This window comes from Hydrogenovibrio sp. JE_KL2 (genome assembly GCF_009296185.1).
GTDB lineage: Bacteria > Pseudomonadota > Gammaproteobacteria > Thiomicrospirales > Thiomicrospiraceae > Hydrogenovibrio.
The window spans coordinates 115,344-230,686 of the sequence record NZ_WBJR01000001.1; the positions used below are offsets into that span (position 1 = coordinate 115,344).

General features: G+C 44.2%; 111 protein-coding genes and 2 other RNA genes (1 of these 113 only partly in view). 76 read left to right on the forward strand and 37 right to left on the reverse strand.

The genetic code is table 11. The annotated features are described in order from the left end of the window. Window positions 1-133 precede the first annotated feature (133 nt). The 5 genes from F8R13_RS00500 to F8R13_RS00520 form a co-directional block, all read right to left on the reverse strand. Window positions 134-1,006, reverse strand: coding sequence for a DMT family transporter (locus F8R13_RS00500; protein ID WP_152831237.1), 873 nt, complete (start codon window positions 1,004-1,006; stop codon window positions 134-136). Between the two features lie 42 nt (window positions 1,007-1,048). After that, on the reverse strand, window positions 1,049-1,897 hold the full coding sequence (locus F8R13_RS00505; RefSeq protein WP_152831239.1) for a sugar phosphate isomerase/epimerase: 849 nt from the start codon (window positions 1,895-1,897) through the stop codon (window positions 1,049-1,051). A 27-nt stretch (window positions 1,898-1,924) separates the two neighbouring features. Next, window positions 1,925-2,707, reverse strand: coding sequence for an N-acyl homoserine lactonase family protein (locus F8R13_RS00510; RefSeq protein WP_152831241.1), 783 nt, complete (start codon window positions 2,705-2,707; stop codon window positions 1,925-1,927). A gap of 23 nt (window positions 2,708-2,730) precedes the next feature. Further along, the gene (locus tag F8R13_RS00515) at window positions 2,731-3,741 is read right to left on the reverse strand and encodes a fatty acid desaturase (protein WP_152831243.1); all 1,011 of its coding nucleotides are present in this window, start codon (window positions 3,739-3,741) and stop codon (window positions 2,731-2,733) included. Between the two features lie 85 nt (window positions 3,742-3,826). Next, window positions 3,827-4,816 (reverse strand): ABC transporter substrate-binding protein, encoded by a 990-nt coding sequence (locus tag F8R13_RS00520; protein WP_253806281.1) that lies wholly within the window; start codon window positions 4,814-4,816, stop codon window positions 3,827-3,829. Window positions 4,817-5,110: 294 nt separating this feature from the next. Between F8R13_RS00520 and ffs the strand changes: the two genes are divergently transcribed. From ffs to recR, 4 genes are all read left to right on the forward strand, one after another. Continuing rightward, window positions 5,111-5,207: signal recognition particle sRNA small type (ffs, locus tag F8R13_RS00525), an RNA gene on the forward strand. 149 nt (window positions 5,208-5,356) lie between these two features. Beyond that, window positions 5,357-7,612: a DNA polymerase III subunit gamma/tau gene (gene dnaX / locus F8R13_RS00530; RefSeq protein WP_152831246.1), complete on the forward strand. Its 2,256-nt coding sequence runs from the start codon at window positions 5,357-5,359 to the stop codon at window positions 7,610-7,612. Between the two features lie 42 nt (window positions 7,613-7,654). Beyond that, on the forward strand, window positions 7,655-7,984 hold the full coding sequence (locus F8R13_RS00535) for a YbaB/EbfC family nucleoid-associated protein (RefSeq protein WP_152831248.1): 330 nt from the start codon (window positions 7,655-7,657) through the stop codon (window positions 7,982-7,984). 20 nt (window positions 7,985-8,004) lie between these two features. Then, on the forward strand, window positions 8,005-8,592 hold the full coding sequence (gene recR / locus F8R13_RS00540; protein ID WP_152831250.1) for a recombination mediator RecR: 588 nt from the start codon (window positions 8,005-8,007) through the stop codon (window positions 8,590-8,592). 82 nt (window positions 8,593-8,674) lie between these two features. Here recR and argF read toward each other — a convergent pair whose 3' ends face one another. Beyond that, window positions 8,675-9,580, reverse strand: a complete 906-nt coding sequence (gene argF, locus F8R13_RS00545) for an ornithine carbamoyltransferase (RefSeq protein WP_152831252.1) — start codon at window positions 9,578-9,580, stop codon at window positions 8,675-8,677. Window positions 9,581-9,604: 24 nt separating this feature from the next. Continuing rightward, window positions 9,605-10,786 carry an acetylornithine transaminase gene (locus F8R13_RS00550; protein ID WP_253806282.1) on the reverse strand — a complete coding sequence of 394 codons (1,182 nt, stop codon included), beginning with the start codon at window positions 10,784-10,786 and terminating at the stop codon, window positions 9,605-9,607. A 310-nt stretch (window positions 10,787-11,096) separates the two neighbouring features. On the opposite strand from F8R13_RS00550, the gene F8R13_RS00555 reads away from it, so the two are divergent. Beyond that, complete coding sequence (locus F8R13_RS00555; protein WP_152831254.1) at window positions 11,097-12,023, forward strand: branched-chain amino acid transaminase; 927 nt, start codon at window positions 11,097-11,099, stop codon at window positions 12,021-12,023. 24 nt (window positions 12,024-12,047) lie between these two features. Continuing rightward, window positions 12,048-12,239, forward strand: a complete 192-nt coding sequence (locus F8R13_RS00560; RefSeq protein ID WP_152831256.1) for a zinc-finger domain-containing protein — start codon at window positions 12,048-12,050, stop codon at window positions 12,237-12,239. Between the two features lie 104 nt (window positions 12,240-12,343). Here F8R13_RS00560 and F8R13_RS00565 read toward each other — a convergent pair whose 3' ends face one another. Both F8R13_RS00565 and glnA read right to left on the reverse strand, forming a co-directional pair. After that, complete coding sequence (locus F8R13_RS00565) at window positions 12,344-13,351, reverse strand: putative transporter (RefSeq protein ID WP_152831258.1); 1,008 nt, start codon at window positions 13,349-13,351, stop codon at window positions 12,344-12,346. Window positions 13,352-13,521: 170 nt separating this feature from the next. Beyond that, entirely contained in the window at window positions 13,522-14,928 is a 1,407-nt protein-coding gene (glnA, locus tag F8R13_RS00570) for a type I glutamate--ammonia ligase (RefSeq protein WP_152831259.1), read from the reverse strand. A 665-nt stretch (window positions 14,929-15,593) separates the two neighbouring features. Between glnA and phoU the strand changes: the two genes are divergently transcribed. The 3 genes from phoU to phoR are packed head-to-tail and all read left to right on the forward strand — an operon-like array spanning window position 15,594 to window position 18,358. Further along, complete coding sequence (gene phoU / locus F8R13_RS00575; RefSeq protein WP_152831260.1) at window positions 15,594-16,334, forward strand: phosphate signaling complex protein PhoU; 741 nt, start codon at window positions 15,594-15,596, stop codon at window positions 16,332-16,334. A 6-nt stretch (window positions 16,335-16,340) separates the two neighbouring features. Beyond that, the gene (gene phoB, locus F8R13_RS00580; protein ID WP_152831261.1) at window positions 16,341-17,036 is read left to right on the forward strand and encodes a phosphate regulon transcriptional regulator PhoB; all 696 of its coding nucleotides are present in this window, start codon (window positions 16,341-16,343) and stop codon (window positions 17,034-17,036) included. A gap of 20 nt (window positions 17,037-17,056) precedes the next feature. After that, window positions 17,057-18,358: a phosphate regulon sensor histidine kinase PhoR gene (gene phoR, locus F8R13_RS00585; protein WP_152831262.1), complete on the forward strand. Its 1,302-nt coding sequence runs from the start codon at window positions 17,057-17,059 to the stop codon at window positions 18,356-18,358. 18 nt (window positions 18,359-18,376) lie between these two features. On the opposite strand, the gene F8R13_RS00590 is transcribed toward phoR, so the two are convergent. The 3 genes from F8R13_RS00590 to F8R13_RS00600 form a co-directional block, all read right to left on the reverse strand. Beyond that, window positions 18,377-19,948, reverse strand: coding sequence for an inorganic phosphate transporter (locus F8R13_RS00590; RefSeq protein ID WP_152831264.1), 1,572 nt, complete (start codon window positions 19,946-19,948; stop codon window positions 18,377-18,379). Between the two features lie 368 nt (window positions 19,949-20,316). Beyond that, the gene (locus F8R13_RS00595; protein ID WP_152831266.1) at window positions 20,317-20,568 is read right to left on the reverse strand and encodes a 2Fe-2S iron-sulfur cluster-binding protein; all 252 of its coding nucleotides are present in this window, start codon (window positions 20,566-20,568) and stop codon (window positions 20,317-20,319) included. A 143-nt stretch (window positions 20,569-20,711) separates the two neighbouring features. Then, a complete protein-coding gene (locus tag F8R13_RS00600) occupies window positions 20,712-21,245 on the reverse strand; it encodes a DsrE family protein (protein WP_253806283.1) in 534 nt (177 codons plus the stop codon). 101 nt (window positions 21,246-21,346) lie between these two features. On the opposite strand from F8R13_RS00600, the gene F8R13_RS00605 reads away from it, so the two are divergent. Then, window positions 21,347-21,649, forward strand: coding sequence for a BolA family transcriptional regulator (locus tag F8R13_RS00605; protein WP_152832060.1), 303 nt, complete (start codon window positions 21,347-21,349; stop codon window positions 21,647-21,649). 1 nt (window position 21,650) lies between these two features. On the opposite strand, the gene F8R13_RS00610 is transcribed toward F8R13_RS00605, so the two are convergent. The 6 genes from F8R13_RS00610 to F8R13_RS00635 are packed head-to-tail and all read right to left on the reverse strand — an operon-like array spanning window position 21,651 to window position 28,647. Continuing rightward, window positions 21,651-22,223: a hypothetical protein gene (locus tag F8R13_RS00610; RefSeq protein WP_152831268.1), complete on the reverse strand. Its 573-nt coding sequence runs from the start codon at window positions 22,221-22,223 to the stop codon at window positions 21,651-21,653. 14 nt (window positions 22,224-22,237) lie between these two features. After that, on the reverse strand, window positions 22,238-23,071 hold the full coding sequence (locus F8R13_RS00615; protein WP_152831270.1) for a symmetrical bis(5'-nucleosyl)-tetraphosphatase: 834 nt from the start codon (window positions 23,069-23,071) through the stop codon (window positions 22,238-22,240). Between the two features lie 3 nt (window positions 23,072-23,074). Continuing rightward, the gene (gene rsmA / locus F8R13_RS00620) at window positions 23,075-23,896 is read right to left on the reverse strand and encodes a 16S rRNA (adenine(1518)-N(6)/adenine(1519)-N(6))-dimethyltransferase RsmA (protein ID WP_152831272.1); all 822 of its coding nucleotides are present in this window, start codon (window positions 23,894-23,896) and stop codon (window positions 23,075-23,077) included. After that, a complete protein-coding gene (gene pdxA, locus F8R13_RS00625; RefSeq protein ID WP_152831274.1) occupies window positions 23,893-24,891 on the reverse strand; it encodes a 4-hydroxythreonine-4-phosphate dehydrogenase PdxA in 999 nt (332 codons plus the stop codon). Before pdxA ends, rsmA begins: the two co-directional genes overlap by 4 nt. After that, window positions 24,891-26,243 (reverse strand): peptidylprolyl isomerase, encoded by a 1,353-nt coding sequence (locus tag F8R13_RS00630; protein WP_152831276.1) that lies wholly within the window; start codon window positions 26,241-26,243, stop codon window positions 24,891-24,893. The genes pdxA and F8R13_RS00630 overlap by 1 nt, the downstream gene beginning before the upstream one ends. Before the next feature lies 1 nt (window position 26,244). Further along, window positions 26,245-28,647 (reverse strand): LPS-assembly protein LptD, encoded by a 2,403-nt coding sequence (locus F8R13_RS00635; protein WP_152831278.1) that lies wholly within the window; start codon window positions 28,645-28,647, stop codon window positions 26,245-26,247. A gap of 75 nt (window positions 28,648-28,722) precedes the next feature. Here F8R13_RS00635 and F8R13_RS00640 point away from each other — a divergent pair, with 75 nt between their 5' ends. From F8R13_RS00640 to yaaA, 5 genes are all read left to right on the forward strand, one after another. Continuing rightward, window positions 28,723-29,763 (forward strand): aminoglycoside phosphotransferase family protein, encoded by a 1,041-nt coding sequence (locus F8R13_RS00640; RefSeq protein ID WP_152831280.1) that lies wholly within the window; start codon window positions 28,723-28,725, stop codon window positions 29,761-29,763. Between the two features lie 48 nt (window positions 29,764-29,811). Then, window positions 29,812-30,516, forward strand: a complete 705-nt coding sequence (gene murU, locus F8R13_RS00645) for an N-acetylmuramate alpha-1-phosphate uridylyltransferase MurU (RefSeq protein ID WP_253806285.1) — start codon at window positions 29,812-29,814, stop codon at window positions 30,514-30,516. Then, window positions 30,513-30,773: a hypothetical protein gene (locus F8R13_RS00650; protein ID WP_152831283.1), complete on the forward strand. Its 261-nt coding sequence runs from the start codon at window positions 30,513-30,515 to the stop codon at window positions 30,771-30,773. The genes murU and F8R13_RS00650 overlap by 4 nt, the downstream gene beginning before the upstream one ends. Before the next feature lie 139 nt (window positions 30,774-30,912). Next, window positions 30,913-31,086, forward strand: a complete 174-nt coding sequence (locus tag F8R13_RS11420) for a hypothetical protein (protein WP_172967662.1) — start codon at window positions 30,913-30,915, stop codon at window positions 31,084-31,086. Window positions 31,087-31,218: 132 nt separating this feature from the next. After that, a complete protein-coding gene (gene yaaA, locus F8R13_RS00655; protein WP_152831285.1) occupies window positions 31,219-31,995 on the forward strand; it encodes a peroxide stress protein YaaA in 777 nt (258 codons plus the stop codon). Window positions 31,996-32,004: 9 nt separating this feature from the next. Here the strand turns inward: yaaA and F8R13_RS11700 are convergent, their stop codons facing one another. Next, window positions 32,005-32,133, reverse strand: a complete 129-nt coding sequence (locus F8R13_RS11700) for a hypothetical protein (protein WP_256370027.1) — start codon at window positions 32,131-32,133, stop codon at window positions 32,005-32,007. A gap of 146 nt (window positions 32,134-32,279) precedes the next feature. On the opposite strand from F8R13_RS11700, the gene rnpB reads away from it, so the two are divergent. The 18 genes from rnpB (at window position 32,280) to F8R13_RS11745 (ending at window position 53,604) form a co-directional block, all read left to right on the forward strand. Beyond that, an RNA gene (rnpB, locus tag F8R13_RS00660) (RNase P RNA component class A) lies at window positions 32,280-32,644 on the forward strand. A gap of 422 nt (window positions 32,645-33,066) precedes the next feature. Then, entirely contained in the window at window positions 33,067-33,525 is a 459-nt protein-coding gene (gene mraZ / locus F8R13_RS00665) for a division/cell wall cluster transcriptional repressor MraZ (protein WP_029907942.1), read from the forward strand. Beyond that, window positions 33,525-34,463, forward strand: coding sequence for a 16S rRNA (cytosine(1402)-N(4))-methyltransferase RsmH (gene rsmH / locus F8R13_RS00670; protein ID WP_152831287.1), 939 nt, complete (start codon window positions 33,525-33,527; stop codon window positions 34,461-34,463). The genes mraZ and rsmH overlap by 1 nt, the downstream gene beginning before the upstream one ends. Before the next feature lie 76 nt (window positions 34,464-34,539). Then, a complete protein-coding gene (gene ftsZ / locus F8R13_RS00675) occupies window positions 34,540-35,709 on the forward strand; it encodes a cell division protein FtsZ (RefSeq protein WP_152831289.1) in 1,170 nt (389 codons plus the stop codon). Window positions 35,710-35,753: 44 nt separating this feature from the next. Beyond that, window positions 35,754-36,134 carry a cell division protein FtsL gene (gene ftsL / locus F8R13_RS00680; RefSeq protein WP_152831291.1) on the forward strand — a complete coding sequence of 127 codons (381 nt, stop codon included), beginning with the start codon at window positions 35,754-35,756 and terminating at the stop codon, window positions 36,132-36,134. After that, window positions 36,127-38,019: a penicillin-binding protein 2 gene (locus tag F8R13_RS00685; RefSeq protein ID WP_152831293.1), complete on the forward strand. Its 1,893-nt coding sequence runs from the start codon at window positions 36,127-36,129 to the stop codon at window positions 38,017-38,019. The genes ftsL and F8R13_RS00685 overlap by 8 nt, the downstream gene beginning before the upstream one ends. Continuing rightward, window positions 38,016-39,665 carry a UDP-N-acetylmuramoyl-L-alanyl-D-glutamate--2,6-diaminopimelate ligase gene (locus F8R13_RS00690; RefSeq protein ID WP_152831295.1) on the forward strand — a complete coding sequence of 550 codons (1,650 nt, stop codon included), beginning with the start codon at window positions 38,016-38,018 and terminating at the stop codon, window positions 39,663-39,665. The genes F8R13_RS00685 and F8R13_RS00690 overlap by 4 nt, the downstream gene beginning before the upstream one ends. After that, window positions 39,662-41,080, forward strand: coding sequence for a UDP-N-acetylmuramoyl-tripeptide--D-alanyl-D-alanine ligase (murF, locus tag F8R13_RS00695; RefSeq protein ID WP_152831298.1), 1,419 nt, complete (start codon window positions 39,662-39,664; stop codon window positions 41,078-41,080). The genes F8R13_RS00690 and murF overlap by 4 nt, the downstream gene beginning before the upstream one ends. A gap of 9 nt (window positions 41,081-41,089) precedes the next feature. Next, window positions 41,090-42,175: a phospho-N-acetylmuramoyl-pentapeptide-transferase gene (gene mraY / locus F8R13_RS00700; protein WP_152831301.1), complete on the forward strand. Its 1,086-nt coding sequence runs from the start codon at window positions 41,090-41,092 to the stop codon at window positions 42,173-42,175. Window positions 42,176-42,221: 46 nt separating this feature from the next. Next, window positions 42,222-43,586, forward strand: coding sequence for a UDP-N-acetylmuramoyl-L-alanine--D-glutamate ligase (gene murD, locus F8R13_RS00705; RefSeq protein WP_371414864.1), 1,365 nt, complete (start codon window positions 42,222-42,224; stop codon window positions 43,584-43,586). Window positions 43,587-43,614: 28 nt separating this feature from the next. Further along, a complete protein-coding gene (gene ftsW, locus F8R13_RS00710; RefSeq protein WP_152831303.1) occupies window positions 43,615-44,790 on the forward strand; it encodes a putative lipid II flippase FtsW in 1,176 nt (391 codons plus the stop codon). Further along, window positions 44,787-45,836: an undecaprenyldiphospho-muramoylpentapeptide beta-N-acetylglucosaminyltransferase gene (murG, locus tag F8R13_RS00715; RefSeq protein ID WP_152831306.1), complete on the forward strand. Its 1,050-nt coding sequence runs from the start codon at window positions 44,787-44,789 to the stop codon at window positions 45,834-45,836. The genes ftsW and murG overlap by 4 nt, the downstream gene beginning before the upstream one ends. 60 nt (window positions 45,837-45,896) lie before the next feature. Next, complete coding sequence (locus F8R13_RS00720; protein WP_152831308.1) at window positions 45,897-46,703, forward strand: SDR family NAD(P)-dependent oxidoreductase; 807 nt, start codon at window positions 45,897-45,899, stop codon at window positions 46,701-46,703. 65 nt (window positions 46,704-46,768) lie between these two features. Continuing rightward, window positions 46,769-48,790, forward strand: a complete 2,022-nt coding sequence (locus F8R13_RS00725; protein ID WP_152831310.1) for a methyl-accepting chemotaxis protein — start codon at window positions 46,769-46,771, stop codon at window positions 48,788-48,790. A 142-nt stretch (window positions 48,791-48,932) separates the two neighbouring features. Next, window positions 48,933-49,739 (forward strand): prolipoprotein diacylglyceryl transferase, encoded by an 807-nt coding sequence (gene lgt / locus F8R13_RS00730; RefSeq protein ID WP_152831312.1) that lies wholly within the window; start codon window positions 48,933-48,935, stop codon window positions 49,737-49,739. A 12-nt stretch (window positions 49,740-49,751) separates the two neighbouring features. Continuing rightward, window positions 49,752-50,585 (forward strand): thymidylate synthase, encoded by an 834-nt coding sequence (locus F8R13_RS00735; RefSeq protein WP_152831314.1) that lies wholly within the window; start codon window positions 49,752-49,754, stop codon window positions 50,583-50,585. Further along, complete coding sequence (gene folA / locus F8R13_RS00740) at window positions 50,582-51,103, forward strand: type 3 dihydrofolate reductase (protein WP_216642572.1); 522 nt, start codon at window positions 50,582-50,584, stop codon at window positions 51,101-51,103. Before F8R13_RS00735 ends, folA begins: the two co-directional genes overlap by 4 nt. Window positions 51,104-51,135: 32 nt before the next feature. After that, complete coding sequence (locus tag F8R13_RS11745) at window positions 51,136-53,604, forward strand: methyl-accepting chemotaxis protein (RefSeq protein WP_152831316.1); 2,469 nt, start codon at window positions 51,136-51,138, stop codon at window positions 53,602-53,604. Window positions 53,605-53,733: 129 nt separating this feature from the next. On the opposite strand, the gene F8R13_RS00750 is transcribed toward F8R13_RS11745, so the two are convergent. Both F8R13_RS00750 and F8R13_RS00755 read right to left on the reverse strand, forming a co-directional pair. Beyond that, window positions 53,734-54,537 carry an iron chelate uptake ABC transporter family permease subunit gene (locus tag F8R13_RS00750; RefSeq protein WP_152831319.1) on the reverse strand — a complete coding sequence of 268 codons (804 nt, stop codon included), beginning with the start codon at window positions 54,535-54,537 and terminating at the stop codon, window positions 53,734-53,736. Then, on the reverse strand, window positions 54,534-55,358 hold the full coding sequence (locus F8R13_RS00755) for an ATP-binding cassette domain-containing protein (protein ID WP_371414865.1): 825 nt from the start codon (window positions 55,356-55,358) through the stop codon (window positions 54,534-54,536). Before F8R13_RS00755 ends, F8R13_RS00750 begins: the two co-directional genes overlap by 4 nt. A gap of 72 nt (window positions 55,359-55,430) precedes the next feature. Between F8R13_RS00755 and F8R13_RS00760 the strand changes: the two genes are divergently transcribed. The 15 genes from F8R13_RS00760 to argJ all read left to right on the forward strand — a co-directional run bounded on the left by F8R13_RS00760 (window position 55,431) and on the right by argJ (window position 72,558). Continuing rightward, window positions 55,431-56,366: a zinc ABC transporter substrate-binding protein gene (locus tag F8R13_RS00760; protein ID WP_172967663.1), complete on the forward strand. Its 936-nt coding sequence runs from the start codon at window positions 55,431-55,433 to the stop codon at window positions 56,364-56,366. After that, entirely contained in the window at window positions 56,363-57,055 is a 693-nt protein-coding gene (locus F8R13_RS00765) for a hypothetical protein (RefSeq protein ID WP_152831323.1), read from the forward strand. Before F8R13_RS00760 ends, F8R13_RS00765 begins: the two co-directional genes overlap by 4 nt. Before the next feature lie 112 nt (window positions 57,056-57,167). Further along, window positions 57,168-58,661: a Fe-S cluster assembly protein SufB gene (gene sufB, locus F8R13_RS00770; protein WP_152831325.1), complete on the forward strand. Its 1,494-nt coding sequence runs from the start codon at window positions 57,168-57,170 to the stop codon at window positions 58,659-58,661. A gap of 85 nt (window positions 58,662-58,746) precedes the next feature. After that, entirely contained in the window at window positions 58,747-59,520 is a 774-nt protein-coding gene (gene sufC, locus F8R13_RS00775; protein ID WP_152831327.1) for a Fe-S cluster assembly ATPase SufC, read from the forward strand. A gap of 4 nt (window positions 59,521-59,524) precedes the next feature. Beyond that, window positions 59,525-60,826, forward strand: coding sequence for a Fe-S cluster assembly protein SufD (gene sufD / locus F8R13_RS00780; protein ID WP_152831329.1), 1,302 nt, complete (start codon window positions 59,525-59,527; stop codon window positions 60,824-60,826). Window positions 60,827-60,865: 39 nt separating this feature from the next. Beyond that, a complete protein-coding gene (locus tag F8R13_RS00785; protein ID WP_152831331.1) occupies window positions 60,866-62,083 on the forward strand; it encodes an aminotransferase class V-fold PLP-dependent enzyme in 1,218 nt (405 codons plus the stop codon). Window positions 62,084-62,177: 94 nt separating this feature from the next. Next, window positions 62,178-62,390, forward strand: a complete 213-nt coding sequence (locus tag F8R13_RS00790) for a hypothetical protein (protein WP_152831334.1) — start codon at window positions 62,178-62,180, stop codon at window positions 62,388-62,390. A 12-nt stretch (window positions 62,391-62,402) separates the two neighbouring features. Next, a complete protein-coding gene (locus F8R13_RS00795; RefSeq protein WP_152831337.1) occupies window positions 62,403-62,723 on the forward strand; it encodes a hypothetical protein in 321 nt (106 codons plus the stop codon). 134 nt (window positions 62,724-62,857) lie between these two features. Next, window positions 62,858-64,243 carry a UDP-N-acetylmuramate--L-alanine ligase gene (gene murC, locus F8R13_RS00800; RefSeq protein ID WP_152831339.1) on the forward strand — a complete coding sequence of 462 codons (1,386 nt, stop codon included), beginning with the start codon at window positions 62,858-62,860 and terminating at the stop codon, window positions 64,241-64,243. A 2-nt stretch (window positions 64,244-64,245) separates the two neighbouring features. Beyond that, complete coding sequence (locus F8R13_RS00805; protein WP_371414866.1) at window positions 64,246-65,187, forward strand: D-alanine--D-alanine ligase; 942 nt, start codon at window positions 64,246-64,248, stop codon at window positions 65,185-65,187. Between the two features lie 11 nt (window positions 65,188-65,198). Beyond that, window positions 65,199-65,909, forward strand: a complete 711-nt coding sequence (locus tag F8R13_RS00810) for a cell division protein FtsQ/DivIB (RefSeq protein ID WP_152831341.1) — start codon at window positions 65,199-65,201, stop codon at window positions 65,907-65,909. An 85-nt stretch (window positions 65,910-65,994) separates the two neighbouring features. Beyond that, window positions 65,995-67,251 (forward strand): cell division protein FtsA, encoded by a 1,257-nt coding sequence (gene ftsA / locus F8R13_RS00815; protein ID WP_152831344.1) that lies wholly within the window; start codon window positions 65,995-65,997, stop codon window positions 67,249-67,251. A gap of 107 nt (window positions 67,252-67,358) precedes the next feature. Next, a complete protein-coding gene (gene lpxC, locus F8R13_RS00820) occupies window positions 67,359-68,279 on the forward strand; it encodes a UDP-3-O-acyl-N-acetylglucosamine deacetylase (protein ID WP_371414867.1) in 921 nt (306 codons plus the stop codon). A 219-nt stretch (window positions 68,280-68,498) separates the two neighbouring features. Next, window positions 68,499-71,240, forward strand: a complete 2,742-nt coding sequence (gene secA, locus F8R13_RS00825) for a preprotein translocase subunit SecA (RefSeq protein WP_152831346.1) — start codon at window positions 68,499-68,501, stop codon at window positions 71,238-71,240. A 109-nt stretch (window positions 71,241-71,349) separates the two neighbouring features. Further along, complete coding sequence (argJ, locus tag F8R13_RS00830) at window positions 71,350-72,558, forward strand: bifunctional glutamate N-acetyltransferase/amino-acid acetyltransferase ArgJ (protein WP_152831348.1); 1,209 nt, start codon at window positions 71,350-71,352, stop codon at window positions 72,556-72,558. Window positions 72,559-72,655: 97 nt separating this feature from the next. On the opposite strand, the gene hisC is transcribed toward argJ, so the two are convergent. Beyond that, a complete protein-coding gene (gene hisC / locus F8R13_RS00835; RefSeq protein WP_152831350.1) occupies window positions 72,656-73,717 on the reverse strand; it encodes a histidinol-phosphate transaminase in 1,062 nt (353 codons plus the stop codon). 165 nt (window positions 73,718-73,882) lie between these two features. Here hisC and F8R13_RS00840 point away from each other — a divergent pair, with 165 nt between their 5' ends. After that, on the forward strand, window positions 73,883-74,839 hold the full coding sequence (locus F8R13_RS00840) for a Nudix family hydrolase (RefSeq protein ID WP_152831352.1): 957 nt from the start codon (window positions 73,883-73,885) through the stop codon (window positions 74,837-74,839). Window positions 74,840-74,858: 19 nt separating this feature from the next. Here F8R13_RS00840 and F8R13_RS00845 read toward each other — a convergent pair whose 3' ends face one another. From F8R13_RS00845 to F8R13_RS00855, 3 genes are all read right to left on the reverse strand, one after another. Continuing rightward, a complete protein-coding gene (locus tag F8R13_RS00845; protein WP_152831354.1) occupies window positions 74,859-75,260 on the reverse strand; it encodes a hypothetical protein in 402 nt (133 codons plus the stop codon). A gap of 123 nt (window positions 75,261-75,383) precedes the next feature. Continuing rightward, window positions 75,384-75,971, reverse strand: a complete 588-nt coding sequence (coaE, locus tag F8R13_RS00850) for a dephospho-CoA kinase (RefSeq protein ID WP_152831356.1) — start codon at window positions 75,969-75,971, stop codon at window positions 75,384-75,386. A 40-nt stretch (window positions 75,972-76,011) separates the two neighbouring features. Next, window positions 76,012-78,228: a bifunctional diguanylate cyclase/phosphodiesterase gene (locus tag F8R13_RS00855; RefSeq protein ID WP_152831358.1), complete on the reverse strand. Its 2,217-nt coding sequence runs from the start codon at window positions 78,226-78,228 to the stop codon at window positions 76,012-76,014. Between the two features lie 146 nt (window positions 78,229-78,374). Between F8R13_RS00855 and F8R13_RS00860 the strand changes: the two genes are divergently transcribed. Beyond that, on the forward strand, window positions 78,375-80,180 hold the full coding sequence (locus tag F8R13_RS00860) for an N-acetylglutaminylglutamine amidotransferase (protein WP_152831360.1): 1,806 nt from the start codon (window positions 78,375-78,377) through the stop codon (window positions 80,178-80,180). 125 nt (window positions 80,181-80,305) lie between these two features. Continuing rightward, complete coding sequence (grxD, locus tag F8R13_RS00865; RefSeq protein ID WP_152831362.1) at window positions 80,306-80,659, forward strand: Grx4 family monothiol glutaredoxin; 354 nt, start codon at window positions 80,306-80,308, stop codon at window positions 80,657-80,659. An 88-nt stretch (window positions 80,660-80,747) separates the two neighbouring features. On the opposite strand, the gene rnt is transcribed toward grxD, so the two are convergent. Further along, a complete protein-coding gene (rnt, locus tag F8R13_RS00870; protein WP_152831364.1) occupies window positions 80,748-81,374 on the reverse strand; it encodes a ribonuclease T in 627 nt (208 codons plus the stop codon). A 12-nt stretch (window positions 81,375-81,386) separates the two neighbouring features. Then, on the reverse strand, window positions 81,387-82,685 hold the full coding sequence (argA, locus tag F8R13_RS00875; protein ID WP_152831366.1) for an amino-acid N-acetyltransferase: 1,299 nt from the start codon (window positions 82,683-82,685) through the stop codon (window positions 81,387-81,389). 130 nt (window positions 82,686-82,815) lie between these two features. Here argA and ilvD point away from each other — a divergent pair, with 130 nt between their 5' ends. Both ilvD and F8R13_RS00885 read left to right on the forward strand, forming a co-directional pair. Further along, complete coding sequence (gene ilvD, locus F8R13_RS00880; RefSeq protein WP_152831368.1) at window positions 82,816-84,669, forward strand: dihydroxy-acid dehydratase; 1,854 nt, start codon at window positions 82,816-82,818, stop codon at window positions 84,667-84,669. A 71-nt stretch (window positions 84,670-84,740) separates the two neighbouring features. After that, entirely contained in the window at window positions 84,741-85,145 is a 405-nt protein-coding gene (locus tag F8R13_RS00885) for a TerB family tellurite resistance protein (protein WP_152831370.1), read from the forward strand. 170 nt (window positions 85,146-85,315) lie between these two features. On the opposite strand, the gene soxA is transcribed toward F8R13_RS00885, so the two are convergent. From soxA to F8R13_RS00910, 5 genes are all read right to left on the reverse strand, one after another. Next, window positions 85,316-86,146, reverse strand: a complete 831-nt coding sequence (gene soxA, locus F8R13_RS00890) for a sulfur oxidation c-type cytochrome SoxA (RefSeq protein ID WP_152831372.1) — start codon at window positions 86,144-86,146, stop codon at window positions 85,316-85,318. A gap of 91 nt (window positions 86,147-86,237) precedes the next feature. Then, complete coding sequence (gene soxZ / locus F8R13_RS00895) at window positions 86,238-86,549, reverse strand: thiosulfate oxidation carrier complex protein SoxZ (RefSeq protein WP_029908063.1); 312 nt, start codon at window positions 86,547-86,549, stop codon at window positions 86,238-86,240. A gap of 54 nt (window positions 86,550-86,603) precedes the next feature. Beyond that, a complete protein-coding gene (gene soxY / locus F8R13_RS00900; protein WP_152831374.1) occupies window positions 86,604-87,071 on the reverse strand; it encodes a thiosulfate oxidation carrier protein SoxY in 468 nt (155 codons plus the stop codon). A 37-nt stretch (window positions 87,072-87,108) separates the two neighbouring features. After that, on the reverse strand, window positions 87,109-87,483 hold the full coding sequence (gene soxX, locus F8R13_RS00905; RefSeq protein ID WP_152831376.1) for a sulfur oxidation c-type cytochrome SoxX: 375 nt from the start codon (window positions 87,481-87,483) through the stop codon (window positions 87,109-87,111). 188 nt (window positions 87,484-87,671) lie between these two features. Continuing rightward, window positions 87,672-89,090: a M48 family metallopeptidase gene (locus F8R13_RS00910; protein ID WP_152831378.1), complete on the reverse strand. Its 1,419-nt coding sequence runs from the start codon at window positions 89,088-89,090 to the stop codon at window positions 87,672-87,674. 72 nt (window positions 89,091-89,162) lie between these two features. Between F8R13_RS00910 and F8R13_RS00915 the strand changes: the two genes are divergently transcribed. The 9 genes from F8R13_RS00915 (at window position 89,163) to rimI (ending at window position 97,578) form a co-directional block, all read left to right on the forward strand. After that, a complete protein-coding gene (locus F8R13_RS00915; RefSeq protein WP_216642573.1) occupies window positions 89,163-89,453 on the forward strand; it encodes a sulfurtransferase TusA family protein in 291 nt (96 codons plus the stop codon). A 3-nt stretch (window positions 89,454-89,456) separates the two neighbouring features. Then, complete coding sequence (locus tag F8R13_RS00920; RefSeq protein ID WP_152831380.1) at window positions 89,457-89,978, forward strand: DsrE/DsrF/DrsH-like family protein; 522 nt, start codon at window positions 89,457-89,459, stop codon at window positions 89,976-89,978. 39 nt (window positions 89,979-90,017) lie between these two features. Beyond that, window positions 90,018-90,902 carry a UTP--glucose-1-phosphate uridylyltransferase GalU gene (gene galU / locus F8R13_RS00925; protein WP_152831382.1) on the forward strand — a complete coding sequence of 295 codons (885 nt, stop codon included), beginning with the start codon at window positions 90,018-90,020 and terminating at the stop codon, window positions 90,900-90,902. 52 nt (window positions 90,903-90,954) lie between these two features. Further along, a complete protein-coding gene (gene pgi / locus F8R13_RS00930) occupies window positions 90,955-92,589 on the forward strand; it encodes a glucose-6-phosphate isomerase (RefSeq protein ID WP_152831385.1) in 1,635 nt (544 codons plus the stop codon). Then, the gene (locus F8R13_RS00935) at window positions 92,586-93,899 is read left to right on the forward strand and encodes a UDP-glucose/GDP-mannose dehydrogenase family protein (protein WP_152831387.1); all 1,314 of its coding nucleotides are present in this window, start codon (window positions 92,586-92,588) and stop codon (window positions 93,897-93,899) included. Before pgi ends, F8R13_RS00935 begins: the two co-directional genes overlap by 4 nt. A 134-nt stretch (window positions 93,900-94,033) precedes the next feature. Next, window positions 94,034-94,840, forward strand: coding sequence for a CDP-diacylglycerol--serine O-phosphatidyltransferase (gene pssA, locus F8R13_RS00940; protein ID WP_152831389.1), 807 nt, complete (start codon window positions 94,034-94,036; stop codon window positions 94,838-94,840). 46 nt (window positions 94,841-94,886) lie between these two features. Next, window positions 94,887-96,431, forward strand: a complete 1,545-nt coding sequence (locus tag F8R13_RS00945) for a 2-isopropylmalate synthase (protein WP_029908083.1) — start codon at window positions 94,887-94,889, stop codon at window positions 96,429-96,431. Between the two features lie 93 nt (window positions 96,432-96,524). Then, complete coding sequence (locus tag F8R13_RS00950; protein ID WP_152831392.1) at window positions 96,525-97,121, forward strand: hypothetical protein; 597 nt, start codon at window positions 96,525-96,527, stop codon at window positions 97,119-97,121. Further along, the gene (gene rimI, locus F8R13_RS00955; protein WP_152831394.1) at window positions 97,111-97,578 is read left to right on the forward strand and encodes a ribosomal protein S18-alanine N-acetyltransferase; all 468 of its coding nucleotides are present in this window, start codon (window positions 97,111-97,113) and stop codon (window positions 97,576-97,578) included. The genes F8R13_RS00950 and rimI overlap by 11 nt, the downstream gene beginning before the upstream one ends. 60 nt (window positions 97,579-97,638) lie before the next feature. Here the strand turns inward: rimI and F8R13_RS00960 are convergent, their stop codons facing one another. After that, on the reverse strand, window positions 97,639-98,439 hold the full coding sequence (locus F8R13_RS00960) for an inositol monophosphatase family protein (RefSeq protein ID WP_152831396.1): 801 nt from the start codon (window positions 98,437-98,439) through the stop codon (window positions 97,639-97,641). Window positions 98,440-98,507: 68 nt separating this feature from the next. On the opposite strand from F8R13_RS00960, the gene F8R13_RS00965 reads away from it, so the two are divergent. From F8R13_RS00965 to der, 11 genes are all read left to right on the forward strand, one after another. After that, the gene (locus F8R13_RS00965; RefSeq protein ID WP_152831398.1) at window positions 98,508-99,320 is read left to right on the forward strand and encodes an RNA methyltransferase; all 813 of its coding nucleotides are present in this window, start codon (window positions 98,508-98,510) and stop codon (window positions 99,318-99,320) included. Next, window positions 99,313-100,113, forward strand: coding sequence for a serine O-acetyltransferase (gene cysE / locus F8R13_RS00970; protein ID WP_152831400.1), 801 nt, complete (start codon window positions 99,313-99,315; stop codon window positions 100,111-100,113). Before F8R13_RS00965 ends, cysE begins: the two co-directional genes overlap by 8 nt. Before the next feature lie 121 nt (window positions 100,114-100,234). Further along, window positions 100,235-100,663: an Rrf2 family transcriptional regulator gene (locus F8R13_RS00975; RefSeq protein ID WP_029908094.1), complete on the forward strand. Its 429-nt coding sequence runs from the start codon at window positions 100,235-100,237 to the stop codon at window positions 100,661-100,663. Window positions 100,664-100,688: 25 nt separating this feature from the next. Then, the gene (locus F8R13_RS00980) at window positions 100,689-101,015 is read left to right on the forward strand and encodes an iron-sulfur cluster assembly accessory protein (protein WP_152831402.1); all 327 of its coding nucleotides are present in this window, start codon (window positions 100,689-100,691) and stop codon (window positions 101,013-101,015) included. Window positions 101,016-101,158: 143 nt separating this feature from the next. Beyond that, a complete protein-coding gene (gene ndk / locus F8R13_RS00985; protein WP_152831404.1) occupies window positions 101,159-101,581 on the forward strand; it encodes a nucleoside-diphosphate kinase in 423 nt (140 codons plus the stop codon). A gap of 30 nt (window positions 101,582-101,611) precedes the next feature. Further along, window positions 101,612-102,751, forward strand: coding sequence for a 23S rRNA (adenine(2503)-C(2))-methyltransferase RlmN (rlmN, locus tag F8R13_RS00990; RefSeq protein WP_152831406.1), 1,140 nt, complete (start codon window positions 101,612-101,614; stop codon window positions 102,749-102,751). Window positions 102,752-102,767: 16 nt separating this feature from the next. Continuing rightward, complete coding sequence (locus F8R13_RS00995) at window positions 102,768-103,148, forward strand: RodZ family helix-turn-helix domain-containing protein (protein WP_152831408.1); 381 nt, start codon at window positions 102,768-102,770, stop codon at window positions 103,146-103,148. 40 nt (window positions 103,149-103,188) lie between these two features. Continuing rightward, window positions 103,189-104,466: a histidine--tRNA ligase gene (gene hisS / locus F8R13_RS01000; protein WP_152831411.1), complete on the forward strand. Its 1,278-nt coding sequence runs from the start codon at window positions 103,189-103,191 to the stop codon at window positions 104,464-104,466. A 24-nt stretch (window positions 104,467-104,490) separates the two neighbouring features. Next, entirely contained in the window at window positions 104,491-105,132 is a 642-nt protein-coding gene (locus tag F8R13_RS01005) for a tetratricopeptide repeat protein (RefSeq protein WP_152831413.1), read from the forward strand. Window positions 105,133-105,156: 24 nt separating this feature from the next. After that, a complete protein-coding gene (gene bamB / locus F8R13_RS01010) occupies window positions 105,157-106,419 on the forward strand; it encodes an outer membrane protein assembly factor BamB (protein ID WP_253806286.1) in 1,263 nt (420 codons plus the stop codon). A gap of 2 nt (window positions 106,420-106,421) precedes the next feature. After that, complete coding sequence (gene der / locus F8R13_RS01015) at window positions 106,422-107,864, forward strand: ribosome biogenesis GTPase Der (RefSeq protein ID WP_371414868.1); 1,443 nt, start codon at window positions 106,422-106,424, stop codon at window positions 107,862-107,864. Window positions 107,865-108,004: 140 nt separating this feature from the next. On the opposite strand, the gene F8R13_RS11425 is transcribed toward der, so the two are convergent. Beyond that, window positions 108,005-108,154 carry a hypothetical protein gene (locus F8R13_RS11425; RefSeq protein WP_172967664.1) on the reverse strand — a complete coding sequence of 50 codons (150 nt, stop codon included), beginning with the start codon at window positions 108,152-108,154 and terminating at the stop codon, window positions 108,005-108,007. Between F8R13_RS11425 and F8R13_RS01020 the strand changes: the two genes are divergently transcribed. After that, window positions 108,153-112,004: a DUF3683 domain-containing protein gene (locus tag F8R13_RS01020; protein ID WP_152831415.1), complete on the forward strand. Its 3,852-nt coding sequence runs from the start codon at window positions 108,153-108,155 to the stop codon at window positions 112,002-112,004. The genes F8R13_RS11425 and F8R13_RS01020 overlap by 2 nt on opposite strands. A 67-nt stretch (window positions 112,005-112,071) precedes the next feature. Here F8R13_RS01020 and F8R13_RS01025 read toward each other — a convergent pair whose 3' ends face one another. The 3 genes from F8R13_RS01025 to F8R13_RS01035 form a co-directional block, all read right to left on the reverse strand. Continuing rightward, entirely contained in the window at window positions 112,072-112,371 is a 300-nt protein-coding gene (locus tag F8R13_RS01025) for a cytochrome c (RefSeq protein ID WP_152831417.1), read from the reverse strand. 123 nt (window positions 112,372-112,494) lie between these two features. Further along, a complete protein-coding gene (locus F8R13_RS01030) occupies window positions 112,495-113,079 on the reverse strand; it encodes a 5-formyltetrahydrofolate cyclo-ligase (RefSeq protein WP_152831419.1) in 585 nt (194 codons plus the stop codon). Window positions 113,080-113,373: 294 nt separating this feature from the next. Next, window positions 113,374-113,655 (reverse strand): cell division protein ZapA, encoded by a 282-nt coding sequence (locus F8R13_RS01035; protein ID WP_253806287.1) that lies wholly within the window; start codon window positions 113,653-113,655, stop codon window positions 113,374-113,376. A gap of 108 nt (window positions 113,656-113,763) precedes the next feature. Here F8R13_RS01035 and F8R13_RS01040 point away from each other — a divergent pair, with 108 nt between their 5' ends. Together F8R13_RS01040 and F8R13_RS01045 are read left to right on the forward strand one after the other, a co-directional pair. Then, window positions 113,764-114,333 carry a UPF0149 family protein gene (locus F8R13_RS01040; RefSeq protein WP_152831422.1) on the forward strand — a complete coding sequence of 190 codons (570 nt, stop codon included), beginning with the start codon at window positions 113,764-113,766 and terminating at the stop codon, window positions 114,331-114,333. Window positions 114,334-114,362: 29 nt separating this feature from the next. Beyond that, on the forward strand, window positions 114,363-115,343 hold the 5' portion of the coding sequence (locus tag F8R13_RS01045; RefSeq protein WP_152831424.1) for an aminopeptidase P N-terminal domain-containing protein. 420 nt of this gene lie beyond the right edge of the window; 981 of the gene's 1,401 nt are visible here — the first part of the coding sequence; the start codon lies at window positions 114,363-114,365; its stop codon lies beyond the right edge, outside the window.

Here is a 115,343-nt window from a genome sequence, read left to right on the forward strand (position 1 = left end):
CGTAATAATTAAAAAACAAGAAAGAGCCCAATGAAAATTTTATTTTCAATTTCAAATACTTGCTTGAAAAATGGGGTGAATTTTGGTGGTTTTTATGTTCAAAACCTTCCCTTAAAAGGGAATATATTGTTCATTATGGTGCAGGAAGAGGTCTGCTTGGTGGGACGGCTTCAAGGAGGGCGGCAACCAGAATGCAGGCACCGCCAATCATTTCAGTTGTTCCCATGGTTTCGCCTAGTATCAGGCTGGCGGAGACGACGGCGGTGACCAGTTCCAGAATAATGATGATAGAGGATTTTCCGGATTCCATTTTTGTAACGGCCCACTGTGTTGCCATGTTGGCTGCCATCATCCAGATTGCACCATAGGCAAGAAGGACGAACCATGCATAAGGGGTTACCGAAAGAAATACGGGTTCCCCTAATTGAAGTACGACGACAGTGGAAAGCAGAACCGCGCCAAAGAACATAAAGGACAATTTGAGCAAAACAGGCGTGGCGGTAGAGGCTCTATAAACGATGTTGTTCATGGCAAATAAAAAGCCGGACAAAACGGCGAGTGCATCTATCCATGTTGGGGGTGTGGTGAAGGCATTGAACCCGCCAATGACAAGGAATGCGCCTGTCAGTGAGAGCCCCATGCCGAGCCATCGTAACTGAGTGATTTTTTCTCCTAGAAAAATTCGGCCCCCCAGAACTCCCCATAGTGGCAACATGTAGAACAACACCATGGCACGTATGACATCGCCATAAATCATGGATGTATTAAACGCAAGTTGTGCGCCGCCACCCAATAGCATGACACCAATCAAGGCAGGCCAGTTTTTGGAAATAAGGTTTTTGTACTTCCATACAAAAGGCAATGTCACTACAAACATAATGCTGTAGACGAATAGGGTAATGGGAATGCCATTGAAGCCTAGTTCATGTAAGTATTTGAGGGGTAACCAAGTGAGTCCCCATAAAAACGATGCGCCAAGGAGCGTCAATACCGCGAAGGATTGCATAATATTCCTGTTGTGAGATTTTTGTTGTGGCTCTGAATCAGATTATGGGTGGGTTTCAGTAAAATTTTGGAAATCATGCTGTAGGGTTAGACTCATCCATTGGTTAATTTTCCAAATATCAGCTACCGGCATTTGGGTATAAGGCTGCAAATGACAGTATCCATCCGGGCCGAACTCTGGCGTTAATGTTGAGCCACTATAACCTCGCTGAGCCTGTTTTGCCCAAAACATTCGCCAGATGCGTTGATGGGAAAGCAATGCCTCATAATATTCGGGGGCGGCAGGAACAGGTACTTGAGGGCCTTGATCATAACCAACACGCCCATGAATGTGGTGGACTCGGTCGGCAATGGCTTCAATGGTGTCCATTTCCGAATCCATCAATCGCTCACAGACAACGCACCAGTGACTGATGTCTGCGGTCAACTTCATGTTTGGAAGGCTTTCGACAATCCTGCGTGTCACCCAAGGCGTGAAAAGAGAACGGCTACGATGTGTTTCAAAGCTCAGTGTGATGTTGTAGTCATCTGCAAGTTCAATCGCTTGGCCAAAAAAGTCAATGCTTTGGGATTCTTCCCACGCATCACAACCCGTAATACTGGTTGCAAATAAGGGTTCAATCATCATGCTGTTGTCTAGCTGACGTTTCAAGTCATCAAGGTGTTGTTGAGGTGACCAGCTTCGATCCGGGACATAATCGCCTCCAGTAACAATCTCGGCAATATAGTCACATCCGTTGTTTTGAATGGCACTCAGCATCCCCAGTTGTTGTTGACGGTTATCTGGCGCTTGACCTTCAATGCCACTGAAGCCTGCATCAATGGCTTGCTGGCAGGCTTGGTCGGTAGTTAGTTTATTGCCCCAAAGGGTTTTAAAAGTTTTAAGTTGCATATTAGATGGCATACTGGACGACTCAGCTTACTCGAAAAAATTCGGGAAGCGATTATGTTTTTGAAAGAACGCCCAATCATGGTTCGGCCAGATATCCGCTTGTAGGGTTTTGCCGAGTTTTTTCAGCTTTTGGATGCTTTCAATAGCCAGTTGATCTTGATCCTGCCAGCATAGGCCGGGAGCGATTTCGTCTTCAATATTTTCCATGAGATCAGCGGCGTCACCTGCCAATAGGATAGGGCTTCCTTTGGGTAGTTCTATCAGCATCGACATATGACCCGCAGTATGACCAGGGGTTTCTATGGCACTGACACCTGGGGTCAAATCATATTCTCCAGTTTGAAGTTTCCAGTTGAGTGGCAGGTCGAAATCTGAGGCAAAATAAGCTTCGTCAGCAGGTTGTTTTGCGGCATCTATTTCTCTGGTGTGCACGTGAACTTCCGCATTGCAGAACTCGCATAAACCTCCTGCATGGTCAAAGTGTAAATGACTACAGAAAATCACATCAACATCCTCTGGTACCAGCCCCAAAATTTCCAAACGATTTGGCAGGCGTTCCTCTTCATTCATTTCCGGCGGGCCAAAAGGGAAGCCTTCATGCTCGTAATAGAATTTACGCTTTTCCGTATTTTGGATTTTTTCGTAATCGCACCCTACGTCAAATAGGATACGGCCATTGTTGGTTTCTATAAGATAGGCGAGGATGGGGGCTTTAATGATTTCGCCATGACCTCTACCTCTGGTCGATAAGGTCTTCTCATAAGTGTGTCTGCCAGTCAGGATTGGCCAGAATTTTTTTACTTGTGTCATGCCATTCTCTCAATTCATCATTTTTAATGAGCGGTCAGGAAAGAGACGCCATCTACTCCGATAAAGGTTTCGCCTTCATCTGTTTTTACGTCTAAGTAGACCGGATCGCCATTCAAAATTCTGGGTATGCGATAGCGGTGAAAACTTTTGGCTAAGTGTCTCAAAGTTAAAACCTGGGATTTGTCCGAACCATAGATTTCCTGGTGTAGTTTTGGAAGTCGATACCAAGGTTGCAGTTGCTGGTCATGATGAACATTGTGGTAGCAGAAATTCAACACCAACAAGTTTACCCAAGGATGTCTTTCGGAAAGCAAATTTGAGTAGGTGTTTTTGTGCTCAAACACTCGATCTCGCATTCTCGCTTCAGGGCCACGTGGTTGGTCTAGGGTTTCAAAAACCTCGTAGGTGTGTTGGTGCACATCCATAAAGCGCATCACGGTCATGAACATCAGGTAGGCAATCGGATAGAAAATCAATACCTGCCAACCAATGCTTGCCAGCCACGCAAAAAATGCGATTCGAAGCGCGAGAACGGTCATGACGCGTGTACGTCGAGCCTTGCGGTTTTCCTTTATGAAAGGTAAAACTATTACCAAGGCATGCATCAGGATTTCCAATGCAGGAATATAAGCCCATTCAAGTGTTTTAATGAGCTTAAGAAATTTGGGATGTGGTTCGAGTATCGGTCTGAAATCAAATGAGACGATATCGGCACGGTCGATATGATGACGGTTATGTTTGTTTCGAATGTCTTCGAAATGTGAATAACTACTGCCCGTCACCCAAAGCAATAATTCGGCATATCTTTGGTTATGTTTTTTATCTCTGAACAGGCTCATGTGCGCTGTTTCGTGAATGAGATAGGCTGCAATCACCATAGAGTGTGCCAAGATAAAGGTACCTAATATATTTGCAAAGACATCATCTGAGACGATGAGAGCAAAACCACCTACATAGGTTGTGATGACATATGCAAAAGCTGCCAGGTTGGGTAAAAAGGCATCTTCATGTCGGAAAATAGGCTTGTCTTTCATGTTAGCCTCGTTTGTTATTCAAGAAATAAAGTCTATTGCGTTGTAAAACTCTCCGAAGCATTCGCTTCGGAGATGGGAGTTAAATTTATTTCATTGCGTTGGTTAGGCTACCGTCAAAGTAAGCGTCAACATCTTGATGTTTGTCATACACTTTGTTGGCGACGTTGAAGTCATCCGAAACTTTTGAAGAGCCGTAGATTGAATCCAAACCTGGACCTTTTTTGAAAGCTGCTTTCGCTTCGTCCAAAGTCAGAATTTTGGTTCCTTCTAAGAAAGTGGCATATTCTTTAGGGTCAATATTCACGCGTGAAGCCATGATTTTGACCGCATCGTCATGTGTTTTTGGATCTTTGATGTAAGCAACGGTTTTGTACCAAACTTTCAAAACCTTTTCCCAGTCTTTTTTACGGGTAGCAAGGCTTTCAGGGTTTACGGAAAGACCATCGTAAATCAAGCCAGGGTCGTTGGCAGATGTATAGAAAGCTTTTGAACCAGGAACGCCTTTAAGTGCTAGCCCAGAGCTAGGTTGCCATGCGCCGACAGCAGAGACTTCACCTGAGGCAAGAACTTGAGGTGTTTCATTAGTAGGTACGTTAACCAGTGTGACGTCTGACTCTTTCATGCCTGCAGATTCAAGTGCTTTCAATACGAGAAGGTGATCTACAAATCCAACTTCAACCCCAATTTTCTTGCCTTTAAGTTGCTTCATTGATGTGATGCCTGGTTGACCGATAATCATATCGTTACCATTGGAATAGTCATTGATGATAATCATCGTACTCGGCGCACCTGTTGAACCCGTCACTAGCGCATCACCGTTAGTCATGCCAACCGCATCCAATTTACCGGCAGCGTATGCATCCATGGAGGCGACATAATCAAACCATTCGAAATCTACATCAACGCCGGCTTCTTTAAACCAGCCTTTTTGAATCGGAATTTCCCAAGCAACCCAGCCAGGCCAATCGCTATAACCGATTTTTAATGGTTCTGCCGCGTTTGCTTGCCAACTCATGGCACTTAAAGTTAACCCAGCAACAAAGCCAAGTGTTTTGGACAGCATTTTGGATTTCATTACACAATCTCCCAAGTTATTATGATTTACCAAAAAGGTAATAATTTTTAAGCATAAGATATACCATTAAAAATAAGTTATTGAAATTTAATATTAAATTTTGTTTTTGGTTAAAAATTTATTCCTTTTTTATATTGAGATGCATTATATGGGTGCAATAAATGAGCAGTTTTGGTGTGTTTTGTGTATCAAGGGTTGGGTGTTTGGTTTTTTTTAAAGATTTTTAATTTGAGAAACTATGTTTAAAGAAGGGGGAGAACTCTGTATAATAAGCGCTTCACAAAATGGTGACTCTGTTCGTCCCCTCGCGATGATAGGTTGGGAACCCCGCCAGGTCCGGAAGGAAGCAACGGTACCTTCTGATTCATGCGCCGAGGATCGGCGGATAGGGTCGCCACCCTTTATTACTTCCAATTTCCCACTTCACGATTAATTTTTTTATTCGTTTTTTGCATTGAAAATTGTTCAACTAAGTTTTTTCTATTGTGATTCGAGACAGGTTAAAATAGTTTCAATTTTGAAGCTAAAGTATTTGTATTCGTGAGCTATACCGTTCTAGCCCGTAAGTGGCGTCCGAAAAACTTTTCCGAATTGGTCGGTCAACAGCATGTTATGCAAGCGCTTTCCAATGCCTTGGATCAGCAGCGACTTCATCATGCCTATCTGTTTACCGGTACACGAGGTGTCGGTAAGACCACTATTGCCCGAATTTTCGCCAAGGCGTTGAATTGTGAACAAGGGATTACCTCCACGCCTTGTGGGCAATGTCCGACTTGTCGTTCCATTGATGAAGGCCGATTTGTTGATTTGATTGAGGTGGATGCGGCCTCCAAAACCAAAGTGGAAGACACGCGCGAGTTACTGGAAAATGTTCAATATGCGCCGGTACAGGGACGTTTCAAAGTTTATTTGATAGACGAAGTGCACATGCTTTCCAAAAGCAGTTTCAATGCGTTATTGAAAACATTGGAAGAGCCGCCAGAACACGTCAAATTCCTACTGGCAACGACAGATCCCCATAAGTTACCTATTACCGTTTTATCACGTTGCTTGCAGTTCAATCTGATGCGATTGACGCCTTCGCAAATTCAGAATCATCTGGCATACATTCTTCAACAGGAACAGGTACCTTTTGAAGAATCTGCTTTAAGCATGATTGCAAAAAGTGCAGATGGTTCGGCTCGGGATTCTTTGAGTATTTTGGATCAAGCGATTGCCTATGGTGGCGGACAGGTGATGTTTGAACCTGTGCAAGCCATGTTGGGATTGGTTGATCAGCAGTTTGTGCTGAAGATTTTGACGGCATTATTGAACCAGTCACCTGATGAAGTTAAGGCCGTTATGGTTGAGCTGTCTCGTATGGGGGTTGATTATGAAGCCCTTAATCATCAACTGATTGAAGTATTCCATCAACTGTCATTGATACAAGTTTTGGGTGGGTTGAATGATTTAGCGCTGGTAGATGAGGCATTTCTGCATCAGGTAGCGCAAACGCTGTCACCGGAAAAAGTGCAGATGCTATACCAGGTGGCGTTGTTGGCTCAACAGGATATGCGTTTGGCACCGGATGTCAGGATCGGCTTTGAAATGGCTTTGCTACGTATGCTGGCGTTTGAACCACAAACTTCTTCAGGGCAGACTTCATCATCTGTTCAATCAAATGGCGCCAAGGTTGAAGTGCCTGTCACCGTGCAACCGTCAGCCTCAGCTCAACCGCAATCTGTGGTGGCGGAAGCGCCAATTATGCCCCAGGTGCAAAGTCCTGAACCGCTTCAGTCTGAGCCTGCTTCTATTGCTGCCGCCGTTCAAGTTGCTGAACCACAAGCTCCAGCGTCAGCGCCAGTTGGTGCCGCAGAGCAAGACGATAAAGATGTTCAGCATCTTATGAGTCTGAAGGAGAAAATTAGCCAATCACTGGGAAAGCTCCGAACTAAACCCTCTGCTCAAGAGGTTGAAACAACGCCAAACACTGAAGTCAATTTGTCTGAGCCTGTTGCACCGGTCGAAACCGAGGATAGCGCTATTTCAACCGGTTTTGTAGCGCCTGCCTCTTCTGAAAACACCGGGACTCAATTACAGCCTGAAACTATGCAGCCTGCCAAGGTGGTGCCATCTGTGCAAGCGGCAGAATCTTTCAGTTCGGAATCCTTTATACCAGAGAAAATGCCGGAAGTGCCGATGGAAGCATACAATGATGACTTCTCGCGAATGGATATGGATGCGAATGTGGATGAAGTTGGTGTTGATTTGAGTGTGGTGAATTCACCGCACTCACCAATAAATGAAGTGGTCGAGTCCCATGAAGTTCTGCCTACGGCATCTCCTGTTCCAGAGTCGGTGAGCACTGCATCGGAGCACCAGGAAAAACAACTTGAAACAACGCCGGACAGTTTCGCTGACTTTGAGGGGAATGGTGTTGAAGACTGGGTGAGATTGGTGCAGGCAATGAACTTGGATGGCTGGGCCGGCGAGTTGGTGAATCAGTCTATGATGGTGTCCCATGACCAACAGGCTTTGGTGTTGAGCGTTGACCCTCAACATGCCAGTGCTAAATCGGAGTTGGCGTTAAGCAAGCTTGAAGAGGTTGTGCGCGAGAAATTGGGATGCGCGCTGGCATTTGTCGAGGCGGAAGGTGAGCACCTAACCCCAGCGAAATACTGGCAGCACCAAAAAGCATTGCAACAACAGGATGCAGTGCAATCGATATATCAAGACCCAAATGTACAAGGGTTTATGGAAATTCTGAATATGCGGGTGATTGATTCATCAATACAATCACTTGGCGACGGACGTTGACATAAACGTTGAAGTAACAACATAGAAAGACAAGGAGAGACCATGTTTGGTGGAAAAGGCGGACTAGGTAATTTGATGAAGCAAGCGCAAGAAATGCAAAAAAACATGCAAGCGGCGCAGGATGAAATTGCCAAAATGGAAGTCACTGGTGAAGCCGGTGGCGGAATGGTCAAGGTGGTAATGACCGGGCGCCATGAGTTGGTAAAAGTCGAGTTGGACGATAGCCTGATGGATGACAAAGAAATGTTGGAAGACTTGTTTGCGGCCGCAGTGAACAGTGCTGCGCGTAAAGTGGAAGAAACCTCTCAGGAAAAAATGGGTGGGTTGACGGCTGGCTTGAACATGCCTCCTGGTATGAAGATGCCATTCTAACCCCAACCTGGTAGATTTTTATGCAAAGTCCTTTGTTGACGGAGTTGGTCAACGCCCTGAAAATTTTACCGAGCGTCGGTCCCAAATCTGCGCAACGCATGGCGTATTATTTGTTGGAACGCAATCGTCAGGGCGCTCAAAAGCTGGCAGACGTCTTGCAGGAATCCATTGAGAAAATCGGTCACTGCGAACGCTGTCGTGACTTGACGGAAGATCCGATTTGTCACTTATGCAGCTCACCTTCTCGAAATGCAAATGAACTTTGCGTGGTTGAGTCTCCATCCGATGTGTTGGCGATAGAGCAGTCTGGAATTTATCGTGGCTTATATTTTGTGCTGATGGGGCATTTGTCTCCCATTGATGGCATTGGGCCAGAAGAAATTGGATTGTCCCAACTCGAGCAACGTTTGAAGGAAGAAGTGGTGGTGGAGTTGATTTTAGCAACCAATCCTACTGCCGAAGGCGAGGCCACGGCGCACTATATTCAACAAATGGCGCAACCGCTTGGTATTAAAGTGACTCGCCTTGCACAAGGCATTCCGCTAGGCGGAGAGCTTGAGTATATTGACAGCGGAACCTTAGGTCAGGCATTTGCCGGACGAAAATGACGTGGTTATGCTTTGGTAAGCACGAACAAAAAAGCCCTCAAAAGAGGGCTTTTTTGTATCTAAACAGATCTGTTTTTTTGAATTATTTTTTTCTTGCCATCAAAAATTCTAGCAAGGCTTTTTGTGCGTGAAGTCGATTTTCGGCTTCATCCCATACAACAGTGCCGGGTGCATCTATGACTTCTGCAGTCACTTCCTCACCTCTGTGTGCAGGTAGGCAGTGCATGAAAAGAGCATCCTTATTCGCACGTTGCATCAGTGCGCTGTTGACTTGGAAGTCTTTGAACGCTTTTTCGCGTTTTTTCTGTTCTTCTTCCTGCCCCATGCTTGCCCAAACGTCTGTTACGACCAAGTCGACGTTCTCTGCGGCTTCCATTGGGTCGCGGAAGATTTCTACACGATCGGCATGAGCCAGAACCAATTCTGCATTAGGGTCGTAGCCCTCAGGTGCAGCAATACGTAGTTTGAAATTATATTGAGCGGCAGCGTTGATGTAGGAATGACACATGTTGTTGCCATCACCAACCCACAGCACAGTTTTGCCTTTAATGGCACCTCGGTGCTCGTAGTAGGTTTGCATGTCAGCCAAAAGTTGGCAAGGATGGAAATCATCTGTTAATGCATTGATTACTGGAACAGAAGAGTGTTCTGCAAAGGTTTCAACGATGTCATGTCCGAAAGTACGGATCATAATGCCATCCGCCATGCTGGAAATGACTTTTGCGCTGTCTTCAATCGGTTCGCCACGACCAAGTTGCGTTGCTTCTGGCGACATGAATAGGGCGTGTCCACCAAGTTGGGTCATGCCGATTTCGAATGAGAGGCGCGTACGCGTCGAAGATTTTTCGAAAATCATCGCCAGCGTTTGGTTTTTTAAAGGTTCGTAGATTTCACCGGCTTTTTGCATGGCTTTCAGTTCGGTTGCGCGAACCAAAAGCGATTGCAGCTCGTCCGTGGTGAAGTCTTTTAATGTTAAAAAATGTCTCATAATCTTAATCGGTTAGTTTAATTTTTATTGGGCCTGGTGGTTTTTTACCAAATCGACCACTTTTTCAATCATTTCATCAATTTGTTGGTTCTGGATCACAAAAGGCGGTAGCAGACGAATGGTGTCGCCATGCGTTACATTGATGAGTAGGTTTTGTTCTAAAGCCTGTTGTACCAAATTACCGCATGGGCGGTTGAGTTGAATACCAATCATGAAGCCTTTGCCGCGAACGTTGACAACGTGAGCAACATCTTTCAGCGCTTCTTTAAAGCGTTCGACAATCATTTTTCCTTTGGAGTCCACATGTTCGATAAAGTTGTGCGTTTCCATGATGTGCAGGGTGGCAAGTCCTGTCGCACAGGCAAGCGGGTTGCCTCCGAAAGTGGTGCCGTGGTTACCAGGTACCAGTACTTCGGCAGCTTTACCTTTCGCTAAACAAGCACCAATCGGCACGCCGTTTCCGAGTGCTTTGGCAAGGGTCATGACATCTGGAACAATGCCATCGTGCTGGTGGGCAAACCATTTTCCGGTTCTACCGATACCAGTTTGAATTTCATCTAGCATCAATAGCCAATCGTTTTGTTCGCAAAGTGTTTTTAAAGCTTTCAGATAACCGTCTTTTGGAACGTGCACACCGCCTTCGCCTTGAACCGGTTCCACCAGAATCGCGACAATATCAGGATCATTGCTAAGGGCTTTAACAGCATCAATATTGTCATAAGGTACACGGACGAATCCTTCCACAAGTGGGTAAAAGCCGTCTTGAACCTTTTCGTTTCCGGTTGCAGAAAGGGTAGCAAGGGTTCTGCCATGGAAACTGTTTTCCATAACAATCACCTTTGCGCGATCAATGCCTTTTTGGTGCCCGAACTTACGGGCGATTTTTAATGCCGCTTCGTTGGCTTCCGCACCTGAGTTGCTGAAGAAAACACGATCCATGTTGGATAGGGTAATCAGCTTTTCTGCTAGCTGCATCTGCTTTTCAACTTGATACAGATTGGAGGTGTGAATCAATTGGCTGGCTTGATTGCAAATGGCTTCGGCAATCGCAGGGTGTGCGTGCCCAAGGCTACACACGGCAATACCGCTAACGGCATCAAGGTATTCTTTGTTATGGTTGTCTTTGAGCACGGCACCTGAGCCGGACACAAACATAACAGGTAGTCGAGCGTAGGTGTTCATAATCGGTTCAGAAGGCGTTGTCATACTCGGTTTCAATGTCTCTTTAATTTTTTAAGGTACGTTTGAATTGCTTTGTTTTGTTGCTGTGCCATAAAACAAAAAAGCAATCGCAAGACGGGCTTGGGATTGCTTTCTTCATGAAAGTGGCATTTTTTGATTAGGAATCAAAGTAATGATTTTAGCGATAAAAAAATGAATTTCAAGCAAAAACGCGGTTATTTAGTTGTTATTTAGTCAGTGATTTGTCATCTTTTCATTTTATAAAACGCGACGATTGGGATAAAATGATACGTTTAAGATAATAATTAAATCATAATTAACGAAGGATATTGCAATGCGTACAATGAGTGACCGTGATGGCCTGATTTGGTTTGATGGTGAAATGGTGGACTGGCGTGAAGCCAAGACTCATGTGTTAACCCACACATTACACTACGGAATGGGTGTTTTTGAGGGGGTGCGTGCGTATGAAGCAGAGCAAGGAACTTCTATTTTCCGCCTAGAGGCGCATACAGACCGTTTGTTCAACTCGGCAAAAATTATGAACATGCCGATGCCTTTTTCAAAAGAAGAGATCAACGAAGCGCAACGTGCAGCGGTTCGCGAAAACGACTTAAAATCTGCCTACATTCGCCCGATGGTTTTTTACGGATCAGAAGGAATGGGTTTGCGTGCAGATAACCTGAAAACGCACATTATTGTTGCCGCATGGGAATGGGGCGCTTATATGGGTGAGGAGAACTTACAGCGCGGTATTAAAATCGCGACTTCTTCTTTCACGCGTCACCATGTTAACGTCACTATGACCAAAGCGAAATCAAACGGTGCCTACATGAACTCAATGTTGGCGTTGCAAGAAGCCATTAGCCACGGTTGTGATGAGGCGTTGTTGTTGGATACAGAAGGTTATGTATCAGAAGGTTCTGGTGAGAACTTCTTTATGGTGAAAGACGGTGTGCTTTACACGCCTGAGTTGACAGCTGCTTTGGATGGTATTACTCGTAAATCGATCATTCAAATGGCGAAAGAAGAAGGGTTTGAAGTTCGCGAAAAACGTATTACTCGTGATGAAGTTTATATCGCTGACGAAGCTTTCTTTACGGGTACTGCGGCTGAAGTTACGCCGATTCGTGAGTTGGATAACCGTCAAATCGGTTCAGGTTCTAGAGGGCCGGTAACTGAGTTGCTACAAACGAAATATTTTGATGTTGTGCATGGCCGTTCAGCCAAGCATATGGATTGGTTGACGCCAGTCGCTTAAGATTTACGTTTTAAGAGAGAAGATATGTCGAATCAAACTGTTGTAAAAATCACCTATGACGATGTTCCTTTAACTTGTCCGATGAAAGGGCAGGAGCAATGGAACTCTCACCCGAAAGTGATGTTGCCGATTGAAGAAACTGGTAAATCAAAATGCCCGTATTGCGGGACCGAGTATGTGCTGGAAGGCTGGGATCCAAGTCATAGTTCTCATTAATGGTATGCCCCCAACCTGGTAGATTTTGCTGGGTATGAGTGAAAAAAAAGCCCCGAAGTTGGAAACAATTTCGGGGCTTTTTTATTGGGTTAATGATTGTTCATTTAAACAGAGTAATCTTTTGGTGTGATCACCAAGTTAGGGTGGTTCGGTTCGATACCATGTATCAGGTGTTTTTCAAACTCGTTCAAACGTTTCACTACAGAGATGAATTTGGTGATGTCGGTCCATCGGTCAATTAAGTATGAGAAGCTGTCATTGACTTTTCCAAAGGCATTCCCTGTTTGAGTGACAATCCCCAGTGAAATCACGCCGGTAAAGAGTGACGGTGCCATTAGAAGGTAAGGCAGGATAATCATCACTTGGCTATAAAGTGTACTCCAGAGTGTGAAGTAGGAGTAGTGGTTGAACATACGGAAATAGTTGGTTCTGAGTCCGGTGAAGAGTTCTGTCAAAGAAGGAATGTTGGCGAAGGCCTTGTCATCTTCAGAATAGACAAGCTGTTTCCGGTAGGCAGCTTCAACGCGCTGGTTGTTATATTCCAAACCGGGAAGCTTAATGCCCACGAAGTAGGAAATCAGTATTCCACCAATGGAGGTGATTAGAGCAATCCATACCAGTGACCCTTCTATGTGGTCTAAGTAAGGTAGGGTGACTTTACTGGAGAGTGTCCAAAGGATTGGAATGAAGGCGATTAACGTTAGGGTCGCTCGAAACATACCAAGCCCTAAACTTTCTAAGCTTTTTGCAAAGTCATAAGTGTCTTGCTGAATACGCTGTGAAGCCCCCTCTATGGTATGAGGTGAGTTTTCCCAGTGAGGCAGGTAGTGAAAGGTAATTGCTTGACGCCAGCGGAAAGAAAAATGCTGTGCAAAATAAAAGGCGAACATAGCAATGAAAATATAAGGGATGGCGATGTAGGTGAACTCAATCATGCTGTGCCAAAAAGCTTGTATGTCATTGGCTTTTTGCAGGATGTCGTAAAATTTTCCATACCAGGAGTTTAGTAATACAGTGAGGTAGACTTGAAGCCAAGTCACCGCAATTAATAGGAAGATTCCTCCCCACGCCCACAAAGCCCATTCTTTTCGCCAGAAAAAACTTTTTAACATTGATTGTCCTTGTCTATTTTTGCTTTGTCGCCCAGTTTAGTGGATATTTCAGTGCGGCAGAAGCTTTGTTGCTGTATTTTCATAATGCATTCAGCGTTTTTAAAACTTTGCTTGAATTTCAGGTATAAAAAAACCCGCGCGAAGCGGGTTTTTTAGCAGTCGAATATCGATTAACTTGAATAGTACATGTCGAATTCGATTGGGTGAGTTGTTGCACGGAAGCGAGTAACTTCTTCCATTTTCAATGCGATGTAAGAATCGATTGCTGCATCAGTGAATACCCCACCTGCTTTCAGGAAGTCGCGGTCTTTATCCAACTCAGCCAAAGCTTCGTCTAGAGACGCACAAACTGTTTTGTAAGTTGCTTCTTCTTCTGGAGGAAGATCATATAGATCTTTCTCAGCTGGTTCGCCTGGGTCAATCTTGTTAAGAATACCGTCTAGACCAGCCATCATAGAAGCTGCGAACGCCAAGTATGGGTTTGCAGTAGGATCTGGGAAACGTAGCTCAACACGACGTGAACGCTCAGAAGGTGCGTATGGGATACGGATAGAAGCAGAACGGTTTTTACCAGAGTAAGCCAATAGGATTGGCGCTTCGAAACCAGGAACCAAACGCTTGTAAGAGTTTGTACCAGGGTTAGTGAAAGCGTTCAATGCGCGAGCATGCTTCATCAAACCACCAATGTACCAGATCGCTTCTTGAGAAAGACCTGAGTAAACGTCACCAGCAAAGATGTTTTTACCATCTTTAGACAAAGACATGTTGATGTGCATACCAGAACCGTTATCACCAACGATTGGTTTAGGCATAAAAGTCGCTGTTTTACCCAAAGCTTGGCAAGTATTGTGTACTGCGTATTTCAAAATTTGAACTTCATCAGCTTTTGCTGTCAAAGTGTTACCAGCAACTGCTAGCTCACATTGACCACCGTTTGCTACTTCATGGTGGTGAGCTTCAAGCTTAAGACCCATGGCTTCAGCCATTGCGCAGATGTCAGCACGGACTTCGTGAAGTTGGTCAACTGGAGGAACTGGGAAGTAACCACCTTTAACTTTAGGACGGTGACCCATGTTACCGCCTTCATAAACTTTTTCTGTGTTCCAAGCGGCTTCGTTACCATCGATTTTAACGAAACTACCTGACATGTCCGCACCCCAGCGAACATCGTCGAAAATAAAGAATTCTGGTTCTGGGCCAAAGAACGCAGCATCAGCAACGCCAGTTGATTTAAGGTAAGCTTCCGCTTTTTTAGCGATACCACGAGGATCTTTTTCGTAAGATTCCATGGTTGCAGGTTCAACGATCATACAACGGATGATAAGTGTTGGATCGTTAGTGAACGGATCAATGAAGAAACCGTCTGTTTGCGGCATCAATAGCATGTCAGAATCGTTAATGCCTTTCCACCCCTGGATGGAAGAACCGTCAAATGTTTCACCATCGGCAAAAAAGTCTTCGTCAACTTTCGATGCTGGAATCGTAACGTGTTGCTCTTTACCATGGGTGTCAGTGAATCGAAGATCAACCCACTTAACGTCGTTGTCTTTCATTAGATCAAAGATTTCTTGTGACATGCTGTGTCCTTATCGTTGTGTTAAGAGCGCAAAAACAGCGCTGTTTTTATAGATTTAAACAGGCAAGATGATAGCTTGAACCGTGCCAAAATTCCAATTATTTTTTTGAATAACATAACTGTATGAAATGTAAGAAAAAAGATCTTTTTGGATGATATGGGCTGATAATGAAAATAGCTTATTTTGCATCAAAATAGTGCAAATGTTTTTCTTTTTTGGGGCGTAATAAAACTGTCAAGTTTACCCTGAAAGTTTAACCTACTTGTCATTTCCGTAAGCTATATTTCTTGGCATAACTCATTGGTTAAGAGTTTCGCATTTTTTCTTACATTTTGTGCGAGTGGATTTCAAGTGAATGTGTTGATTCACATTTTAGAAATCATTGCTTTTTTGCTACCGAATCAAGTCAATTCGGACAGGAATCTATTTAGAGCAAAGAAGTTTTATTTGAAAAATACGGAACCTAAGTTTACATTACTTCGATAAGACCTGCTTTGTGCATAAAGAAAAAGCTATATGTGCACTACATAGCCTGTCAGAACAGGATGTAAAGCCAGGGTGCTAATTCAAGTTTTGGAGTAGGTGCAAATTTCAAGCGATATTGCTTTTGTTTGCGGATGTTCTGGATAGGCAGGCAGGTTTTAGAATTTTAAGAGGAAAGGTAGATGGACAAAAGAGAATTTACATCACACATTTCAGGCGAGTTGAATCGCAACCTAGAAGATTTGTTTAACCATATCTTAGAAATGGGTGGTTTGGTCGAGAGCCAGTTTGAAGGGGCGATGATGGCTTTGACCGAAAGCAATGTTAATCGTGCACAAGAAGTTATTTTGTTGGACAGAGCAGTCAATAATGCAGAAATGGTGATTGATAAGCTTTGTGCAAAAGTCTTGGCAAGACAGCATCCTACAGCGTCGGACTTAAGGCTGATTATTGCAACGATTCGCATCGCGATTGATTTGGAACGTATCGGTGATGAAATCGTTAAAATTGCCAAAATGGTGCTGACATTTGCAAATGAGCAGGTTGATAATTGCGCAGTGTTGCCGGGCTATATGCCGTTGATTGATATATCTAACCGCTCTATCAATATGTTGCATGATGCGCTGGACGGTTTTGCGCGCGTTACAACTGAAGCTTCTATGAGGTTGGTTCAAGAAGAAGAAAGCGTCGATAAAATCTACAAAGATGCGTACAAAGATGTTATTGAAGGATTCAAAACATCACCTGAACACGCGGCGTGCCTTGCAGAAATTCTAATTACGCTTCGTGCTGTAGAGCGTATTTCTGATCATGCACGTAACATCGGTGAAAGTATTATTTACTTGATTAAAGGTAAAGACGTGAGAGAATTGGATAAAGCAAGCCTATTTGCCTTTATCAATTCATTTGATCACGAGGGTTAAGACAAGATGTCAGATCGCCATACGGTGTTGGTTGTTGAGGATGAAGCCGCAATCCGAGATATGCTGAACTTCACTTTATCAGCAGCCGATTTTAGCGTTATAGAAGCGCCGAATGCCGAACAAGGTTGGAACTTACTTTTAGAACACAAGCCTGATTGCATTATTCTAGACTGGATGCTTCCTGGTACATCAGGTGTTTCTTTAGCGCAAAGAATTCGTCAGCATGATCAAGTCGGTCATACTCCGATATTGATGTTGACGGCAAAAGGTGAAGAAAACGATCAAGTAAAAGGCTTTGAAGCCGGGGCGGATGACTACGTCGTTAAGCCTTTTTCGCCGCGTGCGTTGGTGGCAAGATGTCATGCATTGCTTAGACGTCATATGCCCGATAAGCATTCTTCCGAAATTATTAAAGCAGGCACACTTCAGTTGGATTTAAGCAGTTATCGCTTCACGGTTGATGGTGAAGAGGTGAAGCTTGGTCCTACTGAATTTAAGTTGATGCACTTTTTTATGACACATTCGAATCGTGTCTATACTCGTTCCCAATTATTGGATCATGTCTGGGGTGAAAGCATTATCGTTGAAGAAAGAACGGTGGATGTTCACATTAGACGCCTTAGAAAAATCTTAGAGCCTGTTGGTGCTGCTAACGTTATCCAAACCGTTAGGGGTGCAGGTTATCGTTTTTCTACCGAATAATCGCAAGTAGGTTTATCGCATTGACCGAAAGTGTATCAAGAGAACTCACCTGGACAATTGCAACCCTTTGGGGGGCGCTTTTCATTGGCTGGCTGATTGAAGATTATGAGATTGCCGTTGCAGGTTATCTGGTTTTTTATCTAGCACGTCATTTCTACAGTCTAAGAAAGTTTGAACTCTGGATAAAAGGGAGCTCAAAAGTGCCTTATCCACCGGGGTCCGGTTTTTGGTCTGAAATCGGTTATCTGGTTTCGCGAAAACAGCGTTCGCTGGAAAAGTTGGCAGAGTTGCAGGCAAATAAATATCAGCAATTGCAAGCGGCGTCAATGTCGATTCCCGACGCCATTATCTCCATTGATCCCAATGGTAAAATCGAGTGGTTTAATGCAGCTGCAAAGCGCTTATTGCATCTAAGACATTCGGATGTTACCCGCTCTTTGGAGCCTTTGGTCAGAGTTCCTGAGTTTATCACTTATCTTAAAAAAGAGGATTACTCCAAGCCGCTTATTTTGCCTTCATTTAAGGGGGTGAAGCGTGTACTGAGTGTATCGGTTTTCGAGTATTACCAGCATCACCGATTGATTGTTATTAAAGACATTCATGAGTTATACAATCTTGCGCAGATTCGTAAAGATTTTATTGCTAATGCCTCGCACGAATTAAGAACGCCTTTGACTGTATTTAACGGCTATCTTGAAATGATGATTGATATGCCAACGCAGGATGTGACTTGGCAGAAGCCTTTAGAACAGATGCACAAGCAATCCTTGAGAATGCAATCTATTATCAATGACCTATTGACCTTGTCGGCAATGGAGTCTGAGACGTTGACTCAAGACAAGCAGGTAGTGGATGTGCCTTCCATTTTGGGAGGCTTGCAGCAAAATGCAGGGCTTATCAGTGCTGACAAGCACCAGTTTACTTTTGAAGTTGAAGCGGATTTGAAAATAGTCGGTTATCTGATGCCATTAACCAGTGTGTTCACAAATCTCATCTCCAATGCTGTGCGTTATACGCCTGAAAACGGTCGCATAACGGTTCGTTGGTATCAAACACCAAAAGGCATTTTCTTTGAGGTAGAGGATACGGGTATCGGTATTGCTCCAGAGCACATTCCTAGAGTCACTGAACGTTTCTATCGTGTCGATACGGCAAGATCCAGAGATACCGGTGGTACGGGTCTTGGTCTGGCAATTGTGAAGCATATTCTTGAAAGACATCAGGCGGTGCTTACGATTCAAAGCCAGATTCGTGTGGGCTCAAAGTTTATCTGTCGTTTTCCATTGGATTTGAAAGTGGACGAGAAAGCGGAGGAAGTTTAACTTCCTCTTGCTTCAAGACTACGGTAGCATGATGCCGCGGATCGTAAAATAAATAAGTGCTGCAAGGAATGCAGAAGCAGGTACGGTAATCAGCCAAGCAGCAACGATTCTCAAGAATGCTGAGCGCTTAACCAATTCTTTTTGATAAACCTTATTCAGTGACTTACGTTCTTTTTTAGTAAGCTCCACAGATGCTCTATGTTGCTTAAGCTCTGCTAGCATATGTTTCTTCTGAATCAAGCTGGCACTCGAAAATTGTTTAATAAATTGATCGACATCCGTTTGACCTAAGCTTTGATAGTGCTCGCGAATTTTTTGGATGGTTTTTGCATGATTGCGCTTCAGGTATTCTCGTAAGAAACCAACGCCGAAAATTCCACCCACAGCAATATGTGTCGAGCTTACGGGTAAGCCCAGTTGAGAAGCAACAATGACGGTGATGGCTGCCGACATCGCAATGGAGAAGGCTCTCATTTGATCCAGGTCAGTAATTTCTTCGCCAACTGTTTTAATCAGTTTAGGGCCAAAGAGTGCTAACCCTAAGCTGATACCCAATGCGCCGATTAACATAATCCAAAGAGGGATACTGGCGGTGGATGCAACACCGTCATGGGCGATAGCGTCATTAATCGCGGCAAGTGGGCCAACTGCATTCGCGACGTCGTTAGCCCCATGGGCAAAACTCAAAAGTGCAGCGGCAAAAATAAGTGGGATGGTGAAAAGGGTGTTGACACTGGCCTTTTCATTTTTCATGGTGTGGGCCTGTTTTTTCATGACCTGTCTTAGTACCAGATAAACCAAAACCGCAATACCAAAGCCAATTAGTGCGGCGATAGAAAAGTCAGTTTTCCAGATCTTTTTGAAACCTTTTAGAATGATGTATGTCGAAAAAGCCCAAGCCATAATGGCGATAAGCAAAGGGAGCATTTTTCTAGCAGCCGCAACCATATCTTCCTGATAGGTAATACTGCGTTTTATCCAAAGTAGGAAGCCTGCGGCAATGACACCTCCAATGACAGGAGAGATGACCCAACTCGCGACGATGGACCCCATTCTATCCCAGTTAGCGATATCCCAGCCTGCGGCAGCAACGCCGGCGCCTAAAACGCCACCAACGATGGAGTGTGTGGTAGAAACCGGGGCACCAAGTGCCGTAGCAACATTGAGCCAGATAGCACCCGACAACAAAGCTGCCATCATCAGCCAAACAAAGGTATGCCCGTCTTTGATTAATGCTGGGTCAATAATGCCGCTTTTAATCGTGTTGACGACATCGCCACCGGCAATTAATGCTCCGGCAGACTCGCAGATAGCGGCGATGATAATGGCGCCTGTTAAGGTGACGGCCTTTGAACCCACTGCAGGTCCGACGTTGTTGGCAACATCGTTAGCACCGATATTCATGGCCATGTAGCCACCAATCATTGCACCGACGACCAGCTCAATGTTGAAGCTACCCGAACCTATGTGTAGGTTGGCGGAAAAAATCATGATGAAGATGATAAAAAGAAGTGCTGTTCCGAGGCGAAACATTTCTCGGCGACTTTTTAATGTTGCGTCTTCGATTTCATTTATGTTTTGGAATTCCATGATACGACTTGGTTATGAATACTTGGTGTGCAAATTGTAATCAATTAAAGGTGGTTTATGACAAAAATGTGACAAAAAATATTTGTTGCAGGCATTTTGTTCAGTTGCAGAAGGTCTGTCATCAAAATGTCATTCAAGCTTAACATTCTGTTTGGGTTTCTAAGCCAAAATATTTGTTTTGGATTTTTATTTCGGAGAGTTAAGTGTGAAGCAAATTGTTATGTTTACAATTGGGGTATTAAGTTCTTTGGCTTCAACGCAAGCGATATCGCAAACAACTCAATTAACTTCTGTCGACAAGTATAAGGTTTATTGCAACCTTACGAAATAATGGCATGGCCTTATTGTGAAATAAGGCCGAAATCGTCTTAGATTAATTCTATTTCAATATCACTAATCGGAATGACGCTACAAGTAAGAATGTGGGCTTCGTCCGTTTCATAAACGGTATCTTGAATATTCTCGACTTTGCCGGATAGTAATCTTACTTCACAGGCTCCGCAGTTTCCGCCGCGGCAGCTATAAGGCATATCAAACCCTGCTTCATCTAAACACTCCAATAATGTAAATTGATCTTCAAATTCACATTCTCCCTGACCGACTACGGTGATTTTGTGCATGGTGTTTCCCTATTGTTTATTTCAATTCAATCAAAGTTATTCTAACAGATTACGCTAAAACGATAAGTTAGGTTTGTGAAAGCTCATTAGGTCTATAAAAACAAGAAAGGAGCCTGTTTAGCTCCTTTTCAGATTGGCTTGGGTTACCAAACCAATAGCTTATAGCCGTGCTCTTGAAGAGCCATAAGCGCAGCTGCACCAACCTGTGCGTATTCAGCAAAAGGTCGAATATCTTTATCTGTCCAACCAATGGTTTTCATCGTGTTGCCACAAGCAATCCAGCGCACGTGGTAGTCTTTTGCAAGACTTTTGACGCGAGCGTAGATTTCTGGTGGCACTTTACGCTGTGGATGTTTGGCTAAAACATGAATACCGGGTCCGATGGCGACGACAGCAATGGCAACATTGTCTCCAAATTCAGTAATCATGGCTTGGATAGAGTTTAGGATATGTGTCTGATAATCCGGATCGGATTTGTTCCACATATAAACCGCTTTATGCTCCGGCGGATCGCCAGGGAAACGATCGCTAGGAGGGGTTTGAAGCTCAGGAAAAACCTTTAGGGTATGGTTGGCTGGATTGGTCATTTCTGCGTAGCCAGATAGAGGAATCATTAGCAGCAGAACCAAAGAAAACAGATTGAATCTGAAAAATCGAGTGCTGGCGATGTGTTTCATATCAAGTCCTTTATGAGGTTTGATGAAAAATTTCAAGTGTATTGCTTTAAGTTTAAACGCTATTATATAGCGAATTATTCCAAATTATGATTGAGAAAAAAATGAGTTTACAGAGTGTTATAGAGACAAAAATAGAAAGTGCGTTTCAAGTTAATTATTTAAATATGGAAAATGAGAGCCATATGCACTCGGGCCCAGTAACAGAATCTCACTTTAAAATGACATTGGTAGCGGATGAGTTTGAAGGCTTGTCGAAAGTGAAACGGCATCAAGCTGTATATAAGGTTTTAGCGGAAGAAATGCCAAAGTTTCATGCACTAGCATTGCACACGTTTTCACCGAAAGAGTGGTTGGAATCACCACAGGTTGCAGACTCACCGCTTTGTCGAGGCGGTGGAAAATAAATTACTCTTCTTGTTCGTAGTTAGGATCGGTTTCAGGATGTTTTAGTCGCCAAATATAAATGAACTTTTCGCGGTCCAGCTTGTTTTGCAAAAGTTTCATTGCGGCGACGTACTGCTCAATATAGACGAAGTTTTTTCTACGGACGGTTTGCCATAAATGACGATATTTTGTAGGCAAAAAGTCGTTGAAGTGTGGCAGTAGGCCATATTCGCCTTCAAAGGCTTCAATACGTTTCATAGCTTCTATGCGTGCTAGGCTTTTAAACTTTCGCTCGTATTGATCTAGCATTTGTCCAATAATGAATATGAAAGTTGCGCCGATGATAAAGCTGGCAATGAAGTAACCTGTTAAAAAAGTACCAAGTAGGGTAACGATCACCAAAAATAAGGCACTGACAGGCATTGTCATGACAAAAAGCCAAGCTTGGTTGCCTTTTGCTTCTTCCATCAATTGTTTCAAGTCCAAATCGCCTAGATCAACATTGTGCAGGCGTTCAAGCATTTCTTCTGCAGTTGGCTTTAAAGGAAAGACTTCATCTTCAATTTGGGCTGTTTCGTCTAGTTGCTCTGCCATGAGTAATTCGCTGGTTATTTACGATAATTTTCCGCGCAGCATACGGTATGTCGCTTGTCAGTTTCCAGACAATAAGCGGTGAGTTCTCCACCCCATAGACAACCGGTATCTGTTGAATGTATTTCATAAGCATCGATTGCGCCAAGTGTCGACCAGTGCCCGAAAAAAATCTGCTTGTCGAGGTTTTTACGTTCATCAATGGTAAACCAAGGCTGATATTTCGCTTTGCGAGTCTTGTCTGACGGTGCCATCTTGCTTTTGAAATCCAGTTTACCGTTTTTATCGCAATAGCGCATTCTTACCAGTGCATTTAAAATATATCGGATACGATCCCAGCCTTTCAGCTTGTCGCTCCACTCATTCGGTTCGCTGCCGAATAGGTGGTGCCTTAGGCTTTGCTTCCAATCATCTGCCTGAATGACGGCTTCCACTTCTTTTGCATAGCCTTTTGCTTGCTCGATAGTCCATTGAGGGGGGATGCCTGCATGCACCATTACTACAGGATGGGTTGGGTGTTCTACCATCAGAGGCTGATGTCTCAACCAGCTGACAAGTTCGTCGACATCATCCGCTTTCAGAATGGGTTGTAGGGTATCGGTCTTGGCGCGATATTTGTCCAATCCAGCATAGGCGGCAAGCAGGTGAAAGTCATGATTACCCAGTACCATTTTTCCTGAGTCGCCAAGTTCTTTGACAAACCTTAAGCATTCCAGTGATTTTGGGCCTCGATTAACGATATCGCCGGCAAACCATAGCTCATCGTTACCGGAATCGTATTCGATTTTGTCCAGTAAGCGCATTAGATCATCATAACAGCCTTGTAGGTCTCCTATAACGTAGGTTGCCATGCTTTATAAAGTCTCCCGATAAAAATTTGCCAGTTTTACAAACCCTTCAATGTCGACGCTCTCCGCTCTGTCTGAAGGAGTAATGCCACACGCTTCGATTTGCTCTGCCGTTAACCAACCTTTCAAATTGTTGCGTAGCGTTTTACGCTTCTGTGAGAAAGCTTGTTTCACCAGCTCCGCAAAGGTTTTGTCGTCTGTCGCCTGAAAAGGTTTTGAACGGTAGGGGATTAGCCTAACGATGGCTGAATCCACTTTGGGAGGTGGGGTGAAATTTTCTGGACCAACGGTGAATAAATATTCCGCCTGACAAGCATATTGCATCATTACGCTGAGTCGCCCGTAGGTTTTGACGCCAGGGCTCGCTGTCATGCGTTCAACCACTTCTTTCTGCAACATGAAATGCATGTCTTCAATTAAAGACGAGTATTCCAATAAATGGAACAGAAGTGGACTGGAAATATTATAGGGAAGGTTGCCGACAATTCTCAATGCCGCCGTTGGGTTTTCTTCATTTTCAACCAGAGTTGCGTAATCAAAGGTCAAGGCATCATGGTGGTGGAGATTGAATGCATTCCTATCGCCGAATCGCTTGGTCAGCGGACCAATAAGATCATTGTCAATTTCGATAATGTCCAGTTTTCTCACGACTTGAAGCAATGGCTCTGTCAATGCAGCTTCACCTGGGCCGATTTCCACCAAATGTTGTTCAGGTTGAGGACGGATTGCCGCGACAATCTGGTCGATAATTTTAGGGTTGTTTAGAAAGTTCTGGCCGAAACGTTTCTTGTGCTGATGGCCTGAAGATTTGGTGTGCTTTTCTCTCATGGCTTTCCTGTCATCTCAAGCGCAACCTGAATCGCGTATTGAAAGCTGTTGATGTCTGCTTTCCCTGTGCCGGCGATACCTAAAGCGGTTCCGTGGTCAACTGAAGTGCGCACAAAGGGTAGCCCCAGCGTCACATTTACGGCTTTGCCAAAGCCAAGCGTTTTCAAAACAGGTAATCCTTGATCATGATACATGGCAAGAAAAGCATCGGCAGCTTCGAGGTTGCTCGGGCTGAAAATGGTATCAGCAGGCAAGCTGCCGATTAAATCCATGCCTTCCTGGTGAAGCTTTTTGATAACAGGGTTAATCACGGTAATTTCTTCAGTGCCAAGGTGTCCATCTTCTCCAGCATGCGGGTTTAGGCCCATGATGAAAATTTTAGGCTGCTCAATCCCAAACTGGTTTTTCAAAGCGTTATGCAGGATGCGGATAACACTTTCCAACAGTTCCGGCGTAATGGCGTCAGGTACTTCGCGTAGCGGCAGGTGTGTCGTCACCAAAGGCACGCGCAGTTGTGGTGTGGCAAGCATCATGACCACTTGTTCTGTATTGGATGCTTCTGCCAGAAGTTCAGTATGACCGGTAAATTTCAAGCCAGCTTCATTGATAATACCTTTGTGGATAGGGCCTGTGACCATGGCGTCAAAGTCATGGCTCATGCAGCCCTGAATCGCGGTGCCCAGCATTTGCAAAACATAGTCGGCGTTCTTGACATTGAGCTGTCCAGCCACAGAGGGTTCTGCCAATGGAATATCGATGAGTCTGACCCAACCTGGCAGATTTTTACTGGCAGGTTGGTTGAAGTCGAAGTGCTCAATATTGATGGGCAGCCCGATTTGTTTGGCTCTGTCTTCCAATAAAGTTTTGTTGCCGATGACAACGCATTCGACATTTTGATCGAAGTTTAAGCCGGACTGCACTAGTTGAACGATTTGTTCGGGACCAATGCCAGCAGGTTCTCCTGAGGTGATGACAATGCGTTTGAAGTCAGACATTAATTGATGTCCGCCTTCTCATTATCAAGATCATTTTGTTTGCCGAGATTGATGTCGATAATAGCGTCATCTTTCAAACGGCGCAGCCAGATTTCATAAGCTTCGTTGGCTTTTTTCAATCGCAGTGTTTCCATTGCCTGTTTGCGTTTGTTGGCGGCATTCAAGTCTTGTTGGCGTTTGTCATCAAGGTACAAAATAATCCACCCCTGTTCGGTGGCAAACGGAATTGCAGCATGTTTTGGTTTTACGCCGGCAATGGCTTTGGCATATTGCAATGGCATTTGCTGGATGGTTTGCCAGCCCAAATTACCATGAGCATTCACGGAAGCAGGAATGTCTGAGTACTGCTTATTCAACTTCTTGAAGTCTTCAAGGGATTTGATGTTATTTGCCAGTTCAACCAACGCTTTTGGTGGTGCAGCTTGTTTTTGTGCATTGTCGGATAGCAAGATAAAGCGGTACAAGTGATATTGCTCTATCAGTTTGCTTCCTTTGTCTCGTTTTCCAAGCAGTTTGATGATGTGATATCCGATTGGGCTTCTGATAATGCCGCTTAATTGCCCCACCTTAAGTGATTCTACAATGCTGGTAAAGAAGGTCGGAATCTGATCTGTGGTCAGCCATCCCAAGTCACCACCGTTCAATGCTTTGGTGCCTTCCGAGTAGCGAACGGCTACCTGGCTAAAGTCTTCACCGTCTTCAAGTTTTTTTAGAATGGTTTCGGCTTTCTTTTTGGCATCATCACGCTGTGCCGGGGTAGCGGAATCCGGCAGATTCACCATGATATGGCCGATGTGGTACTCGTAATTATTCTGTATCAAACTCTGACGTTGAAGATAGTTGTTGATTTCGTCTTCAGTGACTTGTGTTTGGTCCAGTACCTCAACTTGTCTAAGCTTTTGGAATAGCATCTGTTGACGGATGCGTTCACGAAAATGCTGGAATCCGTCAGGCTCAGACAGGTTCAGGCGATCTCTCAGTTCTAAAACCGTTAGATTGTTGCGCTTGGCGATGTCTTCAACTTGTGCCAGTACTTCTTCGTCTTGAACCTGTATGCCGCGAGATTTGATTCGTTGCATTTGCAGTTTGTCCATGATCATCTTATCCAGCACTTTGCGTTTCAGTTGATCTAAGTCGGCAATATGGACATTACGGGCAGCAAGATCCTTTTCGGTTTCGGCAACTTGACGATCCAGTTCACTTTTCAGAATGATATCGTCGTTGACCGTGGCTACGATACGGTCAAGCAATTGTCCCTTTTCCGGCTCAGCAAATGAGGAAATGGGGAGGAGTGCGGTTGATGCCAAGACTAAGACAAGCAGAGAATGTCGCCAAGTGTTTGATAGTGTCATATTAGAAATCTAGTTTGTTGGTTAAGTATTTTGAAAAAGGTGTTCCGACGGAACTGAGACCTTTGAGTTCAATCATGTACTGGACGCTGTAATTATACAAGCCATTTGCCAATTGTGCTTCTTTAACTGACAGCTCACTTGCCCAGCAACAGCTGTCGTATCGAATCGCCGAATTGAGTTCGGTTTGTCGTTTTGCAGTGAAGTCATAATTCCAATAACTTCCCAAGGTCCATTTGTCGTTGATGCGCCAGTTAAACCCTGTCGCAACATTTTCCTGCTCCCCGGGCTGATTGTTATTCACAACCGTATTGGTCAGTAAAAATTTAAACCTAGGGGTGAGATCAAGTTTCATACGGTTGTTAGCATTCGTCAACTCGTAATTGTGGTGCGAATATTGGCTGGTTGAAGCAAAGCTAAATTTTCCGAGGGTAAGTCCGAGGTTTAGATAGTAGTCGGATATGCGGCTGGTATCAACACTGGTGCCAGTCAGTTGCACCTTGCGGTCATCCAGATAAAAAATTTGACCGATGCCTGCTTGGGCCAGAGGCGTTCCGTCTGCTGTCAGGAAACGTGTGGTTAAAGCAGTAGAGACTTGGTTGGTATCACCGATTCGGTCATAACCCGAAAAACGGTTATAGGAAAACAGATTACTGAAATCCAAACTTTGAACGGCGGTGTCGAATACGGGAATGTTGCTTTGGTTTTGGTAGGGCACATACAAGTATTGAACTTGGGGTTCAAGCGTTTGAATAAAGTCATTTGAACCGAAGCTGAAGTTACGTTCGAATGTGAGCCCCCCGTTAAGTGCATATTGCGGTACGGTGATGTCGTGTTCATCGGAGCCGGTGGTGTTGTAGCCATTGTTTGTCATTGTGTAGTGAACTTTGTTGGCAACCACTTCCGCTTTTAAATGACCATAGGGTTTAACGAGCGTGTAATCCACACTCGGTGATAAATAGGATCGCTTGGCTTCGGGTTTTTGTGCAAGAGAGGAGGATACTTGAAAGTCGGTAGCTTCCGCTATGATGTTGGTGCTGACATTCTTTAGCGCGCCTTTATCGAAGTTGTGGAAGTAACTCATACCGATTTCAGGCTTTTTCTCATAGTTGTATGGTGCGTCTTTTCGCAGTCTCAAGTAATCCAACATGGAAATATGGGAGTTGAAGTTCTGGTTTTGATAGGTCAGATTAATGTGTCGTTCAGCCGTGGTGACGGTGTCAAGTGTTGTGTCAACCGGAATGTCGGCATAGAAGCTTTTATCTGAGACTTCACGCCAGGAGATGTTGCTGTTCAAGCCTTCTGCCCAATGTTGCTGGGCCGTCAGTTGAGCATCCCAACGATCCGTTACTGGATTGGTGTGCTGTAAGTTGCCGCTACTGTCTAGGTAAGCAATGCCGTCTTTTGCTGTGAGGTTATCTCGTAACCAATGGGTGGTTAGGGTTGCGCTGTGGTTGGGTTGCAGGTAGCGGAATTCGTTGCCTAGCACTGTGCCGCGTTTCGACATTTGCATCACGGTCAAGGTGTCGTCGTAATTTGGTGCGATATTGAAATAGTAGGGAATCGCTAAATAGGACTCTGGAGAAGTTTGGTTGATGGATTGTTGTGTCCCGAATGTAGGGAATAAGAAGCCGCTGGCGCGGTTATCCATCGGGAAGTTGATGTAAGGCGTATAAAAAACCGGCAAGGTCTGAAAATATAGGACGGCGTTTTTGCCGTAGATGCGACGTTTGGCATCGTCGATTTTCAGGTGGCTGAAGTCCAGCTCCCAATCGTACTTTTTATCCTGTTGAGCCGTTTTGCCTTGCCAGAAAAAGTGCGTGAGTTTACAGGTGGTGAAGTTGGCATCATCCAAATTGGCAAGGCGATCTTGTTGGTCAATGGCTACGCTTTTTGCTGCACCATGCGCTCGCGTGTCGGTAAACTGGTATTGTGATTCATTGATGGTTGCCGTTTTGTCGCTTTGGTTCAAGGTGGCAGTGCTACCGGTCAAAATAATGTCGCTACGATGAAGTTCCACTTGTCCGAACACATGAGCGGTTTGTTTGATGCGATTGAATAATGCTTCATTTGAAATCAAAATACTGCCAGGTCGCTCTATGACAACGTGCCCGAGTAGTTTATAGTCATCGGGCGAAGTTTGGATCAATTCATCGGCTGAGGCATTGTCTTGGATGTTGGTTCCCGGTATGGGGCGAGGTGTTGCAATCCAGTCAGGTTTGCAAGACTCTTGCTCGGAAAGTAGCGTTTCGCAGCTAGCAGAAGAGGTGGTTTCGGTTTTAATTTTCGTTTGCTGAACGGTTTCATTTGCGTACGCAGAAGACAGGATTCCCCACAAGCCAAATGCAAAACTTAGCGTAAAAAAAAATGACCCTATTCGTAGAAGAAAACGAAGATGAATTGACATCCAATTAAAAATCGTGAATTATGAATTAAACCCTTATTCTAACCGAGATTACTCTCAGTACGACCAAAGATTTGCATGACGGAACGTTTTCAAAAATTACTCACCTGGCTCGAGCAGCTAAATTCCTTCGATAAAGATGTCTTTACAATGCCGGAACCGGCATCGAATGACGCCAGTTTTCGGCGCTATTATCGTATTCAATTAACGCAAGATGTTGACACTTATCGACAGGGTCAGACGTTCATTATTATGGACGCGCCACCTGAACATGAAGATTGTCGCCCGTTTATCAAAGTCTCTCATGATATGTCGGCGATGGGCCTGAATGTCCCTAAAGTGCTTGAGCAGAACCTTGAGTTAGGGTTTTTGCTATTGACAGATTTGGGGGCAGATACCTATGCGTCGAAACTTAATGATTCGACCGTGGATTATCTATACCGGGATGCGATGCGCGCATTAATCAAGTTGAACAGTTTGGGGGAATCTTACGCAAAAGACTTAAAGCCTTATGATAGCCAGCTGTTAACCACTGAAATGACATTGTTTAGTGATTGGTTGGGAGAAAAACATCTCGGGCTGGGGATGAGTCAATTTGAAAAAATAGAGTGGCAGAATACGCAGGATGTTTTGATTAAGTCGGCACTACAGCAACCGAAAACCTATGTGCATCGTGATTACCATAGTCGAAACTTGATGGTGTTGGCAAAAGGCAATCCGGGGGTTTTAGATTTTCAGGACGCGGTTCATGGTCCGCTAACCTATGATGCGGTTTCATTGTTTAGAGATTGTTATGTACGCTGGCCGGCGGAACAGGTTCGAGAATGGATTCGTGAGTATTTCCTGAGATTGGTTGAAATCAGACTGCTGTCTCGTGACGAGTGGAAAGGTTTTTCGAAGGCGTTTGATTTGATGGGGGTGCAGCGTCATTTGAAGGCCTCCGGTATTTTTGCACGGCTTTATCACCGCGATGGCAAAGACGGCTATCTTGCCGATATTCCCAACACACTAGATTACATTGTCGAAGTGGGAAGAGAACACTCGGAAATGCGCTTTATTGTTGACTGGGCGGCAGAAAAAGTTTTGCCGAGATTGATGGAAATCAATAAAGCATCATGACGGTAATCATGATGGCGAGATGAGACGGAAATTGGTGGTAAATTAGAGATGAACAGGCGTGCAATGATTTTGGCGGCGGGCAGAGGCAATCGCCTAAGGCCCTTGACGGATTCCATTCCCAAGCCTTTGGTGACCGTGGGGTTTTATTCCCTGATTGAGCATCACTTGCATAAATTCTGCCAGGTTGGGGTCAAGGAGATTGTTATCAATCATGCTTGGCTTGGCGACAAGATTGAAGCAGCATTGGGAGATGGCTCGCGCTATGGTGTCAATATCGCCTATTCTGCGGAGCCGGAAGGTGGTTTGGAAACGGCGGGAGGCATTTTGCAAGCGTTGCCGTTGTTGTCGGATGGACAGCAACCTTTTTGCGTCGTCAATGGGGATGTTTTTACCGATTATTCCTTCGATAAAATCTCTCAGTTGACATTGGCGACTGGCATAATGGCGCACCTGATATTGGTTCCCAATCCTGACTTTAAATCCGAAGGCGACTTTGGTTTGGAGCAGGGTATGGCTACTTTGGATAAGATCTATACCTTTTCAGGGGTGAGTGTACTGCACCCGGCATTGTTTGAAGGGTTGGAGCCTGGAAGGCTAGCATTGGGGGGTATCTTGAAGCAAGCCATTGCTGAACGGAAAGTCACCGCAGAGCTTTATGAAGGCTATTGGAGTGATGTGGGTACGCTGGAAAGATTAAATAAAACAAGACAAGATTTTGAATCAAATAACAAAATGAAAATGGAGAAACTATGAGTCATAAACATCAAGCAATGATCGATAAGGTATTTGCCCATCCAATGGCGATGAATTTGGATTGGAAAAAGCTTTCTTCAGCATTGACGCACTTTGGCGCGGAAATCGCAGTATCTGAAAGTAATCATGCGAAAATCGTGATCAACGGAAATGAATTCAACTTGAGCCTGCCTCACCACGGTCATGAGTTGAACAACCGTGATGACATTGCCAAGTTGAAACACTTTTTAGAAGATAACGGCATTTCCGGTAGCTAAAACATCATAAAAAGACGATAGCCTCGGATAAAGAAATTCTCTGTAAGTAACTTCGGGGTTTGGTTGCAATCACATTATTAGTGTTTAATAATGTGGCGGACTTCTTAAGTTTTAATCAATCTGAATGAAAGGATAAAAAATGAGATTAACTGGTCTTTTACTAGCAATGATGATGGCTTTAGGTTTGACAGCATGTTCAGGTGGTAGCGACAAGTCTGCTGATAAAGCTGCGGCTGCACCAGCGGCTTCTGCACCAGCAGCGGCTCCGGCAAAAGCTTACAACCCTGATAAGGATACAGACGGAGATTGCTAAGTTTTTAGGCAACTCAATCTGATTGAAAAAAGAGCTAGTGCATTTGCCTAGCTCTTTTTTTATGTCATAAATAAATTCATCCGCTTAAAATACTAATATGATTTTTGTATGCAGTGAAAGGAGACGTTGAGAATGTTGTTTGTAATTTCCCCGGCCAAATCTTTGGATGAATCGCCGGTTTCATTGAATATTAAAGAAACGCAATCGGACTTTCTCGATGAATCTCAGATTCTTATAAAGCAGTTGAAAGAATACGGCCCAGTGGATATTGCGGGTTTGATGGGGTTGAGTGATAAGTTGTCGGAGTTGAACTATCAGCGTTTTCAGGATTGGCAATTGCCTATGCCGTCAGAACATGCACGCCCTGCGGCGTTTTTATTTAAAGGTGACGTCTATCAGGGGCTGGATATTCGAAGCATGGATGAAAAGCAAGTGGCTTACCTGCAAAAGCATCTGGGGATTCTGTCCGGGCTGTATGGTATTGTCCGCCCCATGGATACGATTTTGCCTTACCGTTTGGAAATGGGTACCGGTCTTGAAAATACACGAGGCAAAAACCTCTATCAGTTTTGGGGTGAGCGTTTGACGGATTGGGTGAATAATCATCTTGATGCGTCGACCGGCAAGGTATTAGTGAATTTGGCGTCAAATGAGTATTTTAAAGCGGTAAACCCAAAGAAAATCAACGCAACCGTTATCACGCCTCAGTTCAAAGATTGGAAAAACGGCCAGTATAAAATGATCAGTTTCTATGCAAAAAAAGCGAGAGGGTTGATGGTGCGTTATGCCGCGGTAGAGCAAATAGAGCAGGTAGAAGATTTAAAGCACTTTGATGATGAAGGCTACCGTTTTGCCCCAGATTTATCGAATGAAACAGATTGGGTGTTTACGCGTCGCCAAGAAGATTAATTAGGTTTCTCAAAGAATGGGGTTGCCCATTTTGTACATAGAAAGCACGCCAAGAATCGCTAGGGTCGATAATGTAATCAATAGCATATAAGGGCGTGCTTGCCTTGCGGGTTGTTTTTTAGCTGAATGTGCGTTCATGTCTTTATTCTCTTTTTCATGTCTACGAACTTTATCAGACGACATTTTCGGAATCTAATCAGACTTATTTATCTTGAGATAAATGCCAGAGAATAAAACCGGTTTTATCTTTAGACTTTTCGAGAGGACTTCTGTATAGTTGCCGCGAAGTGGATCAGGCAATCGCAAGGCATGTTCTTGAGGAAAGTCCGGGCACCATAGAGCAGAATGCCAGTTAACGGCTGGGCGGCGTGAGTCGACGGAAAGTGCAGCAGAGAGTAGACCGCCTTCGGTTTTCCGAGGGTAAGGGTGAAAGGGTGCGGTAAGAGCGCACCGCTCAACTGGTAACAGTTTGAGGCATGGCAAACCCCATTCGGTGCAAGACCAAATAGGAAAATACGTACTTCGGTACAGGGTGTGGCTCGCACCTTATTTTCGGGTAGGTTGCTCGAGTGAAGTAGTGATGCTTCACCTAGATGAATGATTGTCGCCAGCAATGGTACAGAACCCGGCTTATCGATCCACTTTTTATTTTTACCTCATTCTGAGGTCGGTTTATCAGAAACCCACTTTTCTCCAAAAATTGAATTTTTTTGAAAAAATCCCCACTTCTCCCCACTATTTTTTAAACCAGAACTGAAAGTACCATATATTGTGCCAAGTTTTATGTCTGACACTATATGTGTACTTTGTCCTGTCTTGAACTAAAAGTTTAATCTCTTCAATCTCTTGTTGTGCCTACCTAATGCTTTGTTGTATGTATGTTTTTTAAGTTATTGAGTTTAAATATAAAATTTTTTATACATTTTTTCATTTTTTACCCGCTTGATGACGCTAAGTTATTGGTCTGCTTAGGAAAAATCTATAAAAATCCTATTTGCACGGCTTGACAGTGGTGATGAAGTTGCATATAGTGGCGTCAAGTGGAGAAATGTGGTGTAAAGTGGAAACATAATGTTGTTTTTCAGAGGCATAAACTCAATCAACATGGATACGAAGGGGCGGCTTGCCATTCCCAAGAAGTATCGCGAGTCGATTGAAGAAGCGAGCGAAAGTCAATTGGTGGCAACCATTGATTTAAATAGCCCGTGCCTGCTGATCTACACCATGGATGAATGGGAAGTGATTGAGCGTAAATTGATGTCGCTTCCAAACATGGATCCACAAGCAAGATTGGTTCAGCGACTATTGCTTGGGCATGCGTCTGAAATGGAGATGGATTCCCAAGGCCGTATTTTGCTTCCAAGTATGTTGAGGGAACACGCAAAGTTGGACAAGAATGTGATCTTGCTTGGACAAGGAAATAAATTTGAACTCTGGTCTCAAGAGGCATGGGATGCATCGAGACCAGATATGTTGGATACCGCTTCGACCGGTCAGGTGTCCGATGCGCTTTCAACGTTGAGCCTGTAATGACTGAAACTACAAGTGCCGAATTTACGCATTATTCGGTGATGTTGAAAGAATCGGTAGAAGGGTTGGCAATCAAACCGGATGGTATTTATGTCGATTGCACCTTTGGTCGGGGTGGTCACAGTAGAGAAATATTGAGTCATTTGTCGAGTGGACACTTGATGGCGATTGACCAGGACCCGGAAGCGATAGAGTTTGCAAAGCAGCACTTTGTAGAGAGTAATTTCGGAATACAGTACGGCAGTTTTGAGCAGTTGAAAGAGTACTGTGATTCAAGGGGTTGGACTGGAAAGGTTGATGGGGTGTTGATCGATTTGGGTGTTTCGTCACCCCAGTTGGATGATGCGAGTCGCGGTTTCAGTTTTATGCGTGAAGGCCCTTTGGATATGCGCATGAACCCTGAAGAAGGATTGTCGGCGAAAGAGTGGTTGGCTGAGGTGGATGAAAAGACCTTGGCGCAAGTTTTAAGGCAGTACGGCGAAGAGAAGTTTTCAGGTCGAATTGCGAGAAATATAAAAGAAGCTGTGCAGGCTGGAAAGTTGGAGACCACGCTTGATTTGGCTGAGCTAGTCAAAAGAGCCTCTCCAAAGACAGAAAAAAACAAACATCCTGCCACGCGTACGTTTCAAGCAATCAGAATTGCGGTGAATCGTGAGTTGGATGTGCTGAAAAATGTGTTGGAGGCCGCTGTTCAAGTTTTGGGTTCGGGCGGGCGATTATCCATCATCAGTTTTCACTCACTGGAAGACAGAATTGTAAAACAGTTTATTCGCGATCAGTCTCAGATGAAGGACTTGTTCCCAGACTCTCCTATACAGTTGGAAGTTGTGGAGCCAGTGTTGAAAAAAGTAGGTAAGCCTATTTTTCCTTCAGATAAAGAATGTCGTGAAAATCCACGCTCGCGCAGCGCGGTATTGAGAATAGCGCAAAAAATTTAATGTAATTTCATTTGTGAAATTGCAAGGACAAGTTGGACAAAGTTTTTTAACGTGTGCTTATTAAGGGGAGAATCACATGAAGTTTAATCTGCAAGAAACCATTCCAGAAGATGCTGGTATGCCAAAAATCAAGGTTATCGGCCTTGGCGGTGGCGGCGGTAATGCTGTCGATTATATGGTGCGCTCACAAGTAGAAGGTGTGGATTTTGTTTGCGCCAATACGGACGTGCAGGCACTGAAAAACTCAAGTGTTGGTACTTGTATCCAACTTGGTTCAAACGGTTTAGGTGCTGGTGCCAACCCTGAAAAAGGGATGGAAGCGGCAAAAGAAAATATCGAACAGGTCAAAGAAGCATTGAAAGGTGCTGACATGGTCTTTATTACTGCCGGTATGGGTGGTGGTACTGGAACAGGATCTGCTCCGGTTGTTGCGCAAGCGGCAAGAGAAATGGGTATTTTGACAGTTGGTGTGGTGAGTAAGCCATTTGGTTTTGAACGACGCCATAAAATTGCAGAAGCCGGTATTGAAAGATTGGCTGAACATGTTGATTCTCTAATCACAGTGCCAAATGACAAACTATTAAAAGTACTGGGTAAGGATTTCGTTCTTGCTAAGGCTTTTGATTATGCAAACGAAGTGCTTCACGGTGCGGTTCAAGGGATTTCAGAGTTAGTAACTCGTCCTGGAATGATCAACGTTGACTTTGAAGATTTACGCACAGTGATGACTGAGCGTGGTGTTGCCATGATGGGTGTTGGTCATGCAACAGGTGAAGATCGTGCAATCAAAGCAGCAGAAAAAGCCATTGCAAACCCATTGTTGGAAGATATCTCGGTATCAGGTGCAAAAGGGCTGTTGGTAAACATCACTTCAGGTTTGGACTTTACGCTAGGTGAGTTCAATGAAGTGGGTGAGGTTATCGACCAAGTTGCTTCTGAAGACGCTAAAGTGATTATTGGAACCTCTATTGATGAAACTATGACGGATGAGATTCGTGTAACGGTTGTTGCAACCGGCCTGAGTGATATTACCTCAAGTGCACAGCGTCCAGAAATGGTTAAGCCTAACCTGCAAGCAGTAGAGGCAAACAAAGCTGAAGAAAAGCAGCAAGTGATTGAAGAAGTAGAGAAGAAGCCAGAAGTCGTTAGACCGAAAATGGTGGTAAACGGTGGTGTAACCGCTAGTGTGGAATCTAATTCTAACTATCTAGATATCCCAGCGTTTCTACGTCGTCAAGCTGACTAACCCTTAGACTGAAAGGGTTCCTTTCGGTCGATGAGTCCAGCAGCATGATGATGCAATCTCTCCCCAGTTCAAGTCAGCTAAAGCTTTTTAGCTGGCCAAGAACTATTGCACTTCTGCTGTTGGGCTTTATTTGTTTTCTTTTAATTCTTATCGTACAAGTCCAACATCAAGTAAGACATCTTGAAACACATTATGCGAAAGCACTTCAAAAGGAAGTGGATTTGCATCAAGAGTTTGGCAAACTTACCCTTGAGTTACACCATCTGACTGCTCTAGCAAGAGTGGAAGAAATCGCCGTTACTCAACTCCATATGACCATCGACAAAACACCTGAACACAACAATATTCAAACCATCTTTTTAAATCCGGTTGCGAAGTCTGCTACGCAAAGTGGTACTGTCTCAAAAGGAGAGGGTGATGAATAGCGTTAATCAATATCGACGAATTCATCGTGATTCAGTTGTTTACGGTTTGATTTTTTTGTTGTTCATCGCGGTTTTCGCAAAAGCTATCGATGTCCAAATTATTCAATCTCATTTTTTGCAAGAAGAAGGTAATAAGCGTCAAATACGTGCAATGACGATACCTGCCCCAAGAGGTGAAATCTATGACCGAAATGGTAATCTACTCGCGCTCAGCACGCCTATTGATTCCATCTGGGTAGATCCTAAAATCCTAAGCTACTACCTTGATCCAGCTCAACAGCAACAAGCGGCAGCGGCAGAAAACCTGTCTGCGAAGGAATTACAACAACAGCAAACTCAAGTTGCAGCGGATGTTAAAAGCTATCATCAAATGTTGAAGTTGCTCGGGCTGGATGAAAAAAATATCACAGCGACTCTTCTTGAGAAAAAGGATAAACGTTTCCTGTACATCAAACGCAGTGTATTGCCACCGGTTGCCAAAAAGATTGAAGCGCTAGATGTGCCAGGTGTTTTTGTGCAAAACCAATATAAGCGTTATTACCCGGCAGGAGAAATACTAGGTCATGTCGTTGGTTTTACCAATATCGATGATAAAGGGATTTCCGGCATTGAAAAAGCCTATGACAAATGGCTGACAGGTCACCCAGGCAAGAAAGAGGTCATTAAAGATCGAGCAGGAAGAGTGGTCGATTTCGTTAAGGATCTAGTGCCTGCCAAACCCGGTCATGACATTACCTTAAGTATTGATAAGGACATTCAGTTCTTCCTTTATCATGCTTTGAAAAAAGCTTACATACGCCATCAGGCGAAGTCAGTTCAGTCCGTTATTTTGGACGCAAAGACCGGGGAAATTCTTGGGATGGCGACCATTCCAAGCTTTAACCCGAATAACCGTAGTCAATTGCAGGGTAGCCGTTTAAGAAACCGGGTTGTAACCGATGTGTTTGAACCTGGGTCGCCAACCAAACCCTTTATTATTTCCAGAGCACTTGATTTAGGGTTGATTAATCTTGATACGGTGATTGATACTTCTCCGGGAGCAATGTGGATTCAAGGGCAACGAATTACCGATACCAGAGATCATGGCAAGTTGACACCGCAGGGCATTATCGAAAAATCGAGTAATATCGGTGCCAGTAAGGTTGCGTTTAAAATGACGCCAGATCAAGAGTGGCAGATGCTAAACAACGTCGGTTTTGGTCAGGACTTGGGTATTTTCATGCCTGGGGAGTCTTTGGGCTATATGAAGTCGCCCGTTGAATGGCAAAAAATAGATCAAGCGTCGGCTTCTTTCGGTTATGGTTTTAACATCAATTTATTACAGCTTGCGCGTGCCTATACGATTTTTGCCAATCACGGTGTGTTAGAACCTGTTTCTTTAATCAAGTTGACGCCAAAACAAGTCGCGGAACGTAGAGCAGCGGTTTCTCAAAATGTATCCGGCAAAAATTCAAATGAAAAAGATATTAATCTGGACACAAGCTACTCTGCCACAGAAGTACACCGAGTGATTTCTGCTAAAAGTGCGGACGAAGTTCTGAAAATGATGCAAACCGTTGTTTCCCCTGATGGAACAGCCCCAAAGGCCAGAATTCCTGGATATAAGGTGGCCGGTAAGACAGGAACGGTTCATAAAACCAAAGCCGGTGGGTATCATCAGAACGAATATTTCTCGGTATTTGTTGGTTTGGTTCCGGCCTCCGACCCAAAATACATTATGGCAACCGTTGTTAATGAACCAAGTAGAGGGGTTTATTATGGGGGGTTAGTTGCTGCGCCCATTTTCAAAGAAGTGATGCAAGATGTTCTTAGAATCAAGAACGTGCCACCTGATGAAACGCAGGAGAGTCTAGAAGGGCACGGTTTGGTGAAGGGGGAGCGATGAAGAGTTTGCATGAAATGATCGAGTTTCTGGCGATAGATCTACAGCAGCAGAAAATGGCGGCTAGCGAGTCACTGGTGCTGATGCGTCAGTTGTCACATTTATACACCAGTTCTTCTGAAATAACCGAAAACAGTGTGTTTATCGCACAGCCGGGAAGTCGATGTCACGGCATAGAGTATATGGACCAAGCGATAGAGCGCGGTGCCGTTTGTATTCTGACAAATCATTTGCCAGAACATATCGAAAGCACGGATGTCCCCATATTTCTAGTGAATGATTTGGTGGAGCAGTTGTCAGGCTTGGCGGATTGGTTCTACCAAAGACCGAGTCAACGGGTGAAAGTGATTGGTATAACGGGCACAAACGGTAAGACTTCTACAGCACATTACATTGCCCAGCTTCTAAGTCAGCAGCATTCAGTGGGGGTTCTGGGAACACTGGGTAATGGTGTTTTAGGACAATTGATTCCCTCTGCAAATACCACTTTGGAGGTGGTTTCCCTGAATCGAAAACTCGAAGAATTTGCCAGGTTGGGGGTTGAGTATGTGGTGATGGAAGTTTCTTCACATGCTATCGCGTTAGGTAGAATCCAAAATATACGTTTCGAAGGCTTGGCTTTGACGCAGGTGACTAGAGATCATTTGGACTTTCACGAGACTGAAGAGGCTTATCGTGAAACAAAGGCCAAATTGTTTTTGGAGTATCCGGCCAAATTTAGAGTATTGAATTTAGGAGATTCGCTAGGTAAGTCCATTATGGAAACACTTGCCCAGAGTGTCGGAGAGGTTGTGTTCGGTTATGCATTGAATGACTCCTTTTGCGAGTTGGCCAAGTCTGATCTGAAATCGGAAAGTGATGCGATGTTCTCATGTGTTTCCTTCAAGGAACTGAGTTTTGTTCCGGCTGGCATGGAAGGTGTAATATCGCTTTCCTTATTTAAGGAAAATGAATCATTGGGGCATTCCGAGCTCACATTTAACGCGGGGTTGATGGGTGCCTTTAATGCAGAAAACCTCCTATGCACCGTTACTGTCGCTTATGGTTGCGGGTTGCCGCTTTCAGAGATTGAGGCGGGCGTTCATGCTTTAACGCCTGTGAGTGGGCGCATGGAAAAAGTTCACGAACATCCATTGATTTTGATTGATTATGCTCACACCCCTGATGCGCTGGCATCGGCACTGCACGCTGTACAACAACACTTTGCATCAAGCGGGGATGACGAGCAGAAACAAGGCAAGTTATGGTTGGTTTTTGGTTGTGGTGGTGACAGAGATAAAGGCAAACGTCCATTGATGGGGGAGGTTGCGGAAAAGCTCGCTGACTTTGTCATTATTACGGATGACAATCCTCGTAATGAAGCACCGGAAGACATTGTGGCTGATATCATCAAGGGGATGTCAAAGGCATCGGCAGCACAAATTATCCATGATAGAGCGCAAGCAGTGGAATACGCGATTAGACATGCGGAACCCTGTGATATTGTGATGATTGCCGGGAAAGGACATGAGAATTATCAGGAGATCCAAGGGCAGCGGTTTTTCATGAGTGATGCTGTTTTAGCGGATTTAACCTTGAGAGAAATTAAGCAGGAAGCGGTGAGTGCAGTGGATATGAGAACAACCGACACAGGGAAAATCGATTTATGAAATGGACACTTAACGATTTGATTGTGGCAACAGGCGGAGAGCTAAGTGCTCAGTTTGCAGACAAAGAGGCTGTCGGCTTCGATTTTGTCTCCACCGACAGTCGAGAGATGTCGGAATCCGGCTTGTACATCGCCGTTAAAGGAGCAAATTTCGATGGTCATGCGTTTGTATCTCAAGCGGTTGCGCAAGGTGCCTCTGTAGTATTGGCATCCGAGCCTGTTGAGGCTTCTGTGCCGGTTGTTTTAGTCGATGACACGCGTATTGCATTAGGCCAGTTTGCCGCTTGGCACCGTAAGCAGATGCCGCTGAAAAAATTGATAGCCGTGACCGGGAGTAATGGAAAAACCACCTGCAAGAATATGATTCAACATTTGTTGTCAAAGCAAGCTAAAGTGCTGGCGACACAAGGAAACCTTAATAATGACTTCGGTGTGCCACGAACTTTATTGCAGCTGACGGCAGAGCATGAGTTCGCAGTGGTAGAAATGGGCGCGAACCATCACAAAGAAATTGAATATTTAACCCAACTGGCAAAGCCAGATATTGCCATAATTACGCTGGCAGCCGGAGTGCACCTGGAAGGTTTTGGCTCTCTGGACGGTGTGATTCATACCAAAGCTGAAATATTGTCGGGGTTGCAGGATAAAGTTGGGGTTGCCGTGTTGAATACGGATTCACCCGGTTTTGATGTTTGGCAAGACATATGCCGAGAGCGAGCACTCTCCGTACTGACGTTTGGCTCGACTGCTGTTGCTGATGTGCATTACGAGCAGTTTGAACAATCGTCTGATGTGATTGAGTTTGATGTGATTTCCACCGCGGATAAGGTAATCCATCAAGGAACATCCCATGTTGTCGCCCCTATGCTGGGAGAACATAATGCGATGAATGCCTGTGCAGCCTTAACAGGAGCCATGGCGTGCGGATTCAAATTGGAAACCTTGACCCCCAACCTGGCAGATTTTGGCGGGGTTTCGGGACGTTTGCAAAAAGTATCGTTACCAAATGGTATTTTGATTGACGACAGCTATAATGCTAATCCAGATTCGGTGAAAGCTGCCTTAAGAACCCTTGTTGCGCTCTCCGGTAAAAGTCTAGCTTGTTTGGGCGCTATGGCAGAGATCGGTGAAACTTCAGCTTCCGCTCATGCAGAAGTGGCAAGTTATGCAAAGTCATTGGGTGTGTCTTATCTATTGATTTACGGCGAAGCGGCAAAGTCGATGATCGACGCTTTTGGTGAGGGCGCTTTTTGGTTTGAGTCTCATCAGGCATTAACGAATAAGGCAATTGAATTGATAGAGAAAGACGGCCTGAATCATTGTCTGGTGAAAGGGTCTCGATCCAGCAGAATGGAAACCGTTGCCCAAGGCATTTCAGAACACTTTACTAACCATTTAAAACCACAGAATACTTAGGATAGGCTTATGTTAATTTATTTAACCGAATTTCTAGCACACTACATCTCCGGTTTCGGTGTTTTTAAATACATTACCATGCGCACCATCATGAGTGTGCTGACGGCACTGGTACTATCATTTATCATCGGCCCCAGGGTTATCCGTTGGCTGATTCGCTTGAAAGTTGGGCAAAGCGTTCGTTTGGATGGGCCTGAAAGCCATTTGGTGAAAACGGGTACTCCGACCATGGGCGGCGTGATGATTTTGTTCTCTGTGACGATTTCGGTTTTGTTATGGGGAGATTTGACAAACCACTATTTGCTGATTGTGACGCTGACCATGCTGGCATTTGGAGTGATTGGGTTTATCGACGACTATAAAAAAGTCGCTTACAAAGACCCAAAAGGCATGCGTTCACGCACCAAATATCTATGGCAATCCATTATCGGGTTAATTGCCGCCTACAGCTTGTTTGCAATGGCACAAGTTCCTACCGAACATGAGTTATTGATTCCTTACATGAAAGATACGTTTATCCACCTAGGTGCTTGGACGGTGGTGTTGTCTTATTTTGTTATTGTCGGAACCTCTAACGCGGTTAACCTGACGGATGGGTTGGATGGCTTGGCGATTATGCCGACAGTAATGGTTTCAGCCGCTTTGGGTGTGTTTGCTTACATGACAGGGCATTTGTACTTTTCGGCTTATCTGACGATTCCGTATATTCCTGGCGTGGAGGAATTGACCATCTTCTGTGCAGCTTTGGCGGGCGCGGGATTAGGCTTTCTTTGGTTCAATGCACACCCGGCGCAAGTGTTTATGGGAGACGTTGGGTCTTTGTCTATCGGTGCCGCGCTAGGGGTCGTTGCTGTTGCCGTGAAGCAAGAGTTGGTTTTATTCATCATGGGTGGGATTTTTGTTGCGGAAACCTTATCTGTGATTTTGCAAGTAGGGTCATACAAGCTGCGTAATGGAAAACGCATTTTCCTGATGGCACCTCTGCATCACCACTTTGAACAAAAAGGCTGGCACGAGTCGCAAGTAATTGTGCGTTTTTGGATTATCACCATCTTTTTGGTGTTGATTGGTTTGGCCAGTTTGAAGATTCGTTAAGAAAAATAAACAAGAACAAAAAGAATAAGAAAAAAAGGGAACAACTGTGCATCTTGTCGTGGGTTTAGGGATTACTGGAAAAAGTGTTTTACACTATTTGCTGTCGCAAGGCGAAGAGTGCTTGGCTTTTGATACCAGAGAAGGCTTTGACCTGACTGTTCTACAGATAGAGTTTCCATCCGTGCAATTTGCCTGCGGTCAGTTGCCTGTAGAGTGGGTGAGTCAAGTTTCGGCTGTTGTTATCAGTCCAGGGGTCGCTACTTCAGAACCTTGGTTGGACGTATTTCATCAGGCAGGTGTTCCGATTATTGGGGACATTGAATTATTCGCTAGAGCAGTCGGTAAGCCTGTTGTGGCAATCACCGGGTCAAATGGTAAAAGTACGGTGACAACCTTAACGGCACAGGTGCTTGCAGAAGCCGGTTATCGTGTTGGTCTGGGCGGCAATATTGGTGTGCCTGCACTGGATCTATTAAGAAGTGGACAAGGCTTTGATGTCTTTGTGTTAGAGCTTTCCAGTTTTCAATTAGAGACAACCTATTCCTTACAACCGACTTCGGCAACCGTGCTCAACGTGTCGGAAGACCATATGGATCGTTACACAGGACTGGAAGACTATCTTCAAGCCAAAATGACGATTCTCAACAACACGCAATGGAGTATATTGCCGTTTGACCTTGCGGATAGCCCAAGTAGTGATCCATCGCATGCTTTGCATTTTGGTTTACGACAAGCTACAGATGGTCGACCAGTTCCTTTGGCTGACACGCAATATGGGTTGATTGAAAAGGATGGCGTTGATTGTTTAGGCTATAACCATACACCATTGTTAAAAGTAGAAAGCATGGCATTGAAAGGCGAGCATCATCAGTTGAATGCACTTGCGACCATGGCTTTGTGTAGACCTTTCAATGTATCGCCTCAAAACTATGAACGTGTTTTTGCAGCCTTTACCGGGTTGCCGCATCGCACGCAATTGGTGATGGAAGAAGAGGGTATTCAATGGATTAACGATTCAAAAGGCACCAATGTTGGTGCAACTCAAACAGCAATTAAAAGTTTTGCCAAACAAACCAAAGACTCTGGCGGGCAAGTGATTTTGATTGCGGGTGGGGTCGGTAAGGAAGCGGACTTCTCTTTGATGGCGGAAGATGTACAAAATGCCTGTCGTAGCGTTATTTTGTTTGGTAGAGATAAAGACATTATCCGCAACGCGTTAATACCAAAGGTTATGGACGCGAAAATGCATTTGGTGGACGATTTAGCTCAAGCGGTTAACCTTGCTCGAGAAACGGCAGAAAAAGGCGATGTGGTGCTGTTTTCACCAGCCTGTGCCTCGTTCGACCAGTTCGCCAACTATATGGAGCGTGGAGACGTTTTTGAAAAACTTGTGAAGCAACTTTTTGAATGACAACCTTCAAGGTAAAACTGAAATTTTTATGAAGCAAACTGATGAATCTCTTTCTCTCCACCGAGTGCGTGACTGGCGAGAGCTCAGCAAGCAATGGCCAATTGATTTTTGGCTGCTAGGCGCATTGCTGATTCTGATGGTCATCGGTTTAACGATGGTATCCTCCAGTTCCGTTGCCATTAGTGAAAAGCGTTTTGGCAATACACTGCATTATTTCTTACGCCAGGCATTTGCAATGGGGTTGGGTGTCTTTGCTGCTTATATCGTGTTGCATGTTCCCTTGTCTTTTTGGGAAAAACACCGCGGTCGAATTTTTATTTTCGGTTTGGTCTTGCTGGTGTTGGTTTTGGGTGTTGGTAGGGAAATCAATGGCTCCAAACGTTGGTTGCCGTTGATCGTTATGAACTTCCAAGTTTCGGAGTTTATGAAATTAGCCGTTGTAATTTTTATGGCGGGTTATCTGAATCGTCATGCAAATGCGGTTAGAGAAAGTTTTGAAGCCGTCATGCGCCTGGCGATACCTTTCGGGGTGATGGCGATTTTGCTATTGCTTGAGCCGGATTTCGGAAGTACCTTTGTTATTGCCGTGGTAATTACCGGTATGCTATTGATTGCCGGTGCGCCTTGGCGTTTCTTTGTATTGACCGTATTACCGATGGCCGCCATTTTGGTTACGATGGTTATCACTTCACCTTATCGTATGGCAAGGGTGACAAACTTCCTTGACCCTTGGTCCGATCCGTTTGGTAAAGGGTATCAGCTAACCCAAGCGTTGATTGCCAGTGGTCGTGGTGAGTGGTTTGGTGTCGGCATTGGTCAATCTGTGCAAAAGTTGCTGTACTTGCCGGATGCACACACGGATTTCCTTTTTTCCATCTACGCTGAAGAGTTTGGCTTAATTGGTGTTGGTTTCCTGATTTTCCTTTATCTTTGGATTTTGTTCCGTTGTTTCCGCATCGGCCGTAAGGCGATTGAAAGCTCCAAGGCATTTGGCGGCTTAATCGCCTATGGCGTTGGGATTTGGATTGTACTTCAAGCCATTATCAACATGGGGGTAAATCTAGGGCTGTTCCCGACCAAAGGGTTAACCTTGCCATTTATGAGTTATGGGGGAAGTAGTGTCTTGCTACTTTCCATTGCCATCGCCTTGGTGTTCCGGGTTGATTATGAAACTCGTTACTATAAAGCGGAGGAGCCTGAATGAAGCGAATACTGATTATGGCTGGTGGAACGGGCGGACATGTCTTTCCAGGTTTGGCGTTGGCGGCTAGTTTCAAGCAAAAAGGGATTGAAGTTGCCTGGCTTGGTACGCTGGGCGGGATGGAAAAAGAGTGGGTCGAGAAGGCACAGATAGATTTTTTTCCTATACGAATCAAAGGATTGAGAGGGAATGGTTTGCTGGGATGGTTGAAGGCACCGATAAATGTCTTGAGAGCCTGGATTCAAGCCCGGCACATTATTAAACAGGTTCGTCCAGACATTGTTCTCGGAATGGGCGGGTTCGTGTGCGGTCCGGGTGGCTTGGCAGCAAGAAGCCTTGGGATCGATTTGGCTTTGCATGAACAAAATGCCATCGTGGGGTTAACAAACCGCTGGTTGGCACCTTTTGCTAAGCACATCATTACTGCTTTTCCGCAAAATCAGCTTCAGGGTGACAAGGTCGTATGCTTAGGAAACCCTGTAAGAGAAGGCTTGGAAGCGATTGCAACTGTCAACACGCATCGACCATTGCATTTATTGGTATTAGGGGGAAGTCGCGGCGCATTGGCGCTCAATAAAACGGTTCCTCAAGCACTTGCATTACTGCCCGAATCGGAACGTCCGGTTGTGATTCATCAAACCGGTACCAAAACGCTTGAAGAAGCACAGCGTGCTTATCAAGCAGCAGGTGTCAGCGCCAAAGTCGTGCCTTTTATTGAGGATATGGTCGAGGCTTATGAACATGCAGATTTGGTGGTTTGCCGTTCTGGTGCGCTAACGGTGTCGGAGCTGATGGCATCCGCAAGACCCGCTATTATGGTGCCTTTTCCTTTTGCGGTAGACGATCACCAGACTGCCAATGCAGAAGTGTTGGCTGCTATTGGTGGAGGAGAAGTGATTCAGCAAAGCGATTTGACGCCGGAAGGCTTGGTAGAACGCTTGCAGTTTTGGCAGCAAGGCGACGCGTTAAAAGCTGCCTCTGAACACATTCGAGCACAAGCCCCCCAACAAGCAAAAGAACAGATAGTCGAATTGTTGATCAATTCCTAACCTGTATAAAGCCTTCTTTAAATAATCAAGACAAAAGTATGAACTGGAGTGGAGATGTCAATGCAACCAAATAACCCCGCCTTTCCTGACTTAAAAGGTAAACGAATTTTAATTACAGGGGCATCCAGTGGTATCGGAGCAGGCATGGCAAAAGTGTTGGCCGATGCTGGCTGCCGCTTGGTGTTGCATTATCACGCCAATCCGGAAGGACTTGCCCGAACGCTTGATTCAATAAAGGATACGGGCGTTGAAGTGGAAACCGTACAATGCGACTTTAGTCAGTTGTCATCTATCAAGCCTTTTTTTGAAAAGGCATGGGCAGCTTTTGCCGGGTTGGACGGTTTGGTCAATAATGCGGGCGTTATTACCAAAAGTTTAAGTTTGAAGGATGATGAGGCAGAAGCGTATGACTATACCTTGGCCGTCAACCTTCAAGCGCCCTATCGCTTGAGTACGTTGTTTGCCAAGCATTGTATCTCAGCCGAGCAGTCGGGAGTGATCGTGAATAACTCCAGTATTCATGGGCAAGCGACTTGCGAGTGGTTTGCAGCCTATGCGTCCTCCAAAGCGGGATTGGATGCGATGACGAAGGTGCATGCAGTCGAGTGGGGTCAGTATGGTATTCGTGTCAATTCTTTGGCGCCGGGAGTGGTACCGGTAGAAAGAACCTTTGATGTGTTGTATCAACCGGCTATGGAAAAGAAGTGGGTGGGCGCCATGCCTGCCGGGCGCTATGGTACGGTTGAGGATATGGGGATGGCGACAGCATACCTTTTGTCTGACGCAACAAGCTGGATGACTGGCAGTGTATTAACCTTGGATGGTGGGCTGATTGCTAGAGGAAATTATCCTCGTAGAGATGCTTGACGAAACGTTTGGCATTTTTTTTGCTATGTTCGAAATGTCGAAAAAATTATAAAACGGATGGAGTCATGGTGGATTTTCTTAGTAAGCTGACAGTCAAGCGAAAAATGCGTTTCGGTTTTGGCGTGATTTGGGCTGTTCTAGCAATCATCACTATTCAAGCTGCAGTCAATTTATACATCGTTAGGGTAAATGTCCAGAAGGTCGTTGACGTTAAACAACCCGTGGCTTTGAAAGCCAGTGAAATGTCGATGACACTGGAAAAAAGCATGAACTCGTTAAGCATGTTTATGCTGACGGATGATGCTAAAAGTCTAGATACCTATGAAGATGGGCTGAAAAAAGCAGAAAAGCTTTTGGTCGAAGTCCGAAAAAACGTTGCAAATAGCGACTCCAAACAAAATGCTGATTTGAACTCTATCCAGAAATCTTTAAAAGAACTTCCTCCATTAGTGGACGAAGTTAAATTATTGCAAACTGATCGAAACAAAAAATTTCCAGCATTTGAGTTCGTGAATAAGAACATGATCGGTCCTGCGCAAAAAATTCAGCAACAGATCAGTTTGATGATCTCTTCCGAGCTGGAAGATTTGCAATCAAGCAGAAAGCCTGTTTTATCTACTTTGTTGTCAATGCAAAAAGATTGGCTGAACGTGCTAAGCAGTATTCGTGGTTATGTTGCTTTTAGAACCGATGGCATGGCGGCAGATGCGGAAAACTACCTTAACCAGTTTGAGGCAGGTATCGATAAACTGTCACAGCAAAAAGAGATTGAATTAACACTTGAAGAAGATGACGGTATTGACGCAATTAAAGCACAATATGTTGATTACCGTGAAAGCTTTATGAAGCTTAAGGAAATCCATCAAGGGCCTAAATGGCGTATGGATACTTGGTTGATGGAACATAAAATTCAGCCAGTGTTCAAACAAATTGAAGAGCATTTGAACTCGATTTCTAGCCAAGCAATCAGTGATATGCAAAACACCAGTCAGACGGTTGTTGATAGCACGTTGCGTAATTTGATTTTGCTATTGAGCTTATCCATTATCGGACAATTCGTTGGTATGTTGATTTCTCGTAAAGTGACTCGAGCGGTTGTACATCCGGTAGAGAACTTAGCCACTGCAATGAAAAATATCTCGCAGGGTGAAGGGGATCTGACTAAGCGTTTGACGATTAAAGGTCAGGACGAGTTGGCGGATTTGGCTAACTATTTCAACTTGTTCATCAGTCGTATTCAGGAAATGCTAAAAGAAGTGACTGAAACTGTCCATGAGTTGGAGCAGGCTTCAAGTGGTTTGCTAAGAGTCACCCATGAGACGAAAGACGGCGTTGAAGAGCAAATGCTGGCTTCAGAGAAGCTGAGTAATTCTATGGTTATCATGGATGAGAAGGCGAAAAGTGTTGAAGATCATTCGCACAATACTTCAAGTGCCACTGCACAAGCTGTGTCACGCGTTAAGGAAAGTGGAGAAGTGGTTACCAGTGCTGCCGAGACAATCAAGCTGGTATCTAACCGAATGGATGAGATTACTCAAGCCGTTATGCAGTTGAATAACGACAGTCAAACCATCAGCACAGTTATTAATGTGATTCGTGAAATCGCAGAGCAAACTAACTTGTTGGCATTGAATGCGGCAATCGAGGCGGCAAGGGCTGGTGAACATGGACGAGGATTTGCCGTTGTTGCCGATGAAGTACGTGGCTTGGCTCAAAGAACGCAAGAGTCTACGTTGCAGATTGAAGCGGTTATCGAAAAAATCCGTAAGGCGACAGAAGAAACCGTTACGGTGGTCGAGCAAGGACAAGAGACAACAAAAATCGGTTATGACTCGGTCATGAAAGTACAGAAAGTGTTGAGTCCGGTTATTATTTTGATGGATGACATTAATAATATGAGTAACCAAATGTTGGCATCGGCGCAGTCACAAAATGAACTTGTGAATGAAGTGAACGGCAATATCAACCAAATTCACAAAGTGACTCGCAACACGGTTGAAGGCGCAGCCAATACGGAAACCTCCGGTAACCAGTTGCAGCACTTGGCTGATAAGCTTGAGCAGCTGGTTCATCAATTTAAAATCTAGTTTGATTCAATGATAAAAACTGCCTGCGGGCAGTTTTTTTATGTCTCATAAGAGATATTCATTTTCGCTTACGCTCCGGTTTTGCTAGACTTACGTTTTATAATTTTTTAGTCGTAGAATATTAACTTCAGTTTTAGCATTTATGTGGACTTATCCCTCAATCGATCCTATCGCACTGGCCTTGGGGCCATTACAAATTCACTGGTACGGGCTTATGTATTTGGCAGGGTTTCTCTGCTTCTGGTTATATGGCTCTTATCAAGCAAAAAACAATCAATATTGGAATAAAGATTTAGTTGGTGATTTCTTATTCTACGGCGCGCTAGGGGTGATTCTCGGCGGACGTATTGGCTACATTCTTTTCTATGATTTGCCACACTATATTGACCATCCGCTGGATATGTTCAAGTTGTGGATGGGCGGCATGTCTTTCCACGGTGGACTGATTGGTGTTATTTTGGCAATGCTTTGGTTTGCCCGTCATAAAATGAAAGTACCTTTGTTTGTGGTGTCAGACTTTGTTGCACCTATGGTGCCATTTGGCTTGTTCTTTGGGCGTATAGGCAACTTCATCAATGGCGAATTATGGGGTAAGGTTGCCGATGCGCATTCCTACTTTGCGATGAAAGTTTTTGATCCGGCATTAAATCAGGTTGTTCCCAAGTATCCGACACAATTGTTGGAAGCCTTTTTGGAAGGGCTGATGTTGTTTATCCTATTGGCTATCTACCAAAAGGGGAATCGACCTATGGGCGCTGTTTCCGGTATGTTTTTAGTGTTGTATGGAATGTTCCGCTTTTTTGTGGAGTTTTTCAGAATGCCGGATCCTCAACTGGGTTACTTAATGTGGGGCTGGCTGACCATGGGGCAAATCTTGTCCTTCCCAATGATTTTGATTGGTTTAGGTTTGATAGCTTGGGCGTATCGCAAACAGAATAAAGAAGCGTAATTCGAGAAAACGATGAAACAGTATTTGGATTTGTTACAACACATTATTGATAACGGCTATGACAAGGGCGATAGAACAGGAACGGGTACTCGTTCGGTTTTCGGTTATCAAATGCGATTTAACCTACAAGAGGGTTTTCCTTTAGTCACCACCAAAAAACTCCATTTGAAATCGATTGTGTATGAACTGTTGTGGTTCCTGAAAGGTGACACCAATATTCATTATTTAAAAGAGCATGGTGTGCGCATCTGGGATGAATGGGCAACGGAAGAGGGTGACTTGGGGCCTTTGTATGGTAAGCAGTGGGTTGCTTGGGAAAAGCCGGATGGCACCACGATTAATCAGATTCAGGAAGTCATTGACACCTTGAAAAAGAATCCCAACAGCCGCCGTATGATTGTGTCAGCCTGGAATCCGGCCGATTTGCCAGATGAGTCCATTTCACCTCAGGAAAATGTCAAACAAGGGCGGATGGCTTTGGCGACTTGCCATGCGTTTTTCCAATTTTATGTGGCTGACGGCAAACTGTCGTGCCAGTTGTATCAACGAAGCGCGGACACCTTCTTGGGGGTGCCGTTTAATATTGCCAGCTATGCCTTGCTGACACATATGATTGCGCAACAGACGAACTTGGACGTTGGAGATTTTGTCTGGACGGGTGGGGATGTCCATCTTTACAACAACACCATGGAACAAGCCAAGCTTCAACTGACCAGAGAACCTTTTCCTTTGCCTAAGCTTCATATTAAGCGTAAACCAGCGTCTATTTTTGACTATGACTTTGATGATTTTGAGATTTTGGATTATGAATCTCATCCCCACATCAAAGCACAGGTTTCAGTATGATGGAAAACACGAATTTCGATTTTTCGGCATGTAATCTTTCAATGATTGCCGCCATGGATTTGAACCGAGTGATCGGTATCGACAATCAAATGCCATGGCATTTGCCGGATGATTTGAAGTTTTTTAAAGCTAAGACAGTAGGTAAAACTGTGTTGATGGGGCGTAAGACATTCGAGTCATTAGGTTGCCGACCTTTGCCGAATAGACGTAATCTTATTATCACTCGCAATGCTGACTACATTGCAGAAGGGGCTGAGGTGTACACCTCCATTGAGAAGGCACTGGAGAGTTGCCAGGCGGAAGCAGAAATTGTCATCATGGGGGGCGGCGAGCTTTATAAGCAGATGTTGCCATATGCTAATAAACTTTATGTGACATGGGTGCAGACAAAGGTAGAGGGAGATACCAGTTTTCCAGCATGGGATGATGCAGATTGGTCCGTTCTGGAAAAAGAGTGGCATGACGCAGATGAAAAACATCAATATGCATTTGAATTTGTGACATTAAAAAGAAAATAAAAATATAAATTAAAAAAACAGAGAGAGGTGACATGAGTATCAAGACACGAATGTTCATTGGTATTTTTGGAGCGGTGTTTTTCTTGTTTGTCTCAAACATGATTGCTCAATATGTGTTTAGTATTACTACGGGCACAGCAACTGAAATCACTGATAAAAACTACAAAAAAGTAGATATGTTGAACAGGTTGAAAAACTTGTCTGACACCAGAGCGATTTATTTCCGAGATTTGGTGATCTACGAAAAGCCAGAGTTGCTTAAGCAAACCCGTACGGCTTTAACGCAAACTGCCAACGATATCGGTGCGATCTTCAAACAACTTGATAGTGCCCATTTAAATCCAAAGGAAAAGGCGCTGTTTGAGCAAATACGTGACAATGTCGTGAGTGCCAACCAATCTTTTGGGAGTTTCATTACGGCATTGGATGCTGGTTTTCCTGAAGATGCCAGAGACATTCTGATCAATGAGTTCAATCCGAAGTTTATTGCCTTTTCGAAACTTGTTTCAGAATTCAAATCTTATGAAGAAGTGCAAAATAAGCAACTGGTTAAAAAGCTAGATAATCAGCAATCATGGGGTAAAAAAGCCCTATGGACTGTCTTGGTGATGAGTATTTTGATCTTCTCAATTGTCGGTATTATCATCGCGAATAAATTCCTCAAGCCAATCAGTGCAATGAGAGATACCATGGCAAAAATTATTGATACAGGTGATTTGAGCCATCGCACACCTATCTATTCCAAAGATGAAATCGGGCAAAGTGCGCAGGCAATCAATGAACTGTTATCGACCATTCATGCCGCGATTGATGATGTGAATTTTGTCATGTCGGAAATTTCCAACGGTAGCTTCACACAGAAAATCGAGAACGATTACCGAGGCGATTTTGAAACCCTCAAGGCTGGGGTGAACAGCTCCTACGATCAAATTTATAACATGGTAGTCATGTTGCGTGGCACGGCGTCCAACTTGCGAAATGGTGCATTGGAGGCTATCCGTAACGAGCACGCTGAAATGAAAGGGGATTATGCAGCGGTCATTTCCGATATAGCGGTGGCAATGGATGCAATTCGTTATACGGTAGAAGATATTTCACTCACGTTGAGCAGTTTGTCGAAAGGTGATTTCTCTAGACGTGTGGAAGTCGAGACCTCTGGTGAGTTCATTACACTCAAAGATGCCATTAACCAGACCATTGATAACCTCGATCAATTCGTAGGTGAAGTGGTGAGTGTTCAGACAAAAATCAGTGATGGTGATTTGACTGATTTTGTGAAGAAAAATTACCAAGGCAAAATGGCTGCGTTGAAAGACAGCTTGAATTTCTCTACCCAAAACATTGCGACCATGATTGCAAAAGTGGGCGCGGTGACAAGATTGGTTGCAGATGAAGCCAATACGATTGCAGATAGTAGTGCAGCGGTTTCCGACCGTATCCAAGAGCAGACATTGGCGCTTGAATCGACATCAACGCAAATGGAGCACATGACTCAAACGGTTCAGCAAAATGCGGATGCAGCTTCTAATGCGAATCAGATGACTCAGGAAGCACAAGAAAAACTGACTACCGGTGTCGAAATCATGGGGCGTGCATTGGCTTCAATGGATCAGATGACCGAGGCGAGTAAGAAAATCAACGACATTATCTCGATTATCGACAGCATTGCATTCCAAACCAATTTGCTGGCACTAAACGCTGCGGTTGAAGCCGCTCGTGCCGGTGAGCATGGACGAGGTTTTGCAGTGGTTGCCGGCGAGGTTCGTAGTTTGGCAGGTAAGTCTTCCGATGCGGCAGCTGAAATCAAGAAATTGATTGAGAACTCAGTCAATATCAGTGATGAAAGTGGGCGTTACGTTAAGCAAACCAGTGATGCGTTGGTTGAAGTGAATGAATCTATGCAGCAAATGTCGAAAATGATTTCAGAAATTGCTTCGGCAACCAGAGATCAGGCAAACGGCATTTCGAAGGTGAATGAATCTATCGAGGGAATGGAGTCCAGCACACAGCAAAATGCTGGTCTGATTGAGGAGTCTGCTTCTGGAAGCCAGGATTTGTTTGCCCAATCTGAACAGTTATTGCAGTTGGTGCAAGGTTTCAAATTGGATAATAGCGTGGTTCACCGTGTCGAGCGCCACCAGCAGCACTCTGAGTTGGCACAACAATTTGAAAAAATGGTTGAGGCGCACCGAGCTTGGAAAGGCAAAATCCGCGGGTTTGTCGACGGAATGGATATAGGGGTTACCTATGAGGTTGCAACTGACCATACCGCCTGTATTCTAGGAAAATGGTACTATGGCGACGGACAAAGCTTGATGCACATGCCTTTGATGCAAGAGCTTGGACAAGAGCATATGGAAATGCATCAGGCTATCAAGAAAGTAATGGATGCCAAAGAGATTGGTGACGACGATTTGGTTGCAGAAGGTTTGACTCAAATCGATAAGAAATCTGAAAAAGTGGTGGCAATCCTAGAGCAGTTGGAAGATGAAGTCTCCTAACTGAGTGTCACATTCTAAACGGGCAAGTGCTGTTTTCACGGTGCTTGCCTGTTTCTATTCTATAGATTCGCTCTGAATCAAAGACCCCAACCTGGTAGATTTTAATAAAGCTGATAAGCGGAATGGCTTTTAGATTGGTTTTCTGATTAAGCTTGCTAGGAAAATCAAGCTGGCAACCACTACGATGGATGGTCCGGCTGGGGTGTCCCACTGCATGGAAAACACTAGCCCAAAAACGATAGACAACAATGCAAATAGATAGCTGATGGAGAGCATCTGTTCTGGTGATTTTGACAGTCTGTGTGCGGCCGCCGAAGGAATAATCAATAAAGAGGTAATCAATAGAATACCGACAACCTTGATTGCCAGCGCAATCAACAGTGCCAACAAAAGCGTATACATCAGTTGTACTGATTGCGTGCGAACCCCTTCAACCTGTGCCAATTCAGTATTCAAAGTGATATTGAGCAAGTCTTGCCAATAGCGCAAAAAGTAAAGTACAACAGCCACCAGTAGTACAGCCATCAAGATGATGTCTGTGGTGTTGATACTGAGAATATCACCGAAAAGATAACTCATGATATCGATCTGGATATGGTTCTGGAAGCTGAGAATCACTAGCCCCAAGGCCAAAGTGCTATGTGCCAGTAACCCTAAAAGCGTGTCAGACGATAAGGCGGTTTTTTTCGATAAAAAGAAAATCGATAACGCAATCATCACAGAAGTCAACATGACAGCCAATGTCAGGTTGAGTTGTAAGAGAAGCCCTAAACTGACGCCCAATAATGCCGAGTGTGCCAAGGTTGCACTGAAATAGGATTGGCGCTGCCAAACCATGAAAACACCTAGCGGCGTGGCGATAGACGCTACCAATAAGCCGCCCAATAATGCAAGAACCAGAAACTCAGGTGGGTGTAATAGAATATCGATCATTTCAATAGTCCATGAGTATGGTCGCAGGTATCGCCATGGTGGTGTTCATAAATCGCGATTTCATCGAATTCCTGACCGAATAGATTTTTAAAAGCAGGAGACTCGCTAACGGTTTGAGGGTGCCCTGAGCAGCAGATATGTTCGTTCAAACAAAGCACTTGATGGGTGCTTTTCATGACGATATGCAGGTCATGACTCACCATTAAAATGCCGCAATGCAAGGTATCTTTAATCTCATTGATAAGGTGGTAGAGTTCAACTTGACCTTGCAGGTCTACACCTTGTACGGGTTCATCCAGCACCAACAAGTCCGGCTTACGGATTAACGCGCGCGCCAGCAAAACGCGCTGCATTTCACCGCCGGACACTTTTTGGATGGGCGTGTTCAGTAGTTTTTCCAGCCTCAGAAGTGACACGGTTTGCATCAGCTCTGTGGTAAAATTCGCTTCCGTTTTTTGGCTAGAAAAAAAGTGGGGTTTGCGTAATCCCAGTTTGAGAAAACGGGCAACGGTCATCGGCAAAGAAGCATCGACTTGAATTTTCTGAGGCATGAATCCGATAGACAGGTGAGGTGAACGCCAAATTTTCCCGAGAGTGGGTTGAATCAGATCAATCAGGATTTTCAGTAAAGTGGATTTTCCCGCACCGTTTGGACCGATTAAGGTCGTGATCTCATTCCGCTTTAGCGTGAGGTCGATATTTTGCAATACACGCTTTTCACCGAAGAAATGGGTGATATTGGTTGCTTGCACCAGAATTTCATTGGTGTTAATTTTGGAAAGATTAAGGGATGCGTTCATAGCGACTATTGTATGTGACACTTTATGTTCTGTGCACCAGATTTTATGAGAATATTAACCAATACGATTAAAAACCCGTTTGAGGATTTTGAGATGAACAAGTTATTGAAGTCTATACTCTTGCCAGTGGCATTGATGCTGATGATGCAAGCTGCCGAAGCGGCAAGAGTTGTTGTGACGATTCCGCCACTGTTATCCGCCATTAAGCCTTTGTTGGGTGCGCAAGATAAAGTCACGGTTTTACTGACCAGAGGTCAATCACCGCATGGTTTTACCATGAAGCCGTCACATGCTTTAGCGTTACAACAAGCCGATATTATTGTTACCGTAGGGTCCGGGGTGGATCAATGGGCGCAAAAAGCCATCGAGAACGCGAAGCAAAGTCATTCTGCTGAAGTGGTGAGAATGACGGATATCTCCGGCATGACTCTGATAGAGGGTGGGCATGATGGTGAAAAACATGGCTCGCATGATCACGCGTTGCATGAAGAACATCATGATGAAGATGGTGATGCGCTCATGAACATCAACCCTCACCTGTGGTTGGATATTGGAAATATCGAGAAATTGGTTAAGGCTTTCAGTAATGCCTTGCAGAAAAAAGACGAGAGCCGTGCTGGAGAAATCGCCAACCAAACGAAAACATGGCTGGCCAAATTGCAAATGACGGATAACGACATCAAGCAACAACTGTCTCCAGTAAAGCAAGTGCCTTACTTGGTGCTTCATAACGCCTTTGTCTATTTTGAAAAACGTTACGGATTGAATAACAAAGGTGCGTTACATAATAGTGCCGAACGTAAAGCAGGTGTAAAACGTCTTGTTGATGTTGACGACATGATTCAGTCCGGCAAAGTGAAATGTGTTTTCCAAGAGCCTCAGTTATCGAACAAGCAGTTAACGGGATTGATCAAAGGTTCCAACGTCAGGTTGGGTACATTGGATCCTCTTGGTGACGGTAGTTTGGATACAGCGCAGTTCATGGAAAAGTTGACGCATCAATACCTGAGTTGCTTGGCCGCGAAATGAGTTATGACGTTCTGCTACTGGGATTGCCAGGCTGTGGTAGAAATCGCTTTTCCCAAGCATTGATAGCGCATTGCCAAAAGCACCAGATGCCGACTCCAGTATGTATGAAAAGTCTTGAAGTTGGTTCGCAGGCAGAAAAGCGGGTTTGGACATTGATTGATATACGATCCGAATTGCATCATGTCGAGGCGGAGAGCTATTTGTTGGCTTGTCTTGCACAGAGTTCCGCGGTGGTATTCTTGTTTGCAGAATCGGCGGATTTAACGACACAAGCTTTCTGGCAGAATTGGTTAAAACGCCAAGGGATTGATCTACCCGTTTTGCGCTGGTTTTCGCAAACCTTTACGGATGATTGGCATTGGCAGTCGTTCGGTGATGACGTCTTAGTGAATCAAAGTGCACTGCCAAAGTTGTCTTTGCAGAGCATGGCATTTGAGCTGGGCACTGTTTCCCTGGAGCACCTGTTGTTCGGCTTGGATTCGATCAAGCAGAACTTGGGTGTCGAGCTTTGGCGTGTGAAGGCTAGTGTACAAACTCAAGAGTATGTGAATCCTGTTTCGATAGAAGGCACGATTAATCGCTGGGATACCTACGCTGCTGAACAAGCTACCGGGAAGCTGACAATTTTAGGAACGTCACTTGATAAAACTTTATTGACCGAGATTGTTGAAGCGAGCGCATTGGCATAACGCATGGCATTTTTATGAGATGGGTTTTTTAATCGAAAGCACCCTGAAAACTGGACAATAAAACAATAACCGACTAAAATACTCGGATATTAAATTAGAAGTTGTAGCACCTATGTCAGAAGCGACTCAATACGAAGAGATAAACGACCTATTAAGCAAGAAAACTGGTTACAAAGAAGGCTTTGTAACTCAGACAAGCGTTGAAACCTTTGAGAAAGGAATTAGCGAGGAGGTCGTGCGTGCGATTTCGGCGAAAAAGAACGAACCGGAATGGATGCTCGAATTTCGTTTGAAGGCCTATCGTCATTGGTTGACGATGGAAGAACCTCATTGGGCGAAAGCCAACTACAATCCACTGGATTACCAGGATTACAGTTATTATTCGGCACCTGAGTGTTCTGCGTGTGGTGGCGATACCTGTGCGGCAGATGAAGCTAAAAAGGCTGAAATTGCCGAGATGGATTTGGAAGTCGCTAAAGCCTTCGCTGCACTGGGAGTGCCGATTGTCGGGAGTGAAAACGAAAATACCAATATCGCGGTAGATGCGATTTTCGACTCGGTTTCAGTGTCAACCACCAAGCGCGAAGAGTTGGAAAAGCTGGGCATTATCTTTTGTTCGTTCTCCGAAGCGGTTCATGAGCATCCAGAACTGGTTCAAAAGTATTTAGGAACGGTTGTTCCCTATCATGACAACTATTTTGCGGCGTTGAACTCCGCAGTGGCGTCTGATGGCACTTTTGTTTACATTCCAGAAAACGTTCGTTGCCCGATTGATCTATCGACTTACTTTCGTATCAATGAAGCGAAAACAGGGCAGTTTGAACGTACTATTCTGATTGCCGATAAAAACAGCTATGTCAGTTATCTTGAAGGGTGTTCCGCGCCTGTTCGCGATACTTACCAGCTCCATGCTGCGGTGGTAGAAGTGATCGTACTGGATGATGCCGAGGTGAAATACTCTACGGTGCAAAACTGGTATCCAGGCGATGATGATTGCGAAGGTGGTATTTTGAATTTTGTAACCAAACGCGGTATTTGCGAAGGGAAAAATTCAAAACTGTCTTGGACGCAAGCCGAAACCGGTTCTGCCATTACTTGGAAATACCCTAGCTGTATTTTGAAAGGCGACAACTCAATCGGCGAGTTCTACTCGGTTGCGCTGACCAATCGTCGTCAGCAAGCGGATACAGGAACCAAGATGATTCACATTGGTAAGAACACGCGTAGCACGATTATCTCTAAAGGGCTGTCTGCCGGTAGATCGGATAACACTTACCGTGGTTTGGTGAAGATTTTGCCGTCAGCCGAGAACGCGCGTAATTTCACCCAGTGTGATTCGATGCTGATTGGCGACCAATGTGGCGCGCATACCTTCCCTTACATTGAAGTGGAAAATGCGACAGCGAAGATGGAGCATGAAGCAACGACTTCCCGTATTGGTGAAGACCAGTTGTTCTATTGCCAGCAACGCGGCATTAGCGAGCAAGATGCGATTTCCATGATTGTGAACGGCTACTGTAAAGAAGTATTTAAAGAATTGCCGCTGGAGTTCGCACAAGAAGCGGAAGAATTATTGGCAATCAGTTTGGAAGGCTCTGTCGGATAAAGACAGGTCAATATTGACGCTCGCAATCACAAGAATTTAGAAATGAATGGTCTGCATGAATGCAGACTGAATAGGGTTAAAAAACATGTTACTCAACGTTGAAAATTTAAAAGCTGAAGTAGCCGAAGACGGCAAGCAAATCTTGAAAGGCTTGAATCTGCAAGTAAACCCAGGTGAAGTTCATGCCATCATGGGACCTAACGGAGCAGGGAAAAGTACTTTCTCAAGCGTACTGGCGGGTCGTGAAGATTATGAAGTGACAGAGGGTACTGTTGATTTCGATGGTGAAGACTTGTTGGAAATGGACGCGGAAGAACGTGCTCGCAAAGGGTTGTTCCTTGCTTTTCAATACCCAGTTGAAATCCCTGGTGTCAGTAACAAGTTGTTCATGCAAACTGCATTGAACGCCATTCGCGAAGAAAAAGGGCTGCCTGCGCTGGATATGTTCGACTTTGACGAATACGTGCAGGAAAAAATGGAATTGATGGGCATGCGTAAAGACATGCTTGAGCGTTCGGTTAACGTTGGCTTCTCCGGTGGCGAGAAAAAGCGTAATGATATTTTCCAAATGGCATTGCTTGAGCCGAAACTTTGCATTATGGATGAAACCGATTCCGGTCTGGATATCGATGCTCTTAAAGTGGTTGCCAATGGGGTGAACTCACTTCGTGACCCGAACAGAAGCTTTATTGTCGTAACGCATTATCAGCGTTTGCTGGACTATATCAAACCTGATTTCGTTCATGTTTTATATGATGGGAAAATCGTTAAATCCGGCGGTTTTGAGTTGGTACATGAACTGGAAGATCAAGGGTACGATTCCATTATCCAATCTCATGAAGCGCAGCTAGCGGGATAATTTTATGGCGGCTGTGAATTCAATCAAACCTAGGAAACAAAGCCCGGTAGCGCAAAAAGCGATTGAGCATTACATTGGCTTGTCTCAGAGCCTGAACGCGAAGACGCAAAATCAGATGTTGTCGGCCAAACGTTTGGACGCGCAGAAAAAGCTTCAGGCACTTGGGTTGCCGATGCGTCGAGATGAGGATTGGCAGTACACTTCGCTGAACCACTGGATGCAAACCGCATTTGAGCAAAATCTACCAGGTTGGGGTAAGGTTAACCCAGACCAACTGAAAGCGATTTTGCCAATATTCGGAACGCACCGTTTTGTTTGGATTGATGGTGTCTTCTCCCAAGACTTGTCATGTGATTCAGCCAGTTTGCCATCAGGGTTGACGGTAGAGAGTGCGGAAATCACCAATGCCGATTTGGTGGATTCCAATCATGCCTTTGAACTGTTGCATGATATGTTGGCTGAAAATCGTACTAAAATCCGCGTTCAGAAGAATGTGGCAATCGAAAAGCCTGTTGAGTTGGTTTACATCCAGACTCAGCCAAAAAGTCTTGCGACCTTGAGCTTAGATGTTCAGGTTGAAGAAAATGCGCAGCTGACCTTGATTCAACAGGTGGTTTCTTTTGCCGATGAGCCTGTTTGTATCAACGGGGTGTTGCAAATGGAGTTGGCTGCACAGGCAATTTGTAAACAGTATGTGGTTCAGGATTTAAACACCAACGACTTCTATTTCAATAATCAGCACGTACATCAACAGGCATCCTCCGTATTTGACACCTTGTATGTCGGGTTGGGGGCAGAAGTGTCTCGCCATCAAAACACCGTGAACCTGTGTGGTGAGTATGCTGACGCTTCTCAAAACACTATTGCTTTTGGTAAAGGTGAGCAAACGATTGATTCGCGTACTGATACACAACATCTTGCGCCGCATTGTAACAGTCAGCAGCTACATAAATTTGTGCTGGATGAACAGTCCAGAGGCGTGTTCAACGGCATGATTTATGTCGCAAAAGGCGCGCAAAAAACGGATGGGCAGATGGATAACAAGAATTTGCTCTTGTCCAACAATGCCAAGATGGATACCAAGCCACAGCTTGAAATCTATGCGGACGATGTGAAGTGTTCGCATGGTTGTGCGTCCGGCCAAATAGATGAAAACCAAGTTTTCTATTGTCAGGCGCGTGGTATACACCAACATGATGCCGTTCAACTGATTACCAAAGCATTCTTGCTAGAGCCTTTGGATAATGTGTCGAATGAGGCTATCCGTGACTGGCTGATGCAACGCGTCAGCAAGTTGCTAGCTTGATCCTTTCTTAAGTGATTGCCCCTTTTTATGAGTGATTCTATGAACGATTTTGCACAAATCCGTCAGCATTTTCCTATCTTGAAACAAACAGAGAACGGTCAACCACTGGTTTATTTAGACAGTGGCGCCACCTCACAAAAGCCACAGGAAGTTATCGACGCGATTACTCGTTACTACACGCTTGAAAACGCCAATGTACATCGTGGTGTTTATGGATTGAGTGAAAGGGCGACAGAGGCCTATGAAGGTGCCCGCGAGAAAGTCAGAAAATTCATGAATGCCGCTTCCATAAAAGAAGTGGTTTTTGTCCGTGGCACCACCGAGGCGATTAATCTTGTAGCGGCAACCTGGGGGCGCGCAAACCTGAATCCTGGTGATGAAGTTATCATTACTGAGATGGAGCATCACTCAAATATCGTGCCTTGGCAGTTGTTGCGCGATGAATTGGGGATTCGCCTCACCGTGCTTCGCATCAATCAAAAAGGCGAAGTCTGTCTGAATGCATTGGAAAGCTTGCTGTCTGAGAGAACCAAATTGTTGTCTATTACTCATATGTCAAATGCACTGGGAACCATCAATCCGGTTAAGGAAATGACAGCATTAGCGCATAAAGTCGGCGCGAAGGTTTTGATTGATGGTGCTCAAGCGGTGCCGCACATGAAGGTTGATGTACAAGATATCGGTTGTGACTTCTATGCCTTCTCCGCACATAAAATGTATGGCCCGACGGGTATTGGTGTGCTCTATGGTAAAGAATCTTTATTGGAAGCCATGCCGCCGTATCAAGGAGGTGGGGATATGATCTATTCCGTTACCTTCGAGCGAACGGAATACAACGTTCTTCCTTACAAGTTTGAAGCAGGTACGCCCCATATTGCCGGTGGTATCGGCTTGGGAGCCGCGGTAGATTTCATGGCGTCCATCGGGCAAGATAAAATCGCTGAATATGAAAACCAACTGTTGAAATATGCCACGGATAAATTGAAGGCGATTGATGGGCTACGCATTATTGGTGAAGCTGACAATAAAGGTGGCGTTATTTCGTTTATCGTCGATGGCGCACACCCTCACGATATGGCGACTTTGATGGATCAGGATGGTATCGCAGTGCGTGCGAGCCACCATTGCGCCATGCCTGTGATGCAGCACTTTGATGTGCCTGCAACCGTTCGTGCATCACTGGGCGTTTATAATAATTTTGATGATATAGATCGTCTTGTCGCTGCAGTGATCGAAGCTAGGGATATGCTGCTTTAATGTCCTGTATTCTCAGGGTGATTTCGAGATTTTGGACTGATTAAAAGGTTTGGAGTATGATTGCTCTATAGAAGTTTTTTTATGGAGGAATGGTATGGAAGAACTTAAAAAAACCGCCGAAACCATGATCAAGGAAGATCAATCAACCGGCTTAGCGGCAAAGTTTAAAACTGCTTGGGCCGAGCTAGAAACCTATCAAAAAGTTTTCCTTATCTTTGTTTTGATTGCCTTTCCGTTGGGACTAATTTTTCCACCTGTGATGGAAATCTTATTATTGCCTTTCGCTTTCGTAACTTGTTCCGGTTAAAGGAGACAAGTGATGTCAGATGCTTATGACTGGATTCGATTGGAATGTATTCCTCTTCCTGACAGTGGTTTTGATCCCTGTATCGTTTTTTGGAACCCGACAGAACAGAAAATATTAGGGGATGCGGCAGAGCAGATTCTAAAGTGGGTCAGAGAGGCAGAAGAACAAGGCTTTATCAGTACGCCAACGCTTAGTCACTTTGAAATTGTCAGCCCTTTAACGCAACCGTCAGAGCTGGCCGCTATTTTGGCGCAGTATTATTGGGTGATTCCTGTTCCGGTGGAATCACCTGAACAATCAACCACTAACGATGATAACCCCGTACTACATTAAAAGTAACTTGCGCCGAATGATGCATTTCATTCAACCTTAAGCTTAGGTTTTGGTTATCATATAGCGAAAAATAACACAAAGATAAACAACTCAAAACAGGCTATGCCTGTACCGGGCGAGATTCTACCCATTTTATGAAAGATTACGTCAAGCAAATTCATTTTGTCGGCATCGGTGGTGTCGGCATGGCAGGGATTGCGGAGGTCTGCCTAAACCTAGGTTACCAGGTCTCCGGCTCAGATATCCGTGAAAATATCACCATTACACGTCTAAAATCACTTGGTGCACAAATTCAAATTGGGCATGACGCCAGTTATGTCAAAACCAGTGATGTAGTTGTTGTTTCGACAGCAATCGGCAAAGAAAATCCAGAAGTCAGTTACGCCCGTGAGATGCGTATTCCGGTGATTCCTAGAGCGGCAATGTTGGCTGAGTTGATGCGGATGCGTTTCGGCATCGCAATAGCCGGTACGCATGGTAAAACCACAACGACCAGTTTGGTGGCTTCGATTCTGACACAGGGTGGTTTGGATCCTACTTTCGTAATCGGTGGCAAATTGAACCAAGTAGATGCCAATGCCAGGCTAGGTTCTAGCCAATATTTGATTGCCGAGGCGGATGAGTCTGATGCTTCCTTCTTGCATTTATCGCCAATGATGTCTGTGGTGACTAATATTGATGAAGATCACATGGAAACCTATCAAGGTGATTATCAGCAATTGGAAAACACGTTCATAGAGTTCGTTCATCGCCTTCCGTTTTATGGGATTGCAGTATTGTGTGTGGATGATCCAAATATTCAAGCGATTATTCCTAAGCTGTCGAGAAAGATTTATACCTACGGTTTTTCCGAAGGGGCGGATGTTCGTGGTACTGACATCAAGGCAAAAGGCTTGCAAATGCAATTCACGGTTGAGGCAAATGATGCTCCACAATTTGAAGTGGTGCTGAATCAGCCTGGACGACATAATGTATTGAATGCGCTGGCAGCAATCACCATCGCCTTGGAATTGGATGTTTCCGTTCAAGATATTCAAGCCGCTTTGGCCGATTTTGGCGGTGTGGGAAGGCGCTTTGAAGTTTATCCGAATCGTTTGATCGGCAATAAAGCGGTGACGGTTGTGGATGATTATGGACATCACCCAACTGAATTGGCAGCAACCTTGAAAACAGCACGAGAAGCCTTTCCTGATAAACGTTTGGTGTTGGTGTTTCAACCACACCGTTACTCGCGAACAAGAGATTTGTTTGATGATTTCGTGCAGGTCTTAATGGAACCGGACTTGTTGGTACTGATGGATGTTTACGCTGCCGGTGAAGCACCGCTTACTGCGTTCGACTCCAAGGCTTTGCTGCAATCTTTAAGATTGCTAGGACGTAAAGAAAGTGTGCATGTGGAAGATCGCCAGCAACTGGATGACGTGATGCCGAACTTACTGATAGAAGATGATGTGGTCTTGGTCATGGGAGCCGGTGATGTTGGGCAGATCTCAAAAGACTGGAAGGAACAAGGAGCATAATCGTGACCGACCCTATTGATATTAAAGCATTGGGAAAAGTAGCGGTATTGATGGGCGGTACCGCGGCAGAAAGAGAGGTTTCTTTAAAAAGTGGTAAGGCCGTTTTAGACGCGCTGGTGTCTCAAGGTGTTGATGCAGAAGGTATTGATGTTGTTTCCGTAGAGCAACTATTGGATATTGCCAAACGCTATGATCGAGTATTCAATGTTGTGCATGGACGCTGGGGCGAAGATGGTGGTATTCAAGCAGTGCTGGATGCGTTGGATGTACCCTATACCGGTAGTGAAATGGCGGCGTCAGCTTTGACGATGGATAAGTTGCGTACCAAGTGGCTTTGGCAGGGCGCGGGGTTGCCAACGCCTGAGTTTGTTCGCGTGGCCGAAACGCAGCCATTTGATGCGCAACGTTTTTCGTTGCCCTTTCCGGTGATTGTGAAGCCTTGTCACGAAGGCTCCAGCATCGGTATGCGCAAAGTCGAAAATTTGGCGCAATTGATTGAAGCGGTAGATTATGCACAAGAATTCGACTACGAAGTTTTGATTGAGCAATGGATTACCGGTCGTGAATTTACCTGTGCCATTTTAGACGGTGAAGCTTTGCCTTTGATTGAGCTTCGGACATCTCACTCTTTCTATGATTACGACGCGAAGTATCTAGCGAATGATACCCAATATATTTGCCCAACAGATTTGCCGGCAAATCAGGAAGCGGCTATTCAACAGCTTTGTTTACAGGCGTTTGATGTTGCAGGGTCTCGCGATTGGGGAAGAGTCGATTTAATGATGGATCCAAGTGGTCATGTTTGGCTGATCGAATTGAATACCGTTCCTGGCATGACAGACCACAGCTTGGTACCGATGGCAGCCAAGGTTAAAGGAATCAGTTTTGAGCAGTTGGTCGTCAAGTTGTTAATGTTGACGCTCAAACATACCAAAGAGTCCTGATTGAGATTGGAATGCTGAATAAGAAGCTGGCCTCAACGATTTTCTTACTGCTGATACTCATCGGAGCATTAGGCTGGATTATCTTTTCACCAAGCCACGTATTGAAAAGCTACCAAATCAAAAACAGTCTGAAAAAAGTCGAGTCCTCTCAAGTGGGGGCAGTAGTCAAACCTTATTTGGGTCAATCTTTTTGGCGCTTAAATCTAGATGAACTTCACGCGCAGATAGTGAGATTGGATTGGGTGTATCGTGCCTCGGTCACTCGCCATTGGCCAAGTCAGGTGGATATCACCATTGAGGAACAACAGCCGGTTGTACGTTGGGGTAAAGATGGCTTGTTGAATAAGAATGGTGATATTTTTTATCCAAGTGATATTAAGGCTTTTCAGAATCTTGTCGAGCTGGATGGTGACGACAGCAAAGCCAAACAGTTGCTGAAGGATTTAGTGATTTTTCAGAAGGCTTTTGACCAATTGGGATGGACAATTTCCAGGTTGGTGATGAACGCCGATAATGTCTGGCAGATATACTTTGTTAAACAGCCGACAGTCGAGCTGGACTCAATGGATTGGCAGCATAAATTGAATCGATTTATTCGCGCTTATCCATTAGTCAAAGAAGCACTAAGAAAAAATGCACGTCTGTATGATTTGCGCTATAGTAATGGCTTCGCGATCAAACAAAATTCTGAAACGCAACAAACGGATAAAACAGGTTCTTAATGCGAGTTATCGCAACAAAGCTTAAGAATGTTTACCTGAGTTTAAGCAAATTGCAATGAGACTGAACCAAAAGGTAATGATGTAAATGGCAAAAAAGCAAACCACTTCTCACTCAAATATCGTCATCGGGTTGGATATCGGCACATCAAAAATCGCTGCCATCGTCGGTAAAGTGAAAGACGACGGCGAAATTGAAGTGATTGGAATGGGGACGCACCCTTCCAAGGGCCTTAAGAAAGGGGTGGTTGTTAATATTGATTCCACAGTTGAATCCATTCAAAGAGCCATTGATGAAGCCGAGCGTATGTCGGGTATTCAAGTGAATTCAGTATCGGTGGGAATTGCTGGAAGCCACATCAACAGCTTCAACTCAAACGGTATGGTGGCTATTAGCCATCAAGAGGTGCAAGAGCAGGATGTGCAACGCGTTATTGATGCGGCGCAAACCATTGCTATCCCTGGAGATCAGCAAGTCCTTCATATTTTGCCGCAAGAGTTCATGATTGATAACCAAGGTGGTATCAGAGAGCCGATCGGAATGTCTGGTGTGCGTTTGGAAGCCAAAGTACACATGGTCACAGGTTCGGTCAGTGCGGCTCAGAACATTACAAAATGTGTTGAAAAATGCTCGTTGACTGTTGATAACCTTATTTTGGAGCAGTTGGCTTCAGCGGAAGCGGTTCTGTCTGAAGATGAGAAAGAGCTAGGTGTTTGTCTGGTTGACATCGGTGGGGGTACAACGGATATTGCCATTTTCCAAAATGGGGCGATTCGCCATACCGCCGTTATTCCCGTTGCCGGAGATCAAGTCACGAATGATATTGCGGTAGCTTTGCGTACGCCAACGCCGGCAGCAGAACAAATCAAGCGCCAATACGCTTGCGCGTTGCCACAACTGATTAACCAAGATGAAGAGATTGAAGTGGCATCGGTGGGTGATCGTCCTGCGCGCTGTCTATCTAGAAATACCTTGGTGGAAGTGATTGAACCTCGTTATGAAGAACTGTTTCAGTTGATTCAAGCCGAGTTGAGACGTACCAATTTTGAAAACAAGATTGCCGCTGGTATCGTATTGACCGGTGGAAGCTCCATGGTGGAAGGTGCCGTTGAGTTAGCAGAAGAAGTATTCCATATGCCGGTGCGCCTTGGGGTACCAATGGGCGTGAGTGGCCTGAAAGACGAAGTCTCCAGCCCAGCATTTGCGACAACAGTCGGTTTGTTGCTTTATGCTAAAGAACATGAAACCTTTTCTCAGCATACCGATGTCGGTAAGCGCAAACAAACAATGAGCCAAGAATCCGTTCTGGAAAAAATGAAAAACTGGTTCAGCAACAGTTTCTAAACTACATTTCTTTCGCGGCGAATTTTTCTGTAGTCAACATTACAGTATGGTAGAATTCGCCTCTTATCTACTCTAGCGATCCGACTCAACTAGGAGCAAAAAGCGGCGTGAAACAAAAAACTTTGGCAAATCCTATCAAAGCAAGAGGTGTTGGCCTTCATACCGGTCATGAGGCCTTAATGACTCTCAAACCTGCGCCAGCAGATACAGGAATTGTGTTTCGCCGAATTGATGTTTCTCCTGTGGTTGAGTTTCCTATTTCACCTGAACTGGTGCAAGAAACCACTTTGTGTACCACGATCGTCAGAGATGTCGAAGACAAACAAGTGAAGATCGCGACCATAGAGCACTTGATGTCTGCATTAGCCGGTATGGGGATTGATAATCTTTATATTGATATTGATTCCGATGAAGTGCCGATTATGGATGGTAGTGCATCCCACTTCATTTTCCTATTACAGGCTGCCGGTATTGACTACCTGGATGCTCCCAAAAAATTTATTCGGGTGTTGAAGCACGTACGAGTGGAAAATAACAAAGGTGGTGTTGCCGAGTTCCGTCCTTATGAAGGCTATCGTTTGAATTTTTCAATTGAATTCGATCACCCGGCATTTGAGCAAACCGCAGAAAAGATGACATTGGACTTTTCATCGACGGCTTACTTCAAAGAAGTCAGTCGTGCGCGTACCTTCGGTTTTATGAAGGACATGGAAAGATTGCGTGCACAGAATTTAGGCTTGGGTGCTGGGTTACATAATGCAATCGGCTTGGACGATAACGGCGTTATGAATCAAGAAGGTTTGCGTGACAAGGACGAGTTTGTGCGCCATAAAATCCTTGATGCGGTGGGCGATTTGTTTATGGCAGGGCATCCGATTGTCGGTGAATTTACCGCTCATAAGTCAGGACATGCATTAAACAACCAGTTGTTAAGAGCGCTGATGTCCGATCCAGAATCCTACGAAATCGCTGATTATTTGGGCAAGGAACCGCCAATCGAATATGGTAGTTCCAAGGTCTTATTGTAACGCCTGAAAACACTCTTAAACCTTGGTGTTCTACCAAGGTTAACATCTTGTTACTTCTCAAGATTATCTCATCATTTTTTGCATGGACTTATGCTAGAATAAGCCTCATTTTTAATCTTATTGAAACTTTAGCGTGCTTAGATGAATCAAGCCTGATCGCTAGGCGACAACAAAAAGATTCAAACACAATTTAACGCTTAAACCTGGACTGTATTACGAATGGACTTGTCTTTTTTCACCAAAATTTTTGGCAGCCGAAACGATCGTTTACTTAAAAAATATTATAAGAGAGTGCAACAGATCAATGCACTTGAACCGGAAGTTTCCGCTTTATCTGATGAGCAGTTGAAAGAAAAGCAACAAGCCTTCAAAGAAAGAATTGCTGCTGGCGAAAGCTTAGATCACATTTTGCCGGAAGCTTTTGCTGTGGTAAGAGAAGCCGGGAAGCGTGTTCTGGGTTTACGTCATTATGACGTCCAGTTGATAGGTGGAATGGTGCTACATGAAGGTAACATCGCCGAAATGCGTACCGGGGAAGGGAAAACCTTGGTTGCTACCTTACCAGCGTATTTGAATGCGCTATCGGGCGAAGGTGTTCACGTTATTACCGTTAACGACTATTTGGCATCTCGTGATGCCGAGCAAATGGGACAACTATACGGTTTTCTAGGCTTGTCGACAGGTGTCATTCTATCGGGTCAAAGCAGCGAAGAAAAGCAAGCTGCTTATGCCTGTGATATCACTTACGGAACCAACAATGAGTTCGGTTTCGACTATCTTCGTGACAACATGGCAATTCAAGCTGAAGAGCGTGTTATGCGTGCGCAAAACTTCGCGATTGTCGATGAGGTGGACTCTATCCTGATCGATGAAGCCAGAACGCCATTGATCATTTCCGGTCCCGCTGAAGACAAGTCTGAGCTTTACCAAAAAATCAATCCATTGATTGCTCACTTGGAACGAGGTGAAGAAGACAAAGAGAACAAAACGGCAACGGGTGACTACACCATTGACGAAAAAAACAAGCAGGTTCATTTGACGGACGAAGGTCACGCGAAAATCGAGGCTATGCTGGTTGAAGCAGGTTTGATTGGTGAGCACGAATCTTTGTACGATGCTGAACATATCAGCTTGATGAAACATATCAACGCAGCGTTACGCGCAAACCTGTTGTTTGAAAAGAACCGCGATTACATTATTGAAGAAAATGAAGTCGTGATTATCGATGAATTTACCGGGCGTAAAATGCAAGGACGTCGCTGGGGCGATGGGTTGCATCAAGCGGTTGAGGCGAAAGAAGGCGTTCAAATCCAAGCAGAAAGCCAAACCTACGCATCGATTACCTTCCAGAACTATTTCCGTCAGTATGAAAAATTGTCAGGTATGACGGGGACGGCCGATACGGAAGCAGGTGAGTTCCTATCAACCTATTCCTTAGAAGTTGTCGTTATTCCAACCAATATCCCACCAAAACGTATCGATTTACCGGATTTAGTGTTTTTGGATATTGAAGGGAAATTCGCTTCTATCGTTCGTGATATCAAAGAAGTTCACGCCACGCAGCAACCTATTTTGGTTGGGACGGCTTCTATTGAAATGTCAGAGGTTCTGTCTGAACTTTTGGATAGGGAAAAGATTCCACATAACGTTCTGAACGCGAAACAACATCAGCGCGAAGCTGGCATTATCGCTGAAGCGGGTCGTCCTGGCGCAATCACTATTGCGACAAACATGGCCGGTCGTGGTACCGATATTGTATTGGGTGGTAACTTGGAAGCCGAGTTGGCGACATTGGAAAATCCATCTGAAGAAAAGATCGCCGAAGTCAAAGCCGCATGGAAAGAGCGTCACCAACAAGTATTGGATGCAGGCGGTTTGATGGTCATCGGTTCGGAACGCCATGAATCACGTCGTATCGACAATCAGTTGAGAGGGCGTTCCGGTCGTCAAGGTGATCCGGGTGTGACGCGTTTCTACCTGTCACTTGATGATGACTTGATGCGTCGTTTCGCATCTGAAAAAGTTAAAAACATGATGCGCCGTTTGGGCATGAAATCAGATGAAGCCATTGAACACAATATGGTGACGAAATCGATTGAGCGTGCGCAGAAGCAAGTTGAGCGTATGCATCAGGACGAGCGTGCGAACTTGTTGAAATTCGATAATATTTCGAACGAACAGCGTAAAGTGGTTTATGCGCAACGTAACGAGTTGATGGAAGAAGAAGATGTTTCTGAAGTCATCGATTCTCTACGTGAAAACGTATTTGAATCAGTTATGGCTAACTATATCCCACCGGGAAGTCTTGAAGAGCAGTGGGATATTGCAGCATTTGAAGCGACCCTGAAAGAAGACTTTGCAATTGACTTGCCAGTTTCAAAATGGGTTGAAGAAGACAAATCGCTTTATGAAGAACTGCTTCGTGATAAGTTGATTGCAGAAATCAAAGCCTTGTATGACACCAAAATGCAGGTACTTGATGAACGTACGCGTCATCATTTCGAAAAAGAAGTGTTGTTGCGTACCATTGACCAGCAATGGCGTGAGCATTTGAACGAGATGGACTATCTTCGTCGTTGGATTCACTTGAAAGGGTTTGCACAAAAAGATCCTTTCCAAGAATATCGCTCAACGTCTGCCGAAATGTTCGAAGCCTTCTTGAACGCGGTTATGTATGACACTATTCAAACCTTGTCTTTGGTTCAGATTCACGGTTCTGATGACGTTGATGCGTATGAGAAGCAGCAACAGGAAGAACGTCCTCAGCAGTTGGAAGCCAACCACCCGGCGGCACAATCACTGACGCAAGCGATGGGGCTTGAGTCTGCAGAGCAGATGCCAAGTGAAGAACCGTCTGAGCAAACGACATTTAAACGTGAAACCCCGAAAGTAGGGCGTAACGATCCTTGTCCATGCGGTTCGGGCAAAAAATATAAACAATGCTGTGGAAAACTGGATTAATTATCGCTATTATTTAATTCAGTAGAACGCAAATCCGAAAGCCCACTTGTCATTGATACAGTGGGCTTTTTTAGTTTGACCCTCTAAATATTTGTTACTAGGAAGTGCTATGAGCGCAAATACGGTTATCCATCCTGTTCAAGGTGTTTACGCTGGAACAACTTGTGCCAAGATCAAAAAATCCGGCAAGGAAGATTTTGTCTTGTTCCAATTTAATGATGCAGCGGTCACGGTCGCAACCTTTACGCTCAATGCGTTTTGTGCTGCGCCGGTTACCTTGGCAAAACGCCATCTTGCTGCAAAGGCGCCGAAAGCGCTGGTTATTAACAGTGGTAATGCCAATGCGGGTACCGGAAAACAAGGCATGATGGATGCCGAGCAAACCTGCGCTTGGGTAGCAAAAGAGCTAGGCTGTAGTGCGGATGAGGTTTTGCCTTTTTCAACGGGCGTTATTGGTCAAAACTTGCCAATGGATAAAGTGCAGCAAGCCATTCCAATGGCAGCAGCAAACCTGAAAATCGATGGTTGGGATGGTGCGATGAAAGGCATTATGACGACCGATACCGTTGAAAAGATATACAGCGAAAAAGTCTCTATTGGTGGACATGAAGTCACTTTTACCGGGATAGCAAAAGGTTCTGGAATGATTCATCCGAACATGGCTACGATGCTTGGGTTTGTGGCTACTGATGCGAAAATTACCAAAGCCTGCTTGCAGCAAGCCATGACGGATGCAACCAATTTATCGTTCAACCGCATCACGGTTGATGGTGACACTTCAACCAACGATGCTTGTACTTTGACCGCAACGCAGCAAGCTGATATGCCGACAATCGAAGATTGCAACTCAATGGCCTATCAAGAGTTTGCAAATGCGCTGAATCATTGCATGATGACTTTGGCTCAGAAAATTGTAAGAGATGGAGAAGGTGCCACCAAATTTGTCGCGGTGGAAGTCGAGAATGCACGAACTTCTGAAGAAGCTTTAAAGGTGGCTCATGCAGTGGCTTTGTCGCCCTTGGTGAAAACGGCATTGTTTGCTTCTGATCCGAACTGGGGTCGTATTTTGGCGGCTGTAGGCCGTGCAGGAGTTGAGGACTTCGATATTGATGCTATCCAAATCTATTTGGGTAATGTGCTGTTGGTAGAAAACGGTGGGCGTGCGGATTCTTATACGGAAGAAGCGGGTCAAGCGGTGATGAATGAAACCGATATTACGATTAAGATTATCTTGAATCGTGGTGAAGCCGGTGAAGTGGTCTGGACAACTGATTTTTCTTACGAGTATGTAAAAATCAACGCCGAATATAGAACCTAAATATTCCTTAATTAAGTATTCTTTAATTTACTATCATAAAATCTGCCTGGTTGGGGTCGCAATGCTTTGCCCCCAACCTGGTAGATTTTTCGTTGAATCAAGCCTTTACGATCACAGACAGCGCATCGCAAAGCGCTTGGTTTTCTTGATCGGTCCCAATACTGATTCTTAAATACTGGTCGATGCGTGGTAACTTGAAGTGGCGCACGATAATCGCTTTATCTCGGAGTTGTTGTGCAATATCTGCAGCGTCCAAGTGTTTGTGTTTGGTGAAGACGAAGTTGGCGGCGGAAGGCACAACTTCAAAGCCATTTACTGTCAGGAATTCGACCAGATTTTCCCGCGTGCGGATGATTTTTTCACAGCAGCCGTCAAAATACGCTTGGTCTTCAATCGCCGCCACTCCGGCAGCTAAGGCAACACGATCTATTGGATAAGAGTTGAAGCTGTTTTTAACGCGCTCCAGACCTTCAATCAGGTGGGCCTGCCCCATGGCATAACCAATGCGTAAGCCAGCCAAAGAGCGAGACTTGGAGTAGGTTTGCACCACCAATAGATTTGGGTAATCCTGAATCAACGATACCGCGGACTCGCCTCCGAAATCAATATAGGCTTCATCAACGACAACAACAGAATTGGGGTTGTTTTCCAATAGGGTTTTGATAGCGTCTAATGCCAGCACTCTGCCTGTCGGCGCATTTGGGTTCGGAAAAATAATGCCGCCGTTTTCAATAGCGTAATCAGCAGGATTGATTTCAAACTGCTCCGTTAAGGGGACAGTTTGGTAGTTGATGTCGTAAAGCCCGCAATATACCGGATAAAAACTATAAGTAATGTCTGGAAACAGCAAAGGCTTATCGTGTTTAAGAAGCGCCATGAAAATGTGCGCCAAGACCTCATCCGAACCATTGCCGACGAAAACCTGACCTGCTTGCAGCCCATAGTGGCTTTGTAGTGTCGTTTTTAAAGCATCCGAGTTAGGGTCTGGGTAAAGTCTCAACCGCTCGTCATTGACCGACGCAATAGCCTCATACACCTTTTGTGAAGGTGGGTAAGGGTTTTCGTTGGTATTGAGTTTAACGAGGTTGTCGACTTTCGGTTGTTCACCCGGTACGTAAGGCGTTAAGGTATGAACAAGATCGCTCCAAAATTGACTCATAGTGTTTCTCTAGTATTTTATCTTTAGGGTTGGTGGCTATTCGCCTGAAAAAACAGGGAACAAAAACAGTATTCTACTGTAAAAATCGAATTTCTAGCAGTGAAAACCTACCCCAACCTGGCAGATTTTTGACAAAATAAAGTCCATTAGAAATGAGGAAAACAGATGCAAGCCGAAACAAGTCGAAAACAAATCGTGGTTGGAGTTTTAAGAAAGGGAACGCAGGTGTTGTTGTCGGTCAGGCAGAAACATCAGGCTTATGCCGACTATTGGGAGTTTCCCGGTGGCAAAGTCGAAGCGGGTGAAGACTTTGAATTGGCATTGGAGCGAGAGTTTCATGAAGAAGTTGGCATTGAGACGCGCAACTGGCAGCCGCTGATTCAAATTCCTTGGGATTATGAACATGCTTCAGTCATGTTGAATGTGTTTGAAACCGAGGATTTTGTTGGAGAACCTCATGGCAAAGAAGGGCAAACGGTCTCTTGGGTTGAAACCGGTGATTTAAGCGGATACCGCTTTCCAGAAGCGAACGAAGGTATTGTGTCCGCATTGACTTTGCCAGATGTGATGATGATTACAGGAGATTTTGCTAATCAGGAAGATGCGCTTCACAAACTGGAAATCGCTTTGAAAGATGGTGTTCGTTTGGTTCAATTGCGAGCTAAGAAAATGGAAGAGCAGGCATTTCTGGCATTTGCGAAACAGGCCATCCCTAAAGTTCATGCCCATCAAGGAAAGGTCTTGATAAACGGTAAGCCGGAATGGTTGGATTTATTGCCTGAAGCGGATGGATTGCAACTGGCGTCAACCGAATTAACGCATTGGGCACAAAGGCCGGTTCCTGAAGAAAAGCTATTGAGTATTTCGACGCATAACGAATTGGAAATCGCTAAGGCATTGGAGTTGAAGGCCGACATTATTTTACTGTCACCGGTGAAGCCAACCTCTTCGCACCCGGATATGGAAGCCTTGGGCTGGATGGGATTTCAATCACTGGTTCAGAACGTTCCTGTGCCGGTTTATGCCTTGGGGGGTATGAAAGCTTCGGATATCAGCGAGGCTAAGCGCTTTGGTGCACAGGGCGTTGCCGCGATTTCCAGCTTTTGGCCGGCAACACTCTAGTTTGATCTAGAAGGGGTACTCAGTCTTCCAGTTTGGTTTTAGTCTTGATTGAGGAAGAAAGATCCTTGGTCGGGATGGTTTCCACCAGAATGTCATGTTCTTTGAGTTGCTCCGCCATTAGCTGCCAATTGTTTTGAGATACGGTCCAATTGGTGTGGTAATGAACCAAACTGTTGTCTTTGAGCCTGATAGAGTCATAAATCAAATCCAGACCGGGATTGGATTCGAGTAATTCATTGAATTGGGTTTCATCGACTATCATCAGCGGATTCAGGTGACTCTCTTGCACGATACGGGTAAAATTCGCCAGAGACAAGCCTTTCTTCGCCAAATATTTGATAATGGTATGCGCAAGCAGTCGCCTTGGCACTACCGCAGTGTAACAATAACCGTCTTGTAGAGAAGTGACCTTATAAGGCATGAATAAAACTCTCTTTGGTTGTGTTCTTCATTGAAAACCCCGATCTCTAGGCTATCGAAAAATCACGTGTTTTACAATCGTTTCAAGATGAAGATTTTGTGGAAGTAAAGTGGCGTTTGTTGCTTACAAGCCTGAAAAATAATGTTGGAGTTGCGCTTCAATAGATGCCAAGTCTCTTGAGGTATCAATAACAATATCGGCGTGATTCAAACGTTCCTGGCGGGAAACCTGTCGCTTCATAATATTGGCAATCTCTTCGTATGCCCAGTTATTGCGCTGTTGAACGCGCTCAATTTGCAGGGAAGGTGAACAGTCAGACACAATGACTTTATCAATGTAATCCGGTCTGCCCGTCTCCACCAAAAGTGGAATTTCCACAACAGCCATTTGATTTCCTTCTGCTTCAAACTTAGCCAGCTGCTCTGCTGTTGTTTGTCTAATCATTGGGTGGAGAATGGCTTCAAGTTGTTGGCGACTTTCATCGTTGTGGAAGACTTTTTGACGCATTGCTTCTCGGTTCAAGTGGCCGTCATCTTTGATAAACGCATCGCCAAAGGTTAAGGCAATTTGTTGGAGTGCCGGCATGCCAGGTTGAACCAAGTCTCTTGCGATCTCATCAGCATTGAGTGTGGGCACGCCTTGTTTTTCAAACCAGTGTTTGAGCGTGGACTTGCCACTGCCGATGCCGCCTGTGATCGCGTAGGTTTTCATAATGTTTAATTCATGAAGATGTGTTTGGGGGTCAATACCGTTAATCTTGACTAAGCGGGCTAGGTTTGTCAAACAAATAGCCTTGCAGGTGTGTTGCGCCCGCGGCGATTGCGGCTTGTTTCATTTCTTCTGTTTCAATACCTTCCATCACCAAGTCATAGCCGGCGGAACGAATCATGGCGGCGGTTTTTTCGATGATATTTTTGGTTTTGTCATCGGATAGTAGGCCACGGGTGAGCGTCATATCAAATTTAACGATATCTACCGGCATCCAAGATAGATATTTGATAGAGGAGTAGCCGCTACCGAAATCGTCCAACGCTACTTTAAAGCCTTGGCTGCGAATACTGTTAAGGGTTTCAGTGACTTGGTCAATGTTGGTAATCAAGGTACTTTCCAGAATTTCGATGACCAATTTATGTTCTGGTAAAAAGCGTTTGAAAGGCACCAATAATGAAGGCAAATTGCCTTGCAGCAAGGTTTGTACTGAAATATTGATGGACAACCCCATGCCTGAAGGAATTTTGTTTTGGGTTAGTAGTGTTAATATCGTGCTCAACACACACTGATCCAACTCAATTTCCAGGTTACGATGATGCACGACTTTGAGAATTTCCACCGGCTGAATAAGCGTGTCGTCTGCTTTGATTCTGACCAAGGCTTCTTTATAAGAAGCGTTCTCGGCTGTTAGAGAAACAATGGATTGGCCGTAAATTTGTAGAGAATTATTACACTGCAAACTTTCCACGATGGCATTAACATATTTTTTGGAAAGCAGAACGGCTTCTTCAAACTCTGCTTCATGTTCGTACACACTGATCTTTTTCTGTAAAGATTTTTTTGCACGATAAAGTGCAATATCCGCTTGGCGATTCATCAGGTAAACTTCATTGGCAATATCAGGCGTGACAATACTGATTCCAATACTGAATACCACTTTCTCGTTAATACCTAATAGTTGTTCAAAGTTGAATTTTGAAATGGCTTCGTAGCACTTCTCGGCAATTTTGATGCTTTCTTCGGGACTACGGTCTTTAACAATCGCTGCAAACTCGTCGCCACCGAGTCGGTAGAGGTCGGCATCAAGCGGTAAGGCTCTTTTGATTGTGGAGGCGGAAATGCGGATAATTTCATCGCCAACTTCGTGGCCATAGGTATCGTTGATAGCCTTAAAGAAATCGCAGTCGAACAAAAGGAATGCGATATTTCTAGGGTTTTTTGGGTAGTTTTGAATGATTTTCAGCCAGTTCTCTTCAAACGCTCGGCGATTCATTACATGCGAGAGAGCATCCACCCGTGCTTGTTCATGAGCAATCTGGCGCTGTTCTTCTATTTCGATATTGGCGCTGACAATTTGTTTGTGATAATGGTAAATTGCATCCTTGAGTCGCTCGAACTCTTTGAGGATGTAGCGTTTGTTCAGCGGAGATTCAAGTTTATTTGGACTGTTTTTCAGGCGTTCGATATAGCCTGTCATTTGGTGCAATGGTCGCATAATGAAATGTGCAAACAAAATGACAAACATCAGAGAAATGAGTAAGCCTAGAATCGCGACTTGAATCAGGAAGTTCTGGATCAGACCCCAGAGATATTCATTCATAGGGTTTAAAGGAATCTGATAGCTGACATAATGTGGAAGATCTGCGGCGAGGAAAGTACTTAAATTCTTTGTAAGATTAAGTTTTAGTGTGCCTCTTTTTATGTGAGTCAAGTGCTCATCAGCATTCAGTTCCGGCAAAAAGTCAGTTGCTAGCCCCGTATAGCCGGTAATGATTTTAGTGTAAGGCTTGTAAATAGGTTTGAATTGGATCAGAACCAATTTTCCATGCCAAATGAGAAAGTAGAGCGGGTGGTTTGGGATGGTGTTGGGTAATGGTTTTAAGTCGGTATCTGGGCTGGCAGCGACTAAATGACCATTTTCGTTGTATAGTTGAAGTTGCAGATAGTTTTTACGCCACAGTCGAGAGGTTTTTAAGGTTTTTCGATACCATATTTGAAAGCCATCTCTATGTGTGAGTTGTTGATACAAGTCGTCCCAATAAGTGATTTGATCTAGACTCTGATTGATTCTGTCAATGCTGATGACGATTTCATGTTGCAGTTCTTTTTTGGCTAAGGCCTCGGTCTTTATTTGAGCAAGTGAGCGTAGAGATTCTGTTTCTGAATACAACTGAAAATGGAAAAACGAGTAAATACCCAACATGGTCAGAACAAAGACAGCCAAATAGACTTTTGCAGTGAGTAGAGGGAGTTTCATTGAGAGAGTTGTATATTTATCAGTTGTCTGTTAAAAAAGGCATCCTAGCGATTGTACATGAATAATTGTAGCGAATGAAACATATCAGGAAAAGGTAAAATGTTTCCGTTAGAATAACGGCGATAAGTACGGAAAGAGGCAGTTTTATGTGTGGAATTTGTGGTGAAATTTATTGGAATGGACGGGGTGTTTCCGAAGCCTCTTTAACCCCCATGTTAAAGGCTTTGGAGCGAAGAGGGCCTGATGATGGCGGTGCCTGGATACAGAATCAAGTAGGCTTGGGGCACCGTCGTTTATCCATTATTGATTTGAGTGATGCCGGTCATCAGCCCATGATTGATAATGAACTGTCTCTAGTATTCAACGGCTGTATTTATAACTACCAATCCCTAAGATCACTTTTGATTGAACTGGGGCATGAATTCCGTTCTCACTCAGATACTGAAGTCATTTTGAAGGCTTACCGCCAATGGGGCATGGATTGTGTCACGCGCTTTGAAGGAATGTTTGCCTTCGCGATTTGGGATGATCATCACCAACAATTACTTATGGCCAGAGATCGTTTTGGTATAAAACCACTTTACTATGCACCGGTTGAAGGAGGGGTTAAGTTTGCTTCCAATACGCAAGCATTGCTGGCATCCGGCGATATCAATACTGAAATAGACCCTATTGGACTGCATCACCAATTTACACTCCATGGTGTGATTCCAGCGCCTTATACTATTTTGAAGGGTATCCGAAAGCTTGAACCGGGACATTGGATGATTGTTAATCCTGATGGACAAATGTTCAAGAAATCTTATTGGCACCTGATGGCGGAACGTCCTGTTGGCGCTGAGAATCTGAGTGAAGAAGATTGGATAAATCGTATTCATGATTCACTGAAGCAAGCCGTGCATAAACGCCTAACAGCGGCAGATGTGCCAGTAGGCGTGCTATTGTCTGGTGGACTTGATTCCAGTTTGATTGTCGCCTTGCTTGCAGAAGCCGGAGTGAAAGATATTCGTACCTTTTCAATCGGATTTGAAGACGTTCCTGAAGAGAAGGGAAGTGAGTTTGAATACTCCGATCAGGTAGTTGAACGCTACCAAACAATACACAAGAAATACCTCATTTCAAACGAGGAAGTGCTGCCTAGGTTGCCGGAAGCGGTAGATGCTATGGCTGAGCCTATGTTTGGTCAAGATGCGGTTGCTTTCTATTTGCTATCCGAGCAGGTTTCTCAAGATGTGAAAGTGGTGATGTCCGGTCAGGGAGCAGATGAAGTGTTTGCCGGATATTTTTGGTATCCGCAAATGGCTGAGGCCTATGAAAACCTTACACCAGGTGAACCTCCTGTGAATGCATTTTCCCCTTTCTATTTTGATAGAACGCATGAAGAGTGGTTGGCAATGGTTAACCCAAAATATCATGTGCATGATGTGACTTCTGAATGGGCAAATGACCGATTAAGTGAGCCGGGCGCAACGACATTTTTAGACCAAGTCTTGAGGTTGGATGCCTCTACTTTGATTGTGGATGATCCGGTTAAGCGTGTAGATAACATGACCATGGCTTGGGGATTGGAAGCCAGGGTTCCGTTTTTGGATCATGACTTGGTTTCATTGGCGATGTCTGCACCAGAATCACTCAAGCGTCAGGACTTTAAATATGTACTGAAAAAAATCGCAAGAGGCATTGTGCCGGATAGCGTGATTGACCGTCCGAAAGGTTATTTCCCCATGCCCGCATTAAAGTATGTACGTGACGACTTTTACCAATGGATGAGAGATGTCTTGACGAGCGATGCTGCGAAGGCACGTGGTATTTTTAACCCAGACTACATCGAAAACTTATTGGCGAATCCTGAAAGTGAATCCAGTTTCACAGCAATTAAGGGGAGCAAACTGTGGCATGCAGCTTTGCTTGAGTTGTGGCTGCAACGTAATGTGGATCGATATATCTCCTGATGAAAATCGTGGAAAGTTAAATGGAAGCAGTTTTCGTTTCACGGAAAAAGTTTGATATAATAACTTACCAAATCACTCGGGTATTTGGCGGTTCATCAGCCAAATAGCAATTTTCAGGAGATAAAATGGATAATCAGCAACAAGAAACACTTGATCGTATTCACCAGCAAGTGACCAATAACCCAGTCGTTATTTACATGAAAGGCACACCACAGATGCCTTCTTGTGGTTTTTCAAGCCGTGCAGCACAGGCATTGGTAGAAACGGGTGAGAAGTTTGCATTTGTTAACGTCTTGGCTGACCCGTATATTTTTGAACATTTGCCTAAGTACCAAGATTGGCCGACCTTCCCTCAACTGTATATCGATGGTGAGCTACAAGGCGGTTGTGATATTACGTTGGAATTGGCTGAGTCAGGAGACTTGAAAAAGTTGATGCAGGCAGCGAATGAAAAGCATGCTCATTCAGATGATTCTTGATTTTTAGGATAAGCTGAATTTAAAAAAAAGCGCCTGTACGGCGCTTTTTTTATCGCTAAAATCTGCCAGGTTGGGGTGGTAAGACAGATTAGGATAAGGTGTTGTCAGGCATTTGCAATGGCCATTGGTTGACGATTTTGCAGAATAGTTCTGCGGTTTTTTCGGTATCGTACTCGGCAGAGTGTGCCTTGCTGTCTTCCCAGTCGATTCCTGCCTCGGTCACAGCTTTTGCCAGCACGGTTTGGCCGTAGACCAAGCCCGAAAGTGAAACGGTATCGAATGTGCTGAATTCATGAAAGGGAGATTTTATCTTACATCGCTCTGAAGCTGCCTTAACAAAACTCAAGTCGAAAAAAGCATTGTGACCAATCAAAATAGCACGGCTACAGTCTTGGTCTTTCAGAAGTTTTCTGATGGGGGCAAAACATTTTTCCAAAGCGTCTTTTTCTGAAACTGCCATGCGAAAAGGGTGAGTTGGGTCTTCAACGCCGATGAATTTCAATGCGCCGGGATCCAATTTAGAGCCTCTGAAGGGGAGAACATTCGCTTGGATGGTTTGGTCTTTCTCAAGCAAGCCATCTTCATTCATTTTGAGTGTGACGACCGCAATTTCAATCAATGCGTTTGTTTGCGGGTCAAAACCGGCTGTTTCAACATCAACAACAACGGGCAAAAAGCCACGGAAACGGTCTTTAATTAGTGTTACTGGTCTCATAATTTTAGTGTGTTAAAGCTTTTTTATCAGTATTTTGGACTGTCTTTGGTAGTTGTAGAGCATTTGCCGTTTTTCAGGCAGCATCTCAAGGCTCGACTTTTCAAACCCCTGTTCTTGGAACCAATGATCGGTATGGGTGGTGAGAAGAAATAGTTTTTGTACGGCTTGCTGCTTTGCCATTGCTTCAATTTTATTGAGAATTTCCTGGCCTAGCTCGCCGCCCTGATAACTTGGATCAACTGCAAGGCAAGCTAATTCGGCTTGGTATTCATCCATGGGATAAAGTGCGGCACAGCCGATAATTTGTTGATCTCTTTCAGCGACGATAAAGTTGTTTATTTCAAGTTCAAGTGCTTCTCGAGAACGTTTGACCAGAATGCCTTGTTCTTCGAGAGGAGAAATCAGTTTGAGAATACCTGCGACATCATCAATCATTGCAGGGCGCAATTGGTGATAGCGATCAGCGTAAATGAGCGTGCCAAGTCCGTCACGACTGAACAACTCAAACAGCATGCTGCTTGGCTCCTGTTGAGATACGATGTGGATGCGTTTGACGGAGCTGGCGGCATTAAGCGATAGCTTCAAGAGATTCGCTAAACTGTGCAAGTCTCCATCAGTTTTAATGGTCTCTAAATAACGTTGCGCTTCTAATAAGCTCATTGTCTTTGGAATATCGGCCAGTTCGTCGGTGTCTGAGTAGACAATCAGCTTGTCGGCATTCAGTGCTTGAGAAACGGCAAATGCCTGTTCAAGGGTGTTGAGATTAAAGACTTCTCCAGTCAGAGAATAAGCCAAAGGCGTTAGCAGGCAGACTTGGTTATTGTTCAAGCAAGCGTTGATGGCGGAACTATTAATCTTTCTTAAAGAACCTGTATGCTGAAAATCAATGCCATTAATGACGCCCTTGGGCTTGGCAATGACCCAGTTACCGGAAACCAGTGAAAGAGGGGAGTGCTGTTCAGCACAAGCTTGACTGAAGACGGCTTCAAGTTGTGAGCGAACCCAACCTATGGTTTTTTGAATCGTTTCGACATGATCGGTTTGAGTGACTCGGCAAAATTGGTGTGTATCCCACTGATGTCCTGCAAGCGTTAATGCCTTATCAATCTGCACGCTTGCTCCAAGCGTTAAAACGACTTTTATGCCAAGATTGTTAAGCAAAACGACATCTTTAGCAAACTGTAGAAGGTGGTCCGAAACTTGGAGCATTTCACCCGGAAGATAAATAACCAGAGTTTTACCTCTGTGCGTAGCAATATAGGGCGAAGACTGACGTAGGTTATTAATAAAATCTAATTCAGATTGCAGCATAGTTATGAGAGAATACCAAGTTATTTGGATTAGTATAACAGGCTGCCGTCAAAAACAAAGAAAATGCGCTTAAAAAGCACTTTGAACGGCAAGGTTTTAACGCACTTAGCCTGCATAACAGGAGACAACTATGCCCGCATATCGTTCGAAAACGAGTACCCATGGAAGAAATATGGCTGGAGCACGTGCTTTATGGCGTGCAACTGGTATGCAAACTGAAGATTTTGGTAAGCCGATTATTGCAATTGCCAACTCTTTTACTCAGTTTGTTCCTGGACATGTACATTTGAAAGATATGGGGCAGCTGGTAGCACAAGTCATTGAAAGTGCCGGTGGTGTTGCCAAGGAATTTAACACTATCGCTGTGGATGATGGAATTGCCATGGGGCATGACGGTATGTTGTACTCATTGCCTTCTAGGGATTTGATTGCAGATTCAGTCGAATATATGTGTAATGCGCATTGTGCTGATGCATTGGTTTGTATCTCCAACTGCGACAAAATCACTCCAGGTATGATGATGGCGGCAATGCGCTTGAATATCCCAACCATTTTTGTAACTGGTGGACCAATGGAGTCTGGTAAAACTGTTCTTGGCGGTGAAGGAATTAAACTGGACTTGGTTGATGCCATGGTTATGGCCGCAGACAGTCACTGCTCGGATAGTGATGTTGAAGAGGTAGAGCGTTCGGCTTGCCCAACATGTGGTTCCTGCTCAGGTATGTTCACCGCAAACTCCATGAATTGTTTGGCCGAAGCCTTAGGAATTGCGTTGCCTGGCAACGGAACAACTTTAGCGACACATGCAGACAGAAAACATTTGTTTGAAGAAGCTGGTAGAAGAATCGTTGAGCTAGCCAAGCAATACTATGAGCAAGACGATGCAGGTGTCCTACCAAGATCAATTGCAACCCGTGAAGCTTTCGAAAATGCGATGGCTCTGGATGTAGCGATGGGTGGGTCAACCAATACAGTACTACATTTGCTTGCCATTGCGCGTGAAGCAGAAGTTGATTTTACGATGGCGGACATGGATCATATTTCCCGCAAAGTACCGTGCCTTGTTAAAGTTGCCCCTAACTCGAAAATCTTTCATATGGAAGATGTGCATAGAGCTGGCGGAATCATGCGTATTTTAGGGGAGCTGGAACGCGGTGGCTTAATCAATACAGATGTTAAAACCGTACACGCATCGACTATGGGCGCTGCGTTAGAGTTATGGGACATCACTCGTACAGAGGACGAGGCAGTTAAAACTTTTTACCGTGCAGCACCAGGAAATGTCAGAACAACCGAAGCATTCAGTCAAAATAAGCGCTGGAAAGAAGTTGACGATGATGATGAAAAGGGGTGTGTCAGAAGTTTAGAGCATGCCTATACCCAAGAGGGTGGTTTGGCGGTGCTTTATGGAAATATTGCATTAGATGGTTGTATTGTTAAAACTGCCGGTGTGGATGAAGAAATCTTCAAGTTTTCTGGTCCAGTTAAAATCTACGAAAGCCAAGAAGATGCGGTTGCAGCGATTCTAGGTGATGAGGTTAAGGCTGGGGATATCGTTGTTATTCGATACGAAGGACCAAGAGGTGGTCCAGGAATGCAGGAAATGCTGTATCCTACAAGCTACCTTAAATCAAAAGGTTTAGGTAAAAGCTGTGCACTTCTGACTGATGGGCGTTTCTCTGGAGGTACGTCTGGCTTATCTATCGGACATTGTTCTCCCGAAGCGGCAGAAGGTGGGAATATTGGCTTGGTTGAAAATGGAGATATTATCGAAATTGATATCCCGAATAGAAGTATTCAAGTTAAGTTAACGGATGAAGAATTGGCGGAAAGACGCCAAGCAATGGTTGCCAAAGGTAAGCTTGCATGGAAGCCAGTGAAAGAACGTCCCAGAAAAGTTAGTGCTGCCCTTAGAGCGTATGCAGCTATGACAACCAGTGCGGCTTTTGGTGCCGTTCGTAACGTTGAACAAATTGAAAAGTAGCCTGATTCGCTAAGTCAAATATTGACCTGGGCAGTTGGTTTTCACTTAATAAATTTATTGTGGAGTAAAGAATGTTTGCAGATAGATTGACAACTGAACAAAGACAAGCAGTATTTGATTTGGCTGTTATGTTGGCGAATGCTGATCTGGATGTTTCAGAAGAGGAACTTGGGTATTTAAAGACTTTTAGTGATGCTTTTGGGATTGAATTTGACCTTGATAAGTCTCAAATTAATTTGGAAGACACTTTGCGTGTTTTTAATTCTAAGCAGTCTAAAATTATCCTTCTCCAAGAATTAATCAAACTGTCTTATAAGGATGGTCATTTCGGTGAAGAAGAGCAGGATAAGGTGTTCATGATTTCCCAAAAAATCGGTATGAACGATCCTGACTTATTCTTGAAGATAGAAAAATGGGTCAGACAAGGTGCTGATTGGTTGTTTGAAGGTGAACAAATGCTCGAAGATGGTTATTGATTGAACCTCTTAAGGCTTCCTTCCACGCATTCCAAATAAAAAGGCTTCAAATGAAGCCTTTTTATTTGGAATAGATTGTTAGAGCCTAGCAGAAATACTAGCAATAATAATGAATTCTAGGCAATAAAAAACCCAGCATAGCTGGGTTTTTTATTGATCTTAACGAGAGATTATTCGCGGTAGCTTGGACCGTTAATTTCTAGACCGTTATCCATATAAGCCTCATAGAACTCTAGGTTTCTGTAGACTTCGCTTTGAGCTTTAAATGGTTTTAAACGCATGTTCTTGTTACAACCACCATAACGACGGTGCAGTGTTCCCAGCTCTTGCCATTTTGCACGGAAAACAGGGAAACCTGTTGTGTGACCTAGGTTAGGAGACAAGATGTTTGCACGAGCCTTACGGCCTGCGTTGTAAGTGTGACATTTAGCACAAGAAAGGTTCAATTGACCATGTGGTGTAATAAAGAACTTCTCACCTGCAAGGAATGCTTTTTTAGCACCTTCAGAGTTGATTACAACATGGATTTTTTGACCGCGTGCTTGGTCTGCGTAAAAGGCTGAAAGTTTTGCAATATCGCCTTTTTTCCATTTAAAAGGTTTAAGTCCAGCATCAGTACGACATTGGTTGATTTGACCTTCTAGAGTTTGTACTTGTTGTGTTTTCTCGTCGAAGCGAGGGAACATAACACGCACTTTAGTCACATCTGAACCGAAACACTTGTCGTAAACGGCTTTATCTTTGTTATACAAGGCTTCCCCTGCATCAATTGCATCTAGATATGGAGGAAATTCCATAACAGCTTTGAATTGAGACATCTTGTCAGCCGAGTAGATATAAGCACCGTTCTTGTATGCTGAAATATCAATATTCGGGTTTTTTGCTTTGAAATATTTGACTAAGTCTTGACGACTTTGTTCTGGATCAATGCTGGCAGCCATAGAAACTGTGGCTGTCGCTGTTGCGCCTAACGCTAAGGCGACTAGCAATGTTTTCTTCATCCCATTCCTCCGTCCGAGAACTCTTTATTTATAAAGTATTATTATAGAGAATTTTGGAACCTGCCAAATGGCAGATTCCAGGCAGATTAAATTACTTCAAAGTAATAGAATCAGTACCTTTATCACCGATGTTAGAAGCAACGTTTAGAGTTACTTTATCACCTTTGTTTGCTTTAACTTTAACACCAAGGTATGGGTTTGCAGAAACAGCACCAGACCATTGAGCGTCGATTGCTTTAGTTCCGTTAACCAATACTTCAACTACGTTGATGTAGTTAGCTGGATATGGCTTACCAGTTTTTTTGTTCATTCGAGCACCAGATTCCATTGGGTGCTTGATTAGTGCCTTAACTTCAGCGATGCCACCTTTAGATTTTCCACGCATTCTGATTTTGATTGACATGTTATTTCCTTTAAATTTGCAGTTATTCTAAATAAAGTTTACGTGAAAAGTGGATTAACCACCACATCCACCGATAGTAACTTTAACTTCTTGTTCTGCTTTGTATAGCTTACCACCAGCTTTAACGATAGCTACTACGTTTTGAGTTTCACCCATTTTGATACGAGTAGAAACATAACCTTCTGCAGCACTTGCGAAGCTGTATTCACAAACTAGAGGCATAGGGTTTTTGCTAGCAACGATTGAAATTGACTCAACGCCTTTCATTTTAGAAGCGTCAATAGTGATAGGTGTAACTGCACCGTTTTCAGCGATAGCAGGAGCTTTAAGGGTGATGTCACCAGAAGCAGTAGCTGAAGCAGTACCGTACATGCCGTTAAGAGCGTCATCTACTTTTTTAGCGTCAAAAGCTTTTTTGTTCCAATCAGCTAATACAGTTGAAGGTGTTAGAAGACCAGCGTTTACTGCAACCGCAGCTGCACCAGTAGCTAGAGTACCTTTAAGGAAAGATCTACGTTTCATAAGGTTTTAAACTCCCGTTTAAGGTTTAATTTAAAAATTACAGTGTATAGATGAAATCAACGATTTCATGTATTTGTTTATCTGTAAGGATTCCGTTTTGTCCGAACGGAGGCATCATACTGTTTGGAACCTGAGTATTTGGTTTACCCCAAACTTTGTCAAAAAGTTTTTGTTTGTCTGGATAACGCAACTTCATGGCAATTAACGCAGGACCAATATTTCCAGCCAGTTGACCACCTTGAATTGCATGGCATGCAAGGCAGTTTCCTTGGGATCTACTGAAAGCCAATTTTTTACCTGCTTCAACACTTGTCATCTCTTTATCACCAGCTTGTGCTGATAATGGAGCTACGGCAAATGCTGTGGTAATTGCAGCGGCAGTCAGTAAGTGCTTCATTTTAGTTTTCAACATTCTTATCCTCCTGAAAAAAAGCCAGACGACTTTTTTATCTGTTCTTCCTATTTATCTTTTGAATAGGTTTTGAGCAGTTTGTGCTCTTAGACGCATAGGTTACTGATATATGAAATATACGCAAGTGTTTTATCAAAAATCTTGATAGCAATATTTAATACTGCTAAAAAAAAATTTATGTCAAGTGATTATTTTAATTTTTGATCTGCAATTTTTTGATCTGTAGATGCTTGATTTTCAAGCTGAATTAGCTTATTGAAGAAGGTGCTGTTTTTATCTTTTTCAAGCAGTTTTGCTTGTTTGACTAGGTAAAGTGTTTTGGATGTGTTGCCAATATTGTAGTTTGCCAGCGCATTGTAGTAGTAGGTGTATTTGGCATTATTTTGGGTTGAAAAGAGTCGGGCAAGCTCAGAATACATTAGGTACTGATAGTGAAATTTTGGTGTCGCTTTTCTGAGCAGTTCAATCGCCTTATCAATCTGATTGTTTTGCTCTAATGCGAGAGCATGCAGGTATGGAATACTGAAGTCAGATGGATAAATTGCTTCCAAGTATGTGAACTCATCATATCCAAGTTTAGGTTTTATGACAGAGTCAACTTGAGCTTGTAATAAGCGATACAGCTTATTGTTAGGGTATTGTTTGGTGGCATCCTTCAGGCATTGTGTATTAAATGATGCTGTTGCTTTGTCCGCAGACTGAAGTGACTTTAAGTTCCGTAGGTAGCATTGCTCATTTTTATCAAGATGCTTATTGCCATAACTGTCGTCAATATGAAGCAATAGCTTCATGCGCAGTTGGATGAGCTTTAATGAGTTTTTGTGATAAACGCGTTTACTGTCTTTGGATAGTTGGTAGGCTCTTTCTTTCGCTTTGGCTAAACGTTCTTCGGTTACAGGGTGTGTTAAGAGAATTTCCGGTGCTTTGAATTCGTTGAGTTGGGACTCTTTTTCTAAGCGGCCAAAAAAATCTGACATGGCATAAGGGTTGTAGCCTGCTTTTTCCAAATACTTAATGCCAAAATAATCGGCCTCATTTTCGTGAATACGCGAGTTTTTCAATTGTTGTTGAATGTTAAGTCCCATGCCTCCCATATAGGTTGCAATGCCGGCACTGACATCTTGAGAGCCAATGAGTATTGCTGCAATGAGGGAGGCGATACTGGTAACGCTGACGTTGTTTTGGTATTCAAATGTTCGTGACAAATGTCGCTGGGTTACGTGAGCGATTTCGTGCGCCATGACGGAAGCAAGCTCATCTTCGGTTTGTGCAGCAAGTATGAGGCCTGTATGTATGCCTATGACGCCATTGGGGCCAGCAAAAGCATTGACTTCTGGGTCATTGAGGATGTAGAAGGTGAATTGGCGGTCTTGTCCTGTTTGGCTGGCGATTTTATTACCGATATGTCGAACATAGCTCAGCGTTATTGGGTCGTAAAACAAGTCATACTGTTCATGAAGTGCTACAGAAAAAGCTCTGCCCAAAGAGGTCTCTGTTTGAGAGTCGTAGTCCTTTAAGTCGGGCGCGCCAAGATCAGGCAGGTTACTGCCGAGTGCTAAGGGCGACACACAAAGGGTTAAACATAAGAAGAGTATGGTTTTTTGCATAAAATTCGGTTAGGCTTTAGTTGAAGGTATTATAAAACGAAGCATGAGAGGCATATATAAAGAATCATGACTTTGTTTGGTTTGATTTGTCATCTAAACTTTATAATTTTCGTTTTGATGGGTGATAGAGTTTTGTATAAAAACTATGAGTTGGATATGACGGGGTTGGCTTGCCCGATGCCGATTGTAAAATTGAAAAAGTTTTTGGCGGAGCACGTAGGTGAAAGCCTAGAAATTGATTTTAAGGCGTCGGATAAAGGCGCTATGAAAGATGTTCCTGCATTTTGTCGGCAGCAAGAATTGGACTGCCTCTTTCAAAAGGAAGAGAGCGGTGTTTTATATTTTAAGCTGACGAAGAGTTGACATATGGATAGTGAAGTAGAAAAAGAACAAGTCAGCATTATTTTGACAAAAGGGTCACTTGATTGGATTTATGCAACGCTTATTCTTGCAAGTACGGCCGCCGCGATGGGGAAGAGAGTAGATGTTTTTTGTTCTTTTTATGGGGTAAAAGGACTGTATCGAAATACTTCAGGATTAAAGGTTTCCCCGTTAGCAAATCCAGCGATGATTCTAAAACTTCCAGTTGGCCCAAATTGGCTGAAAAAAATTGACTGGAATAAGGTGTTGCCTCAGGTCATATGGATTGTTCCTGGCATGACCGCTCTAGTCACCTTTGCATTCAAGTTACAGATGAAGCATCAAAATCAACTTCCCATTGAAGAGCTTAGAGCATTATGCTTGGAATTAGGTGTGAAATTTACCGCCTGTTCCATGGCGTTTGATCTTTTAGGGGTTTGTGAATCAGATCTTATAGATGAAATAGAAATAGCAGGTGCAGCGACGTACTTTGCAGAAAGCCCACCTTCTCAGAGCTTGTTTATCTGAAACAAGCTGAGAAAAGGGAACGGAAAGAAGAGAGAAGTAATGATATATAAAAAAATTACCAAAGCCATTTTGCCTGTAGCTGGTTTGGGGACGCGTTTTTTACCTGCAACCAAGGCTATTCCAAAAGAAATGTTGACGGTTGTCGACAAGCCGTTGATTCAATACATCGTCCATGAAGCTGCTGAGGCAGGTATAACCGATATCATATTGGTCACACACTCCAGTAAGAATGCGATAGAAAATCACTTTGATAAGCACTATGAGCTTGAAACAGAATTGCAGTTGCGGGGAAAAGAGGAGCGTCTGATCCCGATCCAAGAGATTACACCAGAGGGTGTGCGGATTGTGAGTGTTCGTCAGCCTGAAGCGTTGGGGTTGGGGCACGCTATTTTATGTGCAGAGCCGGTTATAGCAAGTGATGAACCTTTTGCGGTGTTGTTGCCGGATGTGTTGATGCATCACTCAAAAAAAGGCTGTTTGGCTCAAATGGTGGACTTTTATGAAAAAGTCCATACCAGTGTTATTGCACTGGAAGCGGTGCCTGAAGATCAGGTCGAGAAGTACGGCATTGCAGAAATCAATGGTGCAGACATGCGTATTTCCAGTTTAGTAGAAAAGCCTAAAAAAGAGGACGCACCATCCAATTTGTCCGTTGTTGGACGATATATTTTTACGCCGCGCTTAATGCAACTTTTAAAAGTGACTAAGCCTGGAGCGGGCGGTGAAATTCAGTTAACTGACGCAATGGATAGATTGCTGGATGAAGAGGTTATGTTTGGCTTTGAGTTCAAAGATGGTAAAAGCTACGATTGCGGTGATAAACAGGGATTTTTGCAAGCTAATATTGAATATGCATTGCGTGATCCTAAGTTGGGAGCTGACTTTAAAGAATACTTGAAATCCTTGGACGTAGATTCGATTTAAGAGTCGCGTTGCAACAAGGTTGGCAAATAAAACAAAAAAGAGAAGGGTGCTTATGACATTAGATGTTTCACCTGCATGGCAGGCATTACAAGTGCATTGTGATGCAGGTTTGGGAACGATGGCAATGTCCCAATTGTTTAAGAACGACAGAGATCGAACGGACAAGTTTTCCCATGAATTTGACGATCTTTATGTAGATTATTCTAAAAACCGCATTACAGAAGAAACGATGTCTCTTCTTTTTGATTTGGCGGATCAACAAGATTTGTCAGGCTGGATTTATAAGCTGTTATCCGGTGAAAAGGTCAATGACACAGAAGACAGGCCAGCACTTCATACGGCGTTGAGGGCAAATCACAAAGGTGTTAGTGGGTTTGCAGCGCAGGTACAGGATGATGTTGATGCTCAATTTGATAACATGTCGAGAATCGTCAACAAGGTACGATCGGGTCATTGGCGCGGTTTTAGTGGTAAGGCAATTACGGATGTTGTAAATATTGGTGTGGGCGGTTCTGATTTAGGGCCTTTAATGATTACACAAAGTTTGCAAACCATTAAATCTCCGGTAAATCTACACTTCATTTCTTCCATAGACGGCACTCAGACATCTAACCTTCTTAATAAGCTTAAGCAAGAAACTACGCTGTTTATTTTGGCGTCAAAATCTTTTACGACCATTGATACGCTTTCTAATGCTGAAACTGCTATTGACTGGTTAGAAGAGGCGATTAAAGATAAGCAGGAAATCTATTCACAACACTTTATTGGTGTATCGACTAAGCCGGACATGATGACGGAATGGGGAATTCCCCCTGAAAACCAACTTATTTTTTGGGATTGGGTGGGAGGACGCTATTCGTTGTGGTCAGCGATTGGTCTGCCAATAGCGCTACAAATTGGCATGGATAAGTTTAGAGAGTTGCTTGAAGGTGCCAGAATCATGGATGAACATTTTGGTTCTGAGCCTTTTGAGCGAAACCTTCCTGTCATCTTAGGACTGATTGACATTTGGAATATTAACTTTTTGAATATTCAGAAGAAAGCGATTCTTCCTTATGATGCGCGTTTGAAGTATCTCCCCTCTTATCTTGAGCAGTTGGTCATGGAGAGTAACGGGAAATCCGTTAATAGAGATGGTAAAGAGGTCAGTTACAAAACCTGTCCTGTCCTTTGGGGCGAGGTAGGGCCTAATGCGCAGCATGCGTTTTATCAGTTGCTGCATCAGGGGACGCAAAAGGTTATGTGTGACTTTTTTGCGTTGAAAATCAGAGATGACTTTGATGCCAGCTCCCATACGGGTAGAAATGAAAGTTTGAAGTCTCAGCATGAATTGGCGTTGGCGAATTGTTTTGCGCAATCGCGTGTATTGATGCTGGGGGATGATGCCATTCCTGAAAGTTTGAAGGCTAACTTTGATTCCCCTTTTAAACATTACCCAGGCAATCAACCTTCCAATACGATTTTGATGAAGGATATTTCCCCCAAAACACTGGGGATGTTGATTGCGCTTTACGAACATAAGACTTTTGTAGAGGGAGTGATTTGGGAGATTAACTCTTTTGATCAGTGGGGCGTTGAGCTTGGAAAATTGATTGCCAAAGAGACAAAAGCGGCATTGCAGGATGCTTCTTTAGCAGAGCAGTTTGATGCTTCAACAAGAAAGCTGATTGAGAAGGTGACATCATGAAAATATCAGTGTTTGGATGCGAATTAAGTGGTTTGGTAACGGCAGGAGCTCTGGCGCAAACGGGTAATGAAGTTATGGCTTTACCCATCGGCATTGTCAAAGTTGAGGATTTGCAAAACGGCGTTTTGCCAAGGGAAGAACCAGGGCTTGCGTCATTAATCAAATCACAATATGAAGAAGAGCGTTTGTTTTTTGAAGCGGATTGGTCTTTAGGGGTTGAATATGGTGATGTGCTTTTTTTGAGTATGCCGTCATGGAATATTCGGAAAGCAGAAGATATTGTTGACCTTATTTCCAGCACTGCTGAAAAAGATTTGATAGTTGTGAATCAGAGTACTTTTCCGATCGGAACTGCAGATCGTTTTTTACAGACTATCCAACAGGGGTTTTCATGTCGTGGGGTAGAAGCCAAAGTAGCAGTGGTCTCTATGCCGGAATTCATGAGTGAAGGGTCGGCTGTGAAGGATTTTACGCGACCAGATCGTGTTGTATTGGGTGGAGACTGCCAGGAAGCTATCGCAACCATCAGAGACATTATGCGTCCTTTTAACTATACAGTTGATCAAATCAAAGTCATGTCGACAAGAGCTGCGGAATATACCAAATATGCCGTGAATGCCCTTTTGGCAACCCGTATGAGTCTGGTAAATGAGTTGGCCAATAATGCAGAGCACTTTGATATAGACATGGAGCAGGTTCGCCAAGGCTTGGGTTCAGATGGTCGTGTTGGATTCAGCTATCTATATCCTGGTTGCGGGTTTGGTGGACCAAGCTTTGCTGAAGATGTTAAAACGCTTGTGGGAACACTTGAATCCAAGGGCTATGATGCAGACTTGCTCAAGACGGTTTTGAGTAATAACGAGTCTCAAAAAGAGGTTCTGTTTAGAAAGGCATGGCGCTATTTCCACAACCGACTGCAGGATAAGACCATTGCAATATGGGGGCTGTCGTTTAAGCCAAATACTGCCACTGTCGATAATGCGCCCAGTTTAAGAACGGTTGAAGCCTTGGTGGCGCAAGGCGCAAAAGTTGTGGCTTATGATCCTAAAGGGAAAAAAGCATTTCAGCGTTATTGGGGAGAAGATCGTCAAGGTGTGTCCTACGTTAATGATATGTATCAGGCGCTGGAAAATGCCGATGCATTGATGGTGTTGACGGAATGGAAGCATTTTTGGAACCCGGATTATGAGCGTATGAAATCACTCATGGCTCAGCCTGTTATTTTTGATGGTCGCAATATTTATGACTTGAATGTGATGAAGTCAAAAGGGTTTGAATATTTTGGCGTCGGCAGAGGTCAATTTATTTAATTCGTTTTTCCTGTTCTAGACCAAACCATTTCTTTGCACCAGTGTTACTTGCAGAAATAGTTTGGTCTCCATCTTGTTACCTATACGCTTTCTTTATAGAATGTGTGTCTACTTAAAATAAAAAGAATTTCACAATGAAACCTTCGTTTGAAAAAGGCATTTATCTTTTGCCTAACCTCATGACGACAAGCGCTCTCTTCGCAGGATTTTATGCTGTTATTGCCGGAATGAACGGTTATTTCGAGCAGGGTGCTATCGCTATTTTTGTCGCAATGATTTTTGATGGGTTGGATGGTCGTGTTGCACGCATGACCAACTCATGCAGTGCTTTCGGTGCAGAATATGACAGCCTCGCCGATATGATTTCATTCGGATTGGCGCCAGCGCTACTTATCTATCAATGGGCGTTGCATGATTTCGGTAAGTTAGGCTGGCTGATTGCTTTTGTGTATACCGTCGGCGCAGCATTGAGATTGGCAAGATTCAATACGCAAGTTGGTATTGCTGATAAGCGTTATTTTCAAGGGTTGCCGAGTCCAGCAGCTGCGGCACTATTAGCGGGCTTTGTTTGGATGGTGGAAACCAATCATATTCAAACAGGGTTGGAATCGTTCTTTACATTGTTCCTGACTTTGGCGGCCGGTTTGATGATGGTGAGTAATATGCGCTTCAACTCCTTTAAAGAGTTTAATCTAAAAGGAAAGGTGCCTTTCGTTACATTACTGTTGATTGTATTGGTGTTTGTGGTTATTACTTTAAAACCCGCAGTAATTTTGTTCGGCTTCTTTTTCCTGTATGCGCTGTCCGGTCCAATTTTGACACTGAGGCTTTTGCAACAAAAGCGTTCTGAAAGACGTAGTAAAAAGCGCAAGGCTTCAGAACAAAACGAAGCGGAAAAAGAAGAGGCGGAACAACCGTCTGCTGGAAGTGATGCACCTTAATTTGTTTAGAGATTAAGCACTGGTTTAGAAAATAGAAGAGATAATTATGAAGCAACAGCTTGTTATTTTTGACACGACTTTAAGAGATGGTGAGCAAAGCCCTGGCGCATCGATGACAAAGGATGAAAAAATCCGTATTGCGCGCCAATTGGAAAAGTTAAAAGTTGATGTGATCGAAGCTGGATTTCCAGCGGCGAGTCAAGGTGACTTTGAGTCGGTTCACGCTGTTGCTTCAGTGGTGAAGGATAGTACGATTTGTGGATTGGCTCGCGCTGTTGAAAACGATATTGTACGTGCAGGTGAAGCTATTAAGCCTGCCAACTCAGGACGTATTCATACTTTTATTGCAACTTCCCCGATTCATATGGAAATGAAGTTGCGCATGTCGCCGGATGAAGTGGTTGAGCGTGCAGTATGGGCGGTTAAACGCGCAAGAGACTTCACCGACAACGTCGAGTTTTCACCGGAAGATGCCGGTCGTTCAGAGCTGGATTTCTTGTGCCGTGTGATTGAAGCCGCTATTGATGCTGGTGCAACCACAATCAATATTCCAGATACGGTGGGCTATAACATTCCTGAACAGTTCGGTGACTTGATGCATAATCTGTTGACGAAAATTCCGAACTCGGACAAGGCGATTTTTTCTGCCCACTGTCATAACGACTTAGGGTTGGCGGTAGCTAACTCGCTGGCAGCAGTAAAAGCGGGCGCGAGACAAGTTGAATGTACAATCAATGGCTTAGGTGAGCGTGCAGGAAACACGGCGCTTGAAGAGTTGGTTATGGCGGTTCGTACTCGACAAGATGCTTTTGCGGTGGATACACGTATCAATACGAGAGAAATTCTAGCAACATCGCGTTTAGTTTCCGGGATTACAGGGTTTGCAGTGCAGCCTAATAAAGCGATTGTGGGGGCAAATGCCTTCGCGCATGAGTCTGGTATTCACCAAGACGGTGTTCTGAAGCATCGTGAGACTTATGAAATCATGCGAGCAGAAGATGTCGGCTGGAGCACGAATAAAATGGTTCTTGGAAAACACTCTGGACGCAGTGCTTTCCGTAGCAGATTAGAAGAATTGGGTATTGAGTTTGATACCGAGCAGGAGCTGAACGAGGCTTTTGTTAGGTTTAAAGAACTAGCCGATCTTAAACACGAAATTTACGATGAAGACCTTCAAGCATTGGTTACTGATAACAGTGCTCAGCGCTTAGAAAATGAGCGTTATCGTTTGGTAGCGTTAAATGCTGGAACCACTACAGGTGATGCGCCTAATGCTGAAGTGACACTGTGGGTTGACGGCGTTGAGAAAACGGCAAGCGCCAGCGGTGGCGGTGTGGTGGATGCTACCTTTAAGGCCATTGAAAAAATGGTGAATTCAGGTGCAAGCTTGGAGTTGTATTCGGTGAGTAATGTGACCAACGGTACCGACTCTTTGGGTGAGACCTCGGTGCGTATGGAAAAGGCGGGTCGTATCGTCAATGGACAAGGTTCTGATACAGATATCATCACGGCTTCTGCTAAAGCTTATATCAACGCGCTGAACAAGCTTGAATCCACTCAACAAAAATCACATCCTCAAGCGTCTGTATAGAAATCATGATGTTTTCTTTTCTAGGAAACAATCAAATTAACCGGCTTGCGATAGCTTTATTAAAAGCCGGTACAATTTTTGAGCAAGCCAGTTATGTCTAAAACCACGCTTGACCCATCTTTACTAGAACAACTTGGAATCGTGAATTGGCGAATGCACACGCAGTTCGCACATTCTCATGAGACAACGGTATATGAGAGTGTCAACCAAAACCAAGCAGCAACGGTGGAAGAAAATCCGCAGCCAGCCTATAGCGTATCAGAAAATTCTGTTGAGCAGATGGTGAGTGAGGTTGTCGAGCCAGAAGCTTCTGAAGCCTTACCGTCTGAGAATCAGAGTAAAACGGAACTGGTTTTTGTTGGTGTCGGTTTGGAGCAGGTTTGGCAAAATGAAGAAAGCCCGGCTTGGCGCTTGATGTTGAATATTTTGAATGCACTCGAGATTTCGGAAGAAGATGTCCTGTATTTCGATACGGGGTTGTTACACACAGAGGATGCCATTTGGATGACCCTTGAAGAGATTATTGATACAGGGGTTGAGCAGGTATTTAGCTTTGATGAAGAAGGTTTGTTGAACGAAGCGCTTTCTGAAGGGCTTCAAGTGGAAATCTTACCAAGCTTAGACGCAATGTTGATGCAAGGGTATGCAAAAAAACAAGGTTATTATCGGTTAGCAAATTATGTTCGCTGAATTTAGTTATTTTCGTCCTATGGACGAATATGATGTCAAATGGGTGTTGAGTACAGAAAAAGCATCCTATGATTTTCCCTGGTCTCCTCAGGGGTTCACCAAAGCCATGGATGATGGCTTGGCCTATATTTTGTGTGATGTAGATGATCGGAAGCTTGGCTATGCCTGTTTTCTAGCGGTACTGGATGAGATTCACCTGCTGAATCTATGCGTCGCGCCGGACTTCAGGAAGCAGGGCGTCGCAGGCAATGCATTGCAGAAGTTTAAGGATTATTTTCTGGATTCTGACTATGAGAGGATGTTGCTCGAAGTCCGGGTTTCCAATCCTGCGAAAGCGCTCTATGAAAAACATGGTTTCATTGAGGATGGCATTCGCAAAGGTTACTACCCGCTGAAGAATACGCATGATAAGGAAGATGCGGTTCTGATGTCTTGCCTGTTGGCGGAGAGTGATTAAAAAATGCCAGGTTGGGTGGTGTGTATTCAACCCCAACCTGGCAGATTTTATGTGAAGATGTTAAGCTCGAAAATCTTTTGGAATGGTGTTGCTGATAACCTGAGCCATCGCTTTCATCATTTTCGGATTGGCTGCAATCAGGTTGCCTGATTCTAGGTATTTGTCGCCACCCAGCATATCGCTGACCAGTCCACCTGCTTCATTCACAATCAACGCGCCTGCGGCAATATCCCATGGTTTTAGGTTTAGCTCCCAATAACCGTCCACGCGTCCGCAAGCGACATAAGCCAAGTCTAGCGCAGCAGAACCTGGTCTGCGAATGCCCGCAGTTTGTAGCATAAACTCCTTGAAACAGGCCAAGTAAGCATCAGAGAATTCAAAGTTGTAATAAGGAATGCCGGTCGCCAATAGAGCGTTTTTCAATGTCTTTTGCTCACTGACGCGAATACGATAATTGTTTAGGCGAGCTCCGCCACCACGAGATGCAGAGAACAGCTCATCACGCGTGGGATCAAAAATGACACCGTGCATCAAGCGTCCTTTTTCGGTGACTGCGATCGAAACCGCAAACTGCGGGAAGCCGTGCAAAAAGTTGGTTGTACCATCCAGTGGGTCGATAATCCATTCAAAATCGGAATCTTTTTTGTGAGCACCACTTTCTTCAGCCAAAATACTGTGTTGAGGATAGTATTTACGAATGGTGTCGATAATGAGCTTTTCCGCATGCTTATCGATTTCGCTGACGTAATCGTTGCGTCCTTTCTCTTCAACGTTGAGCTGCTCGATGTTTCGCATTTGATTCGCGATAAAATAACCAGCTTCTTTTGCAGCGATGCTGGCAACATTCAAAATAGGATGCATAAGACGTTTTCCAATTGTTAGAATATCGGGTTAAACTTTAGAACTGACGGAATTATAACGGAAAATAAATGATAGAAGACTACAGAAGCCATCCGAAACTGTCAAAAATTAAAATTGTTTTGATTGAGACTTCCCATCCCGGCAATATTGGCGCGGTTGCGCGGGCGATGAAAAATATGGGATTAAGTCAGTTAGTGCTGGTAAACCCGAAAGAATTCCCAAGTCAGGTTGCTTCGGCTAGAGCCTCTGGAGCGGCAGACGTTTTAAGTGAAGCGGTTGTCAAAGAGACGTTGGATGAAGCTATCGCTGATTGCAAATTGGTCGTGGGGGCAAGTGCTCGCTTGCGCAAGGTGTCTTGGCCTCAAATGGATGTTAGAGAAACCGCTGCCATGATTATGGACGTCACCGAGAATGAAGGTGACCAAGTGGCTTTGTTGTTTGGTCGAGAAGACTCGGGGCTGAGTAATGCGGAGTTGGATAAATGTCATTACCTCGCCCATATTCCGACGAATCCAACCTACAGCTCTTTGAATATTGCGGCAGCAGTACAAGTGTTTGTTTACGAATGTCTAATGGCGACAGATTTGAAAAACAGCTTTTCATCTGGTCAATACAATCATAAATTGGCATCATCTGAGCAATTGGAAGGCTTTTATGATCATTTGTATCAAAGCTTGCAGGACATTGGTTTTTTAGATCCTGCAAAGAATGCACGCTTTATGCGCAGAATGCGCAAGTTGTTTAACCGCACTCAGTTGGATGTCAAAGAGATTGATATATTGAGGGGCATTTTGACTGCGTCGCAGAGACAGTCGGTTAAACTTCAAGAGCTTCAAGCACTGCAAAGTTCAGAATTAGAAGTGGAACAAAAAAATGTTTAAAAGAATCAAATCAGATGTTCAATCGGTCTTCGAGCGTGATCCAGCAGCGAGAAGTACGTTCGAGGTTCTGACAACTTACCCGGGGTTGCATGCCATTTTGTTTTATCGTCTGACTCACTGGTTGTGGGGCAAAGGTCTGAAATGGTTAGCCAGGTTTATTTCAGGTTTCGCTAGATGGTTTACCGGGATTGAAATTCACCCGGCTGCAAAAATTGGTGAGCGTTTCTTTATTGACCACGGTATGGGGGTTGTCATTGGGGAAACGGCAGAGATTGGTGATGACTGTACGCTGTATCAAGGTGTAACGCTCGGAGGAGTGAGTGCAACCGAAGGCAAACGACATCCTACCTTGGGAAATCGTGTTGTTGTGGGTGCTGGCGCAAAAGTGCTGGGGCCCTTTACTGTGGGTGATGATGCTCGTATCGGTTCTAACGCGGTGGTGTTGAAATCGGTTCCTGCTAACCGAACTGTGGTTGGGATTCCAGGGAGGGTGGTTGATCCTGATCGTGATCGTAAAAAATCACGTCGTGAAAAGATGGCTGAAAAAATCGGGTTTGATGCCTATGGCGTCAGTCAGGATGTTCAAGATCCTATTGAAAAAGCTATTTTCAGTTTGTTAGACCATGTGCAGAGTCAAGATGAACAGTTAGAAAAACTCAATCAAGCGGTTAAACAACTTGGTGGGACGGATTCACATGTTGATTTACCGAGCCTTGAAGATGCGGTGCTAGAACCGGATAATCCGGAGTATCAAGCACACATTAAAAAAGTGGATACTAAAGATAAGGGTTGAAGTAGTCGTTCATTCATCATCGAATAATTCTTGAGTTGTTCACTAGGTTATTATAGAATAACCTTAGTTTTTACATGTTAATCAAGCTTTAAAGTGGATAAAGCTTTAAAGGGGAAGGGTGATGAAGCTGACTTCAAAAGGCCGTTATGCAGTAACGGCAATGCTCGATATTGCAATCAATCAGTCTAAAGGACCGATTACTTTGGCGATGATTTCCGAAAGACAGGATATTTCACTGTCTTATCTAGAGCAAATTTTTGCCAAACTGAAAAAGTCAGACTTGGTTTTGAGTGCAAGAGGACCGGGCGGTGGATACCGATTGAGTCGAGATCCCGGTGAGATTTCAGTAAGTGAAGTTATCGCCGCGGTCAACGAAGATTTGGAAGCCAGAAAATGCAAAGGTCGTGAGAATTGTAAAGGCGGTGAAGAGTGCCTTTCTCATGAATTGTGGTCAGATTTGAGTGAGATGATTGAGCAATTTTTGGAAAATATCACCCTGCAAAAAATTATCGAAAAACGTTCAAGCGTAAAAGAAATTATTTTTGCTTAGACGTTTGCGTAAAGGAGAAGTATCAATGGCTGTTACCTTAACAGAATCTGCCGCCGAAAGAGTCAGAACCATGCTGGCAAAAAGAGGTCATGGTTTAGGACTTAAGTTGGCAACAAAAGTGAGTGGGTGCGCCGGTTTTGCATATGTTGTTGACTATGCAGATGAAATTACCGATGACGATGCTGTTTTTGAAAGTTATGGTCAGAAAGTCGTCGTTCCCAAAAAGAGTTTAGAACAAGTCGATGGTACTGAGTTGGACTATGTCAAAGAAAGCCTGTTGAATGAAGGTTTTGAATTCCATAATCCGAAAGTTAAAGACGCTTGTGGTTGCGGGGAATCTTTCACCGTATAGCGCCAGCATTTTGTCCAAACTCGTAAAAAGACCCCGGTTTTGATCGGGGTCTTTTATTTTCAGACTTTTTTCAGCAATCAGCAGGCTAGATTGTTAAAATACCTCATATTTTGTCATTACAGACCAAACAGGATTCTTTCATTATGGTACAACGCACTTTTTCTATTATTAAACCAGATGCGGTGAATAGAAATTTAATCGGTGAAATTACGGCTAGACTAGAGAAAAGTGGCTTGTCGGTGATTGCATCTAAGATGCTTCATTTAACAACCGAGCAAGCTGCAGGTTTTTACGCTGAACATGAAGGTAAACCTTTCTACGAGACGTTGATTACCAATATGACTGCAGGGCCGATTATTGTTCAAGTGCTGGAAGGTGAAGATGCTATTGCTAAGAACCGTGAGGTGATGGGGACGACGGATCCTGAAAAGGCGGCACCGGGTACGATTCGAAAAGATTTTGCGGTTTCAATGCAAAAAAACTCTGTTCACGGTTCAGACTCTCCAGAAAGCGCGGCAAGAGAGATTGCCTATTTCTTTAATGAAAATGAAATTTATCCTCGATAGTCTTTAGTCGATTTTAAGGTTGGAACTGCATTGCAATTTGTCGAAGAAAAAGTAGAAGAAAGTCAGCCAGTCATTTATGACGGCAAGGTGGATCTTTTGGGCTTAGATGCTAAAGGGTTGGCGGACTTCTTTGTGTCGATTGGTGAGAAACCCTTCCGTTCTACGCAGGTAATGAAGTGGATTCACCAATTCGGCATTAGCGACTTTGATGAAATGACGAATCTCAGTAAAGCACTGCGAGAGAAACTGAAACAAACTGCCATTATCCGTACGCCTAAAATTATCGCAGAACAGAAATCTGAAGACGGTACGATTAAGTGGTTGTTGGAAGTGGATAACAACAATAGCGTTGAAGCGGTATTTATTCCTGAGAAAACGCGAGGCACTCTTTGCATTTCTTCTCAGGTTGGTTGCGCTTTGGATTGTAGTTTTTGTGCGACTGGTAAACAGGGTTTTAACCGTAACCTTGAAAACTGGGAGATCGTGGCACAAATGTGGGTCGCCAATAAAGCCTTGGGTTGTAAGCCAAAAGAAGAGCGCGTTATCTCCAATATCGTTTTCATGGGAATGGGCGAGCCTTTGTTGAATGTAACACACACCTTTCCAGCGGCCAGAATTCTTATGGATGACAATGCCTATGGTTTATCCAAACGTCGAGTGACCATCAGTACGGCTGGCGTTGTGCCTGCAATTGACCGGATCAAAGAGAATTTGGACGTCAGTTTGGCGATTTCACTTCATGCCCCGAACAATCGTTTGAGAGACGAACTGGTACCGATTAACCAAAAGTACCCGTTAGAAGTTTTAATGCCTGCACTACACCGTTATGTTGAAGGTGGGCATAGCAAGAAGCACGTTACCGTTGAGTATGTGATGTTGGACGGGGTTAATGACTCTTTGGTGAATGCACAAGAGCTGATTGACTTATTGGGTGATTTGCCCTGTAAAGTGAATTTAATTCCCTTTAATCCATTTAAAGGAACACCTTATCAGCGATCTTCAAACAACGCGGTCAGAAGGTTTCAAGATAAGTTGGTGAATGCGGGTCTTAAGTGCACCGTACGTAAGACCCGTGGCGATGACATTGATGCGGCTTGCGGGCAGCTTGCCGGAAAAATTACAGACAGAACCAAAAGGACTTTAAACAAGTTGGAAGTGAAGTCCGTCTGAAACACAGGAAGGAATCATGACAGAAACCGCGAAACCAAAGTTACACGAGCTTTTGAAAGAAGCGCGAGTCTCTCAAGCACTCACACTTGAGATGGTTAGTGAGCGATTAAAGCTGACCAAAGCGCAAATTGAGTATTTTGAAAGCCCTGATTTGGACTTGGAACATTTAAGTCCGTTTCAGCGTGGTTACCTGCGAAATTATGCAGATATTTTGTCGATAGACATCGGTGAGTTTGAATCGGCGTTCCCTGATGGTATTACCGTCAGTTCTCATTTGTCGAGAGTGGAGCAAGATTCGGCAGAACAGAAGCCAATCATTTCAAATAGCGTTATGCGTTGGGGAATTTGGGCGATTATTGCCGTGATTGTCATTGTGTTGATAGCGATTAATCAGTAAAGCCAATAAAAAGAATAAGAAAGTAACCTAAGAGAAAAGTATGTCAAAACAAATTTCAGCCATTCGTGGTATGAATGACTATTACGGTAAATCGGCACAAGTACTTGATTTTATCGTTGAATCCGCTGAGACCGTACTGCGCCAGTATGGCTATCAATCCATTCGATTGCCGATTGTTGAAAAAACAGAACTTTTTGCACGCTCTATTGGAGAAGTGACCGATATCGTTGAAAAAGAAATGTATACCTTTGAAGATCGAAATGGAGACAGTTTGACATTACGACCAGAAGGAACGGCAGGGTGTGTACGAGCGGTTATTGAAAATGGTTTGACGCATAACCAAATCCAAAAGCTCTATTATATGGGGCCGATGTTCCGTCATGAACGTCCACAGAAAGGGCGTTATCGCCAGTTCCACCAATTTGGCGTTGAAGTATTTGGTTTGGCGGATGCGGATATTGATGCTGAGTTGATTGCCCTAACCGCGCGTTTGTGGGAAAAGCTTGGGCTGGATAATCTGGAGTTGCAGATTAACTCTTTGGGGAGTCTTGAAGCCAGACAAGCCTATAAAACGATCTTGGTTGAATATTTAACGCAGCATAAAAGTCAGTTGGATGAAGACAGCTTAAGACGTTTGGAAACCAATCCTTTAAGGGTTCTGGATAGCAAAAATCCTGATATGAAATCCGTCATAGAGAATGCACCAAAGTTGATGGATCACTTGGATGAGGCTTCTAAAACCCATTTTGAACAGCTAAAAACCTACCTTGATGATCTGGGCGTTGACTATGTGGTCAATCCGAATCTGGTAAGAGGATTAGACTACTACAATAAAACCGTTTTTGAGTGGGTAACAACTGAGCTTGGCGCGCAAGGAACAGTGTGTGCCGGTGGCCGTTACGATGGTCTTGTTGAGCAAATCGGTGGCAAGTCCACACCAGCAAGTGGTTTTGCGATGGGTCTAGAGCGTTTGATGGCGCTTCTGATGGACAAAGATTTGGTAGCAGATGTTGCTGAAGCAGATATCTTCATGGTATTGGTGGGTGATGCTGCATCTCGTCCGGGATTTGTCATTGCAGAGCAGTTAAGAGAGCGTTTGCCACAAGTGAAGGTCGTCATGAATTGTGGCGGCGGTAGTTTTAAGAGCCAGTTCAAAAAAGCCGATAAATCAGGCGCACGAGTGGCATTGATTATGGCGGAAGACGAAGTCAATAATCAGCAAATCGGTGTGAAATTCCTTCGTGAAGAAAAAGAGCAGGTGACGCTGGATTGGCAAAGTTTAGAAGCTGAAATGGCTAATTATTTCAACGAAAATTAAAGTTTTAATCATAGGAAATGTCCAATGAATCGTTATGAAACAGATGAAGAACAATTAACGGCATTAAAAAACTGGTGGGATAAGTACGGTACAGCACTTCTTTCAGCAGTATTGGTTGTGGTATTGGCTTGGGCTGGTTGGAGCTATTATCAAAAGTCGCAATTTGCAAAAGCGTCAAACGCTTCAACGACTTTTGAGGTGTTGCAGTCTAAAGTTGAACAAAATGCTTTTGGTGATGTTGCACGTGAAGGCTTGAAGTTGATGGAAGATCAACCAAAAAGCCCTTATGCGACGGCAACTGCGTTGATGGAAGCCCAGTTTGAGTTGGAAAAAGGGCATACGGATAAAGCAATTGAAAACCTACAATGGGTGATCAATCAAAATATCGATGCTTCTTTGGTCTTGGTTGCCAAGTTAAGAATGACTGGTATTTATATCGATCAGAAGCAATATGACAAAGCGACTGCCGTTTTGAAATCAGTGGATGCGGCAAAACTTGCGGCAGGTGAAAAAGCGAATTTTGATTTCACCTCAGGGTTTTTGGCACTACAACAAAACCAGTTGGATGTTGCCCGTCAGTTTTTGCAGCAAGTTGTTGACAATACAGCAGCAGCGGCAAACTTGCAGAATGTTGCGCGTTTGCAGTTGGGTGATTTAACACAATAACAATTAATTTAGACAGGTTTTCTCTTGAAGCACTTTCCTTTGAATCGTCATTCCTTTTTCGCACTGCCGCTGTTGCTTTTGGCGGTGACTTTACAATCTTGTTCGCAGCCAGGACTTGTGCGCGAACCGACGCCTTTGGTTAAGATGTCTTCTCCTTACAGTTTGCATAAAGACTGGCAGTTGCAATCGGATAAATTCAAATACTCCGATAGTGAAGGCCTTTATTTTGCAGAGAATAAAAACGCTGTTTTCTTTGCCAACCCTGATGGTGTGTTGACGTCTGCATTGAAAGCCAATCAATATCGCTGGACAGATCAGGTTTTGTGGCAGCGTAAGTTCAATGAGCCGATTTTGTCCGGGCCTACGATATTTGGGTCGAATTTGATTATCGGAACTGCTAAGGGAAGCTTGATGAGTGTTTCCCAAGACTCCGGTGAAATCGTATGGCGAACTGAGCTGTCGAGTGAAGTGCTGAGCTTACCTGTTATTGTGGACAACACGATTTTTGTACGCACGGTTGATGGCAAGTTGGATTCTGTCAATGCGGTCACCGGCAAAATCAACTGGACAGTTGAGCATCAACTGCCGAATCTGTCATTAAGAGGCATTGCACCGGTTACCTATGCAAACGATACTTTGTATGTTGGCTGGGAGTCAGGTTCTGTTCAGGCATTGGATGCCAAAACAGGTGAGACTAAATGGCAAACACAAGTATTGATTCCAAAAGGCAGAACTGACCTAGAGAGAATGGTTGATATTCAGTCTGAGTTGATCCTGAAATCAGGCCGTTTATATGTGTTGGGTTACCACGGCAAACTGGTTGCGCTTAATCCGGAGAACGGTAATCTTTACTGGTCTAAAGATGTTTCCGGTTTTAGAGACTTTTTGGTTGATGATAAGGCGGTCTATCTGGCTGATGAAGATGATATTCTTCATGCTTATGACTTGTACACGGGAACGGAAATCTGGAAGCAAACGCATTTCAAGTATCGTGTATTGACGGACTTGTCTTTCTATAATACTAATCAGATTTTGGTGGCAGACGGTTATGGAGTGATTCATTGGGTTGATAAACTGGATGGCACCTTGGTAGCTCGTGCACGTCACAGTTCACCAGATTCAATTCGCGCTAAAATCGTTCGAGTGTGGAACGATGGCAAACGCATTTATATTCAAGATACAGGCGGCTATATTACGGCTTACACAGTGGAACCTTCGGATTGGTATGAATTCAATCATCCTGAAGACCCAATGGGCATCCTTAAAACAGCTGTGAAGAAGGGGTAGTTGTGAGTAAACCTGTTATCGCTCTTGTGGGGCGTCCTAATGTCGGGAAGTCGACTTTATTCAATCGGCTGACACGAACACGGGATGCGATTGTAGCCGATTATCCCGGTTTGACTCGAGATCGTCAGTATGGCACCGGTAGAACGGGGAATCACCCTTACATCGTAGTCGATACCGGTGGTTTGAGTGGCGAGCAAGAAGGGGTTGATCCTTTGATGGCGGGACAAGTGCGCTCGGCGATAGAAGAGTCCGATGCCATTTTGTTTTTGGTGGATGGTCGAGCAGGTTTGATTCCTTCTGATGAAGCCATCGCGAATTATATTCGTCAGTTCAACAAGCCTACCTATCTTCTGGTCAATAAAGCGGAAGGTCATAGTCACCAATTGATTTCTGCAGATTTCTTCCAAATGGGATTGGGCCAGCCTTTTGTCATCTCTTCTGCGCATGGTGATAATGTCAAAGAGACCATCGATCACATATTGGATGAAGTCGTTTCCGAAGAGGAAGAAGACAAAACTTTTGATTTGGATGAACACCCTGGAATTCGAGTCGCCGTTGTCGGACGACCTAATGTGGGTAAATCCACATTGATTAACCGAATGATTGGTGAAGAACGTGTGGTGGCATTTGATATGCCGGGCACCACGCGTGACAGTATTTTTGTGCCTTTCGAACGTGATGGTCAGGCCTATACGTTGATTGATACCGCTGGCGTCAGACGTCGCAAGAACATCAAAGAGAAAATCGAGAAATTCAGTATTGTCAAAGCTATTGAAGCCATGGAATCTTGTAATATCGTGGTGTTGGTGATTGACGGCTCAGAAGGCATTACTGATCAGGATTTAACGCTGCTTGGCTTGGCGCTTGAATCGGGGCGAGGCTTGGTGATTGCCATCAATAAGTGGGATAACCTAACCGAGGATCAGCGTAACAAGATCAAACATGAGTTGGAGTTTAAGCTGCACTTTGTCGATTACGCGAAGAAGCATTTGATTTCTGCCTTGCACGGTTCTGGTGTTGGCGACTTGTTCAAAACCATTCGTGGTGTGTATCAAGCGGTCATGAAAAAGGTGTCCACCTCAGATCTTAACCGTGTTTTAGAACAAGCTGTTTTGGATCATCAGCCGCCTTTGATTGGTGGCAGACGCGTTAAATTGCGTTACGCTCATTTAGGTGGTTCAAACCCGCCACGAGTAATTATCCATGGTACTCAAGTGGATAAATTGCCGCAGGCTTATACCAAGTATTTGATGAACGTGTTCCGTAAAGCTTTCAAGTGGCAGGGCACGCCTGTGTTTATCGAATATAAAGTGACGGTCAACCCTTATGAAAATCGTAAAAGCTCTTTCAGTAGCCGTCGTGGGAAATCCGAATCACAATCAGAAAACTTGGCTGTAAAGCGTCGTAAAAAGAAGAATACTCAGCAAAAGAGACGGACGAATTAATTGTTGTTTTGCTGTATGCAATAGCTAGGCGGAATGAATAGCTGAGTAGCAAAATTATTTTATGCCGCTATTCAAATTGTTAAAATACTTGTTTCCCTAAACGCCTAGGGCTGTAAGGGAAATGGGGGGAGTGTTAGGCCTTAACATTGGCTATGCCACTTACCCCCAACCTGGCAGATTTTTGCCGTCAATTCAAAGAAGATTTTGGTGACATTCAGAGTGTTGAATGTCTTTTTGTTATCGACAGGTTTCGGTTCTGAAACGTCGAAACCAGCTTGGGATGTTTTCATGGGTCATAGAATTAGAGAGATTCCTTACAACTACACCTCCTTTTCCGATAAAGAAATTGCATTGCGCTTTGTTGGCATGGAAGGCTGGAAATGTATCGAGTCGCTTCGTGATTCCAGAAATACTGGGCGCTCCGCACGTATGTTATTTGAGGTGCTGGGCGACATGTGGGTGGTTTCGCGTAACCCATACATTCAAGATGACTTGATTGAAAACCCTAAGCGTCGAGATGCCCTAATCAAGGCGCTTGAGCATAGACTCAAACAAGTTGAATCGCGTCTGAACGGCAATCAAAAGGCTGAGCAATTACTGTCTTCTATTCGTGGTGCCGTCAACAAATTCACCGAGTGGTTCCCGCATCAAATCGAACTGCGAAGCAAAGTCCGTAAAAAACTTTCTAAACATACTCGTCTCGATAATATTGACTTCGGTGGTCTAGCGCGTGTTTCTCACGCGACTGATGCAACTGACTGGCGTGTAGAGTTGCCGCTTGTGGTGGTTTCTCCAGACACGGAAGAAGAAGTTGCCTATCTGGTTGATGGCTGTATTCAACTTGGGCTGACGATTATTCCTCGCGGGGGCGGAACGGGTTACACCGGTGGTGCGATCCCACTTTATCAAGATTCTGTTGTCATCAACACTGAAAAACTTGAATACATGAGTCTGGTTGAGCACGTCGAACTGCCTGGCATTGGTAAGGTGCCGACTATCCAAACCGGCGCGGGGGTAGTGACCCGTCGAGTATCCGAACAAGCTGAACGTTTCGGTTATGCTTTCGCTGTAGACCCGACTTCTCAAGATGCATCTTGTATCGGTGGGAATATTGCGATGAATGCGGGCGGTAAAAAAGCCGTCCTGTGGGGTACAACGCTGGATAACCTTGCTTCATGGAAGATGGTTACCCCTGATGCCGAGTGGTTAGAAGTAGAGCGTATCAACCATAACCTTGGTAAGTTGCAGGATCAAAATACCGTTACCTTCCGCATTAACCGTTATGAAAAAGATGGCAAAACGCCTGTTGGTAAAACTGAAACCCTTGAAATGCCGGGGACGGCTTTCCGCCATGCAGGATTAGGTAAGGATGTAACCGATAAATTCCTTAGCGGTCTGCCGGGGATTCAAAAGGAAGGCTGTGATGGTCTAATCACCTCAGCGCGTTTTGTCGTGCATCGTATGCCAAGCCATATCCGTACGGTTTGTTTGGAGTTTTTCGGAACCGATTTGAGTAAGGCTGTGCCTGCGATTGTAGAAATCACCGACTATATCGAATCCAAGAAAGCGCACGGCATCTTGCTGTCGGGGCTTGAGCATCTGGACGAACGCTATATCAAAGCCGTCAACTACAACACCAAGGCCAACCGCAAAGGTCTGCCGAAAATGATTCTGCTTGCGGATATTGCTGGTGAGAATGGTTTTGAAGTTGCCAACACGGCGCAAGAGATTGTCGAGCTGGCGAAGAAGCGTGATGCAGAAGGGTTTATCGCCGTTTCAGAAGAGGCTAGAAAACGCTTTTGGCTAGATCGCTCTCGTACAGCAGCCATTTCAAAGCATACCAACGCATTTAAGATCAATGAAGATGTCGTTATCCCGCTTGAAAACCTCAACGAGTACAACACCGAGATTGAGCGCATCAATATTGAAGAGTCCATCAAGAACAAACTCCAGATATTGGATCAGTTGAACGCCTATTTCGCAGGTGAAATTCCTGAATACACTTTGGAAGATGATTTCGAGAACTCGGAAGGGCAACCTGCCAGTTACTTTAAAGACAAGGTTGCAGCAACGCTTGAGCATATCGGCAAAACCAAAGCCAGATGGGAAGGTATCTTGCAGAATCTGGATGTTCAGGTTTCGACCAAGCCTGACTTGTTGTTAGAGGGCGAAGCGCTGAAACTGAGCGCGGACGATACCTTTGTTAGCTTGCTGCTAAAACGCGAAATCAAGATTTCCTACAAAGCGGAAATGGTGACTTTCTTACAGGAAGTATTCATGGGCCATGACTTTGAAGCCCTACATACGCGCCTTAAGAAGTTGCACTTTGAAATCCGTAACGCCCGTTTGTTTGTTGCACTACATATGCACGCAGGGGATGGGAATATTCATACGAATATTCCGGTTCACTCCAATAACTATGAAATGATTCATCAGGCGGAAGTGATTGTTGATCGTATCATGGAGATTGCCAAACGCTTAAATGGGGTTATTTCTGGTGAGCATGGTATTGGACTGACCAAATTCCAATATCTGGACAAAGATAAGATTCAGGCATTTGTGGATTACAAAAACAAGGTGGATCCACATGGTCACTTCAACAAAGGTAAGTTGATGCCGGGTTCTGGCTTGCAGAACGCTTATACGCCGTCGTTACATTTGGTGGAACAAGAAGCTTTGATTCTTGAAGCGAATGATTTGGACTTGCTCAACAAAGATATTAAAGACTGTTTACGCTGCGGTAAATGTAAACCGGTTTGTCAGACGCATATCCCGCGTGCGAATTTATTGTATTCGCCACGTAACAAAATCTTGGCGACCGGTCAGGTGATTGAAGCCTTCTTGTATGAAGAGCAGACCAGGCGCGGCATTTCGTTACATCATTTTGATGCGATGAATGATGTTGCCGACCATTGTACAACCTGTCATAAGTGTGAGTCGCCGTGTCCGGTTGATATCGACTTTGGGGATGTTTCCATCCGTATGCGTACCATCTTGACCAATATGGGGCAGAAGAAGTCGAGCATTATGGTGAAGTTGGCGTTGTATTTCTTGAATACCAAGAATCCATTCACCATCAGTCTGCTTCGCAAAACCATGATCGGTTGGGGAGCGGTAGCCATGACGCTGGGTCATCGTTTTGCCAAATTATTTGGTTTGGTTGAGCGTAAGAATGCTTTGCCGGCAAGTACCAGTGAACCTGCTCCAATACAGCAACACGTTATTAACTTTGTCAGAAAACCGTTGGATACAGGGCCAAACCAAAGCAGCTATCGTTCTGTGCTTGGTTTGGAAGATGCGACTCAAGTTCCGATTGTTCGTGATCCGAATAAGACAACCGAAGATACCGAAGCCGTATTCTATTTCCCTGGGTGTGGTTCAGAACGTTTGTTTAGTGATATCGGGTTGGCGACGATTTCATCTTTGTATGATGCCGGCGTTCAAACGGTATTGCCACCGGGTTATCTGTGTTGTGGTTATCCGCAGGCAGCAGCAGGTTTGGCGCAAAAAAGCTCTCAGATTACGACAGAGAACCGCGCGTTATTCCACCGTGTTGCCAATACCTTGAATTACATGGATATCAATACGGTCATCGTTTCTTGCGGTACTTGTTATGACCAATTGACTAAATATGAGTTCGAACGTATTTTCCCAGGCTGTCGATTGATGGATATCCATGAGTTCCTAACGGAAAGAGGCATGGGCTTGGAAAATCCAACCGGCAAACAGTATTTGTATCATACGCCATGCCATGATCCGATGAAGAAAATGGATGGAACGACGGTCGCGAAGGACTTGCTTAAGTCTGAAGTTTTGTTCTCTGACCGTTGTTGTGCGGAAGCTGGAACTTTGGCGACAAGCCGTCCTGATATTGCCAACCAACTGCGTTTCCGTAAAGAGGAAGAGTTGACGAAGGGGATTGTCGAACTGACGGGTGAAACCAAAGTGAAAAACGGCGAGGTGAAACTGCTGACTTCCTGTCCTGCCTGTCAACAAGGTTTGAATCGTTATCACGACAATACCGGCTTGGATACGGATTATATTGTGGTTGAGCTGATGAAAAATCGTTACGGCAAGACTTGGAATAAAGAGTTTTATGAAAAGCTCAAGAATGGTGGTGTAGAAAAAGTACTGTTGTAATGCAGTATTGATTCATAGATATAAAAAAACCTCCGAAATGGAGGTTTTTTTATATCCGGTGACGGAGTTATTTTTGAGATGAGTAGTAAGCAGCCAATGCTTTAATTTCATCATCAGTCAGACCTTTAGCAAACATTTGCATGGTTGCATTGTGACGGAAACCGTCTCTGAAGTCTTTTAGTGCTTTCTCAAGGTAAGCAGCATGCTGACCAGCAAGTACCGGAAAGTTTGGAACAACGCTATGGCCACCCTGGCCGTGGCAACCTACACAGGTTTTTACTTTTGCAGGTTCTTCCGCTGCATTGGCAACAGGCGCAAGTGTTAAAGTTGCTAAAGATGCGAGTAGCGCTAAAGTTGTTTTTTTCATGTTTACTTTCTCATTTCATCGAATTTAGAAAAATAGTTCGCTTATTAGAAACTATCCCTGCTATGAGGTCAAGTTTAAGAGAATTGCTAAAGCTTGAATTCAGCACAAAGTTTTTAAATGGGGCTAGAAGACAGTTATTTGTTTTTCGGTGACCAATCCATTCAATTTAATGTCCCATGGTTGGCTGAGGAGTGTATCGACTTTTTGGCATTGGTGTGCCCAGCCAATCAATTTGGGTGAGAGACCTGGAAAAAGGCGCTTGAATTGAAATGTCTTGTCATAGTAGCCACCCCCCATTCCAATTCGGTTTCCGGTCGTATCGAAACAGACAAGAGGTGTGATCACCAAATCCAAGTGTTTACCGTCAATCAACAGGTGCTTGCCTACTTGTGGTTCGCGAATACCAAAGTATTTTGGTATCAAGCGCGTTGACGGCGTATAGGGGGCAAACATCATTGGGCGTCTTAGGTATTGCGTCAATACCGGGAGATAGACTTCAATTTTTCGTTGCCACAAGGCTTTGATTAAATATTGGGTATCAAGCTCACCATCTTCGGATAAAAAAAGGGAAACTTTGCGTGCACGCGTCAAAAAACGGCTTCTAAGAATCAGTTTGGCGGCAGCTTTGGCGTGTTGTCTTTGCGCTTCTGGAGAAAGCGATCTTCTGTTTTTGCGACATTGTTGGCGAAGAGTTGCTTGAGATGTCATTGAGCGGCTTGATTGGTAATGTGGAATGTGTGAATACGGACTAGGCAAATTACCCTGAACCGTGAAGTTCAGGTGGCAGCCTCCTCAGAAGATTTAGGCTTCTCGGACATAAGCGAGATGCTCACCATCTTAAGTATCTGGCCCCAAGGTCAAAGCTATCGGCAGGGGGTTAAACCTAGCCCGTATGTGACTTTATTATAGCAAGATTTCGCTCTTTACAAGCTTAAAATTCATCAGAAAAACTGATTAGGTGTTAGAGAGGGTGCTAAGGAAGAGGTCGTGTAGGGAGTTTAATTACTCTTGAGATTGCGCCATTTGTGCAATGGTTTCATCAAGTTGGTCTTCTAATTGTAGACAGTATTGAGTAGTTTCGGATTTGAGTTGCAGATAGTCGTAACACATATTCAGCGCTACCATCAGTACCTTGCTTTCCCCTTTTAGACCTTTAACTTGATCAAGCTTGTCTTCCAATAATGTCGCGGCTTCAATCAGTTTTTCTCTGTCTTCTGGCTCGCAAGGAACTTGGAAAGTGTGGTTCATTAAAGATAGGGTTAGCATAGCTTTCTCAACTGTCATTGGTGTTCGTGATTTATGGTATTATTCATCATTTATAGCAATTACTCAAGGCAATACTCAAGACAATTTCTTAAGCATGCCTGACAATATTATTTAGGTTAGTCAACAATGAATTTTGATCAAATTAATGAGGCAATGGTTCCTTATCCTGAGCTTGAATCCCCTTCTTTTTTACAAGGTATGTTGATGGGGTTGATGTGCGGAGATGCCGATTTAAAAGAAAGCGCTTGGGTGAAAAGAATACTAGAAGAGGCTGATATCAAGTCTGTTAAGGAAGGTTTTTTACTAGCGTTGCATGATCTTTATTTAGAGGCCGAGAAAGGACTAAACGGTTCAGGTTTCGAGCTGGAGCTGTGTTTGCCCGAAGAAAATGAATCCTTGAAATTCCGCGCGGCAATGCTTGGACAATGGTGCGAAGGCTTTTTGTATGGAATGGGTCTTGTCGGACAAAGTGAAGATAAGCTCAAAGGTGATGTTGCAGAGCTCTTTAGGGATTTTGGCGATATCGCACGTATTGAAATCCTGGATTTGGAAGAAGCAACAGACGAAGATGAATCGGATTTCATGCAGTTGATGGAGTTTGTGAAAATTGGTGTGCTGACCATCAATGAAACGCTTAATCCTGTCGAAGGTTCACCCATCATGACCCAGCAACCACCAACGGATACCCTGCACTAACCATATAAATTCACAAAGGACTAGGCTGAATGATCTCCAACATCGACGCGGCTCAAAAAAGACGAGAACAGGTGTTTGACACCATGGTAGAGGATTCGATCATGATGGTGGCATCTGGAGAAGAGCAGATACGCAATCTAGATGTCGAGTTCCCGTTCAGAGTTCAGTCGGACTTTCATTATCTCACGGGATTTGAAGAACCCGACGCCGTTTTAGTTCTCATAAAACGCAATCAAGAAAGCCAAACCAAACAGAAGGCCGTACTGTTTCTGCGACCAAAAGATGTTGAAAAAGAAATCTGGCAGGGCCGACGCTTAGGGGTGGCGAATGCTCCTGCGACTTTGCTGATGGATGACGCGTTTTCCATAGAGGACTTTGAGGACGAAATGTCTGATTTGGTTGAAGGCACCGAAACACTTTATTTCAGTTTTGCTCAACTCTCGGAATGGTCAGATTTGTTAAGTGGTTGGATTTCAGCACAAAAAGCCAAATCCAGAAAGGGGATTGAGGCGCCGGCAACTTTGTCGGATGCGGATGTGATTTTGCATGAAATGCGTTTGGTGAAGTCTTCCGAAGAAATTGAGTGGATGAAACAGGCGGCTCAGATTTCAGTGCAGGGGCATTTGGCGGCGATGTCTTGGGCGGCGAAATCAATTGCAAAATCTGCCAGGTTGGGTAAGGCACAGGACTTTGAACCTGTTTACGAGTACCAAATGCAAGCCGCGCTAGAATATAAGTTTAAGGAGCAGGGTTCTGCTCGTGTTGCCTTTAATTTGATTGTGGCAGGCGGTGAGAATGCGTGCATTTTGCATTACACTGAAAACAATGCGCGCTTGAAAGCGGGTGATTTGGTGTTGGTTGATGCCGGTGCGGAATATCAAGGGTATGCTGGCGATATTACGAACACCTTTCCAGTTGATGGCAGATTTTCAGAGGCTCAACGAGCGTTGTATCAAATCGTTTTGGATGCACAACAAGCAGCGATTTCAGCGATTGCGCCGGGTGTTCGC

Bases quoted from the DNA above. Each gene is read 5' to 3' on its own strand.
- F8R13_RS00960 (WP_152831396.1), bottom strand. From the start codon at position 98,439: ATGCATCCTATTTTGAATGTTGCCAGCATCGCTGCAAAAGAAGCTGGT.
- F8R13_RS01025 (WP_152831417.1), bottom strand. From the start codon at position 112,371: ATGAAAAAAACAACTTTAGCGCTACTCGCATCTTTAGCAACTTTAACA.
- F8R13_RS00995 (WP_152831408.1), top strand. From the start codon at position 102,768: ATGACAGAAACCGCGAAACCAAAGTTACACGAGCTTTTGAAAGAAGCG.
- F8R13_RS00785 (WP_152831331.1), top strand. From the start codon at position 60,866: ATGAACGATTTTGCACAAATCCGTCAGCATTTTCCTATCTTGAAACAA.
- sufD (WP_152831329.1), top strand. From the start codon at position 59,525: ATGGCGGCTGTGAATTCAATCAAACCTAGGAAACAAAGCCCGGTAGCG.
- F8R13_RS00605 (WP_152832060.1), top strand. From the start codon at position 21,347: ATGAGTTTACAGAGTGTTATAGAGACAAAAATAGAAAGTGCGTTTCAA.
- F8R13_RS00920 (WP_152831380.1), top strand. From the start codon at position 89,457: ATGGATAGTGAAGTAGAAAAAGAACAAGTCAGCATTATTTTGACAAAA.
- F8R13_RS00595 (WP_152831266.1), bottom strand. From the start codon at position 20,568: ATGCACAAAATCACCGTAGTCGGTCAGGGAGAATGTGAATTTGAAGAT.
- yaaA (WP_152831285.1), top strand. From the start codon at position 31,219: ATGTTGTTTGTAATTTCCCCGGCCAAATCTTTGGATGAATCGCCGGTT.
- hisS (WP_152831411.1), top strand. From the start codon at position 103,189: ATGTCAAAACAAATTTCAGCCATTCGTGGTATGAATGACTATTACGGT.
- F8R13_RS00635 (WP_152831278.1), bottom strand. From the start codon at position 28,647: ATGTCAATTCATCTTCGTTTTCTTCTACGAATAGGGTCATTTTTTTTT.
- F8R13_RS00910 (WP_152831378.1), bottom strand. From the start codon at position 89,090: ATGCAAAAAACCATACTCTTCTTATGTTTAACCCTTTGTGTGTCGCCC.
- ftsA (WP_152831344.1), top strand. From the start codon at position 65,995: ATGGCAAAAAAGCAAACCACTTCTCACTCAAATATCGTCATCGGGTTG.
- F8R13_RS00640 (WP_152831280.1), top strand. From the start codon at position 28,723: ATGACGGAACGTTTTCAAAAATTACTCACCTGGCTCGAGCAGCTAAAT.
- ilvD (WP_152831368.1), top strand. From the start codon at position 82,816: ATGCCCGCATATCGTTCGAAAACGAGTACCCATGGAAGAAATATGGCT.
- lgt (WP_152831312.1), top strand. From the start codon at position 48,933: ATGTGGACTTATCCCTCAATCGATCCTATCGCACTGGCCTTGGGGCCA.
- F8R13_RS00535 (WP_152831248.1), top strand. From the start codon at position 7,655: ATGTTTGGTGGAAAAGGCGGACTAGGTAATTTGATGAAGCAAGCGCAA.
- F8R13_RS01030 (WP_152831419.1), bottom strand. From the start codon at position 113,079: ATGACATCTCAAGCAACTCTTCGCCAACAATGTCGCAAAAACAGAAGA.
- rsmH (WP_152831287.1), top strand. From the start codon at position 33,525: ATGACTGAAACTACAAGTGCCGAATTTACGCATTATTCGGTGATGTTG.
- ndk (WP_152831404.1), top strand. From the start codon at position 101,159: ATGGTACAACGCACTTTTTCTATTATTAAACCAGATGCGGTGAATAGA.
- F8R13_RS00610 (WP_152831268.1), bottom strand. From the start codon at position 22,223: ATGGCAGAGCAACTAGACGAAACAGCCCAAATTGAAGATGAAGTCTTT.
- argA (WP_152831366.1), bottom strand. From the start codon at position 82,685: ATGCTGCAATCTGAATTAGATTTTATTAATAACCTACGTCAGTCTTCG.
- F8R13_RS11745 (WP_152831316.1), top strand. From the start codon at position 51,136: ATGAGTATCAAGACACGAATGTTCATTGGTATTTTTGGAGCGGTGTTT.
- phoU (WP_152831260.1), top strand. From the start codon at position 15,594: ATGGACAAAAGAGAATTTACATCACACATTTCAGGCGAGTTGAATCGC.
- rimI (WP_152831394.1), top strand. From the start codon at position 97,111: ATGTTCGCTGAATTTAGTTATTTTCGTCCTATGGACGAATATGATGTC.
- galU (WP_152831382.1), top strand. From the start codon at position 90,018: ATGATATATAAAAAAATTACCAAAGCCATTTTGCCTGTAGCTGGTTTG.
- F8R13_RS00840 (WP_152831352.1), top strand. From the start codon at position 73,883: ATGCAAGCCGAAACAAGTCGAAAACAAATCGTGGTTGGAGTTTTAAGA.
- F8R13_RS00725 (WP_152831310.1), top strand. From the start codon at position 46,769: ATGGTGGATTTTCTTAGTAAGCTGACAGTCAAGCGAAAAATGCGTTTC.
- ftsL (WP_152831291.1), top strand. From the start codon at position 35,754: ATGATGATGCAATCTCTCCCCAGTTCAAGTCAGCTAAAGCTTTTTAGC.
- F8R13_RS00735 (WP_152831314.1), top strand. From the start codon at position 49,752: ATGAAACAGTATTTGGATTTGTTACAACACATTATTGATAACGGCTAT.
- coaE (WP_152831356.1), bottom strand. From the start codon at position 75,971: ATGAAAACCTACGCGATCACAGGCGGCATCGGCAGTGGCAAGTCCACG.
- F8R13_RS00560 (WP_152831256.1), top strand. From the start codon at position 12,048: ATGTCGAATCAAACTGTTGTAAAAATCACCTATGACGATGTTCCTTTA.
- F8R13_RS00860 (WP_152831360.1), top strand. From the start codon at position 78,375: ATGTGTGGAATTTGTGGTGAAATTTATTGGAATGGACGGGGTGTTTCC.
- mraY (WP_152831301.1), top strand. From the start codon at position 41,090: ATGTTAATTTATTTAACCGAATTTCTAGCACACTACATCTCCGGTTTC.
- F8R13_RS01040 (WP_152831422.1), top strand. From the start codon at position 113,764: ATGAATTTTGATCAAATTAATGAGGCAATGGTTCCTTATCCTGAGCTT.
- murU (WP_253806285.1), top strand. From the start codon at position 29,812: ATGAACAGGCGTGCAATGATTTTGGCGGCGGGCAGAGGCAATCGCCTA.
- folA (WP_216642572.1), top strand. From the start codon at position 50,582: ATGATGGAAAACACGAATTTCGATTTTTCGGCATGTAATCTTTCAATG.
- mraZ (WP_029907942.1), top strand. From the start codon at position 33,067: ATGTTGTTTTTCAGAGGCATAAACTCAATCAACATGGATACGAAGGGG.
- F8R13_RS11700 (WP_256370027.1), bottom strand. From the start codon at position 32,133: ATGAACGCACATTCAGCTAAAAAACAACCCGCAAGGCAAGCACGCCCT.
- murC (WP_152831339.1), top strand. From the start codon at position 62,858: ATGAAAGATTACGTCAAGCAAATTCATTTTGTCGGCATCGGTGGTGTC.
- murG (WP_152831306.1), top strand. From the start codon at position 44,787: ATGAAGCGAATACTGATTATGGCTGGTGGAACGGGCGGACATGTCTTT.
- soxX (WP_152831376.1), bottom strand. From the start codon at position 87,483: ATGTTGAAAACTAAAATGAAGCACTTACTGACTGCCGCTGCAATTACC.
- secA (WP_152831346.1), top strand. From the start codon at position 68,499: ATGGACTTGTCTTTTTTCACCAAAATTTTTGGCAGCCGAAACGATCGT.
- F8R13_RS00650 (WP_152831283.1), top strand. From the start codon at position 30,513: ATGAGTCATAAACATCAAGCAATGATCGATAAGGTATTTGCCCATCCA.
- recR (WP_152831250.1), top strand. From the start codon at position 8,005: ATGCAAAGTCCTTTGTTGACGGAGTTGGTCAACGCCCTGAAAATTTTA.
- F8R13_RS00765 (WP_152831323.1), top strand. From the start codon at position 56,363: ATGAGTTATGACGTTCTGCTACTGGGATTGCCAGGCTGTGGTAGAAAT.
- F8R13_RS11425 (WP_172967664.1), bottom strand. From the start codon at position 108,154: ATGAAAACATCCCAAGCTGGTTTCGACGTTTCAGAACCGAAACCTGTC.
- F8R13_RS01020 (WP_152831415.1), top strand. From the start codon at position 108,153: ATGGGTCATAGAATTAGAGAGATTCCTTACAACTACACCTCCTTTTCC.
- phoB (WP_152831261.1), top strand. From the start codon at position 16,341: ATGTCAGATCGCCATACGGTGTTGGTTGTTGAGGATGAAGCCGCAATC.
- grxD (WP_152831362.1), top strand. From the start codon at position 80,306: ATGGATAATCAGCAACAAGAAACACTTGATCGTATTCACCAGCAAGTG.
- soxZ (WP_029908063.1), bottom strand. From the start codon at position 86,549: ATGTCAATCAAAATCAGAATGCGTGGAAAATCTAAAGGTGGCATCGCT.
- F8R13_RS00760 (WP_172967663.1), top strand. From the start codon at position 55,431: ATGAACAAGTTATTGAAGTCTATACTCTTGCCAGTGGCATTGATGCTG.
- F8R13_RS00615 (WP_152831270.1), bottom strand. From the start codon at position 23,071: ATGGCAACCTACGTTATAGGAGACCTACAAGGCTGTTATGATGATCTA.
- F8R13_RS01005 (WP_152831413.1), top strand. From the start codon at position 104,491: ATGAATCGTTATGAAACAGATGAAGAACAATTAACGGCATTAAAAAAC.
- sufC (WP_152831327.1), top strand. From the start codon at position 58,747: ATGTTACTCAACGTTGAAAATTTAAAAGCTGAAGTAGCCGAAGACGGC.
- F8R13_RS00600 (WP_253806283.1), bottom strand. From the start codon at position 21,245: ATGAAACACATCGCCAGCACTCGATTTTTCAGATTCAATCTGTTTTCT.
- F8R13_RS01035 (WP_253806287.1), bottom strand. From the start codon at position 113,655: ATGACAGTTGAGAAAGCTATGCTAACCCTATCTTTAATGAACCACACT.
- F8R13_RS00795 (WP_152831337.1), top strand. From the start codon at position 62,403: ATGTCAGATGCTTATGACTGGATTCGATTGGAATGTATTCCTCTTCCT.
- rsmA (WP_152831272.1), bottom strand. From the start codon at position 23,896: ATGAGAGAAAAGCACACCAAATCTTCAGGCCATCAGCACAAGAAACGT.
- F8R13_RS00980 (WP_152831402.1), top strand. From the start codon at position 100,689: ATGGCTGTTACCTTAACAGAATCTGCCGCCGAAAGAGTCAGAACCATG.
- F8R13_RS00945 (WP_029908083.1), top strand. From the start codon at position 94,887: ATGAAGCAACAGCTTGTTATTTTTGACACGACTTTAAGAGATGGTGAG.
- murF (WP_152831298.1), top strand. From the start codon at position 39,662: ATGAAATGGACACTTAACGATTTGATTGTGGCAACAGGCGGAGAGCTA.
- F8R13_RS00720 (WP_152831308.1), top strand. From the start codon at position 45,897: ATGCAACCAAATAACCCCGCCTTTCCTGACTTAAAAGGTAAACGAATT.
- soxY (WP_152831374.1), bottom strand. From the start codon at position 87,071: ATGAAACGTAGATCTTTCCTTAAAGGTACTCTAGCTACTGGTGCAGCT.
- cysE (WP_152831400.1), top strand. From the start codon at position 99,313: ATGTTTAAAAGAATCAAATCAGATGTTCAATCGGTCTTCGAGCGTGAT.
- F8R13_RS00550 (WP_253806282.1), bottom strand. From the start codon at position 10,786: ATGACAACGCCTTCTGAACCGATTATGAACACCTACGCTCGACTACCT.
- F8R13_RS11420 (WP_172967662.1), top strand. From the start codon at position 30,913: ATGAGATTAACTGGTCTTTTACTAGCAATGATGATGGCTTTAGGTTTG.
- F8R13_RS00690 (WP_152831295.1), top strand. From the start codon at position 38,016: ATGAAGAGTTTGCATGAAATGATCGAGTTTCTGGCGATAGATCTACAG.
- sufB (WP_152831325.1), top strand. From the start codon at position 57,168: ATGTCAGAAGCGACTCAATACGAAGAGATAAACGACCTATTAAGCAAG.
- argF (WP_152831252.1), bottom strand. From the start codon at position 9,580: ATGAGACATTTTTTAACATTAAAAGACTTCACCACGGACGAGCTGCAA.
- F8R13_RS00950 (WP_152831392.1), top strand. From the start codon at position 96,525: ATGTCTAAAACCACGCTTGACCCATCTTTACTAGAACAACTTGGAATC.
- F8R13_RS00515 (WP_152831243.1), bottom strand. From the start codon at position 3,741: ATGAAAGACAAGCCTATTTTCCGACATGAAGATGCCTTTTTACCCAAC.
- F8R13_RS00630 (WP_152831276.1), bottom strand. From the start codon at position 26,243: ATGACACTATCAAACACTTGGCGACATTCTCTGCTTGTCTTAGTCTTG.
- F8R13_RS00510 (WP_152831241.1), bottom strand. From the start codon at position 2,707: ATGACACAAGTAAAAAAATTCTGGCCAATCCTGACTGGCAGACACACT.
- F8R13_RS00590 (WP_152831264.1), bottom strand. From the start codon at position 19,948: ATGGAATTCCAAAACATAAATGAAATCGAAGACGCAACATTAAAAAGT.
- glnA (WP_152831259.1), bottom strand. From the start codon at position 14,928: ATGTCACAAGAAATCTTTGATCTAATGAAAGACAACGACGTTAAGTGG.
- argJ (WP_152831348.1), top strand. From the start codon at position 71,350: ATGAGCGCAAATACGGTTATCCATCCTGTTCAAGGTGTTTACGCTGGA.
- F8R13_RS00810 (WP_152831341.1), top strand. From the start codon at position 65,199: ATGCTGAATAAGAAGCTGGCCTCAACGATTTTCTTACTGCTGATACTC.
- F8R13_RS00685 (WP_152831293.1), top strand. From the start codon at position 36,127: ATGAATAGCGTTAATCAATATCGACGAATTCATCGTGATTCAGTTGTT.
- rnt (WP_152831364.1), bottom strand. From the start codon at position 81,374: ATGAGACCAGTAACACTAATTAAAGACCGTTTCCGTGGCTTTTTGCCC.
- F8R13_RS00555 (WP_152831254.1), top strand. From the start codon at position 11,097: ATGCGTACAATGAGTGACCGTGATGGCCTGATTTGGTTTGATGGTGAA.
- F8R13_RS00505 (WP_152831239.1), bottom strand. From the start codon at position 1,897: ATGCAACTTAAAACTTTTAAAACCCTTTGGGGCAATAAACTAACTACC.
- F8R13_RS00885 (WP_152831370.1), top strand. From the start codon at position 84,741: ATGTTTGCAGATAGATTGACAACTGAACAAAGACAAGCAGTATTTGAT.
- F8R13_RS00520 (WP_253806281.1), bottom strand. From the start codon at position 4,816: ATGAAATCCAAAATGCTGTCCAAAACACTTGGCTTTGTTGCTGGGTTA.
- F8R13_RS00935 (WP_152831387.1), top strand. From the start codon at position 92,586: ATGAAAATATCAGTGTTTGGATGCGAATTAAGTGGTTTGGTAACGGCA.
- F8R13_RS00975 (WP_029908094.1), top strand. From the start codon at position 100,235: ATGAAGCTGACTTCAAAAGGCCGTTATGCAGTAACGGCAATGCTCGAT.
- F8R13_RS00965 (WP_152831398.1), top strand. From the start codon at position 98,508: ATGATAGAAGACTACAGAAGCCATCCGAAACTGTCAAAAATTAAAATT.
- F8R13_RS00855 (WP_152831358.1), bottom strand. From the start codon at position 78,228: ATGAAACTCCCTCTACTCACTGCAAAAGTCTATTTGGCTGTCTTTGTT.
- F8R13_RS00750 (WP_152831319.1), bottom strand. From the start codon at position 54,537: ATGATCGATATTCTATTACACCCACCTGAGTTTCTGGTTCTTGCATTA.
- ftsW (WP_152831303.1), top strand. From the start codon at position 43,615: ATGAAGCAAACTGATGAATCTCTTTCTCTCCACCGAGTGCGTGACTGG.
- ftsZ (WP_152831289.1), top strand. From the start codon at position 34,540: ATGAAGTTTAATCTGCAAGAAACCATTCCAGAAGATGCTGGTATGCCA.
- F8R13_RS00790 (WP_152831334.1), top strand. From the start codon at position 62,178: ATGGAAGAACTTAAAAAAACCGCCGAAACCATGATCAAGGAAGATCAA.
- hisC (WP_152831350.1), bottom strand. From the start codon at position 73,717: ATGAGTCAATTTTGGAGCGATCTTGTTCATACCTTAACGCCTTACGTA.
- pdxA (WP_152831274.1), bottom strand. From the start codon at position 24,891: ATGTCTGACTTCAAACGCATTGTCATCACCTCAGGAGAACCTGCTGGC.
- F8R13_RS00845 (WP_152831354.1), bottom strand. From the start codon at position 75,260: ATGCCTTATAAGGTCACTTCTCTACAAGACGGTTATTGTTACACTGCG.
- soxA (WP_152831372.1), bottom strand. From the start codon at position 86,146: ATGAAGAAAACATTGCTAGTCGCCTTAGCGTTAGGCGCAACAGCGACA.
- pgi (WP_152831385.1), top strand. From the start codon at position 90,955: ATGACATTAGATGTTTCACCTGCATGGCAGGCATTACAAGTGCATTGT.
- pssA (WP_152831389.1), top strand. From the start codon at position 94,034: ATGAAACCTTCGTTTGAAAAAGGCATTTATCTTTTGCCTAACCTCATG.
- F8R13_RS00500 (WP_152831237.1), bottom strand. From the start codon at position 1,006: ATGCAATCCTTCGCGGTATTGACGCTCCTTGGCGCATCGTTTTTATGG.
- F8R13_RS00565 (WP_152831258.1), bottom strand. From the start codon at position 13,351: ATGTTAAAAAGTTTTTTCTGGCGAAAAGAATGGGCTTTGTGGGCGTGG.